Below are 100,300 nucleotides of genomic sequence, written 5' to 3'. Positions count from 1 at the left end.
CTGCTCGGCGTGTCCGGCGGCGCCGGCCTGCTCGCGCTGCTTGGCATGGCGGCCGGCCTGGCCTGGCCGTGGGTGTCGGCGCTGGCGTTCGCCGGCAGCCTGCTCGCGCTGGCGCTCGCCGCCGCGCTCGGCGGCCGCCTGCTGGCGCGCGACCACACGCCACTGTTGCTGGCAGGCGTGATGCTGGCGGCCGGCTTCGGTGCCCTGATCGCGTTGGTGCTCTCCGTGACGCCGGCCGAGCGCCTGCCCGGCATGCTGTTCTTCCTGATGGGCGACCTGGCGTGGACCAGCCAGCCCGCGCTGCTGTGGGCGGCGCTGCTGCTGGCGTTGGCTGCCGCGCTGGGGCTATCGAGACGGCTCGACGTGCTGCAGCTGTCGCCGCTCAAAGCCGCGTCGCTCGGGGTGGCGGTCGCCCCCACGCGCTGGATGTTGTTTGTCTTGGCCGGCGCCGCCACCTCCTTGGTCGTCGCGCAGGCCGGCAGCATCGGCTTCGTCGGCCTGATGGTGCCGCACGCCCTGAGAAAACTGGGATTTGCCGGCCACCGTGTGCTGCTGCCTGCTTGCGCGCTGGCCGGCGGCAGCCTGTTGGTGCTGGCCGACGCACTGGCGCGCACCGTGATCGAGCCGCGCGAACTGCCGGTGGGCGTGCTCACCGCCTTACTCGGCGTGCCGATGATGTTGTGGCTATTACGGAGGCCGTGAATACGGCAGAGGCTGGAACCGGCCAGAAGCAGGTCGTCACGCGCCGCGCAAGTTCAACGCGGTATTCCGATAGTCAGTGAAGGCTCGGCCAGGGGACTGCTTTCAGATATCGACCCAACTTCGCCAAGCCACTTCGGTCGCTTTGCGGGCGCGGGTTTCCGAAGCGGCCTCGAGCCGTTGCACTTTGCCGGGGCCGGGTGCGATGTCGTCGCCGAGAATCAGGCGGAAAACAAGGCGGGGTTTCATGATGGAGCTCGATCGGCGCTGGGGAGCGGTGCGAGCAGTGCGCGAATATCAGCCTCGCCGAATTTGGCGAGCGCGGTGCTGTCTTCCGATAACACGCTGGCGGCGAGTTCGGCTTTTTTCTCCTGCAGGGCGAGAATTTTTTCTTCGATACTGCCTGCTACCACCAGTTTGTAAACGAACACGTGTTTGGTCTGGCCGATGCGGTGGGCGCGGTCGGTGGCCTGGTTTTCAACGGCGGGGTTCCACCACGGGTCGTAGTGGATGATGGTGTCGGCGGCGGTGAGGTTGAGGCCGACACCGCCCGCTTTCAGGCTGATGAGAAACACCGGTACGTTGCCTTCCTGAAAGTTGCGGATGACGGTTTCGCGATCCTGGGTGTCGCCGGTGAAGATGACGTATTCGATTTTTCGTGCGCGCAGTTCCAGCTCGATCAGGGCGAGCATCGAGGTGAACTGCGAGAACAGCAGCACGCGGCGGCCTTCGTCGAGCAACTCGGGCAGCATGTCCATCAAGAGGTCGAGCTTGGCGCGTTCCTTGACCTTCTGCGCGCCTGCACTTTTGAGCAGGCGCGGGTCGCAGCACACCTGACGCAGCTTCAGCAGCGCATCGAGGATGACGATCTGGCTGCGGGCGAAGCCTTTTTGCGCGATGGCTTCCAGCACTTTTGCATCCATCGCGCTACGTACGGTTTCGTACAAGTCGCGCTGGCCGCCGGTGATTTCGGCGGTGCGCACGATGATGGTTTTCGGCGGCAACTCCTTCGCCACCTCTTCCTTGCGCCGCCGCAAGATAAACGGCGCGATGCGCCTGGATAAAATCCCGGCACGGATCGCGTCGCCGTGTTTTTCGATCGGGGTGCGGAAGGCGCGGGTGAACTGCTTGCTGTCACCCAGAAAGCCCGGCAACAGAAAATCGAACTGCGCCCATAGCTCGCCCAGGTGGTTTTCCAGCGGCGTGCCGGTGAGGCACAGGCGATGCCGGGCTTTGATCTCCCGCACGATCTTGGCGGCGCGGCTGCCCGCGTTTTTTACCGTTTGCGCTTCGTCCAGAATCAGCAAGTGCCAGTCGATTTTGCCCAGCGTGTCGTGGTCACGCCACAGCAGCGGATAGGTGGTGAGCGCAATGTCGTGTTGCGCAATTTCGCCGAAACGCTCGACGCGGTCCTTGCCGTGCAGCGACAGCACTTTCAAGCCGGGCGCAAAACGTTCGGCCTCGCGCTTCCAGTTGAAAATCAGCGAGGTGGGCAACACCACCAGCGCAGGACGATCCAGCCGTCCGGCCTGCTTTTCCAGCAGCAGGTGCGCCAGCGTCTGTGCGGTTTTGCCCAGCCCCATGTCGTCGGCCAGAATGCCCGCCAGATTCTGTTCGCGCAGGTATTGCAGCCAGGCCAGCCCTTCGTGCTGGTAGGGGCGCAGTGCCAGCCCCAATCCCTTGGGCGGCTTGACCGCCTTGATGCCACCCTGATGCTGCAATTGGCGGGCGAACCGGATCACCGCGTCGCCGCCGGTGTTTTTCCATTGCGGGCTGTCCGCAAGCTCGGCCAGGCGCGGCGCATCCAGCCGCGACACTTTGATTGCGCCCTGCGGACGTGCGTCGAACAGGTCGATGAGGGTATGGGCCAACGGTTTCAAACGCCCCGCCGGTGCGGTGAAACGCACGCCCTCCGGGGTGTGCAGCGTGATCATTTCGGCATCGCGAATTCGTTTGAGTTTGGCCGCATCCAGCCAGCGCGCATCGTGCTGAAACAGGTCGTACAGCAGCGGTGCCAGCGGCAGGCGCTGGCCTTCCAGCACCACGCCGAGATTGAGCGAAAGCCAGCCGTTGCCGTCGTCGTGGAAGTCCGCCTCCCAGGCATCGACCTCCAGCATGGTATGACGGAAGTTGCGCGGCACGTCGAGGGTCCAGCCGTCGGCGCGCAGGGAGGCCAAACCGGTCGCGATAAACCCCGGCCAAGCCGATTCGCTGGCCAGCCCGAGCAGGTGTTTGGGGGTTTTGTCCAAAGCCTGCGGCGGCACGGGTTTGAAACCCAGGGTGTCGAGCAGCTTGATGCAGGCGGCTTCGCGCGCGGTGTCGCGCCTGACCCGCACCGCTTCGCCGGTGGGCGTGGTGACAAACTCAGTGGGATCGTCGGCCATGAAGCTGAACGTGTCGTATTGAAATTGCAGCGTTGCGAAATCGAACAGCACCGTGGAATAGCTGTGGCCGTAGTCGCGGTAGCGGTTCATGCCGTAGCTTGCCAGCGTGCCCAGTGTCAGCCTGGGCTGCGGGGTGATGTCGATCACGCGCAGGCTGGCCGTCGTCTGCGGACGCGGCAACTCCGGCGCAAGCTCGGCCAGCGCACCCGACACCAGCGGCACATCCAGCGCGGACAGCGGCGGCAGCGCAAGCAGATGGGCGAGCTGCCCGGTTGAATACGGCACATCGAGCAACCCCAGCTCGCCGCACGCGCCATCGACATACCAGGTTTGTTTGAGCGTCAGCACCCGATCAGCCGGCGGGGTGGCGACCAGCTCGGCGCGGATACGATGATTGCTGTCGGCCGGCCATTGCAGGATGGCCGGGCGCGTGGGCGCGGCGGCGAGCGGCTGCAAATCTTCGCCCGCATAAAACAGCCGGCCGCTTGCCAGCATGCGTTGCAGCACGATCTCCCCCTTTTCGCCCGCTAGCGGAAAACTATCGATAAAGGCGTGACGGTCGCGCTGCCCCCACAGCAGCGGCAGAATGGTCAGATCGTCTTCCGTCACAAACGAAGGCGGGTTGGTGATGGCGCGCTCGACGTTATTCCAGTCGTCCAGTTTTAATGGCCGGCCATGATCGTCCAGCCGTGCCTTGAAGAAGGTCATACGCAGGCTGCCATCCGCACGCGGCGTCAGGCAATAGAGCAGGGTGTCGCGCCTGGGTGGGGCTTTGGCGGGTTTCGCCGGCTTGGCCTCGGCCAGCGTGCGGCGAAATTCCTCCAGCCAGGTCAGCACATCAGGGTTGATCTTTGTCGGCGGCTTGTTTTGTTGCAGCCAGGCCAGCAGAGTCGCCGCTGTGTGTTTGCAATGCCATTGGACCGGGCAGGTGCAATGCGGAGAAATCACGATATTGCCAGCGAGGTCGGTGTTGAAACGGATTTTGACCTGATAGGGCTTGGGTGCGCTGCCCGGCACAAATGCGGACAGCACAGGCGGCTCGGCACTCAGGCGGGTGACGGAGCGAACATAGGTTTTCGCCTTGATCAAATCGCGCGCGCCAAACCAGCGCAGGATATCGGCTTCGGTAAAAGGAGGGAGAGACATGAAGAAAACGGAAAAGCAATGGGCGAATTTTACCCGCTGTTTGTTAGATGAAGCTTGCCGCGTTCAGACCGGAATTGTTGCCTGATTGGCAGCGGAAAAACCGGTTCAGCACCCAAAGTAACAAGTGCCGGGAGTTAGGGCGACGAAGCACTGACGGGTAATCGTTCATCAAACTTGCCGATCAGCCGCAGGTGCAATCTCGATTTGTTCTGTCAGGCAAGAATCAGCCATCAGCCGTCACTGGCGGGGCGGGGGGATTCGTTGTTGGGCGGCTGATGTAGGTCAGTAAGCGGTCGGCCGTGAAATCGGCGCGCACTTCTGATGATCCGCCATTGCGGCCGGCGGATTCTAAGCCAACTTGGTCCGCTATGCGGTCTTGAGCAGTCACTGATCAGGCATTCACGCCGAATGACTGCTTTCCAATACGGCGAACGCGTACTCTCGACCCATTTCGGTCATCCAAGCCGACCAAGTCGTGTGTCTTCATGTCGGCCTAAAGCGGCCATTCTGTACCTCTACGCTAGCGGCAACCGAAGGCCGAGTCCCCCCAGGGTCGCAAGACTGCTGAAGGAAAGACAACCGGCCAGTTCCGACCATTCATCTGTAAGTTCCGAGATCGTTAAAGCAATCATTACATCCACCGCAAGGGTGTTACTACGCAGATGGCTAATTTGCTTACGAAACAGGTCGTTATGCGCAGTTAAGCACCCAAAACTGAAATATGTTTTCCGGTATGCCGGAGACCCTAAGACAGCCCTAGGGCGTGCCGCAGAAATGCTTGCATGAGTAATCAATAAGCCATATAATGCTTACACTAACAAACAATTTAAAGGTGCAGTCAAGTGCGTAGCATTACCCCTGACCAACTCCCGTTGTCAGTACTTGAAGCCAGCTACCGGCTGGGTAAGCTGGTAGCTGGCACACGCAAGGCGCGCCGGCTTACCCAGCAGGCGCTCTGTGAGCAGGCGGGTCTGGGGCGCAACACCCTGGCGGAAATTGAGCGGGGCTCGCCGCGTGTGCAGCTTGTGTACTGGCTATTGGTCCTGGAGGCGCTAGACCTGCTCGGTAACCTGAACCATGCGCTTTCTGCAGCAGACGTGGGGCGACTTGCTGATTCGCTCCCCCGGGCGCGGAGGGCTCCATGAAGACGGCGCCCGTTTGGGCCTGGCTCGAAGGCTCAGTGGCTCCGGTACGGGTTGGAACCCTGTTCCGGGATGAACACACCGGTGCAGGCGCATTCCAGTACGAAGCTGACTACCTGGCCGCCGGCGGCCGTGCCTTGGATCCTGGGCAGCTACGACACCGTGACGCCAAACGCCCGATTGCCATTCGTGCGGCCGACCGGGAAGGCATTCCTGGCATCATTGCCGATGCCGGCCCAGACGCCTGGGGGCGCCGGGTTTTGGCGCAGGACCTGGGCTTTGAACCCGACGCCATGGACGCGTTGGTGCACTCTGTCGACGACGGAGCGGGTCATCTTGCGGTCGGTGACCTGGCCGCCAAGCCGGCTATCGAATGGCTTGACCTCTTCGAGCTGGCCGGCGCCATCCAACGTCGGCAGGAAGGGCAGCCAAACAAAACCCGCCAACTTGTCAAGCAGGTGCTGTCGCCTGACACCGCTCTGGGCGGGGCGAAGCCCAAAGCCACGACACTGGTGGACGGGTTCCCCTGGATTGCCAAGTTCCCCGAACGCGGCGACCCCATGAACCTGCCCTACTACGAAGCGGCCGCCTTGCGCATGGCCAAACGGCTCGGGCTCGACAGCGTAACTGTGGATATCCAGACGTTGCCACATGGCCGCTCTGTCCTCCTGGTCAAGCGCTTCGACCGCCTGCCCGGCGGGGCCAGAATCCCAGTCGCCAGCGGCCTGACCGTGCTCGGGCCTACCGCCCAAGCCGTTGGCCCGGCCCGGACCTACCTTAAACTGGCGCAGGCGCTAAAGACTTGGACACGCGAAGACAAGTCGTCCCCCTCTTCGGCCGAAATATGGGAGCGTCTCGTCTATAACGCCCTGGTTGGTAACATCGACGACCACCCGCGCAACCACGCGCTCCTGTTCAAGGAGGGTGCTTGGCGGCTCTCCCCTGTGTTCGATGTCGTGCCAACCTTCATCCACCGGGACAAGGTCGCCTTGGCCATGCCTTTCCTTAGCGTGTCTCCCACCCAGCTTACAGCCGCCGTGTCCGCAGTCAACCTGGTGCGCGCCGCCCCTGTCTACGGAGTACCCGTCGACACAGCACAGGCCCGGCTGGTTGAAATGGCTCGCGGCATCCAGGCTGAGTGGCCGGCCGTGCTCGCCGAACTAAAAGCGCCTACCGAAGTTACCCTGGAAACGCAGCCAGTCCTGGATTGGTCAGCCCAGCTCTTGACCGAAGCAGAGGCACTTACTACAGACGACTTGGCACTTAAGAAGCCAAAACGCCACGGCTGGCACTGGGCGCCCTAGCGCGGTTCGTCGTTTTAGTCATCTGCGTAGTAACACCCCACCGCGACCGGTCTTGCGAGGACAGCGGACGCGGTCAATCGAAAGGCCGTTGTCGCCTTTGGCCGACGAGCCGAAGTTCGCGGAAAGTTTGCGAACGGCGGGTCAACCCCAGATAACCGACTGTCATGACGCTGAAGGCTGTGCGGCTTTAGTGGGTCGATAACGGAAGTACCACGGATCAACCCGCTTAACCCGCCCGGACAATACGCAGCACCGCCACACAATGCCGCCCAGGCCGCCGTGCTGCTATGCTCGGATTCATTACCGATCGCCTTCGTTTCATGGAATCCATTGCTCCCAGACTGACCGCGTTTCAGCTCACGCTGCAAACCGGCACCCGCACACTGGTCGAATCGCTCGATCTCACGCTTGAAGCGGGCGAAGTGCTCGGCATCCTCGGCGCCAATGGTGCCGGCAAATCCACCCTGCTGACGGTGCTGGCCGGGCTCGCCGCGGCAGCGCAAGGCCGGGTCACGCTCGACGGCAGCGCGCTCGACACCCTGCCGCCGCTGACCCGCGCGCAGCACATCGGCCTGCTGCCGCAGGGCGACGAGGGCGGATTTTTCGGCAATGTGCGCGATTTCGTCGCACTCGGACACTATCCTTTCGGCGCTGCCCAAGGCAGCCCCTTCGGCCACGCGCCTGATGACCTGGCACCGCATCTGGCGACCTGGGAACTGACCGAACTCGCCCGCCGCCCGCTTGACACGCTGTCCGGCGGCGAACACCAGCGCGCGCGGCTGGCGCAGCTGGCGGTGCAGGCGCCGCGCATCGCCCTGCTCGACGAGCCGCTGACCCATCTCGACCCCGCGCATCAGGCCCGGCTGCTGGCCTGGGCGCGCAGCGAGGCCAACGCCGGCCACAGCGTGGTGCTGACCCTGCACGACCCTAACTGGGCGGCCTGTTACTGCGACCGCCTGCTGTTTTTGCACGGCGACGGGCGCTGGCAGTTGGGCACGCCGGCCGAGCTGCTCACCCCGGACTCGCTCGAGGCCCTGTACGGTCCCGGCACGGCGGCGCTGTGGCGGCAGGGCGACCGGGGCAAGCCTGTATAATCGCGATCTGTTTTTACATTCACTCGCCATCGCACCCCCCATGATTCGTCGCATCATCAACAAAGTATTTGGCCGCAAGTCACGCGCCTCCAGTTCCGGCGCGAAGATCCTGCCGCAGGCCGCCCACGGCATCCGCCGCGACCAGATCGACGACTGCGCGCTGAAAACCTGCGAAACGCTGGCGCAGGCGGGATACAAGGGCTACCTCGTCGGCGGCGCGGTGCGCGACCTGCTGCTGGGCAAGACGCCCAAGGATTTCGACGTCGCCACCGATGCCACCCCGGAAGAAGTGCGGCGGCTGTTTCGCCGTTCACGCATCATCGGGCGCCGCTTCCAGATCGTGCACGTGATGTGCGGACGCGTCACCATCGAGGTCACCACCTTCCGCTCCAACGGCCAGAAGGAAACCGAGGACGAGAATGAGCGGCCGACCGACGAGCACGGGCGGCTCTTGTCCGACAACGTGTTCGGCAACATGGCAGACGACGCCGCGCGCCGCGACTTCACCATCAACGCGCTGTATTACGACCCCTTGAGCGAGGAAGTGCACGACTATTTCGGCGGCGTGGCCGATTGCAAGAAGCGCGTGCTGCGCATGATCGGCGACCCCGAGACGCGCTTCCGCGAAGACCCGGTGCGCATGCTGCGCGCCGCGCGCTTTGCCGCCAAACTCGACTTCCATATCGACCCCGACACGCGCAGGCCGGTCGCCACGCTGGCGCCGCTGCTGGCCAACATCCCGCGCGCGCGCATCTTCGACGAGGCGCTAAAGCTGCTGATGTCGGGCCACGCCCTGCGCGGCGTCCACCAACTGCGCGCCGAAGGCCTGCACCACGGCATGCTGCCGCTGCTGGACACGATTCTGGACGACTCCATCGGCGAGCGCTTCATCACCGCCGCGCTGAAAACCACCGACGCGCGCATCGCACAGGACAAGCCGGCCTCGCCGGCCTTCCTGTTCGGCACGCTGTTGTGGCCGCAGGTGCTGCAGCGCTGGCGCGAACTCGAAGCGGCCGGCGAGAAGCCGCAGCCCGCCTTATTCATTGCGATGGACGAAGTACTCGACGCGCAGCGCGGCCAGCTCGCGATTCCGCGCCGCTACGACGGCATGATCAAGGAAATCTGGGCGCTGCAGCCGCGCTTCGAGCAGCGCGGCGGGCAACGCCCGTATCGCCTGCTGGAGCATCCGCGCTTCCGCGCCGCCTACGACTTTCTGCTGCTGCGCGCCGAATCCGGCGAGGTCGATGCCGAACTCGGCGACTGGTGGACGCGCTTCCAGGACGTCGACGACGACGAACGCGTTGCCATGCTGCTGGCCGATAGCGCTCCCAAGGCGCGCCGCAAGCGCAAGCGCAAAAAGCCGGGTGAAGCGTCATCCGGCGAGGCGCCGGCCGAATGAAGGTCATCGCCACCATCGGGCTGGGCGCCAATCTCAACGATCCGGCGGCGCAGGTGGAATACGCGCTGGCCGAGCTCGACCGACTGCCCGCCACCCGGCTGCTTGCCCGCTCCAGCCTGTATGCCTCGGCCCCGGTAGGCTACGTCGACCAGCCCGACTTCATCAACGCGGTGGCCCAGGTGGAAACCGACCTCGCCCCGCGCGCGCTGCTCGTCGCGCTGTTGGACATCGAACACCGCCACGGCCGCGAGCGCAGTTTTCGCAATGCGCCGCGCACGCTCGACCTCGACCTGCTGCTGTACGGCGATGCGCATTTCCATGAAGAGGGATTGACGCTGCCGCATCCGCGCATGTGCGAGCGCGGCTTCGTGCTGCTGCCGCTGCTGGAAATCGCCCCCGACACGACGATCCCCGGCCGCGGCCGCGCCGCCGACTGGCTTGCCGCCTGCGCCGACCAGAATATCGCCGTCCTCCCGCCGCCCGCTGCCGCCGTCAACGCATGAGTCTTTCCCGTTACCGCTATATCGTCGTCGAAGGTCCGATCGGCGCCGGCAAGACCAGCCTCACCCACAGGCTGGCCGAGCACATAGGCGCTGACACCCTGCTGGAAAACGCCGGCGACAATCCCTTCCTGCCGCGCTTCTATCAGGAACCCAAACGCTACGCGCTGCCGACCCAGTTGCACTTCCTGTTCGACCGCGCGCGCCAGTTGCGCGACCTGGCACAGGGCGACCTGTTCCGTGCCGGCACGGTGTCGGATTTCCTGATCGACAAGGACATGCTGTTCGCCCGCCTCAACCTGGACGACGACGAGTTCGAGCTGTACCAGAAGGTCTACGCCGACCTCGCGCCGCAGGCACCGACGCCGGACCTGGTAATCTACCTGCAGGCGCCGGTCGACGCGCTGCAGGAGCGCGTGAAGCGCCGCGGCGTGGACTTCGAGCACGGCATGGATGCGGGCTACCTGCAACGCCTGGCCAACAGTTACAGCGAGTTCTTCCATCGCTATGAAGCCGCGCCCCTGCTCATCGTCAACACCAGCAACCTCAACTTCGCGCAGAGCGAAGCCGACTTCGAGCTGCTGCTGGAACGCATGAGCAAGATGCGCGGCCCGCGCGAATTCTTCAACCGGGCGGCATGAGATGAGCGTCACCCTGTCCACCCTCAAGGCGATGCGCGAACGCGGCGAAAAAATCGCCGTGCTCACCTGCTACGACGCCAGCTTCGCGCGTGTGCTCGATGCCGCCGGCGTCGACGTGCTGCTGGTCGGCGATTCGCTCGGCATGGTGATCCAGGGCCATGCCTCGACCCTGCCGGTGAAGCTGGCCGAAATGACGTATCACACGCGCTGCGTCGCCGCCGGGACCGAACGCGCCTTCATCGTCGCCGACCTGCCCTTCGGCAGCTACCAGCCCTCGCCCGAGCGTGCGTTTGCCGCCGCGGCGCGGCTGATGGCAGCGGGTGCGCACATGGTCAAACTGGAAGGCGGCGCGGTGATGGTCGAGACGGTAGCCTTCCTGACCCGGCGCGGCATCCCGGTGTGCGCGCACGTCGGCCTGTTGCCGCAGTCGGTGAACCAGCTCGGCGGCTACCGGGTGCAGGGGCGCGAAGACGCCGCCGCCGCGCAACTGGTCGCCGACGCGCGCGCACTGGAAGCCGCCGGCGCCGGATTGATCGTGCTGGAAATGGTGCCGGCCGCACTCGCGAAGGCCGTCACCACGGCACTCACCATTCCGACCATCGGCATCGGCGCCGGCGCCGACTGTGCCGGCCAGGTGCTGGTGCTGTACGACCTGCTGGGCCTGTATCCGCGCGCGCCGAAATTCTCGAAGAATTTTCTGGCCGGCACCGACAGCATCGAGGCCGCCACCCGCGCCTACGTCGCCGCGGTGAAGGACGGCAGCTTCCCGGCAGCCGAGCACGCGTTCTGATGCAGGTTCTGCCTACCGCGACCGAATTGCGCGCCGCGCTGGCCGGGCAAACCGGCACCGCGTTGGTGGCGACCATGGGCAATCTGCACGCCGGCCACGTATCGCTGGTCGAACTGGCAAAACAACATGGCCAGCCAGTGGTAGCGAGCATTTTCGTCAACCCGCTGCAGTTCGGCGCCGGCGAGGATTTCGAGCGTTATCCGCGCACCCTGGAGGCCGACTGCGAGAAGCTCGCCGCCGCCGGCTGCGCGTTCGTGTTCGCACCGGACGTCGCCGAAATGTATCCGGTGCCGCAGACGTTTACCGTGCAGCCGCCCGAGGCCTTAGCGAATGACTTGTGCGGCGCGTTCCGCCCCGGTCATTTCAGCGGCGTCGCCACCGTGGTACTGAAGTTGTTCAACCTGGTGCAGCCGCGCGTGGCAGTGTTCGGCAGCAAGGATTTTCAGCAGCTGTTCGTCATCCGCGAATTGGTGCGGCAGTTCAACCTGCCGATCGAGATTTTGGCGAGCGACACCCTGCGCGAAGCCGACGGGCTGGCGATGAGTTCACGCAATGCCTATCTCGGCGCGTCCGAACGCATCCAGGCGACAGCCTTGCAGCATGAACTCGCCGCCATCGCCGCGGCCGTCCAGGCGGGCGAACGCGATTTCGCGGCGCTCACCGCCACCGCCGCGCGCCGCCTGAAAATGGCCGGCTGGCGCGTCGACTACGTCGCGCTGCGTGATGCCGCGACCCTGCAGGCGCCCAGCGCAGACAGCGCCCGGCTGGTGGTACTGGCTGCGGCCTGGCTGGGCAAAACCCGGCTGATCGACAATATCGAAATGGCCTTGGGCAATCCGCCCTGAAGTTTTACTTGTGCCCTCTGGGTATAATGGACGTCCTTTTTTTGTGAGGGCACCGTCATGCAAAGAACGATGCTCAAGTCCAAGCTGCACCGGGTGACCGTCACGCATTCCGAGCTGCATTACGAAGGCTCGTGCGCCATTGACGAAACCCTGCTGGATGCGGCCAACATCCACGAGTACGAGCAGATCCAGATCTACAACGTCACCAACGGCGAGCGTTTCACCACCTATGCCATTCGCGCCGCACGCGATTCCGGCATCATTTCGGTGAACGGCGCCGCCGCGCACAAGGCGAATCCGGGCGACCTCGTGATCATCGCCACCTTCGCGGTCTACAACGAACTGGAACTGGCGCACTATGCGCCGGAACTGGTCTACGTGGATGCGGACAACCGCATTCTCGATACCCGCCACACGATTCCGGTCCAGGCTGCCTGAACGTTCATACCGTCAGCGCTTCAGCCTTTCAGGCTGACTCTGCGGCCTTCGCCGCCGCCCGCAACTTGTCTTTCTTGCTGGGTCGTTTCCCCTTGACGCCGCCATTGCCGGGCACGGCGATGGCGGCCGTCTGAACCGACTCAAACCCTTCGATCTGCTCCCGTGGCAGGTTCAGGTTCTGGCGTTTTTCGATCAAGCGGAAATGCGCCTCGGTGTCGGCGCTCACCAAGCTGATAGCCAGGCCGCTTTCACCCGCGCGGCCGGTACGACCGATGCGGTGAACGTAGTCGTCGGCTGAGCGCGGCAAGTCGTAATTCACCACCACCGGCAGTTCCGCGATGTCGATACCGCGTGCGGCCAGATCGGTGGTGACCAGCACGTCCCAACGCTTGTCCTTGAATTCATCCAGCGTCTGCTTGCGTGCACCCTGACTCAGACCACCGTGAAACGAGGTGGCAAACAGATCATCCCGGTTCAGTTTGGCGGCCACGTGCTCGGCGGCGTGCTGCGTGGCCACGAACACCAATACGCGTTCCCAGTCGTTGCTCAGGATCAAATGACGCAGCAGTTGCGTGCGGCGCGGCGCATCGACCCGGACCACCCGCTGAACGATCACCGGCTCTGCGCTGGGTTCAGACTCGACCGCCACCCGCTGAGGATCATTCAGCAACGCCTGAGCCAGCGCCTGGACTACGGGCGGAAACGTGGCCGAGAAAAACAGGTTTTGCCGCCGCCTGGGCAAAGCCGCCAACACGTTCGCCAACTCATCAGAAAAGCCCAGATCAAGCAGTCGATCCGCTTCGTCCAGCACCAGACATTCAACCGCAGCAAGCGACAAAGCGTTGTGCTGCAGCAGGTCGAGCAAGCGCCCTGGCGTGGCGACCACCACGTCGGCACCACCACGCAGCCCCATCATTTGCGGGTTGATCGACACGCCGCCAAACACCACTGCCACTTTGAAAGAGGGAACAAGCTGATCTGCCAGACTCTGCAGCACGTCGCCCACCTGAGCGGCCAGTTCGCGCGTGGGCACCAGAATGAGCGCACGCACACGACGTGGCGTTGCTGCTGTGTCGGCAAGCAAGCCTTGCAGCAGGGGCAGGACAAAAGCGGCGGTTTTGCCAGAGCCGGTTTGCGCGGTGGCCAGCACATCCCTACCGCTGAGAACGACAGGAATGGCCGCGCTCTGGATGGGGGTGGGCACGCTAAAGCCAAGTTTAGCGGCCGCGTGGGCAAGGGTGGGAACGAGCCCGAGAGCGGAGAAAGGCATGGTGTTTGGGTGCAGGTTAACGCTGCAAGTGTAGCCACGCTGGCGCATACAGCCCGGCCAGTTGGCCCGTTTGTTTTACCAACGCAGGCCGGGCAACCGCCGGGGGTGATCCGGGCACAAGCTACCCAAGCTGGCTACGATGGGCTGAGTTTCCAGATATCGCGGTTGTACTCGACCATGGTGCGGTCGGTCGAGAAGAAGCCGCTCGACGCCGTGTTGAGGATGCTCATGCGCGTCCAGCCGGCTTCGTCCTGCCAGGCCTGCGACACCCGCTCCTGCGCATCGACATAGCTGCGGAAATCCGCCAGCACCATCCACGGGTCGTGCGGACTCAGCAAGGTGTCGAGGATCATGTCGAAGATACCCGACTCGCATAGATTGAAGTGGCCCGAGCGCAACAGGTCGATCACTTCGCGCAGCTCGGGGTCCTTATCCACGTAGGCCATCGGCTGGTAGTGCGGACGCAGCGTCTCGACTTCGTCGGCATGCAGGCCGAACAGGAAGAAGTTTTCCTCGCCCACCGCTTCGAGGATTTCAATGTTGGCGCCATCATAGGTACCGATGGTGATGGTGCCGTTCATCATGAATTTCATGTTGCCAGTGCCGGACGCTTCCTTGCCCGCGGTGGAAATCTGTTCCGACAGGTCGGTCGCCGGCGCGATGATTTCCATGCTGGTCACCCGGTAGTTGGGCAGGAAGGCGACCTTCAGGCGGCCGTCGACGTCGGGGTCGCTGTTGACGACCTCGGCCACGCTGTTGACCAGCTTGATGATGCGCTTGGCCATGACGTAGCCCGGCGCCGCCTTGCCGCCGATCAGCACGCAGCGGTCTGCCCAGCCATCGAGCCGGCCGCGATTGATGCGGTTGTAGAGGTGGATGACGTGCAGCACGTTGAGCAGCTGCCGCTTGTATTCATGGATGCGCTTGACCTGGACGTCGAACAGCGCGTCCGGGTTGAACTCGACCCCGCACTCGGCCTTGACCAGCGCGGCGAGGCGCATCTTATTGGCGCGCTTGACTGCGCGCCAGTCGGCGTGAAATGCCGTGTTCTTCAGGTCGGCCAGCGGCTTGAGCTTTTCCAGTTGCGGCAGGTCGGCCACCCAGCCATCGCCGATCTTGCTGCTGATGAGCGCGCTCATGCTGGGGTTGGCATGGGCCATCCAGCGCCGCGGGGTGACGCCGTTGGTCTTGTTGTTGAACTTGTGCGGCCACAGGTCGACAAAATCGCGGAACAGGCCTTCCCGCAACAGCCGCGAATGCAGCGCGGCGACGCCGTTGACCGAGAAGCTGCCGACGATGGCGAGCCAGGCCATGCGCAGCTGCCGCACGTCGCCCTCCTCGATGATCGACATGCGGCGCCGGCGTTCGATATCGCCCGGCCATTTCACCGCCACTTCGCGCAAAAATCGTGCATTGATTTCATAGATGATTTCCAGCGGGCGCGGCAGCAGGCGTTGGAACAGCGCCACCGGCCAGCGCTCCAGCGCCTCGGGCAACAGCGTGTGGTTGGTGTAGGCCATGCAGTGCGAGGTGATCGCCCAGGCCGCATCCCACTGCATGCCCTCCTGGTCGAGCAGCAGGCGCATCAACTCGGCCACCGCGATGGAGGGGTGGGTGTCGTTCATCTGGAACACGTTGTGCTCGGCAAATTTCGTCAGGTCGCTGTTGCCGGCCGTATGCCACTGGCGCAGCGCATCCTGCAGGCTGGCCGAGGCCAGGAAATACTGCTGGCGCAGGCGCAATTCCTTGCCGTTTTCACTGGTGTCGTTGGGATAGAGCACCATCGAAATGTGCTCGGCATGATTCTTTTCCTGCACCGCCTCGGTGTAGCTGCCGGCATTGAATTCGTTGAGATCGAACTCGTCCGTAGCGGCGGATTTCCACAAGCGCAGCGTGTTCACTACGTGGTTGCGGTAGCCCGAGATCGGCATGTCGTACGGGATCGCCAGCACATCGTTGGTGTCCGCCCAGCGTGCACGATGGATCCCCGCCTTGTCGTGATAGTGCTCGGTATGGCCGCCAAACGGCACCCGGCAGGTATATTCAGGCCGCTCGACCTCCCACGGGTTGCCGTCGCGCAGCCAGTTGTCGGGGTCCTCGATCTGATAACCGTTCTCGATGTGCTGGCGGAACATGCCGTACTCGTAATGAATGCCATAGCCCATCACCGGCAGGTTCAGCGTGGCGCAACTGTCCATGAAGCACGCGGCCAGCCGACCCAGACCGCCGTTCCCCAGCCCGGCGTCGGGTTCTTCTTCGGCGAGGTTTTCCAGCGTCTGGCCAAAACCGTGCAAGGCCTCGCGCGACACCTCGTCCAGTCCCAGATTGAGCACATGGTTGGACAGCGCACGGCCGATCAGAAATTCCAGCGACAGGTAATAGGCGCGACGCTTGCCCGGCTGGTCGCGCGCAACATAGGTGTTCATCCAGTCCGACATGAGATGGTCGCGCAGCGTCCGCGCCAGCGCCTGATAGGTGTAGACCGGCGGGCTGCCCAACAGGCGCCCCAGATGATAAAACTGGTAACGCTCAAGATCCCGGGTGAACGCCTCAACACCGCTCGGCAGCGGTTTCAGGGCGACTGAACAGGGGGCTGCTGTTTTTTCGGCGGACATATCGATTCTGTCTGAAGTCATAAGGAATAGAGTGCAAGGTAGTGGCCGGCGCTGTCCGACCAGTCGAACGACTGGCGCATGCCGGTCTGCTTCAACCGTCGCCACAGCTTGGGCTGGCGATACAGGTCGAGCGCGCGGTGGATGGCGGCCAAAAAAGCGGGCGCGCCGGGGGTATCGAACACGAAACCGGTGGCGCTGGCGTCGTCCAGCGTGACTGCGTTCGCATCGACCACGGTATCGGCCAGTCCGCCGGTCTTGTAGACGATGGGCGGCGTGCCATAGCGCAGGCTGTACATCTGGTTCAGCCCGCATGGCTCGAAACGCGACGGCATCAGGAACATGTCCGCGCCGGCCTCGATCTGGTGCGCCAGCGGCTCGTCATAGCCGATTGTCACAAATAACCGCTCAGGGTGCTGTTTGGCCAGCCGCAATAATTTCTTTACGTACACCGCCTGGCCGCTGCCCAGAAGTACCATGCGGACGTCGGTCTCGGCGAGCAGCACCGGCGTCGCCGCCAGTATCCAGTCGATGCCCTTCTGCTCGACCAGCCGCCCCACCAGACCCAGCAGCGGCGCCTGCAAAGCCGCATCGTCGACGTGCGGCAGGAAGCGTTCGAGCAACGCCTGCTTGTTGCACCGTTTTCCCGGTTGGATCCGGCCCACCGAATAATGTGCTGGCAGGTGCGCATCGGTGGATGGATTCCAGACCGTCGTGTCGATGCCGTTGAGAATGCCGTGCAGCTTGTGCTGCCGGGAACGGAGCAGGCCGTCGAGGCCGCAGCCGAACGCCGGCGTGCAGATTTCGGCGGCATAGGTGGGGCTCACCGTGGTGACGACGTCGGCGTACACAATGCCGGCCTTCAGCATCGAAAAGCCGCCGTGAAACTCCACGCCCTCGGATGACCACCAGTGGCCGGGCAGTTGCAGCCGCACGAAATCACTGTGGGTAAAATTGCCGCCATAGGCGAGGTTGTGAATGGTGAACACAGTTTTCGGGCGCGTCGGCTGGTCGGCCAGAAACGCCGCCGTCAGCCCGGTCTGCCAGTCGTGCGTGTGGACCACCGCGGGCAGCCAGCCCAGCTCCAGCGCGTCCTGCGCCAGCAACGCCGCCACCCGAGCAAACACCGCAAAGCGCTCGGCATTGTCCGGCCAGTCCTGGCCGCTTTCGTCGACATAGGGATTGCCCTCGCGGTCGAACAGCGCAGGACAGTCGACCACCCACAACGGAAACGCATAATCGGGATGGCGCGTTTCCAGGACGCGCGCGCTGACGATCCCCTCGGCACCGCGCACGTCGAGCCAGCCGAGCACGCGAACCTGATCGAGCTGGCGCAGCAGCGCGCGATAGCCCGGCAGCACCAGGCGGACATCGGCACCGCGCGCGTGCAGGGCGTGCGGCAGGCTGTAGAGCACATCGCCCAGCCCACCGGTTTTTACCAGCGGATAGGCTTCGCTGGCCACAAACAGAATTTTCATTGCTCCGCGTTTCATTATTTTTGTCCGTTGATTTTATCTGATCGTATCAACTGCAGGGTTTCAGGAAGATCGCCCCCAGCGGCGGCAGCGTCACCTCGACGGAATAGTCATATCCCATCCAAGGCAGATTCTGCGGATTGAGCGGCCGGCCGTTGCCGAGGTTGCTGCCGCCGTAAAACGTCGAGTCGGTGTTCATCACCTCGCACCACGCCGCCGCCGACGGCACGCCGATGCGATACGCGCGGCGCGGTACCGGGGTAAAGTTGAACAGCGCCACCATCTGCGCAGTGTCGTCCCGCCCCTGGCGCACGAAGCTCAGCACCGACTGGTCGGCGTCGTGGCAGTCGATCCAGCGAAACCCGCGCGGGTCGAAGTCGAACTCGTAGAGCGCGGCCTCGTTGCGATACAGGTGGTTGAGGTCGCGCAGCAGGGTGCGGATGCCGTCGTGCGCCGGAAATGTGAGCAGCATCCAGTCGAGCTGGCCGGATTCCTTCCACTCGTTCCACTGGCCGAACTCGCTGCCCATGAACAGGAGCTTCTTGCCCGGATGCGCGTAGTGCCAGGCATAGAACAGGCGCAGGTTGGCAAAGCGCTGCCAGACGTCGCCCGGCATCTTGTCGAGCAGGCTTTTCTTCATGTGCACCACTTCGTCGTGCGACAGCGGCAGCACGAAGTTTTCGGTCCACGCGTACATCTGGCTGAAGGTCAGCTGGTTGTGCTGATACTTGCGGTAGATCGGTTCCTTTTCGATGTAGTCGAGGCTGTCGTTCATCCAGCCCATGTTCCATTTCATCGAGAATCCCAGCCCGCCGAGCTCGATCGGGCGCGACACCGCTGGCCAGGCGGTCGATTCCTCGGCGATGGTGAGCACACCGGGGAAGCGGCCGTGTACTTCGGTGTTCATCTCGCGCAGAAAATGAACCGCCTCGAGATTTTCGCGCCCGCCATACTGGTTCGGCAGCCATTCGCCCGGCTGCCGCGAGTAATCGAGGTAGAGCATCGAGGCGACGGCGTCAACGCGCAGGCCATCGATGTGGAACTCGTCCAGCCAGTACAGCGCGTTGGCGACCAGAAAATTGCGCACCTCGTTGCGGCCGAAATCGAACACCAGCGTGCCCCATTCCTGGTGCTCGCCGCGGCGCGGGTCGGCGTGCTCGTACACCGGCTCGCCGGTGAAGCGCGCCAGCGCCCAGTCATCCTTGGGGAAATGCGCCGGCACCCAGTCGAGCAGCACGCCGATATTCGCCTGGTGGCAGGCATCGACAAAGGCGCGGAAGTCGTCCGGCGAGCCGAAGCGCGCGGTCGGCGCGTAATAGCCCGACACCTGATAGCCCCACGAAGCGTCGAGCGGATGCTCAGCCACCGGCATCAGTTCGATATGGGTGTAGCCGAGATCCTGTACGTAGGGAATCAGTTCGGCGGTGAGCTCGCCCCAGGTATAAAAGCTGCCGTCGTCGTGGCGCCGCCAGGAACCGGGGTGCAGCTCGTAAATGCTGATCGGCCGATGCTGCCAGTCGAAATGCGCGCGCGCGGCGATCCAGTCGCTGTCCTCCCAGGCATGCGGCGTGTCATCGGGCACGCGGCTGGTGGTCTCAGGACGCAGAAACATCTGCCGCGCGTAAGGGTCGGTCTTTCTCACCAGCTGGCCGTGGCTGCCGAGAATTTCGTATTTGTAGGCCGGGCCGGCGGCGAGGCCGGGGATGAACAATTCCCAGATGCCAGAAGTGCCGCGGCAGCGCATCGGATAGCGGCGGCCGTCCCATTCATTGAAGTCGCCGACCACGCTGACGCGCTGCACCGCCGGCGCCCACACGGCAAACAGGCAGCCATCGACGCCGTCGATGGTCTTCAGGCGTGCGCCGAGCACTTTCCAGGCTTCGAAGTGGCGCCCCTCGCCGAGCAGGTGCAAATCCATCTCGCCCAACTGCGGCGCGAAGGTGTAGGGGCATTGCGTGGTGTGCCAGTCGCCCGCACGCTTGTCCTGCCAGCGCATGACAGGATGCGGCTCGACCGCAATGCCGGGCGGCAGCAGCCGCTCGAAACAGTCGGTGCCGGCCACCCGGGTCATGCGGCCGCCTGCTACCTCGACGGCTTCTGCGGCCGGCATAAAGCTTCGGATCAGGGTGCTGCCATCAGGCTGGGCGTGGATGCCCAGCACCTCGAACGGATCGTGATGCGTACCGGTCTGCACGCGCAGGATCGGCGGGGCGATCGCAGGCAGGCTGGTGCCCAGCGGGGCTTGCGGGGATGCATTCATCCTAAATCTCCCACCACAGAGACACAGAGATATGTCCCGCAGGGACGGTATCCCTTGGGACACAGAGAAAGACAAGGAATCAGGGGCTTGTCGATCTGATGGCGATCACCCGGTGGGCGCGTCCCGAAAACAAGGCAACCACTTGTTTTCCCTCTGTGTTCTCTGTGCCTCTGTGGTGAAACTGATGTTTGCAGGTTCATGAGTAGGGCTAAATCTCGCATCGATGGGCTTTCTGTAATTGTTCGAGCAAATTTGATGCCAGATCAGGCGGCAGTGCATCCCATTGAAACCGCCAGGTCCAGTTGCCGTTGTCGGTGCCCGGCGTGTTCATGCGTGCCTCGGAACCCAGCCGCAGCACATCCTGCAGCGGCAGCACCGCCAGCGCGGCGCAGCTTTCCAGCACCGTATTGATCATCGCATCCGGCACTGCATCGGGGTCGCTGACGCCCAGCTGCCACATCACCTGCTGGCGCTCATGCTCGGGTCGCGTGCGCCACCAGCCCAGCGTGGTGTCATTGTCGTGGGTGCCGGTGTAGTACACGGTATCGGGGTGCACGTTTTCGGGCTTGTGCGGATTGTCGGCGTGGTCGTCGAACGCGAATTGCAACACGGCCATGCCGGGCAAGCCAAACTGGTGGCGCAGCGCGGTGACATCCGGGGTGATGATGCCGAGGTCTTCGGCCACCAGCGGCAGCTCGCCCATTTCGTCGGCAATAGCCTGCAACAGCGCCGCACCCGGCGCCTCGACCCACTCGCCGTGGATGGCGGTGGGTTCATGGGCGGGGATCACCCAGGCTGCCACCAGGCCGCGAAAGTGATCGATGCGCACCAGGTCGAACCACTCGAAATGCGTGGCGAGCCGCGCCCGCCACCAGGCAAAACCGTCGGACTGCATCGCAGTCCAGTTGTAGTGCGGGTTGCCCCAGCGCTGCCCGGTTTCCGAAAAATAGTCCGGCGGCACCCCCGTCACCACCGTGGGATGCCGCTCGGCATCCAGCAGGAACAGGTCGCGCTGCGCCCACACGTCGGCGCTGTCGTGAGCGACGAAAAGCGGCATGTCGCCGAACAGCTGGATGCCGCGCGCCGCCGCCTGGGCATGGATGCCCCGCCAGTGCAGGGCGGCGCGATACTGTTCGAGCCTCACCGCGTTCAGCTTGTCAGCGTGGCTGGCGTCGAACCCGGCCAGCGTCTGTGCATCGCGGTCGCGCAGCGCAACCGGCCAATCGGGCCAGGATGCGCCGCCCAGCTCTGCCTTGATCACCATGAAGCGCGCATAATCCGCCAACCAATGCGCCTGCTGGCTACGCCAGTCGGCAAAACCGTGCATATCCACCGGCGCTGCGGGAAACAGCGCGGGATTGACCGCAAACGCCGACGCGCACTGATAGGGCGACAAGCCGGTGAGCGGGATGCCCAGCGGCAGCATCTGCCACACGCCGAACCCCGCCGCCTGCAGGAAATCCAGCCAGCGCTCGGCATCGGCCAGGGTGCCGGAAGGCAGCGAGGTCGGATGTAGCAGCAGGCCGGCGCGATGGGTGTCGAAATTCATCAGGCGTTCCTGCGCATGGTGCCGGCGTTTTCCACCCAGCCGCCGCCGCTCGACAGCGGCACGTCGAGCAGGGCGGGCGGCGCCACGCCGAGCAAACGGTACAACTCGCGCAGCTGGGTGCGATACAGCTGTTCGAAGTCGCTGACGCTGCCTGAGGGGTTGTAGTCACCGAACCACCAGAACCAGTCGGAGCCTTCACACACGGCGAGCTGACGGGTGGCCAGTGCCAGTTGGTCGGCGTTCAGTTTGCCGGCGGCGACCACGCTGTCATAGGCCTGTTTGGCGGCGACCAGATAGTCCCAGCCGCGGTTCTTGTCGTCCGATCCGATCCAGGTCGAGAAGCTGCCGTAGACCCAGCTGCCGGCTGCCAGCCGCTTCATCGGAATGGCTGGCGCGTGCGCGGCCTGCTCGGCGAAGGTGCTGACCTTGAGGGTGGGATGGCTGGACAGCGTCGCGTAGAGCGCATCCAGAAAATGGTGGCCGTTGTCGGGGTAGTACTCCCAGGCGTTTTCGCCGTCGAGGATGACCGAGACCACATGACGGTTGGCGTCCTTGCCGAAGAACGTGGCGATGTTTTCCAGGTGCCGGATGAAATCGGCCACCGCGTCGTCGGCGTGCCAGTCGCTGTATTTGAAGCCGATCAGGTCCGACAGGCCGTCGTCGCGGAAAAACACCCGCGTCTTGAAGCCGTCGATGCGCGACGGCGAAAACAGCGTGTGCCGGCTTTGCAGCACTTCCTCCGAACAGCCCGACTTGACACAGCTGTTGCGCCATACGCCCTCGCCCGAGGCGGTCCAGGCAAATTCCATTTCGTCGAGCTGGGCCAGCGCATCCTCGCTCACTCCACCTTCCGACAGCCACACGCCCGCCGGCTTGATGCCAAAGTAGCGCTCGAACACCTCGACGCCATGCTGCAGATGCCAGCGTGAGCGCGCGGCGCCGCCCGGATAAGCGGGCGCGTCGGGAACGGGAACCTCGGGCAGCGCGTCGCGCAGGTTGCCGAAGTCGTTCAGCAACGGCACGATGGGGTGGCCGTAGGGCGTCATCGACAGTTCGACCTGGCCCCGCTCGGCGAGCGCGCGATAACGCGGAATCAGTCCGGCCATGCAGTGCTGCATCAGGTGCAGCAGTTCATGGCGATCGGCGGCGGAAAAGCCCGTTTCCTGCGCCATCAACCGCTGCACCAGCGGCAGTTGACGCAGCGAGTTGCCCAGCCAGGCAAGGTGATACCAGGTCAAGAGATCAAGAAAATACTGCTCGGACAGGTAGCCCAGGTGCGCATGCAGGTCGGCACTGCCCCCGGCGGCGGCATCGCCAGTGGCGCCAATCATGCGCAGCAGGCGATGAAACGCGGGATACGGATGAATCATGCGCGGGGCATGGCAGCGCTGGCAATCCTGAACGATGCGCAGGCGGCTGGCGACATCCGACGGAATGCGCTCGACGCCGGACAGCAGATTCAGCATGTGGTCCTGGGTGGGCTTGCCATGCTTCAACAACACATCGAGCTGCTGTGCGTAGTCATCCAGTTGCTCCAGCAGCACTGGCGCGAAATTCACCACCGCGCGCATCAAGGGATAGCGCTCAAGATGCGCGGCCATGTCGCTGTAGTCCTTGATGCCGTGCAGGTACACCCATGGCAGGTGATACGCGCCCTTGAGGCCTTCGCGGTAATACGGCTGATGCATGTGCCAGCACAGCACCACGTTGAGCGACTTAGCCGTCATAGTCGTTCTTCAGCCTCGCGTACAGGTTCTGGCCGAGCATCGCGGGCGTCACCAGAGTGATGCCTTCCTTGGTCACGTGAAAGCGCTTGGCGTCCTCGACCGGATCCTCACCAATCACCGTGCCGTCTTCGATCACACAGCCCTTGTCGATGATGGCGCGGGTGATGCGGCAATGGCTGCCGATGCTGACCTTGGGCAGGATCACGCTGTCCTTGATATGGCTGTAGTTTTCCACCGTGGTGGCAAAAAACAGCACCGAACGCTTGACCCGCGCGCCCGACAGGATGCAGCCGCCGGCGATCAGCGAATCGATCGCCTCGCCGCGCCGGCCTTCGTCGTCGAGGATGAACTTGGCGGGTGGATATTGCGGCTGATAGGTCCAGATCGGCCAGTCGCGGTTGTACAGGTTGAGCTCGGGTTCGACCGAGCACAGCTCCATGTTGGTCTGCCAGTAGGAATACAGCGTCCCGACGTCGCGCCAGTAGGCCGGCAGGCCATCCTTGTTGCGAAAGGGGAAGGCCATCGCACGGGCCTCGGCGATGCTGTCGGGAATGATGTTCTTGCCGAAATCGTGAGCGGAATGGGGGTTGCCGGCATCGGCGATCAGCGTCTTGTAGAGAAAGTCCTTGGAGAAAATATAAATCCCCATCGACACCAGCGTGGTGCCGGGCTTGCCGGGAATGCTGTCGGGGTATGCAGGTTTTTCGGTGAAGCGGGTGATGCGCATGTCCTCGTCGACCGTCATCACGCCGAATGCGCTCGCCTCGCCCGCCGGCACTTCGATGCTGCCGACGGTAAAGTCCGCGCCGGTCTGCACGTGATAGAGCAGCATCTCCGAGTAATCCATGGTGTAAACATGGTCACCGCCCAGCACCAGCACATACTCCGGGCGGTGGCGCTGCATGATGTCGATGTTCTGGAACAGCGCATCGGCGGTGCCCTGGTACCACTCCTTCTTGTTGGTGCGCTGCTGCGCCGGCAGGATTTCCACGAACTCGCCGATCTCGGCGCGCATGAAGCCCCACGCGCGCTGCAGGTGGCGAATCAGCGAATGGGACTTGTACTGGGTCAGCACACCAATGCGGCGGATACCCGAGTTGACGCAGTTCGACAGCGTAAAGTCGATGATGCGGTATTTACCGCCGATCGGCACCGCCGGCTTGGCGCGCCAGGCAGTCAGGTCCTTCAGCCGCGACCCTTCGCCACCCGCCAGCACCAGCGCCAGCGTCCGGCGCGTGAGGTCGGTCGCGATCTTGGGCTCGGTGTAATAACGATAAAGCCGCGTCTGTTCTTCCTTGGTAATGGTCATGCCCGCTCCTGGTTGCGCTGGTTTGGAATGAAAGGTGATTTGAAACGATTGATCAAGGTGTGGCAAACGCAGTCGCAATCGCGCCCTGCACGCCCAGCCGGCTGTTGGTGATCAGAAAAATCGGGGTGCGCTCGACCACACCGCGCATGCGTCCCTTGTCGGTGGCCGCAGCCATGAAACGGGGCGATTGCATGCGTGCCTGCAGATGAACGGCGATACCGCCCGCGACATACAGCCCGCCGCGCGGCTGGAGCAGCAGCGCCACATTGCCGACCCATGCCCCGTATAAATCGATGAACAGGTCGAGCGCGGCTTCGGCAGCGGCATCGCCTGCCCCGGCGCGCGCGACCAGCGCGGCGCCGTCGACCGGCTCGTCGGGCGGCGCGGCATTGTGCTCGGCGCAGCAGAAACGATACAGATCGCTCATCGCCAATCCTGACACCGCCCGCTCCCACGATACATGGCCATAGGTGGCGCGCAACTGTTCCAGCAGACGCAGCTGCCGCGCATTGGCCGGCGCGAAATCGATGTGCCCGCCTTCGCTGGCGAAACTGCGGGTGCGGCCACCGGCATCGGCCAGCATGAAAGCCAGCCCCAGCCCGGTGCCGGCGCCGGTGATGGCGCGCACGCCACTCGCCTCGGTCGGCTGCGGATTGAGCGCGACCACGTCAGCGGCAGTCAGCGTCGCCACACCGGCGGCGGCGGCCTGGAAGTCGTTGATGAAGCGCACGTGGGCAATACCAAGCGAGGCGCCCATGTCAGCGGCCTCGAGCGTCCAGTCCAGATTGGTGAGGGTGGCGCGTTGCGCGTGCAGGGGCCCTGGCAGCGCCAGCAACAGGCGATCCGGCACGGTTGTCAGCTTCGAATCGGCGATGAACTGGCGAATCAGATCGTCCGCCGTTGCGAATGCCGCACTCGAATACACCTGCTCGAAACGCAGCTGCTGCACCCCGTCCGGCTCGCCCGTCATCCACGCCAGCCAGCTCTTGGTGCCCCCGATATCGCCTGCGATCAACTCCATCTTTTTAATATAGATCCGTGTGTGGGTGGTTCATGCGCCGATAATGATTGATGAGCGCATTGGTCGAGGCATCGTGGCTGTCCACCGGCGCGTCGGCGTGCAGTTCGGGCAGGATGCGGCTGGCGAGCTGTTTGCCGAGTTCCACCCCCCACTGGTCGTAGGAATTCAGGTTCCAGATCACGCCCTGCACAAAAATCTTGTGTTCGTAGAGCGCGATCAGCATGCCCAGCGTGTGCGGCGTGAGCGTCTGCAGCAGGATGGCATTGCTGGGATGGTTGCCATCGAACACCTTGTGCTGCACGAACGGGCTGGTCTGCGGCGAGCCCATTTCAAGCTGCGTCTCCTCGCGCGTGCGGCCGCGCATCAGCGCCTCGGTCTGCGCCAAGACATTGGCGATCAGAATGTCGTGGTGTTCCTGCAGATCGTCATGCGGCTCGACCGAGACGATGAAATCGGCCGGGATCAGCCGGGTGCCCTGGTGCAGCAGTTGGTAGAAGGCATGTTGGCCGTTGATGCCGGTCGCCCCCCAGATGATGGGACCCGTATCGTAGTCCACCACCTTGCCGTCGCGGTCGACCGACTTGCCGTTGCTTTCCATATCGGCCTGCTGCAGATAGGCGGGCAGGCTGCGCAGGGCGTGGTCGTACGGCAGGATGGCGTGCGATTCCGCGCCGAAGAAATTGTTGTACCAGACGCCCAGCAGCGCCAGGATCACCGGCATGTTCCGGTCGAGCGGCGCATGGCGGAAGTGCTCGTCCATCGCGTGCGCGCCGTCCAGCAGTTCGTCGAAGCGCTCCACCCCCACCGCCAGCACGATTGACAACCCGATCGCCGACCACAGCGAATAACGCCCGCCCACCCAGTCCCAGAATTCGAACATGTTGGCGGGGTCGATGCCGAATGCCGTCACCGCCTCGCGGTTGGTCGACACCGCGACAAAATGCCCGACGATGTGGCGCTCATCCTGCGCCTGCGCCAAAAACCAGGTGCGCGCATAGTGCGCATTGGTCATCGTTTCCTGCGTGGTGAAGGTTTTCGACGCCACGATGAACAGCGTGGTTGCGGGGTTCAGCGATTCCAGCGCCTCCTTCACGTGGGCGCCGTCGATATTGGAAATGAAATGCGCCTTCAGTTGCGGATGGCGGTAAGGCATCAGCGCCTGAACCGCCATCTGCGGCCCCAGGTCCGAACCGCCAATGCCGATGTTCACCACATCCGTGATGCGCTCGCCGCTGTAGCCGCGCCACTCGCCGCTACGTACCTGTTTGGCAAACGCGCCCATCTTTTCGATCACCGCGTTCACCTTCGGCATCACGTCCTCGCCGTCGACGATGGCCGGTTGATTGCTGCGGTTGCGCAAAGCCACATGGAGCACCGCTCGGTTTTCGGTGTTGTTGATTTTCTCGCCGCCGAACATGCGTTCGCGCCAGCCGGCAACGTCCGCCTCTTCGGCGAGCCGCAGCAGCAGCGCCATGGTCTCGTCGGTGATGCGGTTTTTCGAATAGTCCAGCAGCACATCGCCCACCTGCAGCGAAAACCGCTCGGCGCGTGCCGGGTCGGCAGCAAACAGGTCGCGCATGTGCGTCGTCGCCATCTGCATCCGGTGCGCCTGCAGCACGCGACAAACCGGCCAATGCAACGCGCCCGTTTCGCCTCGAAACGTCTCTACAGATAAAGGCATTCCCTTACTCCCGTTCAACAACAGCATGGGCTGTCATTCGACTGTTATCTAGCAACTATCTAGCAACGCCTGTGCCACACCTATCCGCCACCGTGCTTGCCATCGCAAACCCTATACAAAACCGGTGAGCCCCTGATGACAAAGCCATGAAGCGCACCCAATCAAGGCAAAATCGCCTTTTTCAAGCGTAGGGCAGAAATGACCACAATGCACCCAAATAGTGCCGCAACAACAGGACGGTGCCTATAGCCCGGGAAAGGGAAGCTTAAAATAATTGACTGGTGCCGGGAGGGGGACTCGAACCCCCACACTGTTACCAGCGGCGGATTTTGAATCCGCTGCGTCTACCGATTCCGCCATCCCGGCAAAGGGGCCGAACGCGAATGCGTCCGGCGACAGAAGCCGCGCATTATCGCCGAATCGGGCGTCCTGCCGCAAGGCGGCGGCTATAATCGCGCCCCATGCAGGTTGCCGATTTTGATTTTGATTTGCCCGACGAGTTGATCGCGCAGCTGCCGCCCGCGGTGCGCGGCGGCAGCCGGCTGCTGCACGTCGAGGCGTCCGGCACGCTGCACGACCGCTGGTTCAGCAAACTGCCGACCCTGCTGCGCCCGAACGACCTGCTGGTGATGAACGACACGCGCGTGATCAAGGCGCGGCTGTTCGGCACCAAGGATTCCGGCGGCAAGGTCGAGCTGCTGGTGGAACGGGTAACGGGCGAATTCGATGCGCTGGCCTTCATCCGTGCGAGCCATGCGCCCAAGCCGGGTTCATCCATTCACCTGTCTGACAATGTGGCTGTGGAGGTGCTGGCGCGGCAGGACGACCTGACGCAGTTGCGCTTCCCGCGCCCGGTGCTCGAGGTGCTGCAGCAGCTCGGTCAGCTCCCGCTGCCCCCCTACATCGCTCACACGCCGACCGCCGACGACGAGGCGCGCTATCAGACGGTGTACGCGAACGAGCCCGGCGCGGTGGCAGCGCCGACGGCCGGCCTGCATTTCGACGACGCGATGCTGGATGCGCTGCGCGAGCAAGGCATCCGCACGGCCCAGGTGACGCTGCACGTGGGCGCCGGCACCTTCCAGCCGGTGCGGGTGGACGACATCGCCGAGCACAGGATGCACAGCGAGCGCTACACGATCCCGCAGGCGACCGTCGACGCGATCCGCGAGACGCGCGCCCGCGGCGGCCGCGTGGTGGCGGTGGGCACCACCAGCCTCCGAGCATTGGAGGCAGCCGCGCTGGAGGCCGCAACACAGTCTGGTGACTTGCGCGCGGGCGCCAGCGAAACCGACATCTTCATCACGCCGGGCTATCGCTTCCAGGTGGTCGACGCGCTCATCACCAACTTTCATTTACCCAAGTCCACGCTGTTGATGCTGGTCTCCGCGTTTGCCGGCCTGGACACCATCCGCGCCGCCTACGCCCACGCCATTGCCGAACGCTACCGCTTCTTCAGCTATGGCGATGCAATGTTTTTAGAAAAGCGTCCACCCGCATGAAATTCGATCTCCTCACCACCGACGGCGGCGCCCGCCGTGGCCAGCTCCACCTCGCGCACGGCACCGTGCAGACGCCGGCGTTCATGCCGGTCGGCACCTACGGCACGGTGAAGGCGATGTCGCCTTTTGAGCTCACCGAAATCGGCTTCGAGATGGTGCTGTCCAACACTTTCCACCTGTGGCTGCGCCCGGGGCTGGAGGTGATCGAAAAGTTTGGCGGGCTGCACCGCTTCATGGGCTGGGACAAGCCCATCCTCACTGATTCCGGCGGTTTCCAGGTGTTCAGCCTGGGCAAGCTGCGCAAGATCACCGAAGAAGGGGTGAAATTTGCCTCGCCGATCAACGGCGACAAGCTGTTTCTGACCCCCGAGATATCGATGCAGATCCAGCACACGCTGAATTCCGACATCGTGATGATTTTCGACGAGTGCACGCCCTACCCTGCCACCGAGCGCGAGGCGGCCGACTCGATGCGGATGAGCCTGCGTTGGGCTGAACGCTCCAAAACCGCGCACGCCGGTAACCCCAACGCGCTCTATGGCATCGTGCAGGGCGGCATGTTTGAGACGCTGCGCGACGAATCGGCGCGCGAGCTGATTGGCATGGATTTCGACGGCTACGCCATCGGCGGCCTTTCGGTGGGTGAACCGAAGGACGACATGGCGCGCATCCTCGCCCACACCGCGCCGCAGTTGCCGGCTCACAAGCCGCGCTACCTGATGGGCGTCGGCACGCCGTCCGACCTGGTCGCGGCGGTGGCACAGGGGATCGACCAGTTCGACTGCGTGCTGCCGACGCGCAACGCGCGCCACGGCATCCTCTACACCCGGCATGGCGACATGCGCATCCGCAACGCGCGCTGGAAAACCGACACCGCGCCGATCGACGATGAATGCACCTGCCACACTTGCACCCACTTCAGCCGCGCCTACGTGCACCACTTGATCCGCGCCAACGAGATATTGGGCGCGCGGCTGGCCACGATCCACAACCTGCATTACTACCACCGCCTGATGGCCGACATGCGCACCGCAATCGAGGCCCATCGATTTGCCGATTTCACGGCGCGGTTTCACGAGATGCAAACATGCGGGTGGTAGAATTGCCCGGTTTTAATTAATCTGTATTGATTGGGAGTTTTATCCATGATTTCTCTTGCCCACGCGCAATCCACGGCAGCGGCCTCCGCCGGCTTGATGGATTTTTTGCCGCTCATCATCATCTTCATCCTGTTCTGGTTCATGCTCATCCGCCCGCAGATGAAGCGTGCCAAGGAACAGAAGAAAATGCTGGCTGAAATACAGAAAGGCGATGAAGTCATCACTGCCAGCGGCCAGGTCGGCAAGGTCGCCAAAATCGGCGAACAATACGTATCGCTGGAAATCGCCGACGGCGTGATCACCCACGTGCAGAAGCAGTCGATCCAGACCCTGCTGCCGAAAGGTACGATCAAGGGCCTGTAAGTATCAGGGCGAGCGGCTCGGCCGCCCCTTTCACCCACCTATTCCGGCTCACCGCTGTCGGCTAAACCATGAACCGCTTCCCACTCTGGAAAAACATCGTCATCGGCATCACGCTGGTGGTCGCCTTCCTCTACGCCCTGCCCAACTTTTTTGGCGAAGTGCCGGCGGTGCAGGTATCGCCGATACGCACCACGGAAAAGGTCGACACCGCCTTGCTGGGGCAGGTGGAGTCGCTGCTCAAGGCGGCCAATGTCGCCTATAGCGGGGTGCAACTGTCAGGCAACAGCATCAAGGCACGCCTTGCCAGCACCGACCTGCAAATCCAGGCCAAGGACGTGCTGCAGAAAGGTCTGGGGGAGCGCTACACGGTGGCACTGAATCTGCTACCGGCCTCCCCGGCCTGGCTGTCGGCGATCAACGCGATGCCGATGTACCTTGGCCTGGACTTGCGCGGCGGCGTGCATTTCCTGCTGGAAGTGGACATGAAGGCGGCGCTGGAAAAGGCCGCCATCCGCTACCAGAACGATTTCCGTGCCGAACTGCGCAGCGCCAAGATCCGCTACGGCCGCATCAGCCGCGAAGGCGATGCGGTGAGCGTGCATTTCGCCACCCGCGATCAGCGCGACGCTGCCATCAACAAACTGGGCACGGCGTTCACCGACCTGGCCTACACCGCCGAAGACCAGGCTGAAGCCTTCACCCTGACCGCGCGGCTGAAGCCGGAAGCCGAAAAACAGGTGCAGGAATTTGCCCTGCAGCAGAACATCACCACGCTGCGCAATCGCGTCAACGAGCTCGGCGTGGCCGAACCTGTGATCCAGCAGCAGGGGGCCAGCCGCGTCGTGGTGCAGCTACCCGGCGTGCAGGACACCGCCAAGGCCAAGGACATCCTCGGACGCACGGCCACGCTTGAAATCCGCATGGTCGACGAGCTGGCCGACCCGCTGGCGCTGGCGCAGGGCCAGGCGCCGTTTGGCACGGATATCGTTCCCACCCGGGAGGGCACGCTGATCGCGGTGAAAAAAGATGTGGTACTGACCGGCGACTCGATCACCAACGCCACGCCGGGCTTTGACAACGCCACTGGCCAGGCTGCGGTACACATCAACCTGGATGGCTCGGGCGCGCGCATTTTCAAGGACGTGACGCGCGAAAACGTCAACAAGCGCATGGCCATCCTGCTGATCGAAAAAGGCCGCGTCGAAGCCATCACGGCGCCGGTGATCCGCGAGGAAATCGGCGGCGGCCGGGTGCAGGTCACCGGCATGGAGTCCGCACAGGAAGCCTCCGACGTTGCCCTGCTGCTGCGCGCCGGCGCGCTCGCCGCACCGATGCAGATCGTCGAGGAACGCACTGTCGGCCCCAGCATGGGCGCAGAGAACATCGAAAAAGGCTTCCACTCCAACCTCTGGGGCTTCCTTGCCGTCACGCTGTTAATGACGATCTACTATCGCGTGTTCGGGCTGTTCTCGTCGATCGCGCTCGCCATCAACGGATTCTTCCTGATCGCCTTGCTCTCGATGATTCAGGCCACGCTCACCCTCCCCGGCATGGCGGCGATCGCGCTCACGCTCGGCATGGCGATCGACGCCAACGTGCTGATCAACGAACGCATCCGCGAAGAGCTGCGCAGCGGCGCCACCCCCCAGGCAGCTATCCACGCCGGTTATGAACGCGCCTGGGCCACCATTCTCGACTCCAACCTCACCACCCTGATCGCCGGCATTGCGCTGTTCTGGCTGGGGTCGGGCCCGGTGCGCGGATTTGCGGTGGTGCTGTGTCTGGGCATCCTCACCTCCATGTTCAGCGCGGTGACCGTGTCGCGCGCCATGGTCAACCTCACCTATGGCCGCCAGACACGGCTGGCCAAAGTCTCGATCTAAGGGCACGTCATGCTGGAATTTTTCCCGTTCAAGAAAACCATCCCCTTTATGAGTTGGGGGAAGGTGACAACCGCGATTTCGCTGCTCACCTTCCTGTTCTCGGTGTGGGCACTTTGGGACAAGGGCCTCAATCTCGGCGTCGATTTCACCGGCGGCACCTTGATCGAGGTCAGCTACGATCAGCCCGCCAACATGCCTGAAATCCGCGGCGCACTGGAAAAGACCGGACTGCCCGAGATCTCGGTACAGAATTTCGGCACCAGCCACGACGTACTGATCCGCCTGCCGGTGAAGCATGACGCGAATGCTGCAGAAACCAGCAACATTGTGATGTCGGCATTGCAAACTGCCGACTCCACGGTCGAGCTCAAGCGGGTCGATTTCGTCGGCCCGCAGGTCGGCAAGGAGCTTTACGACAGCGGCGCCCTGGCGCTGCTGGTGGTCGCCTTCGGCATCATGGCCTACCTGGCGATCCGCTTCGAATGGCGTTTTGCGGTGGCGGGGATGCTCGCCAACATGCACGACATCGTCATCATCCTCGGCGTGTTCGCCTTTTTCCAGTGGGAGTTCACCCTCACCGTGCTGGCCGGCGTGCTGGCGGTTTTGGGCTACTCAGTGAACGAGTCGGTGGTGGTATTCGACCGTATCCGCGAGAACATCCGCAAGATGCGCGGGGCGACCATCCCCCACATCATCGACGACGCCATCACCCGTACCATGAGCCGCACCATCATCACCCACGGATCGACGCAGATCATGGTATTGTCGATGCTGTTCTTCGGCGGCGAGGCGCTGCACAACTTCGCGCTCGCGCTCACCATCGGCATCATGTTCGGCATCTATTCGTCGGTGCTGGTCGCCTCGCCGCTGCTGCTGATGTTCGGCGTCAAGCGCGAGCACTTCATCAAGCCGGTGGAAAAGAAGGAAGAAGCGGTTGTGTGACTAGAAGCCGAGAGTCGAGAGCGGAGTGCAAAACCGCCCCGCTTCACACTCTCGGCTCTCGGCCCTCGACTCTCCACTCTAAAAATGCTCCACGACTTCATCACCTGGATCCTCGCTACCGTCAACGGCTGGGGCTACCCCGGCATCTTCATTCTGATGGCGCTGGAGTCCACGGTGCTTCCAGTGCCGAGCGAACTGGTACTGATCCCGGCAGGCTATCTGGCGTACCAGGGGCAGATGAACTTCGGGCTGATCGTGCTCGCCGCCACCGGCGGCAGTCTGGCCGGGGCGTCGTTCAACTACGCGGTGGCGATGTGGGTGGGACGGCCCTTCCTCGAACGCTGGGGTCGCTATTTCTTCGTCCGGCCCGAACTGCTGCACAAGACCGATGCGTTTTTCTTCAGGCACGGCGCGATTTCCACCTTCACCGGCCGCCTGATTCCCGGCATCCGCCACCTGATTTCCATCCCCGCCGGGCTCACCCGCATGAACCCCGGCGCGTTCGCGTTCTACACCTGCCTCGGCGCCGGGCTGTGGTCGCTCGTCCTCACCCTGTTCGGATATTTTCTGGGCGGCAACGAAGCGCTGATCCAGCAATACCAGCACCACATCACCTTCGGCGTCATCGCCTTCGTCGCACTCATCATCGGCGGCTACTGGTGGTGGAACAAGCGCCGCTAAGACTGAGTTAGCGCGCCGCTTCCACCATCAGCCGCTTCATTTCCGCCACCGCTTCCTTCCAGCCCACGAACAGCGCCTGCGCGACAATCGCATGGCCAATGTTGAGTTCATGGATACCCGGCAGTGCGGCAATCGGCTGCACGTTGTGGTAGGTCAGGCCATGCCCGGCGTTGACCGTGAGGCCGAGGCTGCGACCGTAGGCCACGGCCTGGCGGATACGTTCAAATTCAATCTCGCGTGCAGCGTCGCTCGGCGCATCCGCGTAATGTCCGGTGTGAATTTCGACCACCGGCGCGCCGGCCACGTGCGCCGCGTCGAGCTGCGCAAAGTCGGCATCGATGAACAGCGACACGCAAATCCCGGCCTCCGCCAGCCGCGCGCAGGCCGCCTGCATTTTGGGCAACTGGCCGGCCACATCGAGCCCGCCTTCGGTGGTGAGTTCCTCGCGCTTTTCCGGCACCAGGCAGACATCCTGCGGCCGCGTGGTGCAGGCAATCGCCAGCATTTCCTCGGTCACCGCCATTTCCAGATTCATTTTTGTTTTCAGCACCTGGCGCAGGATTGCGACGTCGGCATCCTGGATATGGCGGCGGTCTTCCCTGAGATGCAGGGTGATCGAGTCGGCGCCGGCGGTTTCCGCCATGAGCGCAGCCTCGACCGGGCTGGGGTAGCGGGTCTTGCGCGCCTGGCGCAGGGTGGCGATGTGGTCGATGTTGACGCCGAGATAGATGCTCATGGTGTAAGGTCGGTGAGTTCGCGTAACAGCTGGCGAGTATAAAGCGGCTTCGCGCCGAGGATGTGGTTGATCAGGGTGCGCATCAAGACCTTGGCCTCGGCCAGCGTCGCTGGCCGTTCGAAGCGGCCGGCCGCCAGATCGATCAGGGTCTGACCCGAGACCGGGCAGCCGGGCAGCCCGGTCGAGCGCAGTGCGCCGCGTTCGGGCTGGAATACATGGCGTACTTCGGCCTGGATGGGTGTCCCGTTGCCGGCGTCGACGTCGAAGGTGGCGCCGCAGCCGATTTCACTTGAGGTAGTTGCAATCCCCCCCATCCACGGTTGAATTATTGCTGCAAGAAGCTGGTTTGGGCGCCGCCATTGCTGGCAAGATGCGGGTTATCAAGACACACATCGGACGCCCGCCATGAATACTACGCAACGCACTGGACTCCTGCAACGCTGGACGGTTGTCCAAGAATGATCCCCGGCCTGGGCCGGGAAGTTGAAGGGCTGACGCCGAAACTCACGAAGCTGATCCACATCCTCGAATGGACGCGTATCGAAGACTTCGTACCCGCCTGGCACGGGATTGGGCGTCCGCCCGCGGATCGAAGCGCGCTCGCCAACGGCTTTGTCGCCGAGGCCGTGCTGGAGCTGCCGACCACCGTGGCCTTGATTGAGCGTTTGACCGTGGATCGCGCCCTGCGCCGCATACGACTCCGCATGGGCTTTAGCCCATAGCGGATCGGAGTACCCCTCAAGGGGGTATTGAAAAGAATCCTTTAGGGCATCTGCGGTTTCTCGCGCTGGAAAAAGCTGCCCGATGAAGCCACCTTCTCCCGCGCCTTTGCCGAGTTTGCGCAGAGCCGTCTGGCCGAGCGCGTTCACGAATCCCTGATCAGGGCATCCCTCGGGGAAGAACTCATCGGCCACATCAGCCGTGACGGCACGGCCATCGAAGCGCGCGAGCGCCCAGCCAAAGCTGCTCTGGTTCAGGGCGAGATGCCCCCTGCGGCAAAAGTTCAGGCGGTGTTGCCGGACACCGCGCCACCCGTTGTCGCACCTGTGACCACAGGGTTTTCAGGTAAAATACCGCCTGCATCACACCAGAGTCGCATGCCATCGGGCAACGGGCGACTTGTATATGGATATAGCGTTACTTCTGTTCCTCATCCTGCTCAACGGCGTTTTCGCCATGTCGGAAATCGCCGTGGTGTCCTCGCGCCGGGTCCGCCTACGTCGGCTGGCCGACGACGGTAGCCCCGGCGCGCACTCGGCGCTTGCCCTCCACGCCGAACCCTCGACCTTCCTCTCCACCATCCAGGTAGGCATCACCTCCATCGGCATTCTCAGCGGCGCCATCGGCGAGGCCGCACTGGCCGATCCACTGGCTGCCTGGCTGGGCCAGTTCGCCCTGGTCGGGCCCTATGCCAGAGGCATTGCGCTCACGGTGGTAGTGCTCGGCCTCACCTATTTTTCCGTCGTCGTCGGCGAATTGGTTCCCAAACGGCTGGGACTCATGGCGCCGGAAGGCATCGCCTCCCTGATCGCACGGCCCATGAACATGTTGTCGCGCCTCACGCGGCCCGTGGTGTGGCTGCTGTCTGCATCCTCCAGCTTGCTGTTGCGCATGATGGGCGCGCGCCGCAAGGACGAACCGCCGGTGACCGACGATGAAATCAACGTGCTGATGGGGCAGGGTGCCGAGGCTGGGGTGTTCCATGAAAGCGAACAGGGGATCGTCTCCAATGTGTTGCGTTTGGACGAGCAACGCATCGGCACGATCATGACTCACCGCACCGACATTTATCTGATCGATCTCGATGACCCCGAAGACGAGTTTCGCCGCCTGATCGCCGAAAGCCCGTATGAGCGCATCGTGGTCTGCCGCGGCGGGCTTGACAACATCGCGGGCATTCTGCGCACCTCCGACCTGCTCAAACCCGCGTTGGCCGGTGGGCCGCTGAATATCGAAGCGGTCTTGCGCGCGCCACTGTATGTCCCGGACAGCGTCAGCACGACCCAGTTGCTGGAAAGCTTCCGCAAGGCGCGCATGCAATTCGCTCTGATCGTCGATGAATACGGCGATCTGGAAGGCCTGGTGACGCTTACCGACGTGCTGACGTCCATCGTGGGCGAATTGCCTACCTACGATTCACCTGATGAACAGGACGTGGTCGAACGCGAGGATGGTTCCTGGCTGGTGGATGGAAGCGTGGCCATCGAGCGGCTCAAGTCGGCTCTGGAGATCGACGAAGACCTGCCTGGCGAGGAAGCGAATGCGTTCAACACCCTGGGCGGGTTCATCATGCACATGCTAGGACATATTCCTGCCGTGGCCGATCATTTCGAATGGGAAAACTGGCGTTTCGAGGTCATGGACATGGACCGGAACCGGGTGGACAAGGTACTGATCGCCCGCCTCGCGCCACCGCAAAATACGGCAGGGGTGAAATCATGACAACGGCCGTCGAGCTTCGCTGAGTCCCGATCAGGCCAACTCCGCGGGCTGGGCGCGCAGCGCGCCCAGTGTCCGGCCGGCAGTTTACCCAGCGGCCGCCTCCACCATCAGCCGCTTCATTTCCGCCACCGCTTCCTTCCAGCCCACGAACAGCGCCTGCGCGACAATCGCATGGCCAATGTTGAGTTCATGGATACCCGGCAGTGCGGCAATCGGCTGCACGTTGTGGTAGGTCAGGCCATGCCCGGCGTTGACCGTGAGGCCGAGGCTGCGGCCGTAGGCGACAGCTGTGCGGATGCGCTCGAACTCTACAGTACGCGCGCTTCGTCGGTTTCGGCGTCGGCGTAGGCACCGGTGTGGATTTCGACGACAGGCGCGCCGGCCGCGTGGGCGGCGTCGAGCTGGGGGAAGTCGGGGTCGATGAAGAGCGAGACGCGAATTCCGGCATCACGCAGCCGCTTGCAGGCGCCGGCGATTTTCGGCATCTGGCCTTTGACGTCCAGCCCGCCTTCGGTGGTGAGTTCCTCGCGCTTTTCCGGCACCAGGCAGACATCCTGCGGCCGCGTGGCGATGGCGATGCCGAGCATTTCCTCGGTCACCGCCATTTCCAGATTCATTTTTGTTTTCAGCATCTGGCGCAGGATCGCGACGTCGGCATCCTGGATGTGGCGACGGTCTTCCCTCAGATGCAGGGTGATCGAATCGGCGCCGGCGGTTTCCGCCATCAGCGCGGCCTCGACCGGGCTGGGGTAGCGGGTCTTGCGCGCCTGGCGCAGGGTGGCGATGTGGTCGATGTTGACGCCGAGATAGATGCTCACGGGTTCAGCCGAGTGGATTCAATTCTGTGAGTTCGCGTAACAGCTGGCGAGTATAAAGCGGCTTCGCGCCCAGGGTGTGGTCGATCAGGGTGCGCATCAAGGACTTGGCCTCGGCCAGCGTCGCTGGCCGTTCGAAGCGGCCGGCCGCCAGATCGATCAGCGTCTGGCCCGAGACCGGGCAGCCGGGTTGTCCATTCTCGCGCAGCGCGCCACGTTCGGGCTGGAACACATAACGGACACCGGGTTCGATCGGCGTCCCTCTGTCTGCATCGACGTCGAAGGTGGCGCCATAGCCGATTTCACTTAACAGATTTTTTTCGAAGCGCCGCAGGATGCGCTCGTAATCGGTGCCGCAAGCCTCGTTCGCCAACTGGTCGAGGGTATCGGCATAGCGGTCGTACAGCTGTTCGTGCGCATCGCCGCGCGCCAGCAGGCGCAGCAGCAGTTCATTCAGATAAAACCCGCACATCAGCGCGCGCCCCTGCGGGGCGATCAGGCCGCCTTGCCATTCGGCGGCGTGCAGGGTTTTCAGTTCGGATTTACCGAACCACGACAGCAGCAGCGGGGTGAATGGCTGCATCAGCCCGCGCAGGGCCGAGGTCGGTCGGCGCGCACCGCGTGCGATCAGCGCCACGCGCCCGTGGCTAAGGGTGAACACCTCCGCCACCACACTGGTTTCCTTGAAAGGATAGGTGTGGAGGATGAAGCCGGGTTCGTTGTTGATGCGGTCAGGGGAAGACATAGGTTGTCAAAAGATTTTCACCACAGAGGCACAGAGACACGGAGAAAATCCTCGAAAAACCATACAGGGCAAACGCTCGACTTTCCACGCACAGCGCCCAAACCGGTTTTACCTCTGTGTCTCTGTGTCTCTGTGTCTCTGTGTCTCTGTGTCTCTGTGCCTCTGTGCCTCTGTGCCTCTGTGTCTCTGTGCCTCTGTGGTGAGCGGTTTCCAACCCTGCACCTGCTCTAATCCAGCCCCAGCGATCTCAGCATCCGCACGTCGTCGGCCCAGCCGCCCTTGACCTTGACCCAGACCTCAAGATAGACCTTGCTGTCGAACGCGCGCTCCATGTCGAGACGCGCCTGGGTGGAAATGGCCTTGAGCTTTTCGCCCCCCTTGCCGATGATGATGGGCTTGTGGCTGTCGCGGTCGACCAGGATGGTGGCGAAGATGCGGCGCAGGTTGCCCTCCTCCTCGAACTTGTCGATGGCCACCGCCACCCCGTAAGGGATTTCTTCGCCACACAGACGGAAGACTTTTTCCCGAATGAGTTCGGCGGCCAGTTGGCGTTCGGTCTGGTCGGTGACGTCGTCCGCATCAAACAGCGGCGCGTTTTCCGGCAGGTGGGTTTGCAGGGTTTTCAGCAGCTCGTCGAGGTTGTTTCCCTGCTTGGCCGATACCGGGACGATCTCGGTAAACGCATGCGCGGCGGTGACTTCCTGCAGATACGCCATCAACTCGGCGCGATCCTTGACCTGGTCGATCTTGTTCACCACCAGGATCAGCGGGCGATCCTTGGGCAGCAACTCCATCACCTGACGATCCTCGTTCTTCAGCCGTCCCGCCTCCACCAGCAGCATCACCACGTCGGTATCCGACAGCGTTTCGCGCACCCGCTTGTTCATCGCGCGGTTCATGGTGCCGGTGTAGCGCGTCTGGAATCCCGGCGTATCGACGAACACGAACTGTGCCTCGTCGGTGGTGTGAATGCCCATCACCCGGTGACGCGTGGTCTGCGCCTTGCGCGAGGTGATGCTGACTTTCTGCCCGACGATGCGGTTGAGCAGGGTCGACTTGCCGACGTTGGGACGCCCGACGATGGCGATGAGGCCACACTTGAATTCACTCATTTACGCAGTTCACTCTTCTTTGCTGCCTGTTCATTTCGTAACGCGGCGCACGCCTGGCGTGCGGCCTCCTGTTCGGCGGCGCGGCGGCTTTTGCCGACGCCGCGCGTGCTGAGCACGGGTCTGATGAGCACGCACTCGACGATGAAACTCTGGTCGTGCGCCTCGCCCTCGGTATCGACAAGCTGGTAGTCCGGTAGCGGCAGCCGCCGTGACTGCAGCAGTTCCTGCAGTTCCGTCTTGGGATCCTTGCCCGAGGCCGTGGGGTCGATTTGCGCGACCAGCGGGTCGAACAAGCCACGCACCACGCGTTGCGCGCCGTCAAAGCCGGCCTCCAGAAAGATCGCGCCAAACAGCGATTCGAGCGCATCGGCCAGAATCGAGGGACGGCGGAAACCGCCGCTCTTGAGTTCGCCCTCGCCCAGGCGCAGGCTCTCGCCCAGCCTCAGGGTCGCGGCGATCTCGGCCAGGGTTTCCTGCCGCACCAGGTTGGCGCGCAGGCGCGACAGGCTACCTTCGGGCAAATCGGGAAACGCATCGTAGAGCGCACGGGCGACCGAGCAGTTCAGCACCGAGTCGCCGAGGAATTCGAGCCGCTCGTTGTTGACCGCGCCGTAGCTGCGGTGCGTCAGCGCCTGGGTCAGCAGGTCGGCGCGGATAAAGGTATAACCCAGCGCCTGCTGCAGGCGCTGGGTCAGCAAGGCGTTATTCAATCTGGGCGGGCGCGGCGTTGGGGTTGGTGCTGGCACTGAAATCGACCACCAGGCTGGCATTGCCGACGAGCTTGGTGCGGAATTCGTAATCAGCGGAAATGACCGGGACGCCACCACGACGGTCGATGGTGAGATGTTCCGGCTTGACCACCGTGACATAACCTACGTTGGCGCGTCTCGAGAAATCGCTGCGGATCTCGGCATTGCTTTTCGATCGGAGGTCGGACTCCTGCCCCATCGTGGCGAGAATCTTCTTCACCGAGAAAAACTCGATATAGGCCGGCACCAGCTTCATTGCCAGCATGGCGATCATAACCAGCACGACGGCGACGAACAGAAAGCCGATCATGCTCAGACCGCGTTGTTGAGATTGCAGGGGGCGTGCGCGGGTCATGGTGTCTCCTTATTTGAGGGTGGTGCCGATGCGGCCAAAATCGTCGAAGTTCATCCAGATGAAGAAGGCCTTGCCGACGATGTTCCGGTCCGGGACGAAGCCCCAGTAACGGCTGTCGTTGCTGGCGTCGCGGTTATCGCCCATCATGAAGTACTGCCCTTCCGGCACCTTGCAGACGAAGCCTTCGCCTTCGGCATTGTAGGAGCAGTTTTCGCGGTAAGGGAAGTCCACCACCTGTGACGGATAGACTGCGAGCTTGCCCGGCTCGGTCATCATGGCGTGGCCAACGCTATTGAGATGCTCCTGGTACACCATGGCGGTGACGTAACTGAGGCCGTTGCCGACATAGCTGTAGGTGCTGGTGTTGACCGTGCGCACCGGCTGGCCGTTGATGCTGAGCTGCTTGTCGCGGTATTCGACCACGTCGCCCGGCACGCCGACCACGCGCTTGATGTAGTCGAGGCCGGGGTCGGCCGGATAGCGGAACACCATGACGTCGCCACGCTCGGGGTTGTTCAGCGCGACCACTTTCTTGTTGATCACCGGCAGGCGGATGCCATAGGTGTATTTGTTGACCAGGATGAAGTCGCCGATCAGCAGCGTCGGCATCATCGAGCCGGACGGTATCTTGAACGGCTCGACCAGAAACGAGCGCAGGCCGAACACGACCAGGATGACCGGGAAGAAGCTCTTGGCATATTCGACCAGCAGCGGCTCGCGGGCATCCTTGTCGCGGAAACGCTTGAACAGCAGCACGTCGAGCAGCCAGATGCCGCCGGTGACGGCCAGCGCGATGAAAAGAATGAGCGCAAAATTCATGTTGATGGGTCCACTTCTTATTTATCCGAAACCTGCAGGATCGCAAGAAAGGCTTCCTGCGGAATTTCGACGTTGCCGACCTGCTTCATGCGCCGCTTGCCGGCCTTCTGTTTTTCCAGCAGCTTCTTCTTGCGCGAGATGTCGCCACCGTAGCATTTGGCGAGCACGTTCTTGCGCAAGGCCTTGATGTTTTCGCGCGCGATGATGTTGGCGCCGATCGCCGCCTGCACCGCGACGTCAAACATCTGGCGCGGGATCATCTCGCGCATCTTGGAGGCGAGTTCGCGCCCGCGATACACGCTGGTGGCGCGGTGCACAATCAGCGACAGCGCATCGACTTTTTCGTTGTTGACCAGGATATCGAGCTTGACCAGGTCACCCGGCCGGTACTCCTTGAACTCGTAATCGAGCGAGGCGTAGCCGCGGCTGGTTGATTTCAGCTTGTCGAAGAAATCCATCACCACTTCGTTCATCGGCAGGTTGTACACCAGCATCACCTGCCTGCCGTGGTACTGCATGTTCACCTGCATGCCGCGCTTCTGGTTGCACAGGGTGATGACGTTGCCGACGAATTCTTCCGGCACGAAGATCGTCGCGGTGATGATGGGCTCGCGGATTTCCTCGATCTTCGACAGCTCGGGCAGCTTGGACGGGTTTTCGACCTTGAGCAGGCTGCCGTCTTTCATCAACACTTCGTACACCACCGTCGGCGCGGTGGTGATGAGGTCCATGTTGTATTCGCGTTCCAGCCGCTCCTGGACAATGTCCATGTGCAGCAGGCCGAGGAAGCCGCAACGGAAGCCGAAGCCCAGCGCCTGCGAGACTTCGGGCTCGAACTGCAGCGCCGCGTCGTTCAACTGCAGCTTGGTCAGCGCGTCGCGCAGCGCCTCGAAGTCGTGCGACTCGATCGGATAGAGCCCGGCGAAGACCTGCGACTGCACTTTCTTGAAGCCAGGCAGCGCCTTGGCCGCGGGCCGATCGAGCAGGGTGATGGTGTCACCCACCTGGGCCGACTTGAGTTCCTTGATGCCCGCAATCACGAAGCCGACCTCGCCTGCCGACAGGCTGGGGCGGTCGACCGCCTTGGGCGTGAACACGCCGACGTGCTCGGTCAGATGCTGTGCCCCGCTTGCCATGAAGCGGATCTTGTCCTTGGGTTTCAGCACGCCGTCGAACACCCGCACCAGCATCACCACGCCGACATAGTTGTCGAACCATGAGTCGATGATCAGCGCCTTCAGTGGCGCGCTCTCATCGCCACGCGGCGGCGGCACCTGCTTCACCACCACCTCGAGGATTTCGGCAATGCCGATCCCGGTCTTGGCCGACGCGCGCACCGCATCGCTCGCGTCCAGCCCGACGATATCCTCGATTTCCTCCGCCACCCGGTCCGGATCGGCCGCAGGCAGGTCGATCTTGTTCAGCACCGGAATGACCTCGACGCCGAGATCGATCGCGGTGTAGCAGTTGGCCACCGTCTGCGCTTCCACCCCCTGCGAGGCGTCGACTACCAGCAGCGCGCCTTCGCAGGCGGACAGGGAACGCGACACCTCGTAGGAAAAGTCGACGTGGCCGGGGGTGTCAATCAGGTTCAGGTGGTAGGTCTTGCCGTCCTGCGCCTTGTAGGTGAGCGCGGCGGTCTGCGCCTTGATGGTGATGCCGCGCTCCTTTTCCAGGTCCATGGAATCGAGCACCTGCGCTCCCATTTCGCGGTCGGACAGGCCGCCACAAGACTGGATCAGGCGATCAGCCAGCGTGGATTTGCCGTGGTCGATATGGGCGATGATGGAAAAATTGCGGATCAGACTCTGGGACACAGCAAAACGGGCACGTTTCCGTGCCCGGTCAGGGATGAGATAACTAGCCGAATTTTAACGGATTTTAGGGGTTAAGGCGCAGCCATTCCTGAAGCGCCGGCAGATTGAGCTGATGGCGGCATATCTCGGTGCCGCCGTCGAACAGCAGCGGCACGTCCCAGCCGAAGTCAGCCTTGAGCGACGGGTCGGCATCCACATCCACGGGCGCCAGACGATGCCTGGTATCCACGATCAGCGCACCGACTTTTGCCGCCATCTCCTCGCACAGCGGGCAGTCCGCCCGCGTGTAGAGCGTGAGTGTTCTACTCACCCGATATCTTCAGCGGAATATAGAGCGAACCTTCGCCGCGGCGCACCAGGACGGCCGCGCTCTTGCCCTTGGGAATGGCGGCGATCGCCTTGCGGAAGGCCTCGACCGTCGCCACCTTGCCGTTGTTCACCGCGAGGATCACGTCACCGACGCGGATGCCCGCGCGCGCAGCATCGCCGGTGACCTCCTCCACCAGCAAACCGTGGTCGATCCTGAGTTCGCGCCGCTGCTCGGCAGTCAGCTCGGACAGGGCCAGGCCGCCTCGCGAATACGTCTTGCCGGGCTTGCCGGCAAGCTGCTCCTCGCCCGGCAACTCACCCAGCTCCACCGTGATTGCCTGCAGCTTGCCGCGGCGCCATACCTGTAGCGGAATCTTCGCCCCCGGCTTGGTCATGCCGACCATGCGCGGCAGGTCGCCCGAATTTTCAACCGGCTTGCCGCCGAACATGAGGATCACATCGGCCGCCTGCAGGCCGGCCCGGGCCGCCGGGCCATCCGCCTGCACCTGCGCAATCAGCGCGCCACGCGGGCGATCCATGCCGAACGATTCGGCAAGATCGGCGGTCACTTCCTGGACCACCACGCCCAGCCAGCCGCGCGAAACCTTGCCGGCGGCCTTCAGCTGTTCGGCAACTTCCATTGCGACATCGATCGGGATCGCGAACGACACGCCCTGATAACCGCCGCTGCGGCTGTAGATCTGCGAATTGATGCCGACCACCTCGCCCTTCATGTTGAACAGCGGCCCGCCCGAGTTGCCGGGGTTGATCGGCACATCGGTCTGGATATAGGGCACATAGCTTTCCGACGGCAGCGAGCGGCCCTTGGCGGAGACGATGCCGGCGGTGACGGAGTTCTCGAAGCCAAACGGCGAACCAATCGCGGCGACGGCCTCGCCGACGCGCAGCCTGGCAGGGTCGCCCAGCTTGACGGCAGGCAGGTTGTTGGCGGTGATCTTGATGACGGCAACATCAGTGCGGCTGTCGGCCCCAATCACCTTGGCGCTGAACGTACGCTTGTCGATGAGCTTGATCTCGACTTCGTCGGCGCCGCGCACCACATGGGCATTGGTCAGGATGTAGCCGTCGTTGCTGACGATGAAGCCGGAACCGGCGCCGCGCGCGGGAATCTCCTCGACCGGCCCGGGCCCGCCAGGCGGGAAAAAGCGGCGGAAGAATTCCTGCATGTCTTCCCCATCGGGAATCACGAACGGAAAACCTTCCACACCGCGCTTCACCAGCTTGGTGGTGCTGATGTTGACCACCGCCGGGCCGTGTGTTTCGACCAGATCGGCAACATCCATCGCCTCTCTTGCCACTGCCGGCGCAGACAAGGTCATTGCCAGCGCTGTTGCAGCCAAAGCCGTTCTCAACCTGGTCATCCTTTCTTCATGTGAAGCAGGTTGACGTCTTCACGCCTGAGCACGACCGGGCGCACCGGCCGGCCGCCTCGCGCGACCAGCCAGCCCGCCATGCCCCCGAGCAGCATACCCACGAGTGCGGGGCCGTCGCCGGGCTGCACCGCCTGTGCCAGCAACGCGCCAGTGAGCATCAATCCCAACGGCAGGCCATAGACCCGCAATGCGCTTTTGAGCACGCTGCCGCGGACAATCCCGACGACAATGCGGTCGCCAGGGGACAGCGACAAGTCGCAGTCGACCAGAAAATGCCGTGGTTTGCGCTGGAACAGTTCGGCAATGCGGCGCGATGCACAGCCCTGGCCGCCGCAGGTACCGCAGCCAGACGGCTCGACCGCCCGCACCCAGATGCCATCTGAGGCCGTATTGATGACTTCGGCGGTTTGCTCCAGCATGGTGCTGCTTACTTTCGCTTCACCGAGTTTCCGGTTTCGATCAGCGCCTTGTTCGGCACTTCGCCCAGGGTGGTCACGGTGTGTCCGTCGACCTCGCGCGCATAGATGCCGATCACGCCTTCAGCCGACAGGCCGCGCAGAGTTTGCCCCTGGGGATCAACCGGCTCGACGAACATCGACAACACGGAGAGGCCGTCCGAAAACACCAGATGGGTGACAGGCGCCTGCTTGCCCGGCAGTGAGCGCACCGCCTCCTGCACTCGCTCGAATCCCGGTGGCGGGGTCACGTTCCAGGCCACCTCGGCCGGATTGTCGAGACTGGCTTGCTGGATGCGCTTGCCCGCCAGGTCGTTGCGGAACAGCTGGGCATCGGGTGCCTTGCCGATCTGGATTTCGGAGAACACGAACATCGACACCACGGCGCCGCTGCTGTTGACGACGCGAGACTTGAGCGGCAGTCCGGTTTGCTTGTCCAGCCACAGATAATAGGTATAACGATAGCCGTCACGCGGCTCCAGCGTCACCACCTGACAGGGCCGCCCCGCCACCCGCTCGGTTCCGCCGAGCTTCGCCTCGTAATAGTCGAGCAGGCTGGCCGGCTGGGCGGGCAGCAAGGCGGGAAAGAAACGGCGCTGGGCATTGCGCTCCAGCCGCACACTCTTGCCGTCGGGCAAGTGGCAATAGACGTCGTTGTTGACGCGCAGGAACTTGCGCGGCGTGCCGTCGAGCACCTCGACCTTTTCCATTTCGCCGGTCGAATCGGTGCGATGCAGCACGCGCAGCACTTCGACGTGTTCGCCGTGGTGGTACACATAGACGCCACTATAGTTCTGCTGCTTGGCGGCGACGGCGGCGCGGTTGAGCCAATCGAGCGCGGCATCGGCGCGCGCCATGCCGGACAACAGCATCAGTCCGGCAAACCCTGCAGCCAGCCAGCCTTGCCGCCAAACAGATGATCCCGCCCGCATCAACGCGGCTCCACCGCAACCGCCATCACGCGCTGGTAGGGCGATGCCACCGCCATCGGGGAAAATTCCTGATGCGCCACCAGATAGGAAGCGAAGCGGTCATCGTCACGCGGCTCCGAGACCAACCCGGCTTGCTGGAAGCCCGGCGCCACCGCCATCGGTGCCGTGGCAGGCGCATCCGACATCAGCCCGGTCAGCGCGACCACGCCCCATACGGCGAACGAGGCAAACGATACCACCGCCAGCCGTTGCGGCCACACGCTGCGGCGCGGCGCGAGCACGGTCGGCTCGGCTGCCAGCTGCGCCGAGAAGCGTGCCATGAAGTCATCCTGCACCGGCGCCACGCCTCGCATCAGGTCGCCGATCAGGTGGTATTCGGACCAGCTTTGTCGCAAGACTTCGTCACGTTTCATCGCCGTGATGCAGGCGCCGGTCTCGGCGCGCGCCGTTTCGCCGTCCAGCGCCGCGGACAGCATCAACAGCTGGTCGTTGTCGGCCTGTTCAGCCTGGGGAAGGGTGTCGAATTTGCGAAGTGCTGACATGGTTACCACCTTTTGTCCTGACCGGTGCCCAACATCGGGCGTATCTTTTCTGCAATGGCCTCACGCGCGCGGAATATCCGCGAGCGTACGGTGCCGATCGGGCATTCCATCATCTGCGCAATGTCCTCGTAGCTCATGCCTTCGATCTCGCGCAACGTGATGGCTGTCCGTAATTCCTCGGGCAGCGCATCGACTGCCTCATTCACTGCTTGGGCGATCTGTTTGCTATGAAGTTCCGCTTCCGGCGTCGCAATGTCGCGCAGCAAGTCGCCCTCTTCATAATTTTCCGCGTCTTCCGCCTGCACATCGCTCGACACTGGCTGGCGCTTGTGTGCCACCAGGTAATTCTTGGCGGTGTTGACGGCGATGCGGTACAGCCAGGTGTAGAACGCGCTTTCGCCGCGAAATCCCGGCAACGCGCGATAGGCCTTGATAAAAGCTTCCTGCGTAATATCTTCCACCTCCGCCGCGTCGCGCACCATGCGCGACAACAGCCGGCCGACCTTGCGGTGATACTTGATCACCAGCAGCTCGAACGCACGCTTGTCGCCCTCTTGGGCACGTTCAACCAACACCTGATCCAGTTCGCGGTCTGACATATCTCCCTGCTACATTTATGTTTATGTTGAAAGTATACGTGACCGCAGCTTCCTGGACATGAGAGGATGCCCCGGCAAAAAAGTTCACCCTGCCAGCTTCAATGCAGCGGGGTGATTCGGGTCCGCCCAAGCCTGCTATCATCGCCCGACTCATGCACAGACACGACGTCCTCATCCTCGGCAGCGGCCTCGCCGCGCTGACCACCGCGCTCAAGCTTGCCGACCAGCGCCGTGTCGCCATTGTCACCAAGCGCCAGATGATCGACAGCGCCAGCGACTGGGCGCAGGGCGGAATTGCGGCAGCAGTCGACAACGGCGACTCGGTGGAGGCCCATGTGCACGACACCCTGGTCGCCGGCGCCGGCCTGTGCGACGAAGCGGTCACCCGACTGGTGGCCAGTCAGGCGCGCGACATGATTGCCTGGCTGACCGCCAACGGCGTCGCCTTTACCCCCGACCCGCAGGCGCCCGGTGGCCTGCATCTGGCGCGCGAGGGCGGCCATTCCCGGCGCCGCGTGGTACACGCAGCCGACGCCACCGGCCACGCAGTGCAGACCAGCCTGCTCGACCGCGTGCGCGCCCATCCCAATATCGAAACCTTCGAGCAGCACGTCGCCATCGACCTCATCACCGGCAAGCGCGCCGGCGGGGAGGAACGGCAGATCCACGGCGCCTACGCGCTCAACAAGGGGACCGGCGAAGTCGAGACCTTTGCCGCCGGCCACACCGTGCTGGCGACCGGCGGCGCCGGCAAGGTCTACCTCTACACCACCAACCCCGACACTGCGACCGGCGACGGCATCGCCATGGCGTGGCGCGCCGGCTGCCGGGTGGCCAACCTCGAATTCGTGCAGTTTCATCCGACCTGCCTGTACCACCCGCACGCCAAATCCTTTCTCATCAGCGAGGCGGTGCGCGGCGAGGGCGGGCGGCTGTTGCTGCCCGACGGCAGCCGCTTCATGCAGCTGCACGACGAACGCGCCGAACTCGCGCCGCGAGACGTGGTGGCGCGCGCGATCGACTTCGAAATGAAGAAACGCGGCATCGACTGCGTCTATCTCGACATCAGCCACAAGCCGCCCGACTTCGTGCGCGAGCATTTCCCGACCATCCACCGCCGCTGCCTCGAACTCGGCATCGACATCACGCGTCAGCCGATCCCGGTGGTGCCGGCCGCGCACTACACCTGCGGCGGCGTGGTCACCGACATCGACGCGCGCACCGACCTGTGCAACCTGCACGCAGTCGGCGAAGTCACCTTCACCGGCCTGCACGGCGCCAACCGGCTGGCGTCGAACTCGCTGCTCGAATGCCTGGTATTCGGCCACGCCGCCGCGCGCGACATCCTGGCCACCCCGCCCGCTCCCACGCTCGACCTGCCGCCGTGGGACGCCTCGCGCGTCACCGACCCCGACGAGGAAGTGGTGATCTCGCACAACTGGGACGAACTGCGCCGCTTCATGTGGGACTACGTCGGCATCGTGCGCACCAACAAGCGGCTGACGCGGGCGGCGCACCGCATCCGCCTGCTGCGGGCCGAAATTGACGAGTTCTACCGCCACTTCCGCGTCAGCAACGACCTGATCGAGCTGCGCAATCTGGTACAAAGCGCCGATCTCATCATCCGCTCGGCCCAGTTGCGGCAGGAAAGCCGCGGCCTGCACTACAGCCGCGACTACCCGGAGACGCTGCCGATCGCCGGCAACACCGTGCTCAACCCGCGCCCGGGGACGCTGTGTCCAAGCGTGTGCGGCGTGTCCAGCGAAGCGACACCCTGAGCCGGCGCAGGTCGTCGGCTGCTGCACTGTCGGGCAGCAGCGTCAGGCTGCGCACGCGCCGGCCCGCCGTGCGGTAGCGCAACACGATCAGGCCGGTCGAAACGAAACTGTCGCCCAGCACCTCGACCTCATCCCATTCCCCCTGCTCATCCAGGCATTGCAGCTGGCCGTCCGCGGCCACGCGCACAACTTCGCTGAAACGCGCGTGCCGCCAGCCCTGCACAGCCAGAGCGATCACGGCGGCACCCAGCGCCAGCCGGACTTCATCCGGCAAGGCCGCGACGCCGATGGCTGCCAGCGCCAGTGCCGTCATGCCAAGCACGAACAGCCCCAGTCGGCGTGAGGGCTTGAGCTCAAACTCGCGCATCAGCGTGTACACTTTTGGGCTTCATGGCCTCCCTTTTTGACTGGACCGTAACGTGATCGATTCCTGGAAAAACTTTCTGCAATCCCAAGGCGCGGCAATCGAAGGCAGTGCCGTGCTGCACTATGGCGACCCCGCCGCCGAACGCGCGGTCGCCATGGACGGCACCATTGTGGCGGATTTGTCGCAACTCGGCGTCATCGCGTTGCGCGGCGAGGACACCGCCACCTTCCTGCAGGGCCAGCTCACCAACGACGTGCGCGCGCTGCATGCCGATGGCGCACAGTGGAGCGGCTATTGCAGCCCCAAGGGGCGCCTGCTCGGCAATTTCCTGGCATGGCGGCAGGGCGAGGATTTTTGCCTGCAACTCTCGGGCGACATTCTTCCCGGCGTGCTGAAGCGCCTGTCCATGTTCATCATGCGCGCCAAGGTGCAGGGGCGCGATGCCAGCGACGAAAACGTGCGGCTGGTGGTGGCCGGCAAGCAGGCGCTGGCGGCGGTGACCGCCGCGATGGGCGCCGTGCCGGACACCGCGATGCGCTCGGTCGCCGGCGAGGCCGGCCAGGTGATCCGCCTGGGCGACGACAAGTTCGTGCTGTCGATCGCACCCGAGCGTGCCGCCGCCGTGTGGCAGGCACTGCGCCCGTCAGCCACCCCGGTTGGCGCCCCGGTATGGGACTGGCTGCGGCTCAACGCCGGCATTCCGATGATCGTCGCCGCCACCCAGGAGCAGTTCGTGCCGCAGATGGTCAACCTCGAAGCCATCGGCGGGGTCAGTTTCCAGAAGGGCTGCTACCCGGGCCAGGAAATCGTCGCGCGCAGCCAGTATCTGGGCAAGCTCAAGCGCCGCATGTTTCTGGCGCATGTGGATGCCGAAGCCGCACCGGGCGACAGCCTGTACAGCGCTGACATCGAGGGCCAGGCCACTGGCACTGTGGTCAACGCTGCTCCGGCACCGGCCGGCGGCTACGATGTGCTGGCCGTCGCCCAGGTCGAAAGCGCGAACGCGCAGACCCTGCACCTGAAAGCCGCCGACGGCGCGGCGCTAATCCTGAAGCCCCTGCCCTACGCGCTGCCCGAATAGGTGAAGAGCGTCTACGTCTATTACCGCATCGATCCGGTGCAGGCCAGCCTGGCTGCTACACGGATCGATGCGCTGCTGGACACGATGGCCACGCCTTGCAGCCAGCCGCCGCGGCGGCTGAACCGCTGTGACGATGCGGCGACGTGGATGGAGATCTACGAAGGCATTGCCGACTTTGCGGCATTTGCCGCGGCCTTGAACGCGGCTGTTCAGACGGCCGACTGCGCGGCATTCACCCGGGGCGAACGCCATCTGGAATGTTTTTTCCGGACTGACCGCTGAACCGAGTTCGCGTGCCACTTGATCGGACTGGAACCCTGAACGGGAGCGATGGCTGCCAAGAAGGCACGGCAGGACGGGCTCGGCACCCGCGACGCGTCGTTTGCCGCCCGTTCAGGCGACTTCTTCTACTGGCACCCGCGCGGCCAGGGCGCACAGCAGTTCATAACTGCTGGTGCCGGCGGCCGCGGCCACCGCATCCACCGGCAGACCCTCCCCCCACAGCACCACCGGGGTGCCGACGCCGGCATTGGCGCACTCGCTTAAGTCGACACACAGCATGTCCATCGACACCCGTCCCAGGGTTCGGCTGACACAACCGTTGACCAGCACCGGGGTGCTCGTCAGCGCATGGCGCGGATAGCCGTCCGCATAGCCGCACGCCACCACGCCCACCCGCATCGCGCGTTCGGCGCGGAACAACTGGCCGTAACCCACCCCCTCGCCTGGCTGCAGGGTCTGCACGCTGATGATTTCCGATTGCAGGGTCATCGCCGGCCGCAGCCCCAATTGCTCGGCCGACACCTCGGCAAAAGGCGAAGCGCCATACAGCATGATGCCGGGGCGCACCCAGGCGCCCAGGGTTTCCGGATAACGCAACAGCGCCGCCGAATTGGCGCTGCTCCACGTCAGGTCGTGGCCGGCCATTTCGCGCAGAAACGGCTGCAACTGCCAATCCACCCCCGCGGCCTCGTCTGCCTGGGCAAAGTGGGTCATCAGCGTGATGCCGGCCACCCCGGGCAGGCTGCGCACCCGTGCGACGACGGCGGCGTGATCGGCGAGCGGGAACCCCAGCCGGTGCATGCCGCTGTCGAACTTGAGAAAGACCTGAAGCGGGCGGGCAGGCGGCTGCTGCTGCAGCCAGTCGAGATGCGCCGCATGGTGCAGCACCGGCCACAGGTCCAGTTCAGCGCAGGTGGCGATCTCATCCGCGCCAAAGATCCCTTCCAGCAGCAGGATCGGCTTCTCGACCCCCATCAGGCGCAGGTTGGCGGCCTCTTCCAGCGTCAATACGGCGAAGCCATCCGCTGCCGCCAGCGCGCGCAGCGCGCGCGACAATCCGTGACCATAGGCGTTGGCCTTGACCACCGCAAACACGCACGCCGTCCCCGCGTGGCTGCGCGCCACGCGCAGGTTGTGCGCCATCGCACCGACTGAAATCCGTGCCTGGATCGGCCGCATCGACTTAATAGGACCCCGGCTGCGCCAGCGTTTCGAAGCGCGTGTATTCGCCGACGAAGGCCAGCCGCACCGTGCCGATCGGGCCGTTACGCTGCTTGCTGATGATGATTTCGGCGGTGCCCTTGTCCTGCGTGTCGGGGTTGTAGACCTCGTCGCGGTAGATGAACAGGATGACGTCGGCATCCTGCTCGATGGCGCCTGATTCGCGCAAATCGGACATCACCGGCCGCTTGTTGGGGCGCTGCTCCAGTCCCCGGTTCAACTGCGACAGCGCGACCACCGGCACGTGCAATTCCTTTGCCAGGCCCTTGAGGGCGCGCGAAATTTCAGAAATTTCGGTGGCACGATTTTCGCCCGAGCTGCTGGCCGACATCAGCTGGATGTAGTCGATGATGATCAGGCCGAGCTTGCCGCACTGGCGCATCAGGCGCCGCGCGCGCGCGCGCAGTTCCAGCACATTGAGCCCCGGCGTTTCGTCGATAAAGATGGGAGCGTCGTTGAGCTTGCCCAGCGCATAGGTGAGCCGCTGCCAGTCGTCCTCGCCGAGCTTGCCGGTACGCAGCCGATGCTGGTCGAGCTTGCCGACCGAGCCGATCATCCGCATCACCAACTGCTGGCCGCCCATTTCCATGGAAAAGACCGCCACCGGCAAACCGGTATCGAGCGCGACGTTCTCGCCGATATTGATCGAGAACGCGGTCTTGCCCATCGACGGGCGCCCGGCGACGATGATCAGGTCGCCCGGCTGGAAACCCGAGGTTTTCTGGTCGAGGTCGTGAAATCCGGTGGGCACGCCGGTGATGCCGGAATCGTTGTCACGGTGATACAGCTCGTCGATGCGCTCGACCACTTCTTTCAGCAGCGGCTTGATTTCGGTGAAGCCCGCCTGGCCGCGGCTGCCGGACTCGGCAATCTCGAACACTTTGGCTTCGGCTTCGTCGAGCAGTTGCGAAGCGCTGCGCCCGGCCGGGGCGTAGGCGGTGTCGGCAATCCCGGTCGCCACATCGGCCAGACGCCGCATCACCGAGCGCTCGCGAACGATTTCGGCATAGCGGCGGATGTTGGCGGCCGACGGCGTATTGCTCGCCAGCGCGACGATGTAGGCCAGTCCGCCCACGCTCTCGAGTTGGCCCAGCGATTGCAGCGCTTCGGTCACCGTCACCGCGTCGGCCGGCCGGTTTTCGGCAATCTGCCGCACGATCGCGCGCAGGATCTGGCGATGATCCTGACGGTAGAAATCGCTTTCCGACACCACATCGCCAATGCGGTCCCATGCGCTGTTGTCCAGCAGCAGGCCGCCCAGCACCGCCTGCTCGGCTTCCAGCGAATGCGGCGGCAGGCGCATTTGCGCCAATTGGGGATCGGAACTTGTGTTAAACGAATGGATAGCGGCCATGGCAGGATTCTAGTCTTCCGCCCCAGCCCTACCAAGGGATAAGGCTGTGGATAAAGCAGGTACAGCCGGGAATAAAAAAAGGAGCCAGGGGCTCCCTTTTTTTGACGTTTCCGGCAGCGTTACTGCAGGCCAGTCACCACCACTTTGATGTTGGCGGTGATGTCGGAGTGCAGCGCAAGCACCACCGGGTATTCGCCGAGGGTCTTGAACGGGCCTTCGGGCAGACGAATTTCCGACTTGGCCACTTCATGCCCTTGCGCCTGCAGCGCATCGGCAATGTCGGCGTTGGTAATGGAGCCGAACAGGCGGCCATCGACGCCGGCTTTCTGGCTGATCGTCACGCTCGTGCCTTCGAGCTTTTCGGCACGGCGCTGGGAGTCGGCCAGTTTTTCGGCTGCAACGCGTTCCAGTTCGGCCTTCTGCGTGGCAAACGCTTCCATGTTGGCTTGGGTGGCGCGACGCGCACGGCCGGTGGGAATCAGAAAGTTGCGGGCATAGCCGTCTTTTACTTTAACCACGTCACCCAGATTGCCCAGGTTTGCGACTTTGTCGGTCAGAATCACTTGCATGGCCGTCTCCTCAATGCAGGTCGGTGTAAGGCATGAGCGCCAGGAAGCGCGCACGCTTGATCGCGGTGCCCAGCTGGCGCTGGTAATGCGCCTTGGTGCCGGTGATGCGCGCCGGGATGATGCGGCCATTTTCGGCGATGAATTCCTTCAGTACGTCGATGTCCTTGTAATCGATCTCAACCACTTTTTCGGCGGTGAAGCGGCAGAACTTGCGGCGCTTGAAGAGACCACGGTTGCCGCTGTCGCGACCGCCTTTTTTGGCGAACTTGCCGCCGGATTTACCACCCATGGGACGTGCCATGATTTATTCCTTTTCGATTCGATTCAATATCAGGATCAGCTGTCGGCTCTTCACGCTGCGTCGATTCAACGCACCTTCCAGTTTCACCTGTGCGCCGGTAGCCAGTTGCGCCAGTTGGGTGGCAAGCGTTCCACTCGCCTGTACCGTCAACTCGCATTCCACCTGTCGGGCTTGCATGGCTACTGTCTGGCTGCTTCGATGCAGGATCACCGCTTCGGCAATCGGCACGCCCGCCGGACTGTAACGCACAGGATCAACCTGGATGAGCGTTCCGCTGATGCCCAGCTTATTCACTCATTCAGACCACGCACTCAGGCGGCGGCAGGCTGTTCGACTGCCACGTCCGCCTTGGGGGCTTCGGCCTTGGCAGTTTCAGCCTTGGCGCTGTCCAGCATGTCGCGCGACTTTTCTTCCTTCATCATCGGCGAGGCCGTGGTCATGGCGGCGGCGTGCTTGATGGTCAGATGACGCAGCACGGCATCGTTGAACTTGAAGCCATGTTCGAGTTCGTCCAGGGTTTCCTGGTCGCACTCGATGTTCATCAGCACGTAGTGGGCCTTGTGGACCTTCTGGATCGGGTAGGCCATCTGGCGGCGACCCCAGTCTTCCAGGCGATGAACAATGCCGCCGCGCGTGGTGATATTGCTCTTGTAGCGCTCGATCATGGCGGGCACCTGCTCGCTCTGATCGGGATGGACGATAAATACGATTTCGTAATGCCGCATCAAGTTTCCTTTCGGTTAAGCCCCCCGCTGCAGTGCGGCGCGGTGGAGCAAGGTTAAAAACGACCAAGGCCAAAAAGCCAAGGTCAAAAAACAATCCCCGGCAAAGCGGGGACTGCAAATCATACGCTTTATTCCTGTCAAATCAAGCTTACAGCCGTACCCGGCAACCGGGTCACATCACGCAATCGACGTAATACGTGGCCTTGCCGTCGACCATGTCCTCGACCAGCCCATGCACGTCGGTTTCGAAGCCGGGGAATTTCACGTTGAAATCACGGGTGAACTGCAGATAGCGCACGATAGTGCTGTTGAAGCGCTCGCCCGGGATCAGCAGGGGAATGCCCGGCGGATAGGGCGTCACCAGCATGGCTGTGATGCGGCCTTCGAGTTGGTCGATCTCGACCCGCTCGATCTCGCGGTGCGCCATTTTGGCAAAGGCGTCGGCCGGCTTCATCGCCGGCGCCATTTCCGACAGGTACATCTCGGTGGTCAGGCGCGCCACGTCGTTGGCCTTGTAGATGGTGTGAATCTGGTCGCACAGGGCTTTCAGGCCGGTTTTCTCGTAGCGCGGGTGCTTTTCGATGAACTCGGGCAGCACGCGCCACAGCGGCTGGTTCTCGTCGTAGTCGGCCTTGAACTGCTGCAGCGCGGTCACTAGCGTATTCCAGCGGCCCTTGGTGATACCGATGGTAAACATGATGAAGAAGGAATACAGCCCGGTTTTTTCGACGATGACGCCGTGTTCAGCCAGGTATTTGGTGACAATCGCCGCCGGGATGCCCCAGTCGGCAAAAGCGCCATCCATGTCCAGCCCCGGCGTGATGACGGTGGCCTTGATCGGGTCGAGCAGGTTGAAGCCGGGCGCGAGATTGCCGAACTCGTGCCAGCGCTCACCCGCTGCCAGCATCCAGTCCTCGCGGTCGCCCACGCCTTCGTCGGCGAGTTTCTCGGGCCCCCACACCTTGAACCACCAGGAGTCGCCGAACTCCGCGTCGACCTTGCGCATGGCGCGGCGGAAATCGAGCGCTTCCTTGATCGACTCCTCGACCAGCGCGGGACCGCCGGGCGATTCCATCATCGCCGCCGCCACGTCGCACGAGGCGATGATGGCGTACTGCGGCGAGGTCGAGGTGTGCATCAGGTAGGCCTCGTTGAAGCGGTGAAAGTCGAGCTTGCGCGTCTCCGAGTCCTGCACCAGTATCTGCGAAGCCTGCGAGAGGCCCGCCAGCAGCTTGTGCGTCGACTGGGTGGCGAACACCAGCGCATCCTTGGCGCGCGGACGGTCACGGCCGATGGCGTGCATGCCGCGATAGAAGTCGTGGAAGGTCGCGTGCGGCAGCCAGGCTTCGTCGAAATGCAGGGTATCGATGTAGTCGCCGAGTAGTTCCTTGATCATGTCGACGTTGTAGAGGATGCCGTCGTAGGTCGACTGGGTGATCGTGAGAATGCGCGGCTTGCGCTTCACGTCCTTGGCGAACGGATGCGCGGCGATTTTCTTCTGGATGTTCTCCGGGCGGAATTCGTCCAGCGGGATCGGCCCGATGATGCCGTAATGGTTGCGCGTCGGCGTCAGGAAAATCGGGATCGCGCCGCACATGATGATCGCATGCAGGATGGACTTGTGGCAGTTGCGGTCGACCACCACGATGTCGCCCGGCGCGACGGTGGCGTGCCACACCATCTTGTTGGACGACGAGGTGCCGTTGGTAACGAAGAACAGGTGATCGCAGTTGAAAATGCGCGCTGCGTTGCGCTCCGACGCCCCCACCGGACCGGTGTGGTCGAGCAACTGCCCGAGCTCATCCACCGCATTGCAGACATCGGCGCGCAGCAGGTTCTCGCCGAAGAACTGGTGGAACATCTGGCCGATCGGCGACTTCAGGAAGGCCACCCCGCCGGAATGGCCGGGACAGTGCCAGGAGTAAGAACCGTCCGCCGCGTAATGCGTGAGCGCGCGGAAGAACGGCGGCACCAGCGATTCGAGATAGGCGCGCGCCTCGCGGCCGATATATCGAGCGAGAAATTCCGGCGTGTCTTCCAGCATGTGGATGAAGCCGTTCAACTCGCGCAGGATGTCGTTCGGGATATGGCGCGCAGTACGCGTTTCGCCGTGCAGGAAAATCGGGATCTCGGCATTGCGGAAGCGTACCTCCTCGACGAAGCTGCGCAGTTTTTGCAGCGCCTTGCTCGTATCCTCGTCGCTGCCCGCGAGTTCCTCGTCGTCGATCGACAGCACGAAGGCCGAAGCGCGCGCCTGCTGCTGGGCGAATGAGGTCAGGTCACCGTAGTTGGTGACGCCGAGCACCTCCATGCCCTCCTTCTCGATGGCGTCGGCCAGCGTGCGGATGCCGAGCCCCGAGGCATTTTCGGAACGGAAATCTTCGTCGATGATGACAACGGGAAAGCGGAAGCGCATGGCCTGCTCCAGAGGGAAGCCGTTGGAATGGGCGGATTAAAGAAGCGGATTATACGAATCCCGCGCGTCTCGCGGGATTAAGTTTTCGGCAGGGTTACGCCGGTCTGGCCCTGATATTTGCCGCCGCGATCACGATACGAAATCTCGCAAACCTCGTCGGATTCGAGGAAGAGCATTTGCGCCACGCCTTCGTTGGCGTAAATGCGTGCCGGCAGGGGGGTGGTGTTGGAAAACTCCAGCGTTACGTGGCCTTCCCACTCGGGCTCCAGCGGCGTCACGTTGACGATGATGCCGCAGCGCGCGTAGGTGCTTTTGCCCAGACAGATCGTCAGCACACTGCGCGGAATGCGGAAATATTCCACCGTACGCGCGAGTGCAAACGAGTTGGGCGGGATGATGCAGGAGTCGCCCCTAACCTCGACGAAGGAGTTCGGATCGAATGCCTTGGGGTCGACGATGGTAGTGTTGATGTTGGTGAACAGCTTGAATTCGTTGGCGCAGCGCACGTCGTAGCCGTAGCTCGAGGTGCCGTACGACACGATGGGCCGGCCACCGGCCTGCTTGACCTGCCCCGGCTCGAACGGCTCGATCATGCCATGCTCCGCCGCCATTTGGCGGATCCAGCGGTCGGACTTGATGCTCATCAGGTGTTGGAAATGACAATATTGGGGAACTTGGCGGAGTGATCCACTGCGGTTTCGCCGATCTTCACCGCCACGCGGCGCGCGATCTGCTTGTAGATTTCGGTCACGCGGCTATCCGGGGCGGCCACCACCGACGGCTTGCCGGAATCGGTGTCGGCACGGATGCTGCCATCGAGCGGCAGCGAACCGAGGAATTCCACATTGTAGTCCTTGCACATGCGCTCGCCGCCGCCTTCGCCGAAGATGCGCTCTTCGTGGCCGCAGTTCGAGCAGATGTGCAGGCTCATGTTTTCGACCACGCCGAGGATCGGGATGCCAACCTTCTCGAACATCTTCAGCCCCTTGCGCGCGTCGATCAGCGCGATGTCCTGCGGCGTGGTGACGATCACCGCGCCGGTCACCGGCACGCGTTGCGCCAACGTCAGCTGGATGTCACCGGTGCCGGGCGGCAGATCGACCACCAGGTAGTCGAGCTCGCTCCAGTTGGTGTTGTTCAGCAACTGCTCCAGCGCCTGCGTCACCATCGGGCCGCGCCACACCATGGGGGTCTCGACGTCGATCAGGAAGCCGATCGACATCGCCTGAATGCCATGTCCGATCAGCGGCTCGAGGTTCTTGCCGTCGGTAGATTCGGGTTTGTCGGTAATCCCGAGCATGGTCGGTTGCGACGGCCCGTAGATGTCGGCGTCGAGCATGCCGACGCGCGCGCCCTCGACGGCCAGCGCCAGCGCCAGGTTGACGGCGGTGGTGGATTTGCCGACGCCGCCCTTGCCAGACGCCACGGCGATGATGTTTTTCACGTTGGGGATCAGCTTGACGCCGCGCTGCACGCCGTGCGAAACGATCTTGAAGCTCACATTCGCGGTGGCGCTGGTCACGCCATCGAGGGCGTTGAGCTTGTCTTCGACCTGCTGTTTAATGGGCGCCAACTGACTCTGTGCCGGGTAGCTCAGCAAGATATCAACCGAAACAGCGCCGCCGTCGATCTTGATGTTGCGGGCGGATTTGGTCGAAACGTAATCCTTGTGGGTATTGGGATCGATCAACTCTTTCAGTGCGGTCTGCACCTGAAGTTCGGAAACGGCCATGTTTGCTCCAGCGGGTTAATTAGCAATCGTTCATTTTAACGAATTCCACCGCTTTGGGTGAACGGAAACGTAATAAGGACGTGGGATTCCCTGTCATTCGCAGGGACTTTCGGGGGGCGTCAGGGCCATTGGATGGCCCCTCCAGCTCACCAGGCAGCGATGCGCCGAGCGCATCGGAAACGCGCTTAACGGGGGGCGACGTGATGCGCGATCAGCACCGCCTCGGGCACGCGCAGCCGGATCGCCGCGACCAGCTCGCTGATCGCCCCCTGCCGCGGGCGCAACGACACCCACAGCAGGTTAAGCCTGAGGTTGAGGTCGGCAAACACCACGTCCGGATGCAGCGCAAGCACGGCCTGGATGTCGCGCGAAGCGCGCTCGATCTCGGCGCGCGGACGGCTGCGCAGACGGGGAATCAGCATCATGAAATCGGTCAACCGCTGGCCGGCGCTGTCGCGCGTGGGCGCGAGCTGCCACAGAGGCAAACCCGGCACAGATTCCGCGGCAGTCGACAATGGGGTTGAAGCATGGATCCGCATCTTCATCCTGCCTCCAGCGCCCCGGCGTTCAGGGCTTCAACTGCATATCCAGTGCCACGCCACGCCGGTCGCACAGGCGACGTGCCCGTTGCCGCAGAGAACACACGTCCTTGTGCAAATAACGTTCGAGCTCCTCGAGCGCCAGGCGGTAGACCTCACGTTTGAAATCGACCACCATATCCATCGGCACCCAGTATTCGTTCCAGCGCCAAGCATCGAATTCGGGATGACTGCTGGCGCGCAACGAGACGTCGCAATCGCGCCCGGTCAGCCGCAACAAGAACCAGATCTGTTTCTGGCCGCGATAGAGGCCGCGACTGTCGCGCCGCGCCCAGTGGGTCGGCACGTCGTAACGCAACCATTCGCGCGTGCGCCCGAGGACGCGCACATGTGCGGGCTGCAAACCCACTTCTTCTTCCAGTTCCCGGAACATAGCCTGTTCCGGCGTTTCCCCTGCGTTAATGCCGCCCTGGGGAAACTGCCAGGCGTGCTGGTTGACGCGCTTGCCCCAGAAAACCTGGTTCTGCGCGTTGCACACGATAATGCCTACGTTCGGGCGGTACCCTTCTCGGTCGATCATGGCCGCCACCATCTAAAATATTCGATTACCTGTATTCTTTCACACCCTTCGGAAATTGCAAACCTGCCGTGGCCAGAAACCTTCTGTTAAGCATTGTTTTAATTAATTTTTTGTCGGGCTGCTCCAATTTGATGACGGCCGACCCGCCGGATCATGTGCTGGCTGGAATACATGAATTCGGCACCACCGCTTTCGCCTATACAGCGAATGGACAGCGCTTCATCAGCGGGGGGTTCCAAGGCGACATTCGGATATGGGATGCCGCCACACGACGACCACTCGGTGAAATGCGCGGCCATCGCCTTGCGGTGCGCGCCATTCTGCCCTTGCCCTCGGGCGGGTTTGTCAGCGGCGGCGGCGATGGCCGCCTGATTCTGTGGCACGACGGTCGAATCAAGGTGCAGCGTGATGGCGCAGCTGTGACGGCGCTGACGCTGTTTCAGGGCCAGGTGGTCAGCGGCCACACTGACGGCCGGTTGCGCATCTGGTCAGCGGACAGCCTGAGCGCCCTGCGTGACGTTCCCATGGACGGCAGCGTGGTGGCGCTCAGCGTGCAGGGCGCGCAGCTGGCGGTCGGTCTCGAAGACCAAATCCGGGTGCTGGGTACGGATTTCACCCTGCGCAAGACCCTCGCCACCCCACACGCCCCGCACGATCTGCAGTTCAGCCCGGACGGCCGCATGCTGGCTGCAGGCAGCTGGTTCCGTCTGAGCGTGTGGGATGTGGCGAGCGGCACGAGGCGCTCCATCCCGACCGAGCACAACGGCTTGCTGACCTCGGTCGCCTTCAGCCCGGACGGCCGTTATCTGGCCACCCTGGGGCGCCATACCGACTCCGCGATCCGCCTCCTCGACACCACCGACTTCAGCGTGGTGAAGCGCTACCAGGCACACGAGTTGTGCGGCGCGGTCATCCGCTTCAGCCCCGATGGACGCACACTGGCCTCGGGCTCGGACGATGAAAGCGTGCGCCTGCATCGCATCGATCAAACACGCTATTCCAGCAAGGGCGCAATGCCCGCCGCCCACTGAAAATCGCGCGCGAAGCCGCGCAGATCGAGCCCCCAGCGTTTCGACAGGTCGGCCAGCTGCGGCCTCGCTGCATCGAGCCTGGCTGCCGCATCCGGCTCGGCAAATGCAAACACGATGACGTTGGTCTTGTCTTGCACCGAAATCCAGCCAAGCTCGCCGTCGAACACGCGCGTCAGCCGTGCGAAATACTCGGCGAAGTCGCCGTCGCGCCCCCACAGATTCACCACCAGCACGCCGCCCGGCTTCAACACGCGGCGGCATGCCGCATAAAAAGTCTGCGTCGCCAGCGCCTCCACCTGATTGCCGGCATCGAAGCCGTCGAGCAGGATGACATCGGCGCTGCCGGGGTGCTGGCGCACATACAGCGCGCCGTCAGCCTCGATCACCCTGAGCGTGTCGTCGTCCGCCGGCAGCTCGAAATGCGTGCGCGCGGCGGCAATCACCCGCGGATCGATCTCCACCGCAGTAATGCGCGTCTGCGGCCGCTGCCGGCGGATGAACTTGGCGAGCGAACCGCCGCCCAAGCCGATCATCAGCACGTCCTGCGGCATCGGGTTGAACATCAGAAAGCCCATCATCGCGCGGGTATAGGCGAGCTCCAGATCCCACGGCCGGCTCACCCGCATCGCGCTCTGGATCGCGCGACTGCCCAGATGCAGCACGCGCATGCCGCGTTCTTCGGTCACTTCCAGCCCGTCATCGGTTGCCCGGCGTTTCCCAAACTTCAAGCGCATTGCTGTCCTGTCGCAAAATCGAGGGCGAAAGATTAACCGTCCGCACGCTAAAATGCGCGTTTTCGTCCTGATTATTCCACCATGCGCGCCACCCGGTTTTTCATTTCCACCACCAAGGAAGCCCCGTCGGAGGCCGAACTCGTCAGCCACAAGCTGATGCTGCGCGCCGGCCTCATCAAGCGCCTGGGGTCGGGGCTATATACCTGGATGCCGCTGGGGCTGCGCGTGCTGCGCCGGGTGGAAGCGGTGGTGCGCGAGGAAATGAATCGCGCTGGCGCGATCGAGCTCTTGATGCCGGCGGTGCAGCCGGCCGAGCTGTGGGAGGAAACCGGGCGCTGGGCGGTATTCGGCCCACAGATGCTGAAAATCAAGGATCGGCACCAGCGCGATTTCTGCTTCGGCCCCACCCACGAAGAAGTCATCACCGACGTGGCGCGGCGTGAGATCAAGAGCTACCGGCAATTGCCGGTCAACTTCTACCAGATCCAGATGAAATTCCGCGACGAGATCCGGCCGCGTTTCGGCGTCATGCGCGCGCGCGAATTCCTGATGAAGGACGCCTATTCCTTCCACGCCAGCAAGGCCAGCCTCGCTGAAACCTACCAGATCATGTATGACGCCTACACGCGGGTTTTCAGCCGGCTGGGGCTGACCTTCCGTGCCGTGGCGGCCGACACCGGCGCCATCGGCGGCTCCGCCTCGCACGAATTCCACGTGCTGGCCGATTCCGGCGAAGACCTGATCGCCTATTGCCCGGACTCCGACTACGCCGCCAACGTCGAGCTCGCCGAAGCCGTTGCCCCCGCCACGCAGCGCACCGCGCCGCAGGAAACGCTGCGCGAGGTGGAAACGCCGAAACAGACCACGTGCGAGGATGTCGCCGCCCTGCTCGACATCCCGCTGACCCGAACCGTGAAGCTCATCGCCGGGATGGTCAAGGGCAGCGCCGGCGAGCAGATGGTCGCGCTGTTGCTGCGCGGCGACCACATGCTGAACGAAGTCAAACTCGGCAAACTGGAAGGGTTTTCGGATTTCCGGCTGGCGAACGAAGCCGAAATCCGCGCGGTCTTTAATTGCTCGCCCGGTTTCCTGGGGCCGGTCGGGCTCGATCTCGCCAAAATCAGGGTCATCGCGGATCACACGGTCGCGGCGATGAGCGATTTTGTCTGCGGCGCCAACAAGCCGAAATATCACCTGGCCGGGGTAAATTTTGGTCGCGACCTGCAGGAACCGGATGTTGTAGCCGATATAAGGAATGTGGCGTCCGGCGACCCCAGCCCGGACGGCCAGGGCACGCTGCAACTGTGCCGCGGCATCGAGGTCGGCCACGTGTTCCAGCTTGGCAGCACGTATTCGCAGGCCATGAACGCGACCTATCTGGACGAGGCCGGCAAGTCCCAGGCGATGGAAATGGGCTGCTACGGCATCGGCGTGTCGCGCATCGTGGCTTCGGCCATCGAGCAGCACCACGACGAGAAGGGCATCATCTGGCCGGCAACCATGGCGCCGTTCTGGCTGGTGATCGTGGCCATCGGCTACGGCAAGAGCGAGATGGTTAGACAAGCCGCCGATACGTTGTATGCTGAACTGATTGCCGCCGGACACGACGTGCTGCTGGACGACCGCGACGAACGCCCCGGCGTGATGTTTGCCGACGCCGAACTGATCGGCATCCCGCACCGCGTCACCGTGGGCGAGCGCGGGCTGAAGGACGGCGTAATCGAATACCAGCCGCGCCGCGCCGCGCCGGGTCAAAGCGGCGAAGCGCAAAAAATCACGCTGGCCGATGCAACGGAATTTTTGACAGGATTGTTGGGACACTGACATGAAGAAAACAACGCACATCGGCCTGCTGGTGTTGCGAACCGCAAATAGCGGAACAAATGAAATTGATGGATTTTTTCGTCAGGCTAGGCGCGGGCCCGCAGCCGTATGGGGTATACGGCAAGGGGCTGCAACGACGCATGGCGGAAAAAGACACGGTTTCATGTTTCGTTATTTGCGGTTCGCAACACTAGCCACCGCCCTGCTGCTTGCCTTGTCCGCGCATGCGGGCAACCAGCGCGAGGAAGCCATGTCCGCCAATGTGCGTTCGTCCCTGCAGCGCGGCTTGGCCGATACCGCCGTTACCCGCACGGCGTTTCGCCAGCTTGCGGATGAGGCGGCCTGGCTGAAGGACATGTCGAGCCGGCTCGCTAGGCGCATGCCGGATGAGGCCGAGCGGCTGGAATTTCTGACCACCCTGCACTGGGAAGCCTCGCGCGCCGGAGTCGACCCGCAACTGATGCTCGGCCTGATCCAGGTCGAAAGCGGTTTCCGCAAATATGCCGTTTCACCGGTAGGCGCGCGCGGCTACACACAGGTGATGCCGTTCTGGGTCAAGGCCATCGGCGATCCCGACCACAATCTGTTCCAGTTACGCACCAATCTGCGCTATGGCGCGCTGATCCTGCGCCACTACATCGACATCGAACGCGGCGACTTATTCCGTGCGCTGGGCCGCTATAACGGCAGCCTGGGGCGCCCGGAATACCCCAACCTTGTCGTCGGCGCATGGAAACGCCACTGGGATTACACCCCCAGCACCCAACCGGCCGACACGACCGTCGCATCACGCAGCTGAAGCTCACCGATTGAGGACATCACCCGCAAGCGCACACGCTCGCCGTTAGGCCTCCGGGCAGGGCAGACCGGTACGCCACCCTCGATCACCACCCTGGCGAAATCTCAACCAGCCGTCACGCATTCGTCACTTCTGCCACCGTTCATCGCCCCCCTCCGCCGCCAACCGCGCTGCAAGCTGGCCGGCAAGGGGAGACACGCAATTCACGCCCTGGCACAGGCCATGCTGGGGCATGACACAGGTGTTTCACCTGCACTACGATAACGAGGCATCGGAGGCGACCATGGACATGACAATGCAATTGTCCCGCACGGCCAAGGGACGGGAAGAAATCTTCAACCACGGCCACACCTTGCGGCCCAAACAGCGGCAAATCATGTTCGCTATCGGAAACGGCATTTCGTTTGGCGAACTGCGCGACAAGTTGCCCAGCTGCACCGAGCTCGAAACAATGGTGAACGATTTGCTGCAAAGCGGGTTCATCGAGGCCCCGCGCAACCCGGCGGCAGCACAGGCTGCTGCCGCATCCAGCCTGCCGACGGCCCCGGAGGCGCTTGCGCAAGCTGCTGCCGCAGCCACGCAACCAGCAGACAGCCTGGAAGCGGGGCGCAGCTACGTGCTGGAATTCATGGCCACACTGGTGGGGACCAAGTCACCGGCCTATCGGCAGATGAGCGAAGTGAAGGACCTGGCGGGCTTCAACACGGTCCTGCCGATGTGCCGCAGGGTGATCGCCGCAGTGGCTTCGCCGCATCAGGCGGCGGAAATGGAGGCCGGCGCCGCCAAACGCATGGCCGCCTGATAGCTGCCCCGAGGGCAACGCCACGGGCTTGCCCTGCCTCGCTGTTCAAGCCGCCGGAGCGTCAGACCAAACCGGCCGCCCGTTCAGGGCTGCCCCGGGCTCAGGACAATCAGCGTCTTCGGCTGGCAGTCCGCCGTCACCACGGTGCCCGGCCCGCCCGGCACCGAACTGACCACACCGCTAAACGGTGCCTTGAGTTCGGCGTCGCCGAGGTTCTTTTTGGCAATCACGAGCCGCGCATTGGCGCCCGACAGGGCGGCCTTCACCCGTGCGTGACGCAGCGTAGCCGCTTCGAGTTCGCTGGTCGACGACACGGTGCGGTCGAACAGTTCCTGGGCCCGTTCCAGTTCGCGCCTGGCATCCGCCTCATCGGCATCCGCGCGCGCCTGTTCCGCCGCCGCCTCGTCGAGCCGGGCCTGCAGCACGGTCGTGCCGAGACGCAGCAGCACCGCGCCTTTCTTCACGCGCTGCCCGGGTTTCACCAGAACCTCCTCGACCACGCCTGACACGCGGGTGGTGAGTTCGACCCGCTCTGCGGCCCCAAGCGGGCCAGCCACCCCCAGACACAACCCGGCCAGTGCGATCGCCACAATGCCCTGCTTCATTTCGGTGCTCCCTCAACAGGCGGCAGGCTGCCGCCGGACAATGCTTCCAGCCGGGCCAGCGCCAGCGCCAGACGGTATTCCACCTGCTTGCGCCGCAGCAGCGCCGTCTGGGTCTCCGCCATGCTGCTTCCCAGATTAGTTTTCAGTTCGAGTTCATACTCGGCGCGCGCGCGCTCCAGCACCCAGTCGCGATATTCCACCTGCTTGTCGGCGGCCGCACGACCGCTGCCCCGCAACCACTCGATTTCCTGCAGGGTGGCGAGCAGCGTGTCCGAAAGATCGAGCTTGAGTTTTTCCAGCTCGGCGGCGCGACGCTCCTTCTGTGCCAACTCGCGCGCTGTCCGGGCATCCACGCGGCCGCCCTGGTAAAGCGGGATATTGAACACCAGGCCGGCGCTGAGTTCATCACGGATGACCGATTCGCGGCTATAGCCACCGCCGATCACTTCGGCGTCGAGCGTCGGGTGACGCTCGGCGCGAATCGAGGCAAGCCGCGCATCCGCGGCCGCAAGCTGTGCCTGCAAGGCCTGCACGCGTGGATTTTTCTGCATCACCCAGGGCAGCAGCGAATCGTATTCTGGCACCGGCCTGGCATTGCCCTGCAAGACCGGCTCGGCGAGGGTGGTCGGCAGTTTGTCCTGGCTGTACATGGCATGCGCAAGCTTCTGCCGGGCGCTGCGCATGCGCTGCAGGCTGGCATTACGGCGTTCACGCCAATCCTGGTAGAACGCTTCCAGGCGCAACAGATCGGGCCGGTTGCCGATGCCGAGTTCAAAACGCTCGCGGGCCTTGTCCCAGTCCAGATAGGCCACCGTCATGAATTCGTTGTCCGCAGCGTACTGCTGATCGGCCAGCAAAACATCAAAAAAACGCGCCATGATGTCGATGCGGCGAAGGCTCTCGGCATTGAGGAGATCCGCCTGGCGCGCAGCGATTTCCTGATCGGCCGCGGCGACGGCCTGGCCGCTTCGCCCGAAGTCCAGCAAGGGCTTGCGCGCGACGATGCGGCCGACATTGTCGGGGTTCCAGTCGCCGTCCAGTCGCCGTCCGGTGCGCAGGCTGCCGTCCAGGAACAGGCTGAAATCCTTCCTGCTGGCTGCCTGGTCGCGGTCGGCGCGCGACAGCGCCAGATCGCTCTCGGCCATGCGCCGATCGGGGTGGGCAACAGCCACGGCTGCCAGCGCCTCGTCCAGCGTCAGGTCCGCCGCCCCAGCCGCGCCGGACAGCGCCCACGCCAGCACCACACTCCAGGTGGCGCGCTTCATTTGCCTTGCTTGTATTTGATAAACGGTCCAGCTGCGTAGGCGCCCTCGGCCACATAGCGTCCGAGCAGCAGAAACTCGGCCTTGTCCTTGACCGGGCCGGTATGGCGCGCCATCAACTTGCCGTCGAGATCGAAGAACAACAGCACCGGCGTGGCGCGCACGCGCAGACCCAGGGCAAACGCCTTTTCGGTGGTGGCATTGCCCTGGAAATCGGTGAGCGCGGTATCGCCGTTGACATCGATCGAAAACAGCAGGAATTTTGCACGATAGTCATCCTGCACTTCGGACTGGTTGAGGATGGTGGTTTTCATGCGTTCGCACCAAGGGCAGTTATCCATTTCGAAAAAAAGGAAAATACCCTTCTTGCCCTGCTTTCTGGCTTCCTGCAAATCGGCCTGCAGGTCGCCGAATCCGGGTTGGAAGAAATGGTTGACCGGGTCGCGCGTCTCTGCCCAGGCGGGCACAGACAGGAGCAAGAAAAACGCGATCAGAAATTGGCGCATGGAGTCTCCGTTGCAGTCGGAATTATTTTTTCGGGCGGGCCGGCTTGCTAGCAATGTAGCTTTCCACCACCGCGCGGGTAATCAATCCAACCTGCTGTGCAACCATTTTACCATCCGGATTATACAGGTAGGTGGTCGGCAGGCCCTGCACCGGCCCGATCTGGCGCACGATTTCAGGGGTGCCCAGCACAATCGGGTAATCGACAAACATGCTCTCGGCAAAATCGGTCACCTGTTTGGCGTTGCGGTAATCCATCGCCACGCCGATGACCACAAGGTTGTTTTTCTTGTTTTCGTTCAGCGCGATCAGGTCGGGGATTTCCTCCAGGCAGGGCGGGCACCAGGTCGCCCAGTAATTCACCAGCACCCACTTGCCCTTGTAGCCGGACAGCGTATGCGTCTTGCCGTTGGTATCGGTCACCCTGAAATCCGCCGCCTGCACCCATGACGCCGTCAGCGCCAGCAGCAGCCCGGCCAGCCACATCGGATAAAATTGCCTTCTTTGTAAAGTTTGCATTGTTATTTCCATCATGAATGAATTCGCCGTGAATAAATTTCGTACTGAGAAAGACTCGCTCGGCGAGGTCCAGGTTCCCCTGAATGCCTGGTATGGCGCACAGACCGCGCGCGCCATGGCCAATTTTCCCATTTCGGGACGCCGGCCGGATAAGGATTTCGTACTAGCGCACGTGCGCATCAAGCTCGCCGCCGCGCACGCCAACTGCCAGCCGGGCTGGCTCTCGGAAGAAAAACGCGACGCCATCGTAGCTGCCTGCGAAAAAATTCTCGCCGGCGAGTATAGGGATGAATTCGTGGTCGACCGCTTCCAGGCTGGCGCCGGCACCAGCCACAACATGAACAGCAACGAGGTCATCGCCAACGTCGCCAACGTCGCGCTGGGCGGCGAAAAAGGCGTTTACACGCCGGTCAGCCCCAACGACGACGTCAACATGGGGCAGTCGACCAACGACACCATCCCGACCGCGATCCGCCTCGCCGTGCTGGCCAAGCTGCCGCGCCTGACCGCAGCGGTGCATGCCATGGCGGCGGAGTTTTCGCGCCTGGCCGAGCGCGAGAAGGACACGGTGAAATCCGGCCGCACCCATCTGCAGGACGCGGTGCCGACCACGCTGGGGCAGGAATTCGCCGGCTATGCGTGGACGCTCGCGCGGTGTGCGTCCAGTCTGGATGCGGTGCGCCCGGCACTGTGCGAAATCGGCTTGGGCGGGTCCGCCGCCGGCACCGGTCTCAACACCTCGCCCGACTATCCGGCACGCGTCGCAACCGAACTGGCGAAGCTCACCCATGAACCGATCCGCGTCGGCCAGCTGGTCGCGCAGATGCAGTCGATGAACGATCTGGCGCGGCTGTCGGGTGAAATCCGCAACCTCGCGCTGGAACTCACCCGCATCTCCAACGACCTGCGCCTGCTGGCTTCCGGCCCGCGCACCGGGCTGGGCGAAATCCAGCTGCCGCCGGTGCAGCCGGGGTCTTCCATCATGCCCGGCAAGGTCAACCCGGTGATGTTCGAGATGCTGAACCAGGTCTGCTTCCAGGTGCTGGGGCAGGACGCGGCGGTGTCCTACATGGTGCAGGCCGGGCAGATGGAGTTGAACGTGATGATGCCGGCGCTGGGCTCCGCGCTGTTCGACGCCATGGACTGGCTGACCAACGCGATGAACGCCGCCACCGAGAAAAACCTCAAGGGCATCGTCGTCAACCGCGAGCGCTGTGCCTTCTTCATCCACCAGAGCGTCGCACTCGCCACCCTGCTCAACACCCGGATCGGCTACAACCGGGCCGCCGAAGTCGCCAAGGAATCGGAAAAATCCGGGCGCCCGGTGCGCGACATCGTCGCCGAGCGCGGCTTGATGAGCGCGGCCGATTTCGATGTGCTGGTATTGCAGGCGGCGCACGGCGTGGGCAGCGGCGGCGGTGCCGGCTAAGCCCGGACTAATGGGATAATCCCGCCCTTTCCTCCGATACCCCTACCCGATGGCGATCCAGTGGTTCCCCGGTCACATGACCACCGCGCGCAAGAAAGCCGCGGAGACGATGGCGCAGATCGACGTGGTGGTCGAGGTGCTCGACGCGCGCCTGCCGGAAGCCGGCAGCAACCCGATGATCCACGAACTGCGCCTGCATCGCCAACGCTCGTGCCTCAAGCTCTTGAACAAGGCCGACCTGGCCGACCCGGAAGCCACCCGCGCCTGGCTGGCTTATTTCAACAAGCAGCCCGGCGTGCTGGCAGTGGCGATTTCCGCCAAGAAAGCATCCGACGTGGCGAAGCTGCCGGCACTGGCGCAGAAGCTGGCGCCGCACCGCGACGACACTTTCAAGCCGCTGCGGCTGATGATCATGGGCATCCCCAACGTCGGCAAATCCACGCTGATAAACACCTGGGTCAAGCGCCGCGTGGCGGCAGTCGGCGACGAGCCTGCGGTGACCAAGTCGCAGCAGCGTATCAACCTGTCGCCGCGCCTGATCCTGGTCGACACGCCGGGCATGACCTGGCCGAAGATCGAGCACGACTCCGACGGCTTCATGCTGGCAGCCAGCCACGCGATCGGCCGCAACGCGGTGATCGACGAGGAGGTGGCGATTTTTCTCGCAGGCATTCTGCTCGAACGCTATCCGGCCTTGCTGAAGGCGCGTTACGGCTTTTCGCTGGAAGGGGTGGATGCGCCTGGGGTGCTGGAAGCAGTGGCGAAAAAACGCGGCTGCCTGAAAAAGGGGCGCGGTGCCGAACTCGATCTGGAAAAGGCCGCGATGATCCTGCTCACCGACTACCGCAGCGGCACCCTCGGCCGCATCAGCCTGGAAACCCCGGCGTCGCGCCAGGCGCTGCTGGCGACAGCAGCGAACAAGCCCAAAAAAACGGCCGCACCGAAACCCGACACAGCCGAGTGATCACTCATTAACCGGCCAGGCCGCGGCATCCAGCCAGGCCACGGTTTCCAGCTTGCCCCGCACAACTGATGCCGGGAGCGTCTCGCCGTTTTTCCAGCACAGCAGCGCTTTGCGCTTGCCCGAACCTGTAATGACAAACCAAACGCGCCGGCTGCGATTCAGCCGCGCCGCCGACAGGCTCACCCGCTCGGGCGGCGGCTTCGGCGCAGCGTGAACCGCCAGCACATCTGCGCTGTCGGGCGCATCACCCCAGCCGTGTCCGGGGAAAAGGCTCGCAGTATGACCGTCCTCGCCCATGCCGAGCAGGGCCACGTCGAAATCTCCCACGCCTTCCAGCCACTCGCCATACACCGCTGCGGCCTCGCGCGCACCGCGTTCGGCGGGAATCGGACGACGGTTTTCCGGAGGAATGCTTGACGCCGCAAACCAGGCGGCTTCGAGCATGACGCTGTTGCGCTCGGGATAGTCCGCCGGCAAACAGCGCTCGTCGCCGTACCAGACATGCCAGCGCGCATCGCCCGCACGTCTGTCAGCCAGCGCGCGATACAGGGCAAGCGGGGTGGTTCCGCCCGCCAGCACCAGATGAAACACGCCACGCGCGGCGATGGCAGCCTCGGCTTCGGCACACAGCGCAGCGGCCAGGCGTTCCACCAGCGCATCGGCGTCGGCGAGCACTCGCCATTCGGGCTGCATCACAGTTCGTTGCGCCAGACCTGGTCGTCGCTGTCGAACAGACGATTGGCGTCGGCCGGCCCCCAATTGCCGGCGGCGTAGGTCGGGATATATTCGCGCTCGACCGCCCAGTGATTAAGGATGGGATCGACCACCCGCCACGCCCATTCGATTTCGTCGAAGCGCAGAAACAGTGAGCGGTCGCCTTCGATGACGTCGAGCAGCAGGGTTTCGTAGGCATCGAGCGTCTGCTCGTCGGTCTTGAGAAAACTCGCATTCATCTGCATCAGCCGCGTGTCCATGTCGAGCCCGGGCTGCTTGACGTGGATTTCCATGCGCATCGATTCGTCAGGCTGGATCGACAGCAGAATCCAGTTGGGATCGATCGTCTCGAGCGGGGTTTCGCGGAACAGCTGCTGCGGCGGATGGCGGAAGCGGATCGCGATCATCGAGGTCTGGTGCGGCATGCGCTTGCCGGTGCGCAGAAAGAACGGCACCCCGCGCCAGCGCCAGTTGTCGATGTAAAACTTGGCTGCGACGAAGGTTTCGGTGATGGAGTTCGGCTCAACGTTTTCTTCCTGCTGGTAGCCCACCACGGGCTTGCCATCGATTTTGCCGTGGGTGTATTGCGCACGCAGCGCATGCGCGTGCACTGCGCGCTTGGCGATCGGACGGATCGAGCGCAGCACCTTCACCTTTTCGTCCTGCAGCGCGTCGGCTTCGAGCGCGGCGGGCGGCTCCATCGCGACGACGGTCAGCAACTGCATCAGGTGGTTTTGCAGCATGTCGCGCAGCGCGCCGGCACGATCGTAGTAATCCGCGCGATCCTCGATGCCGATCGACTCTGCCACGGTGATCTGCACATGGTCGATGAAATTGCGGTTCCACAAGGGCTCGATCAGCGTGTTGGCGAAACGGAAGACGAGCAGGTTCTGCACCGTCTCCTTGCCGAGAAAGTGGTCGATGCGGTAGACCTGCTCCTCGTCGAAATACTGGTGCAGCAGACGATTGAGCATCTGCGCCGATTCGAGATCTTCGCCAAAAGGCTTTTCGATCACCACGCGGTGCAGGCCGCGCGGCTTGTTGAGTCCCACGGCTTCGAGATTCTGGATCACTGCGCCGAATTCCGCCGGCTTGATTGCGAGATAGAACACCGCGCCCGAACACGCCGATTCGGGCGGCAGGCGCTCGGCCAGCGCGCGGTAGGAGGCAACGTCGTTGAGATCGCCCTTGTGATAGCTGAAGCGCGCGATGAAGCGTTCGAACACCGGCGTGTCGAGCGAGCCTTTGATCTTGCCATCGAGCGTCTCGCGCATGTGTTCGCGCCAGTTTTCCGTCGTCCAGTCACGCCTTGCAAATGCGATGATCGTAAGCGACTCGGCCAGCCGTCCGGCGGCCTCCAGGTGATACAGCGCAGGCAGGAGCTTGTTTGATGCGAGGTTGCCGGTCGCACCGAAAATCACGAACGAACACGGCAGATTATCGGCTGAATCGTTTTTGCCCAGGTTCATCTCAGCCCTCCTTCACTTCGTGGCCGCCGAAGCCCTGACGCATTTTTGCCAGCATTTTATTGGCGTAATCGCTCTTGCCCTGGCTGGCAAAGCGCATCATCAGGGACAGCGTCATCACCGGCGCGGGGATGCCCTGCTCGATCGCTTCGAGCGCGGTCCAGCGACCTTCGCCGGAGTCGCCGACATAAGGCAGAATGTTCTCGAGCGTCTGATCCTGCGCCAGAAAATCCGCCGACAGATCAAGCAGCCACGATTGCACCACACTGCCGTGGCGCCACAGCTCGGCAATTTCACCGAGATTCAACTCAAACCCCGGTTTGTTTTTCATCAGCGCGAAGCCTTCGGCCAGCGACTGCATCATGCCGTACTCGATGCCGTTATGAACCATCTTGACGAAATGCCCGGAGCCGACCGAGCCGCAATGCAGCCAGCCACGGTCCGACGCGGGGGCGAGTTTCTCCATATAAGGCCTGAGCCGGGCCGCTGCCGCTTCGCTCGCGCCAAACATCAGGCAATAGCCGTTCTCCAGCCCCCACACGCCACCGGACACCCCTGCATCGGAAAACTCGATCTGGCGTTCGGCCAGCCAGGCGGTGCGGCGCTGCACATCTTTATAGAAGGAATTGCCTCCATCCACGATCAGATCACCCGGCGCCAGTATCGGCCGCAAGGCTTGCAACGTCGCTTCCGTTGCGTCGCCGGCAGGCAACATCAGCCACACGATGCGCGGCGTGGCGAGTGCATCGACCAGGGCTTGCAAGCTGTCACAGGCGAGATGGCCCGTTTCTTCAGCCAGGCTTTGCGTCACATCAAAACTGCGGTTGTATAGCGCGATCTGCGCGCCCTTGCGCGCCAGTCGCCGCGCCATGTTGCCGCCCATGCGACCCAGTCCGACGATACCGAATTCCATACTTGACTCCTTTAAGGTTTATGCCTGAATGGCGCAGCAATCGTGCCAGCAGTGAACACATGATAGATCGTGCCGATGAAGGGTGCGTTGCGCGGAAATGCGCGCTATCGGTGCACGATGCACCCGATCAGGCCAGCAAACCCGGGAACAGCTTGCCCAGGCCGCCCGCGATCATCTCGACCGAAATCGCCGCGATGATCAGACCCATCAAGCGCGTGACGACGTGAATCCCGGTTTTGCCGAGCCGCCGCGCAATCATCGGTGCGGCACGAAACGCCAGCCACACCGACAGGGCCACCAGCGCCACCGGGATCAGCAACAGGCCCTGGTGCAGCACATCGCCCTGCGCCGCGCCCGCTGCCACGATGACATGGGTGATCGCGCCCGGCCCGGCCAGCAGCGGAATGCCGAGCGGCACCACACCGACCGCGTCCTTTTCCTCGGCTTCCAGCGCCTCGTCCTGCGTCTGCCGCTGCGGGCTGACGTGCGCCTGCACCATCGACAGTGCCAGCAATAGCAACAGCAGGCCGCCCGCCACCGAGAACGCCTCGAGGCGAATGCCAAAGAAATCCAGCATGGGTTCGCCGGCGAACGTGAACAGCGTCAACACGCCGAGCACCGTCAGCGCCGCGATGCGTGCCGCTCCACGGCTCTGCGCCAGGGTGTAGCCGTGGGTGGCGAGGAGAAAAAGCGGAATGACGCCGACCGGGTCGACGATGGCAAACAGTGCGAATGCCGCCTTGACGAGTTCGAGGATGTCCATGCCTGCATCATAGCGGCATGGCGCCGCAGATTTTTAAATCCGGCGGAACACCAGGTCCCACACCCCATGGCCCAGACGGATGCCGCGCTGCTCGAACTTGGTGAGGGGGCGGGTGTCGGGGCGCGGCGCGTAATCCGCCACGGTGTTTTGCAACTGCGGCTCGGCGAAGAGCACGGCCAGCATCTGCTCGGCATAGTCCTGCCAGTCGGTGGCGAGGTGGATGTAGGCGCCGGGCGCCAGGCGGCTGGCCAGCAGACTCACCAGCGGAGGCTGGATCAGGCGGCGCTTGTGGTGACGCTTCTTGTGCCAGGGATCGGGGAAAAAGATGTGGATGCCGGCGAGGCTGGCCGGCGCCAGCATGTGAGTCAGCACCTCGACGGCATCGTGCTGGACGACCCGGACATTGGTGAGCCCCCGCTCGCCAAGCTGCTTCAGCAGTGCGCCGACGCCAGGCGTGTGAACCTCAACGCCGAGGTAGTCGTTTTCCGGGTGAGCGGCGGCAATCTCGGCCAGCCCTTCGCCCATGCCGAAGCCGATTTCCAGGATGCGCGGGGCGGCGCGACCGAACACCGCCTCGAAATCGAGCATCGCGGGCTGGTACGGCAACATGAACTGCGGACCGATTTCAGCCAGCGCACGCGCCTGGCCGGAGCCAACGCGCCCGGCGCGCAGCACATAGGAACGGATGCGTGGGTGCGCGCCAGTGTCTGTCGTCATGCTTATTTGCTGCCCGCGCTTTTATTTTCAGCGATGAGGCCGCTGGTGGGCGAACTGGGGCTGGCTTGATAAATCTTCTTCGGCATACGGCCGGCGAGGAAGGCTTCGCGGCCGGCTTCCACCGCTTTTTTCATCGCCGAGGCCATCAGCACCGGATTGCCGGCGCCGGCGATCGCGGTATTCATCAGCACGGCGCCGCAGCCGAGTTCCATCGCGATGGTGGCGTCGCTGGCAGTGCCTACACCGGCGTCGACGATCACCGGCACCGAGAGGCGATCGATGATGATCTGCAGGTTCCACGGATTGAGAATGCCCATGCCGGAACCGATCAGGCTCGCCAACGGCATCACAGCGACACAGCCGATGTCCTCCAGCTGTTTGGCGGCGATCGGGTCGTCCGACGTGTAGACCATCACCTGGAAGCCGTCCTTTACCAGCACCTCGGCGGCCCTGATCGTTTCGGCCACGTTGGGATACAGCGATTCGGCGTCGCCCAGCACTTCGAGCTTGACCAGCGCGTGACCGTCCAGCAGTTCGCGCGCAAGGCGCAGGGTGCGGATGGCGTCGTCAGCCGTGTAGCAGCCGGCGGTGTTGGGTAGGTAGGTGTATTTCGACGGCGGCAGCGCGTCGAGCAGGCTGGGCTGACCGGCATCCTGGCCGATGTTGGTGCGGCGGATGGCAACGGTGATGATTTCGGCGCCCGAGGCTTCGACCGCGAGGCGCGTCTGCTCAAAGTCCTGGTACTTGCCGGTGCCCACCAGCAGGCGGGAGGCATAGGATTTTCCGGCGATGACGAGAGGGTTCATAAGTTCAGGTGAGGCGTAAGGGTGATGGGTTAGGCGCGGGGAAATGAGGAACGAAGGGCAGAGGCCGGGGCGGGGCACCTCACCCCCGACGCCTCACCCCTCTCCCACTTCAGCCGCCGCCGACCGCGACGACGATTTCCAGGCGGTCGCCGCTGGCCAGCGAAGTGGTGGCGTGCTGGCTGCGCGGGACGATCTCGCCATTTTTTTCGATGGCGATGCGCTTTCCCGCCAGGTCCTGCAACTCGATCAGTTGAGCCAGGGTAAGCGGCGCAGGAAAGCTGCGGGCTTCGCCGTTGATGACCAGTTCAATCACAAATCACTTCTTTTCTATCCGATGGGCATGAGTTTCAGTATCATGCCGAATTCTACCGCGCGGGCGTCGTATAGTGGCATTACCTGAGCTTCCCAAGCTCATGAGGAGGGTTCGATTCCCTTCGCCCGCTCCAAACACTGCTTGCAGACAGGCTATCTGGCTGGCCGCAGTTCAATAATTCGTACGCCATGGCCGTTATTGCAACCAGGCCATGAATACCCAATCGACTCCCCTTACTCCTGCTGCGCTGCTATCCGAAGCTGATGCACGCATGACGCAGGCGCTGGGCAATTTTTTCCAGCGCAGCCATGCCCCGCTTCAGGGCAGCGTTTTGCGCGCCATTGCGGCGCAGATGACGCCTTCGGCCATCGCCACCGGGCAGGCTTGCCTGGACTGGCTCAATACCCGTCCGGATGCCTTGTCTACTGCGTTTGTCGATCAGTTCCGTCTTCACCTCGCCCGGCCCGAGGCGTTTACCCTGCGCCATGACAGCCGTCCGGCCGAACTGCAGCTGCTGGACGACGACGCGCTCAAGCGACAACTGGCAGAAGAAAAGTCCGCTGCCCAACTGACCGAAGTCCTGCGGGCCAACATGTTGCAGCTATTCGGCCGTTTGCAGGCGGTGCGGCGGGCAGCGTCGGAAGATCCAGCAGACCATGCCAACGTCTATGGCCCGCTGCCGGTCGTGCGCGCGCTGTCGCGCGCACTCGATGCGCTGGACATCGACTCGCCATGCGGCACCCTCCTGCTCCAGTGTGCCGCCGCCCCCCTGCTCGATACGCTGAAACACACCTACACGGCGCTCTATCAGTTTCTGGGTGTGCAGGACATCCCCGAACTTCCTGTTGCACACGCAGCTCCCCTTCTGCCCCGGAGCACGCCAAGCGATGCCGGGCAGGCCATCCTGGAACATATCCAGCCGGTAGCCACACAGGCGAACGAAATCGATCCGGCAAAGTACAAGCGCGCCGTCGGACGTCCCCGCGCGCATCCTGCAGCAATTGCAGCAGGGTGCGCACCATCCCGGCACCGATGCACATGATCTCGCAGTGCTGGATGCCGTCGCCGGGCTGTTTGAATTCATCCTCGACGACCCGGGTCTATCGCCGCGTTACAGGGCTGCAATCGCGCACCTGCAAATCCCGGCCCTCCGTGACGCCCTGGTTGCGCCCGACTTTTTCAGCGCCGATCAGCACCCGGCACGCCAATTGATTGATCTGATGGGCCAGTTCTCGCGCCGTTTTCCCGAGCACGACGCCTCGCATGTCCCTGCGCTCGAGCACATCCAGGCCGCCTGCGCCGCCCTCCACCACGATCCTGGGCACCCCCCGCCGAGGCCTTTGCGCAGGCGCACACCAGCCTGGCCGCCTGGCTGGCCGACGAAGCGGCGCGCCCAGATCCCCGGCTGGCTTCTGACGTGGCGCGGATGGAGCACATCGAACGCCAGGAACTGGGCACCCTGCTAGCGCTGGAAAACCTGCATGACCTGACCGAACGCTACCCTGCCCCGGAATCCGTATTGCGGCGGCTGCAAGCGGCCTGGGTGCCGCAGATGGCCTCGCTGTATGTGGCCGAATCCGGCGAGGGCCCTGACTGGCGCGCGGCCTGCCATACCCTGCAACAGCTTTTTCTCAGTCTGCAGGCGCCGGACGGCGACGCCACGCGGGAATCCCGCCTGCAATCGATTCCATCCATCAACGCCGCGCTGCGGCGCGGGCTGCTGGCGCAAGGGGCCGAGCCTGCGCAGTTGAAGGACTTTTTCAGCGCCATCACCGCCACCCAGGAGTGCTGGATTCGTCCCGCCCTGGGTCAACGTGAAAGGGTGGTCAACTCATTTATGCCGCGCCGCGTCTCGCGGGAGCAGATCGCGTCGCTCGCTCTCCAGTTTGCGGATACTCCGGCCAATGATTCCGCCCTGCAACAGGCACAGCAGTTGCGCGAAGGCGACTGGGTGGATTTCGACCCGGCTTACGAGGACCTGACGGCCGCGCGCGTGCTCTGGGTCGGGGTGAATGGCCACCTCCTGTTCTGCGACAGCGCTGGCGGGCGCCATGTTTCACTCGGCTGCGAACGGCTCGCGACTGAGATACGTGCTGGCCGCGCACGCATTCCGGAGCAGTCGCTCACCCGCAAAGCCATGCTACGCTTGAAAGCAAACTGGTCGACCCGCCTCGGCTGATATTTTCAATTCGCACGCTCAAGTTTTCTCCACCTCCGGCCGATAGATCTATTGTGCGGCTGTGTGTCGACTTTCAGACACAATCGCCGACCACCGAACAGGGCAAACCCGCCGCGAGGCGGGGACGCAAAGTTACCGGTCTCAGTCCCCGCAGCAGGCGGCCGAGACAGCGGGACCGCCGGCAGCTTCCGGTCACGCGCAGGTCACCCCGTTCCCAGGTCAGCCAACCGCCGATACCGCGAGGTGATTCCCATGGAGCGCGAAATGCCAGAAAATTCAGTCGTAGTTAACCTCAAACAGTTTGAGCGTTCACGCCGCGCGCAGGTCTCCGCCGAAGCCCTGTCGATTCTGCACGGTTGCCGTGACTTGCTGATCGAGGGCACGACCCGTGTGCTGACCAGGCAGTCCGAGGCCATGGAAAACACCCTGCTGGCGATGGCCGATCGTTCGCCGTTGCTGGATACGCGCAATTCGTATTACAGCGCCCAGGGCATCCTCAATACACGGGCCAATGAATTGCTGAGCGCCTGCAAGGATGCGTATTGCCAAACTTTCAACGATTTTGCCCATAACCGCGAAAAGCCCGCCGGCGGCGAACTGCTCGAGTTGTCCCTGCTGGACGACCAGGATTTCGAAATCACGCTGGTGATCGATAAAGCCACTTCACGACTGCGTTACAACTGCGCCGAAGAGCTGGTCGCCCTGGATGCCCGCATCGCCCATCTGCTGAGCCGCTCCGACCTGTCCGAAAACGACAGTCCGCTCGGCCCGCGTGTATTGTGCGAAGCGCTGCTGGATGGCATCAGCCGCATGCAGCTTGAACAGGCCATCCGGATCGTGCTGTTGAACCAGTTCGACCTGGTGCTGACCACCGAGCTCGCGCACATCTACCAGTCCATCAACCGTTACCTGATCGACCGCGGCATCCTGCCCGACCTCAAGGTCGGTGCGAAAAGCCGGGCGCAAGGGACAGCGCCCAACAGCGCCGGGGCAGCCGGTCCGGCCCCGGCCATGCAGGGGCAGACGGGCGGCGACATGTTCAAGCTGTTCGAGCAACTGGCGCACAGCGGCAGCGCAGCGGGGGGAGGGGGGGCGGGCGGCGCGTCAGCAGGACTGGCCGGATTCAGCCTGCTCGACTCGCTCGGCCAGCTGAAATCGGGCGCCATGATGCTGCCCGGCGGCGGTCGTTTCGAACTCCCCCTGCTGGAAGCCGCCACCATCCAGAACGTGCTGCGCAGCCTGCAGCAAAGTCCGGTGATGCAGGCTGCCAGTCCGCTTGACGCGGTGCTGGTCGATGCGGTGGCGATGCTGTTCGATGTGGTTTTCGATGATGCCGCCATTCCGGATCATCTCAAGGCGCAAATTGCGCGCCTGCAAATTCCGGTGCTGAAGGCGGCGATGCTCGACCGCAACTTCTTCTCACAATCGAATCATCCGGTCCGCCGCATGCTGGATGCGATCGCCACGCTGGCCGTCCACCTGCCCGACAACGAGGCAGGCAATGCGCGACTGGAAGCCATTTCGCAAGTGGTCAGCCGAGTGCTCGACAGCTTCGAAAAGGACATCACTGTATTCGATTCCGCCGCCGTGGAACTGGAAGCGATGGGCAGCCTGCTGGAAGAGACGCTGGAAGAAATCGTCGACGCCAGCCTGCAGCAGGACATTGCCCAGATCAAGCAGTCCGAGCGCGCAGAGCTCGCGCCGGTGATCGTGCACGACTTCATCAATCGCGCGCTCAACAAGGAGCAGCCGGTGGTGGACGCCCTGCGTGAATTTCTGCGGCGCGACTGGGCGCAACTGCTGACCCTGGATTACGTCAACGAAGGCGAGCAGGGCGCGCATTTCAACAGCCATGTCGAAACCATGCGCGAACTGGTGTGGAGCGTGCAGTCCAAGGCCGATATGGACGCGCGCCTGATGCTGGTGCGCATTCTGCCCGGATTGCTGAAACGGCTGCGCGAAGGCGTGGCAGAAATCGATCTGCCGCAAAAGCTGTCCGACCGTTTCTTCGCCACCCTGGTCATCCTGCACGCCAACGCGGTGCGTCCCAATGCCCAGCCGGTGCCGCTGCCCGACATCACGCCCGAAGCAATCGAGGAACTGGCACCCGCCCCGACAGCCGCTGAGGCCGCCACGTCAGAGCCCGAATCCGAAGCCGCACCCGAAGTGGAGGATGAGTTCAACCTGCGCGCCCGCGCATTGAACAAGGGCGACTGGGTGGAATTCCACTACGACGACGGCACCTTCCGCTGGGCACGGCTGGGTTGGGCCAGCAGCGTCAAGAACACCTACCTGTTCTCGGACCAGGACGGCATGAACAGCTTTTCCATCAGCCAGCTCCGCCTGGCCGACAAGCTGCGCCGTGGCGAAGCGGTGCTGGTCGAACGCAAATCCATCACCGAATCGGCGTTCGGCAAGCTGATGAACCTGTTCCGGCAGAAACTCGGCCACGCCTGAGCGCGGGGTTGTTGACGCATACGACTCCATCCCGCCCTGCGGAGCATCCCATTGATTCACCCCGTCACCCCGGCTACTCTGCCGGGGTGAAATCATTCGCCTCCCGCATCATCCGCTGGCAACAGTGCCATGGCCGCCACGCCCTGCCCTGGCAGGCTACCCATGACCCTTACCGCATCTGGCTATCGGAAGTCATGCTGCAGCAGACCCAGGTGGCCACGGTCATTCCCTATTTCGAGCGCTTTGTCGCGCGTTTCCCCGATCTGCCCGCCCTCGCTGCCGCGCATGAGGACGATGTGCTCGCACTGTGGAGCGGACTCGGCTACTACAGTCGCGCGCGCAACCTGCATGCCGCCGCGCGCACCCTAGTCGAAAGCCATGATGGAATATTTCCGGCCGCGGCCGACATCATCGCGCAGCTGCCCGGCGTCGGGCGCTCGACAGCTGCCGCCATTGCCGCGCTGGCGTTCGGCCAGCGCGGCGCCATTCTCGACGGCAACGTCAAACGCGTACTGGCGCGCCACGGCGGAATTGCCGGCTGGCCCGGCGACAGGAACGTTGAAACGGCGCTATGGCAGCTGGCCGAGTCGCATCTTCCGCGCAACGCCATTGAGGCCTACACCCAGGGCATGATGGATCTGGGCGCACTCGCCTGCACGCGCAGCCGACCCGCCTGCCCGGTGTGCCCGGTCAGCACCGATTGCGTTGCCTTCACGCAGCATCGAACCGCCGAATTGCCCACGCCTCGCCCCAAAAAAATCCTGCCCGAAAAACAGGTGCTGATGCTGCTGTTGCTTGACCGGGGCGAGCTGATGCTGGAAAAACGCCCCGCACAGGGCATATGGGGCAGCTTGTGGAGCCTGCCCGAACTCACCCCGGACGCCGACGCGGCCGCCCACTGTCGTGACTGCTTCGGCCTCACCCCGCTCGCGCAGCAGGTGCTGCCGCGATTCAGCCACAGCTTCACCCACTTCAAGCTGCATATCCAGCCCGTCCAGATGCAGCTGGCGCCGCGCCAGATCACGCGGCCCGGCCAGATTTGGCTGCCCCCGACTGACGCGCTCAATGCCGCACTGCCCACGCCGGTGCGCCGACTGGTGGCCCAACTCGACCTCACCTGAACACGGGGCGGCCGCACGCACCTGGCTGACTCCGGAGGGCGTGCTATATATATTCATGAGCCCGCCTGTCACAGGAGTTGACATGAACATGTCCCCCACCCCGCCCGGCCCTGCCATCTTCGATTCCGACGGTTTCCTGCTCGACCCGGCAATGTGGAGCGAGAACCTGGCTGACCGCGTCGCCCGGAGCGACGGCCTGGGTGAACTCAACGAATTGCAGATCGGCCTGCTGCACGCACTGCGGCGCGAGTATGCCAAGCACGACAGCGTAACCGCGCTGAGCCACATCTGCCATCTCACGGGCCAGAGTGCCGACTGCATGCAGCGCCTGTTCCCCAGCCCGCGCGAGGCATGGCGGATCGCCGGCCTGCCCAATCCAGGTGAGGAAGCCAAATCCTACCTGTAAGTCTTCCGGCAATGTGACGATGGCGGGAGCTGATTCCCCCAGCGTCGTTCATGTCAACCGTTAATCCAGCGGCGTATCGATATAGGCCTTCCCCTGCGAGCACCCCGAGTTGTAATGCCTGACGTTCGCACGGGTGTAGGCAAGCGGCTGCCCCGGCAGCCCGGTCGCCGGGTCGCGCTCGAAATGGACCCGCACCTCCCGCAGCATGGGACGGCGCTTGGCCGGGTCGGGCGTGCGCGGCGTCTGGCAGTCGAAGGTCACGGCATCCTTCAATGCAGGGTCGGCGCGGGCCAGCGTCTCGCGCAGGGATGCCAGGCTGACTTCGCGGCCCATGTGACGCGCGATCTCGCCGCCGATTGCGCGATTGACGCGCTCGGTCAGTGCAACCGAGGCGGCGAAATAATCCGCCTCGGCAAGCCCCGAGCAGCTGCCGTGCTTGGCCCACTGGTAGCGGTCGAGACAGTCCGTCGCCGCCGGCATCACCTGCGCCAGCCGCGCGCGCGTTGCCGCCGGCAGGCGCAGCGGCGGCAAGCGGCAGAATGCGCCGCTGGCTTCGCCGCCGCAGTACACCGGATGCCTGCGGTCGGTGCGATTCGGCCACAGTCCGTGCAGTGTCAGCGGCATCGCCCTGAAGCCGGCCTCGGACAGGGCCCGGCATTGCGCGAACGCCTGCTTGCGCTGCGGCGCGTCCTCGCAGAACGCTGGCGCCACGCTCAGGGCCAGCAGGTAATAGTCGAAGCGCGCAGGCTCGGCGCAACTGGCGAGCGGCGCCAGCAGCAGCGCGAAAACCAACCCTTTCCATCGCATGTTATGTCTCCTGGTTGGCCGCATCGTGCCACAATGCGGCCGCCTCGCCGCCCCACAAGGGGACTCCGACTTGCTATGGGCTAAAGCCCATAGCAAGTTCGTATGCGTCCGGATTCCGGTAAAATCGGCGTTTTCCATTCGTTAAGAGATTTTTCACCATGTCCATGGCCGACCGCGATGGCGTCATCTGGTACGACGGCAAACTCGTTCCCTGGCGCGACGCCACCACCCACGTCCTCACCCACACCCTGCACTACGGCATGGGCGTTTTCGAGGGCGTGCGCGCATACAAGGCCGAGCAGGGCACGGCGATTTTCCGCCTGCAGGAACACACCGACCGGCTGTTCCGCTCCGCCCATATCCTCGGCATGAAACTGCCGTTCGACAAGGACACGATCTCCGAAGCGCAGCGCACCGTGGTGCGCGAGAACGGCCTCGAATCAGGCTACCTGCGGCCGATGGCGTTTCTCGGTTCAGAGGCCATGGGTATCTCGGCCAAAAACCTGTCGGTGCATGTCATCGTCGCCGCCTGGCCGTGGGGCACCTATCTGGGGCAGGAAGCGCTGGAGCGTGGCATCCGCGTCAAAACCAGTTCGTTCTCGCGCCATCACGTCAACGTCACCATGTGCAAGGCCAAGGCCAACGGCAACTACATGAACTCCATCCTGGCGCACAAGGAAGCCGAGACGGACGGCTACGACGAAGCGCTGCTGCTCGACGTCGACGGCTTCGTCGCCGAAGGCTCGGGCGAGAACGTCTTCATCATCCGCAACGGCAAGCTCATCACACCGGACTTAACCAGCGCGCTGGAAGGCATCACTCGCGACACCCTCATCCAGCTTGCCGCCGAAATCGGCCTGCCGCTGGTTGAAAAACGCATCACCCGCGACGAGGTCTACAGCGCCGACGAGGCCTTCTTCACCGGCACCGCCGCCGAGGTCACGCCGATCCGCGAACTCGACAACCGGGCGATCGGCGAAGGCACCCGCGGCCCCATCACCACCCGGCTGCAGGCGATGTATTTCGACTGCGTGCACGGCCGTGCCGCGGCCCACACCGGCTGGCTCACCCCGGTCAAATAAGCGAGATCAGCATGAGCGAGCGGCACGACAACACCCAACGCGTCATCGAGGTCACCGAGGGCGACCTGCCCCTGCACTGCCCGATGCCGCAGCACGCGGACTGGAATGCGCACCCGCGCGTCTACCTGCCCATCGAGTCGCGCGGCGAAGCGCTATGCCCCTATTGCGGCACCCTCTATCGCCTGAAAGGCAAACCCAGCGGCAGTCATCACTAGGGAAACACTGATTAATTTGGTATGGCCGTCATTGCGAGCGAAGCGCGGCAATCCAGCGCATGATTAAGCAGGCATTCTGGATTGCCGCGTCGCTACGCTCCTCGCAATGACGTAATGGCGTAAGGAACCGCGTATGTGGACGGCCACCCCGCTAACCCGGCAAAAATAATTCCAGCAGATCGTTCAAAAAGCGCTGCCCCTGCAGTGTCGGCTTGAGCCGGGTCGCGTCGCGTTCCAGCAAACCCAGACCGCGCGCGCGTTCAAGGGCGGACGCGCAGACAATCAGCGGCAGGCCGGTGCGTTCGTCGAACAGCGCGGCGGGCACGCCCTCGTTGAGGCGCAGGGCATTCATCATGAACTCGAACGGCAGGTCGGCGCGCGTAAGCGTGCGGGTGTCGGCGATGTGCGTACCCTGCGCCACGGCATCCATGTATTGCTGCGGATGCTTCACGCGCATCTGCCGCAGGATGCGGTCGTGAAAGCTTAGTTTTGAATGCGCACCGGCGCCGATGCCGAGATAGTCGCCGAACTGCCAGTAGTTGAGATTGTGGCGGCTGGCGTGATTTGGCAGCGCATAGGCCGAGGTTTCGTAGTGCTGCATGCCCGCCTCAGCCAACCGCGCTTCGATCGCCAGCTGCATGTCGGCGGCGAGATCCTCGTCCGGCAGGTTCGCCGGCGCGGTGTGGCCGAACGGGGTGTTGGGTTCGAGCGTGAGGTGGTAAGCCGACAGGTGCGGCGGCTGGAAGGTGAGCGCGGTGTCGATATCGGCCAGCGCCTCGGCCAGCGTCTGCCCCGGTAGGGCAAACATGAGATCGAGGTTGAAGGTGTCGAAATGGGTGGCGACGAGCTCAGCCGCGCGGCGCGCTTCGCTGTCGTCATGAATGCGCCCGAGTGCCTGCAGGTGGCGCGGGTTAAAGCTCTGGATGCCGAGCGAGACGCGCGTGACGCCCGCTTCGCGGAAACCGACGAACTTGGCGGCTTCCACCGTGCCGGGGTTGGCTTCGAGGGTGATTTCAGCACCGGGAGTCAATTGCGTCAGGGTGCGCACGCCGGTGAGGATGCGGTCGATGCCGTCCGCAGAAAACAGGCTGGGGGTGCCGCCGCCGAAAAACACCGTGTGAATCCTGCGCCCCCAGATGTCGGGCAGCGCGCGTTCCAGATCGAGCAGCAGCGCGTCGATGTAGGCCGCTTCGGGGAGGGCGCTGCCCTCTCCCTCACCCCCTGCCCCTCTCCCGCTTGCGGGCGAGGGGAGAAAAGCGTGCGAATTGAAGTCGCAGTACGGGCACTTCTTCACGCACCACGGCAGGTGGATGTAGAGCGACAGCGGCGGCTGGACTTTCAGGCCGCCGCTATGGAAACGAACGACGGACTCAGCCAAGCCGCTTCAGCTTGTCGGCCAGTTCGCGCAAAGCGCGGCCGCGGTGCGAAATGGCGTTCTTCTCGTCCTCGCCGAGTTCCGCGCCGGTCTTGCCGAATTCGGGCAGCAGGAAATACGGGTCGTAGCCAAAGCCGTTCTCGCCGCGCGGCGTGTCGATGATTTCACCGTACCAGCGGCCCTCGGCAATCAGCGGCTCGGGGTCGTCGGCGTAGCGCACCAGCACCATCACGCAGTAGTAATGCGCGCGGCGGTTGGGTTGCCCCGCGAGGGCGGCGATGAGCTTTTCGTTGTTGCGTGCGTCGGATTTCGGCTCGCCGGCGTAGCGGGCGGAATACACGCCGGGCGCGCCGTTGAGCACCTCGACGCAGATGCCGGAGTCGTCGGCCAGCGCCGGCAGGCCGGTGTGGGCACTGGCATGGCGCGCCTTGGCGAGGCAATTCTCGACGAAGGTGACGTGCGGCTCGGCGCATTCGGGGACGCCGAAATCGGACTGCGGCGCGGCGACGATGGCGAGCGGTTCGAGAATGCGGGCAATCTCGCGCAGCTTGCCCGGATTGCCGGAGGCGATGATCAGTTTCTTCATGAAGCGAGCACCTGGCGTTGGACCGCGGTGATCTGCGCGATGCCGGCGGTGGCCAGGTCTAGCAGCGCCTCAAGCGTGGCGCGGGAAAACGGCGTGCCTTCGGCGGTGCCCTGCACTTCGACGATGCCGCCGCTGCCGGTCATCACCACGTTCATGTCGGTGTCGCAGTCGGAGTCTTCGATGTAATCGAGGTCGAGCACCGGCTGGCCCTGATAGACGCCGACCGAGACGGCGGCAATGCTGTCGGTGAGCGGGGTCTCGGCGAGCTTGCCCTCGCGCACGAGCCAGTCGATGGCGTCGGCCACCGCGACATAGGCGCCGCAGATGCTGGCGCAGCGGGTGCCGCCGTCGGCCTGCAGCACGTCGCAGTCGATGTGCAGGGTGCGCTCGCCGAGCTTCTTCAGGTCGACCACGGCGCGCAGGCTGCGTCCGATCAGGCGCTGGATTTCCTGGGTGCGCCCGGACTGCTTGCCGCGCGCGGCTTCGCGGTCGCTACGGGTATGGGTGGAGCGCGGCAGCATGCCGTATTCGGCGGTCAGCCAGCCCTCGCCGCTGCCCTTTTTGTGCGGCGGCAGCTTGTCGAGCACGCTGGCGGTGCACAGCACGCGGGTGTCGCCCATGGTGACGAGCACCGAGCCTTCGGCATGCCGGGTGAACTGGCGAATGAACGACAGGGCGCGCAGCGCATCGGGGGCGCGGCCGCTGGGACGGGCAATGGGAGCGGACATGGTGGACGGTTCAAAACGGAAAGCGCGATTTTACCGCGTCAAGCTTAACGGCCGCGTTTTACCGTGCCGGGCCTGCCACGTCGGGCTCGCACGCCACCTATTTGGCGGAAATTTTCTGGATGGCCTGTTGGATTTCGGCGATCGCACGCTCGATTTCGTCGTCCGACACCGCCTGCGAGCCGGATAGGGGGCTCATTGCGTTGATCTGGGTGGTGACGCCGCCATCCGGCAACGCCAGGGTGGAAATCGAATCCTTGCTCGGCATCCGCGCCTCGCCCCAGGTCATGGCAATCAGGCTGAGGTTGTCGCCGTGTTCGCCGCCGCGGAATTCGGCGTGATCCATCAGGTGACGCACCGCATCTTCCAGCGTGTAGGCATGCAGCAGGGCCGATATTTCAGGCATGCTGATCATGCCCCATATGCCGTCGGTGCACAGCAGCATGGTGTCGGCGTCGTGCAAGGGGATCGGCGCGTTGCATTCCACCTGCGGCGGGACGTAGCCCCCCAGGCAGTTGGACACCTTGTTGCGCTCCGGGTGAGTGCCCGCCTCTTCTTCGCTGATGATGCCGTTGCGCACCAGTTGGGCCACTGCGGTGTGGTCTTCCGTGCGCGCGAGCAGACTGCCGTCGCTGAACAGGTACAGCCGCGAATCGCCCACATGCGCCCAGTAAGCCGTGTTGTCCTGGATGACGGCGGCGACACTGGTGGTGTGGGGGATTTCCAGCAGCTCCTGCTCGACCGCGTAATCGTTGATCGCATAATGCGCGCGTGTGGTTGCATCGGCCAGGAAGGCCATGGGGTCGTCCAGGCGCGGCTTGGCCATTTTCTGGAACTGGTCGGTCAGCGTCTGCACTGCAATCTGCGCGGCGATTTCGCCGTGCATGTGGCCGCCCATGCCGTCCGCCACCACCATCAGCAGCGCTTCGCGGCTGTAGGAATAGGCAACTCGGTCCTGGTTGTTTTTGCGCCCGCCCTGACGTGACGCCTGATAAATGGTGAATTTCATGACGCTACTTTAAAACAATTCGCGGCTCAGCGAGCGTTTGATGCTGGTCAGCAGTGAAGTACGTGACGGCTTCATCGCGGTGTTGTCCATCAAGACTTTCTGCAGGCTGAACACGCTTTGCGGGCGTTCCATGTAATTGAGCTTGAGGCACTGGTCGATGGTTTCCAGCAACTGGTCGGAGTAGGCCCCGCGCCAGTTCACCGTTGCCGGCACCAGATTGTCGTTGAGCAGGCGCGCATCAGCCGCCTGCGGCGGGTAGCCGGCCAGGCTGGCATACAGGCTGGCACCGACGCTGTAGATGTCAGTCCACGGCCCCAGCCGTTCGCGGTTGTGATACTGCTCGGGCGCGGCAAATCCGGGGGTGTACATGGGTTGCAGCTTGGTTTCTTCCTGGCTGAGCGTCTGCCGCGCCGCACCGAAGTCGATCAGGACGGGCGAGCCGTCCAGGCGGATGTATAAATTCGACGGTTTGATGTCCAGATGCAGCAGCTTGTGCGTGTGCACCTCGCGCAGGCCGTTCATCAGCTGGGCAAACACCCGCCGGATGAAGCTTTCGCGGATGGTGCCGCGATTGGCCTGGATGTGCTGTTGCAGCGTTTTGCCACGTTCGAAGCGCATCACCATGTAGACGGTGTCGTTGGCGCGGAAGAAGTTGGTCACGCGGATGACATTGGGATGGTCGATGCATGCCAGCGCCCGCCCCTCCTCGAAAAAGCACTTCATGCCGTGGCGGAAGATGTTGTTGTTCTCGGTCGAACTGGCCTGCACCAGGACCGAGCCCTCGGTTCGCAGCACCAGCTGGCCCGGCAGGTATTCCTTGATCGCCACCGACTGATTGTTGTCGTCACGCGCCAGATACACCATGCTGAAGCCGCCACCGCCGATCTTGCGCACGATGGTGTATTCATTCAGTCGGTAGCCGTTGGGCAGCGCCTGGTTGGGTTGAGTCGCCATAGTCGAACGTCTATTATCTTTGTCTGTTAATCGGCCATGCCGAAAAGCTTAACCCGGTTCCACACCGGCAATCATATTCATAACGCATATACAGATCACCCATGACAGCCAGCATGACCGGGTTCGCCGCCCATAGCCTCAATCTTGACCATGCCAGCGTCAACATCGACCTGCGCAGCGTCAACCAGCGCTTTCTCGAACTGCATTTTCGCCTGGGCGACGAATTCCGCGCCCTCGAGCCGCAACTGCGCGAGCTGATCAATCAACGTCTTGCACGCGGCAAGGTGGAATGCCGCATCGGCCTGACCATGCTGCCTGCCGCCACGCTGGATAACGGCTTGAATCCAGGCATTCTTGAGCGCCTTGCGCACTGGCAGGCAGACGTGCTGCAGCGCCTGCCTGACAGCGCCCCGCTCTCCGTCAATGATATCCTGCGCTGGCCCGGCGCGGTGCAGACCGCCGCCCTGTCGCAGGACGCGCTGAACGAGGCGACGCTGGCGGGCGTGCGCGAGGCGCTGGACGAACTGGTGGAGAGCCGCCAGCGCGAAGGCGCCAAGCTGAAACAGCATATCCTCGACCGGCTCGCTGCTGCCGAAGCGCAGGTGGCCAGCCTGGCGCCGCTGCTGCCCGCGCTGGCTGCCGCCCAGCGCGAAAAGCTGACGGAACGCCTGCACGATGCGCTGGGCGAGGCGGGTCACGAACGACTGGCGCAGGAAATCGTGCTGGCGGCGCAAAAAGCCGATATCGACGAGGAATGCTCCCGCCTGACCACCCACTTTGCCGAGGTGCGCCGTGTGCTGAACCAGGCCGGCGCCGTCGGCAAGCGGCTCGATTTCCTGATGCAGGAGTTGCATCGCGAGGCCAATACCCTGGGCTCGAAATCGGTAGCGATGGAAACCTCGCGCGTCTCGCTCGAACTCAAGGTGCTGATCGAGCAAATGCGCGAACAGGTGCAGAATATTGAATGACAACAGGAACGGAACAACCATGACATCCTCCCCCACCCAAGGCGTGCTTTACGTCGTCAGCGCCCCCTCCGGTGCCGGCAAGACCAGTCTGGTCAAGGCGCTGTTGAAAGCCGACCCGGCGATCCGCCTGTCGATCTCCTTCACCACGCGCGCGCCGCGCCCCAGCGAAACCGACGGTCGCGACTACCTTTTCGTCAGCCGCGAACGCTTCGAAGTGATGCTGACCGAAGGCGAGTTCCTCGAACACGCCGAGGTGTACGGCAATTTTTATGGCACCTCGAAAGGCAGCATCACGCGCGATCTCAACGCCGGCCGCGACCTTCTGCTGGAGATCGACTGGCAGGGCGCGGAACAGGTCAGACAGCATTTTCCGCAATCCGCCTCGATATTCATTCTGCCGCCGTCGTTCAATGCGCTGCGCACCCGTCTGGCCGGGCGCGGCCAGGACAGCGACGAGGTCATCGAGCGCCGTCTGGCCGCCGCCGCCCACGACGTCGCTCACGCCGACGCGTTCGACTATATAATCGTCAATGATGACTTCGACCACGCCCTGCTGGACCTGGTCGCCATCACCCGCAGTGTTCGCCTCGAGGCGGCACGCCAGCTTTACCGGCACGCCGCTCTGTTCGACGAATTCCGACGTATCTAAGGCGCACCCGCGCCGCCTGAAGCAGGAGTATCCGTATGGCCCGCATCACCGTTGATGATTGCATTGATATATTCCCTAACCGTTTCGAGCTGACCCTTGCCGTGACCTACCGCGCACGCCAGCTGGCACAGGGCTCGCAACCCATGGTCGAGTCAAAGGACAAGTCCATCGTTACCGCACTGCGCGAAATCGCCGCGGGCAAGGTCGGCCGTGAAATCCTCAACCGGGGCCGTGCCTGAGCGGCTTCCCTCTGGTCAACCGGCGCACGCCAGCCGCGCGCCGGCGATGACGCACGAATTCGAATCGCTGCGTCCGGACCTGGCTTATCTTTCGCCTGACGAAATCAGTCAGCTCGAGCAGGCTTACGAATTCAGCCGCAGTGCCCACGAAGGGCAGTTCCGCAAAAGCGGCGAACCCTATATTTCCCATCCGCTTGCCGTCGCCGGCATCCTTGCCGGCTGGCATCTTGACGCGCAAACCCTGTGCGCCGCGCTGCTGCATGACGTGGTGGAGGACACCCCGGCGACGGCGTGCGAAATCGAGGCACGCTTCGGCAAGGCCGTCGCCCTGCTGGTCGAGGGGGTCTCCAAGCTCGACAAACTGGCGTTTGCCTCCGAACAGCACGCGCAGGCAGAGAACTTCCGCAAGATGCTGCTGGCGATGGCGCAGGACGTGCGGGTCATTTTGGTCAAGCTGGCCGACCGTCTGCACAACATGCACACCATGGGCGCGATGCCGGCCGAAAAGCGCAAGCGGATCGCCAAGGAAACGCTGGAAATCTACGCCCCGATCGCCAACCGGCTGGGGCTGCATTTGGTCTACCAGGAACTGGAAGACCTCGGCTTCCGCTACAGTCACCCCAATCGCTACCAGGTACTGGCCAAGGCAGTGAAGGCGGCGCGCGGCAACCGCCGCGAACTGGTCGACAAGATCAAGATCGCATTGCAGGAAAAGCTCGAGCAGGCCGGCATCGAGGCCACCATCAGCGGGCGCGAAAAACACCTCCACAGCATCTACCGCAAGATGCAGGAAAAGAATCTGGCGTTCTCCGAAGTGTTCGACATCTACGGCTTTCGGGTAGTGGTGCGCGACCAGCCGACCTGCTATCTGGCGCTGGGCGCGCTGCATGCGCTGTACAAGCCCATCCCCGGCAAGTTCAAGGACTACATCGCGATTCCCAAGGCCAACGGCTATCAGTCGCTGCACTCGATCCTGTTCGGCCCCAACGGCACCCCGATCGAGGTGCAGATCCGCACCCCCGACATGAACCGGCTGGCCGAATCCGGCGTCGCCTCGCACTGGATGTACAAATCCGCCGAGACCGCGCTCAACGACGTGCAGACGCGCACCCATCGCTGGCTGCAGTCGCTGCTCGACATCCACGCCGACCACGGCGATTCACCCGAATTCCTCGAACACATCAAGATCGATCTGTTCCCCGACGAAGTCTATGTGTTTACCCCAAAGGGCAAAATCATGGCGCTGCCGCGCGGCGCCACCGCAGTGGACTTTGCCTTTGCCGTCCACACCGACGTCGGCCGCCACTGCATTGCCGTCAAGATCAATTACGAACTGATGCCATTGCGCACCCAGCTTCGCAACGGCGACCACGTCGAGATTCTCACTGCCGCCAACGCCAGCCCCAACGCCGCCTGGCTGAATTTCGTCGTCACCGGCAAGGCGCGCTCGCACATCCGCAATTACCTGCGCAACACGCGGGTGGAAGAGGCGGCGGCGCTCGGCGAGCGCCTGCTCAATAACGCCATTGCCGCACTCCATCCAGAAGCGATCGAGCCCGACCAGGCTGTGTGGGACCGCGTAGTCAAGGACTACGGCCTGCAGACCCGCGAGGAATTGTTCGCCGGGATCGGCCTGGGACGCAAATTGCCGCTGGTGGTGGCGCACCAGCTGCTGCACGTGCAGGGTGAAAAAACAGGTGAACCGGCGCATCCCCACGCCATCAGTATCCGCGGCACCGAAGGTGTCGCGGTCGAGTTGGCGCAATGCTGCCACCCGATTCCCGGCGACCCGATTCTCGGCTTCATCCACAAGGATCGCGGCCTCATCATCCACACCCACGACTGCACCTCGATCCGCGCCTACCGCACCGATCCGGACAAATGGCTGGACGTCGAATGGGAAGCCGAGCCCGGCCACATGTTCGACGTCTCGATCAAGGTCGTCGTCGGCAACCAGCGCGGCGTGCTGGCCAAGGTCGCGGCAGCGATCGCCGAACACGGCTCCAACATCGGCAACATCGCAATGGAAGAAGACGGCAGCCCCTACACCGTGCTGTTCTTCACCGTGCAGGTGGAAAACCGCATGCACCTCGCACGTGTGATGCGCGGCCTGCGCGCGCTGCCCGACGTGGTGCGGATTTTCCGCATCAAGGGCAGGAAGGACGGCCGCGCCGCGCCGCCCCAATAAGCATTTCCCCCAACCCGGAATCCAGCATGAACAAAAGCATCATCCAGACCGCCGACGCCCCAGCCGCGATCGGCACCTATTCGCAGGCCGTGCGGGTCGACCACACTGTCTATATGTCGGGGCAGATCGGCCTTGAACCCGCCTCCATGCAGATGATCGATGGCATCGACGCGCAGATCCACCAGGTGTTCAAGAACCTGGCCGCAGTGGCAACCGCGGCAGGTGGTTCGCTGGCCGACGTGGTGAAGCTGAACGTGTTCCTGACCGACCTCGGCCACTTCCCCAGGGTCAACGAAATCATGGCCGGCTACTTCAGCCCGCCCTATCCGGCACGTGCCGCGGTCGGTGTGGCTGCATTGCCACGCGGCGCGCTGGTTGAGGCTGACGCCGTGATGGTTGTTGGCTAATCTGAATTGAATCCAAACCGCTCACCACAGAGGCACAGAGACACAGAGAACATCGAAAAACAGGCCGCCGTGTACGGCGTTCGGTACGTCTATGGCGGGTGCACAGGTTTAGCGGCCCTGTCCTGTTTTTTCTCTGTGCCTCTGTGCCTCTGTGGTTCAAATAAGGTTTTAAAGTGAAAGCGGCATCGCCGTTTTCCTTCCCCGTCAGCCCGGCGCTCACCACCAAGCTCGCCAAGCTGGGCCTCACCCGCGACGCCGACCTGGTGTTGCACCTGCCGCTGCGCTGGGAAGACGAAACCCACCTCACGCCGATCCGTGACCTGCTGCCAGGGCAGACAGCGCAGGTGCAGGCGGTGGTGACGGACGCCAGCGTCGCCTACCGGCCGCGCCGCATGCTGACGGTGACGGTGGAGGACGCCGGCGGCGTGCTCGGCATCCGGTTCCTGAATTTCTATCCCAGCCACCTCAAGCTGTTCCAGCCGGGAGAGAGCTTTCGTTTCAACGGCGAGGTGCGCGGTGGCTTTCTCGGGCTGGAGATGGTGCATCCGCGCTTTGCCAAAGCCGACGACGCCACGCCCCTGCCGGCACAGCTGACCCCGGTCTACCCCACCACCGCCGGGCTCGGCCAGGCCACATTGCGCCGCGCAGTCGAGCGCGCACTGGCGGCGCCGATTTCCGACACCCTGCCCGCCGACTGGCTGGCCGAATTCGGCTTGCCCGAACTGGAGGCCAGCATCCGCCTGCTGCACCAGCCGCCGCTGGATTGCCCGCTTGCCGAGCTTGAATCGCGTAGCCACCCCGCGTGGCAGCGGCTGGCCTTCGACGAGCTGCTGGCACAGCAGCTGTCGCTCGCCACCGCGCGCCGGCAACGCAAGTCGCGCCCGACCCTGCCCTTGCCGCCCCGCCAGCAGCTGACCGCCGCCTTCACCCACGCGCTGCCGTTTGAATTAACCGCCGCGCAGGCGCATGCCTGGCAGGAAATCAGCGCTGATCTGGCGCAGCCGCACCCGATGCGTCGCCTGCTGCAGGGCGACGTCGGTAGCGGCAAGACCGTGGTGGCAGCGCTGGCCTGCCTGCAGGCGATTGAGAACGGCTTTCAGGCCGCCTTCATGGCGCCGACCGAAATCCTCGCCGAACAACATTACCGCAAGCTGGCACCCCTCCTGTCCGAACTCGGGGTGCGTTGCGCCTGGATCTCGGGCAGCCAGCGCAAGGCCGAGCGCACCGCGGCTTGGCAGGCCATCGCTGCAGGCGAAGCCGACCTCGCATTCGGCACCCATGCGCTGTTCCAGGAAGCCGGCAGCTTTGTGCGTCTGGGCCTGGCTGTGGTCGACGAGCAGCACCGTTTCGGCGTCGGCCAGCGGCTGGCGCTGATGCAGAAAGGCATCGAACCGCACCAGCTGATGATGAGCGCGACACCGATCCCGCGCACCCTGGCGATGAGTTTTTTTGCCGACCTCGACGTCTCGGTGATCGACGAACTGCCGCCGGGCCGCACCCCCATCGTCACCAAGCTGGTCAACGCCGCGCGCCGCGACGACGTGCTGGCACGCGTACGCGAGGCCTGCCTCGCCGGCGGCCAGACCTACTGGGTGTGTCCGCTGATCGAGGAATCCGAGAAGCTGCAACTGCAGACCGCACAGGACACCTATGCGGCCTTGGTGGAACAACTGTCGGAACTGCGCATCGGCCTGGTGCATGGGCGGCTGAAGCCGAATGAAAAACTGGCGGTAATGGCGGCGTTCCAGGCGCACGAAATCGACCTCCTGGTGGCCACCACCGTGATCGAAGTCGGCGTCGACGTGCCCAATGCCGCGCTGATGGTGATCGAGCACGCCGAACGCATGGGGCTTGCTCAATTGCATCAACTGCGCGGGCGGGTCGGGCGCGGCAGCCGCGAATCGGTGTGCGTGCTGTTGTACCAGACGCCAGTCTCGGAACTCGCACGGGCGCGCCTCAAGGTCATTTTCGAGCTCACCGACGGCTTTGAAATCGCGCGCCAGGACTTGCTGCTACGCGGCCCGGGCGAACTGCTCGGCCACCGCCAGAGCGGCCTGCCGATGCTGCGCTTCGCCGACCTCGAGCGCGATGTCGCGCTGCTGGAAGCCGCGCGCAACCTGGCACAGCGCTGTCTGGCCCACCACCCCGACATCACCGCCCGCCACCTGGAGCGCTGGATCGGCAGCCGGCAATCGCTATCAACGATCTGATTCGCACCAAGCCTGCCCGGCGCCACGAGCTGCGGCATAATGCTGGGTTTCCACCTCGTTAACCGCGTGTCGCATTCCCGTCAGGGCTGGCTTGCCCACCCGCATCCCATTCCGCGCTCGCTGCGTTCCTGGCTCAGCGACCACGGCTCGCTCACCCAGCGCCTGAAAGCGCGCTGCGCCTCGTTTCGCGTGGTGCCGCTGGCCACTGGCATCGCCCGCCCCAATCCGGACGAATACGCGCTGCTGGGCATGGCGCCGGGCAGCCGCGCCTATGTGCGCGAAGTGATGCTGCTGTGCAATGAGGTGCCGGTGGTGTTTGCCCACAGCGTGCTGCCGCACACTGGCCTGCGCGGCGGCTGGAACGGCATCACCCGGCTCGGCAGCCGCTCGCTCGGCGAGGTCCTGTTCAGCGATCACAGCATCGCGCGCCGGCCTTTAGCCTACCGCCAGGTACGGCACGACCACGCACTGTTCCATGCCATTGCCAGGCAACAGCCGCTGGCAGCCAGCAGCCTGTGGGCACGCCGCTCGGTGTTCTGCCTCAACGGCCATCCGCTGCTGGTGACCGAAGTTTTTCTGCCCGCGATCGACACGCTATGACCCTGACCGAACGCCTGTCCCATTACGAAAAGTTGATGCGGCTCGACAAGCCGATCGGCATCCTGCTGCTGCTGTGGCCCACGCTGTGGGCGCAATGGCTGGCCAGCGACGGGCGGCCGGACTGGATGATCCTGTGGATTTTCGTCATGGGCGTGGTGCTGATGCGCTCGGCCGGCTGCGTCATCAACGACTACGCCGACCGCGAGATCGATCCTCACGTGGCGCGCACCCGCGAGCGTCCGCTGGCCGCCGGCAAGGTGTCGCCTAAGGAAGCGCTGCTGCTGGCGGCGGGGCTATCGCTGCTGGCCTTCCTGCTGATCCTGCCGCTCAACACGCTGGTGCTGAAGCTTTCGGTCGTCGCGCTGTTTCTGGCCGCCAGCTATCCTTTCACCAAGCGCTTCTTCGCGATTCCGCAGGCCTATCTCGGCATCGCGTTCGGCTTCGGCATCCCGATGAGCTACGCTGCGCTGTGGGGCGAGGTGCCGCTGGAAGCCTGGATTCTGCTGGCGGCCAACGTTTTCTGGGCGGTTGCCTACGATACGCAATATGCCATGGTCGACCGTGTCGACGACCTCAAGATCGGCATCAAGACCTCGGCGATCACCTTCGGCCGTTTTGATCTGGCCGCCATCGCGGTGTGCTATGCGGCGACGCTGGGGCTGCTCGGCTGGATCGGGCAGCAGCGGGGGATGGGCGTGGCCTTCTACGGCGGGCTGGCGGTGGCGGCGGCGATCGCGCTGTATCACATGAAGCTGATCCGGCATCGCGACCCGCAGCAATGCTTTCGCGCCTTCCTGCACAATACCTGGTTCGGCGCCGCGGTGTTCGGCGGCATTGCCCTCAACTTCCTGCTGCGTAGCTTATAACGACGGACAGGCCACGCGCGACTGCTGACTGTTCGGGTAAGCCTGTTTGATCCCGCCCAGGCTTTTCAGCGCATCCGGGTCTTCGCTGCGGATCACGAAGTAAAAATCCGTACCCTGGCGCGGCTGCAACTCGACGCGCGTGCCGAGCACGCCCTTGTCCTCCACTTCGCGCACGCGCCGGCGTGCCGATTCATCGTTGGCATACAGGCCGAGCGAAATGGCGTTGCGCCAGGGCCCGTCCTTCACCACGAAGGCATCCTGCACGCCTGCCGCGGTCAGCTCGTTTAATTTAGCCGTCGCCGACTGCGGGCTGGGCAAAGGCGGAAATATCACCCAATGCCGGGTATTCAGCGGCACCTCGGTGAACGACATCACCCGCTGCCCGACCAGGGCTTTGAGCTGTTCGCGCACCTGCGCGAATTCAACCAGATTCAAACCGCGCCACTCCACGCACAGCGCCTCGGCCACCTCCACACGAGGCGGCGGCACGTCCTCCGGGGCCGGTGCAGACTGGCTGTGGAGGCTGAGGCGATCTACGTTCATCGGCGCATGCTGGTCCGATGCAGCCTGCGGCCAGTGGCTGCGGCCCATGAAAAGCCCCGCCACAGCCAGGTTCAGCACCAGCAATGTACCAACGATCCATTTCATCGAGCCATCCTCTCTCTTGCAACACAGTCCACCCCTTCCAGCACCAGAGCGGGAACCTGTTCGGCAGGCAGCGCCAAATGCGGCAGCACCATGCTGGCGTCCCCGCCCGTCAGCAGGCACTGCGGCGCCGATCCGGAGGCTTCGACCAGACGCGCATGCTGCTGCTGAATGGCGCCGCACAGCGCCGCCACTATTCCACTCTCGACCGCATCGGCGGTGCTGCGCGGAAACGCCTGCCAGTGGCCCATCGTCTCCGCTATCAGCGCCGTCCCCTGCTGCAGCGCCTGCCGCATCAAACGGATACCGGGCACGATCACCCCGCCCAGAAACACGCCATCGGCCGACAGCGCATCCACCGTCATCGCCGTTCCAACCGACACCACCAGCACCGGCTCGCGGGTACGGCCGCGCGCGGCGATCAAGCCCATCCAGCGATCCACCCCCAGCTGCAGCGGGTTAAGGTAGCTGTTTTTCACCCCGGCCAAATCTGCCTCAGCCGCCAACCAGTGCGCGCTGATACCCGCCGCCCCCAGCAGCGCGGCAAGCCGCTGTTCCTGCGCGGTACTTGCCACGCTGGCGATGAAGCAAGGGGTGCCGGCCGTCAGCTGCACCGTCAAGGCCGCCCAATCGGCGTAATCGCTTCTGCCTTGCGCACGCCACTGCTTGTCTTCAACCACGGCCCATTTCAGACACGTATTACCGGCATCGATCAACAACCGCCGCCGATTCACCGCGCAGCATCCAGACGCAGGCTGATTTCACCGCCACTGTAGGGGCGTAACGCCGCCTGCGCGTCGCGCAGCAGGAATGCGCCGGACTCGTCGACACCCGCCGCCATGCCCTGAACGCTGCGTGCGTCCGGCAAATGCAGCGACACCGCCCTGCCCGCATACGCATCCAGCGCCAACCAGTCCTCGCGCAAGGCCGCAAACCCGTGTTGGCGAAACAGGGTCAACATCGCGTGCAGCTCCAGCATGCAATCCGCCAACAAGCGGTTGCGCCCCACCGTCACCCCCATCTCGGCGAGATCGACCACGGCCTGATCGACTGCATCGCGCTGCGCTTCATTCAGTCGGACGTTCAATCCAATCCCCACCACCGCGAAGGCGGTTCCATGCATGTCGCCCTGGACCTCGACCAGAATCCCCGCCAATTTTCGGTAGTCCACCAACACATCGTTGGGCCATTTCAATCTGGCCGGATGGCGGCTATGGCGGTTCACCGCGCGCGCGATCGCGAGCCCCACCGCCAGGCTCAGGCCGGACAACGACTGCAAGCCATTCTCGAAACGCCACAGCACCGAAAACGTCAGCCCGCCACCGAGAACCGAATGCCACTGGCGCCCACGCCGGCCCTTGCCGGCGAGCTGGTGCTCGGTGCAGAACAAGGTGCCATCCGCAGCGCCATCAAGGGCAGCAGCCATCAAGGCCGTGTTGGTCGAATCCACGCTGTCAAGCACGTGAATCGTGTAGGCCCCCGATACGGTTCCCAGGTGGTGGGCGACAGCGTCGCTATCCAGCCACTCCACGGGCTCGGGCAAACGGTAGCCGCGCCCCCGAACCGCGTGAATCGTCAGGCCCATAGTCTCGGCTTGGGCGAGTGCATTGAAGATGCTGGATCGGGAAAGACTGAACTCGCGTGCAAGCGTCTGACCCGAATGAAATCGGCCATCGGACAGGCGACGCAGGAGCGGAAACAGCACGTGGTGGGTTCGGGCGTACACGCACGGAATTTTACATGGCTTGGCCGTACGAATTCCCATAAAAAAACCCCCTCATTGAGTGAGGGGGTTTTCATGTGCCCTTGGGCACGAATAAGGAGTCTGACGATGACCTACTTTCACAGGCGCAGTGCCTACTATCATTGGCGCGGGAGCGTTTCACCGTCCTGTTCGGGATGGGAAGGGGTGGTTCCACTCTGC

At 63.6% G+C, this 100,300-nt stretch carries 100 protein-coding genes, 2 tRNA genes, 1 rRNA gene, 2 pseudogenes and 1 riboswitch; of the genes and pseudogenes, 44 read left to right on the top strand and 61 right to left on the bottom strand.

Annotation, left to right across the window (positions count from 1 at the left end):
* On the top strand, nucleotides 1-702 hold a 702-nt coding region (locus ABW22_RS01375; protein WP_059751198.1), incomplete at its 5' end, for a FecCD family ABC transporter permease.
* A gap of 102 nt (nucleotides 703-804) precedes the next feature.
* On the opposite strand, the gene ABW22_RS17690 is transcribed toward ABW22_RS01375, so the two are convergent.
* Together ABW22_RS17690 and ABW22_RS01370 are read right to left on the bottom strand one after the other, a co-directional pair.
* Nucleotides 805-948: a hypothetical protein gene (locus tag ABW22_RS17690; RefSeq protein WP_193393269.1), complete on the bottom strand. Its 144-nt coding sequence runs from the start codon at nucleotides 946-948 to the stop codon at nucleotides 805-807.
* Nucleotides 945-4,229, bottom strand: coding sequence for a DEAD/DEAH box helicase (locus ABW22_RS01370; RefSeq protein ID WP_059751195.1), 3,285 nt, complete (start codon nucleotides 4,227-4,229; stop codon nucleotides 945-947). The genes ABW22_RS17690 and ABW22_RS01370 overlap by 4 nt, the downstream gene beginning before the upstream one ends.
* Nucleotides 4,230-5,071: 842 nt before the next feature.
* Here ABW22_RS01370 and ABW22_RS18370 point away from each other — a divergent pair.
* From ABW22_RS18370 to panD, 9 genes are all read left to right on the top strand, one after another.
* On the top strand, nucleotides 5,072-5,374 hold the full coding sequence (locus tag ABW22_RS18370) for a helix-turn-helix domain-containing protein (RefSeq protein WP_059751193.1): 303 nt from the start codon (nucleotides 5,072-5,074) through the stop codon (nucleotides 5,372-5,374).
* Complete coding sequence (locus ABW22_RS01360) at nucleotides 5,371-6,675, top strand: type II toxin-antitoxin system HipA family toxin (RefSeq protein WP_059751190.1); 1,305 nt, start codon at nucleotides 5,371-5,373, stop codon at nucleotides 6,673-6,675. The genes ABW22_RS18370 and ABW22_RS01360 overlap by 4 nt, the downstream gene beginning before the upstream one ends.
* A gap of 320 nt (nucleotides 6,676-6,995) precedes the next feature.
* The gene (locus ABW22_RS01355; protein ID WP_059751211.1) at nucleotides 6,996-7,769 is read left to right on the top strand and encodes an ABC transporter ATP-binding protein; all 774 of its coding nucleotides are present in this window, start codon (nucleotides 6,996-6,998) and stop codon (nucleotides 7,767-7,769) included.
* A gap of 40 nt (nucleotides 7,770-7,809) precedes the next feature.
* Nucleotides 7,810-9,168: a polynucleotide adenylyltransferase PcnB gene (gene pcnB / locus ABW22_RS01350; protein WP_059751188.1), complete on the top strand. Its 1,359-nt coding sequence runs from the start codon at nucleotides 7,810-7,812 to the stop codon at nucleotides 9,166-9,168.
* The gene (gene folK, locus ABW22_RS01345; RefSeq protein WP_059751186.1) at nucleotides 9,165-9,671 is read left to right on the top strand and encodes a 2-amino-4-hydroxy-6-hydroxymethyldihydropteridine diphosphokinase; all 507 of its coding nucleotides are present in this window, start codon (nucleotides 9,165-9,167) and stop codon (nucleotides 9,669-9,671) included. Before pcnB ends, folK begins: the two co-directional genes overlap by 4 nt.
* The gene (locus ABW22_RS01340) at nucleotides 9,668-10,309 is read left to right on the top strand and encodes a deoxynucleoside kinase (protein WP_059751183.1); all 642 of its coding nucleotides are present in this window, start codon (nucleotides 9,668-9,670) and stop codon (nucleotides 10,307-10,309) included. The genes folK and ABW22_RS01340 overlap by 4 nt, the downstream gene beginning before the upstream one ends.
* A 1-nt stretch (nucleotide 10,310) precedes the next feature.
* The gene (gene panB / locus ABW22_RS01335; RefSeq protein WP_059751181.1) at nucleotides 10,311-11,099 is read left to right on the top strand and encodes a 3-methyl-2-oxobutanoate hydroxymethyltransferase; all 789 of its coding nucleotides are present in this window, start codon (nucleotides 10,311-10,313) and stop codon (nucleotides 11,097-11,099) included.
* Nucleotides 11,099-11,944, top strand: coding sequence for a pantoate--beta-alanine ligase (gene panC / locus ABW22_RS01330; protein ID WP_059751178.1), 846 nt, complete (start codon nucleotides 11,099-11,101; stop codon nucleotides 11,942-11,944). The genes panB and panC overlap by 1 nt, the downstream gene beginning before the upstream one ends.
* Before the next feature lie 57 nt (nucleotides 11,945-12,001).
* Nucleotides 12,002-12,382: an aspartate 1-decarboxylase gene (gene panD / locus ABW22_RS01325; protein ID WP_059751175.1), complete on the top strand. Its 381-nt coding sequence runs from the start codon at nucleotides 12,002-12,004 to the stop codon at nucleotides 12,380-12,382.
* A gap of 28 nt (nucleotides 12,383-12,410) precedes the next feature.
* Here the strand turns inward: panD and ABW22_RS01320 are convergent, their stop codons facing one another.
* The 10 genes from ABW22_RS01320 to ABW22_RS01275 all read right to left on the bottom strand — a co-directional run bounded on the left by ABW22_RS01320 (nucleotide 12,411) and on the right by ABW22_RS01275 (nucleotide 27,652).
* Nucleotides 12,411-13,586 carry a DEAD/DEAH box helicase gene (locus tag ABW22_RS01320; RefSeq protein ID WP_237763187.1) on the bottom strand — a complete coding sequence of 392 codons (1,176 nt, stop codon included), beginning with the start codon at nucleotides 13,584-13,586 and terminating at the stop codon, nucleotides 12,411-12,413.
* Between the two features lie 200 nt (nucleotides 13,587-13,786).
* Entirely contained in the window at nucleotides 13,787-16,267 is a 2,481-nt protein-coding gene (locus ABW22_RS01315) for a glycogen/starch/alpha-glucan phosphorylase (protein ID WP_059751173.1), read from the bottom strand.
* 17 nt (nucleotides 16,268-16,284) lie between these two features.
* Complete coding sequence (glgA, locus tag ABW22_RS01310) at nucleotides 16,285-17,742, bottom strand: glycogen synthase GlgA (RefSeq protein ID WP_059751171.1); 1,458 nt, start codon at nucleotides 17,740-17,742, stop codon at nucleotides 16,285-16,287.
* A 46-nt stretch (nucleotides 17,743-17,788) separates the two neighbouring features.
* Nucleotides 17,789-19,999, bottom strand: coding sequence for a 1,4-alpha-glucan branching protein GlgB (gene glgB / locus ABW22_RS01305; protein WP_059751169.1), 2,211 nt, complete (start codon nucleotides 19,997-19,999; stop codon nucleotides 17,789-17,791).
* Nucleotides 20,000-20,207: 208 nt separating this feature from the next.
* Nucleotides 20,208-21,548 carry a 4-alpha-glucanotransferase gene (malQ, locus tag ABW22_RS01300; RefSeq protein WP_059751168.1) on the bottom strand — a complete coding sequence of 447 codons (1,341 nt, stop codon included), beginning with the start codon at nucleotides 21,546-21,548 and terminating at the stop codon, nucleotides 20,208-20,210.
* Nucleotides 21,548-23,275 carry a glycoside hydrolase family 57 protein gene (locus ABW22_RS01295; protein ID WP_059751166.1) on the bottom strand — a complete coding sequence of 576 codons (1,728 nt, stop codon included), beginning with the start codon at nucleotides 23,273-23,275 and terminating at the stop codon, nucleotides 21,548-21,550. The genes malQ and ABW22_RS01295 overlap by 1 nt, the downstream gene beginning before the upstream one ends.
* The gene (gene glgC / locus ABW22_RS01290) at nucleotides 23,265-24,584 is read right to left on the bottom strand and encodes a glucose-1-phosphate adenylyltransferase (RefSeq protein ID WP_059751164.1); all 1,320 of its coding nucleotides are present in this window, start codon (nucleotides 24,582-24,584) and stop codon (nucleotides 23,265-23,267) included. The genes ABW22_RS01295 and glgC overlap by 11 nt, the downstream gene beginning before the upstream one ends.
* Before the next feature lie 52 nt (nucleotides 24,585-24,636).
* A complete protein-coding gene (gene glk / locus ABW22_RS01285) occupies nucleotides 24,637-25,605 on the bottom strand; it encodes a glucokinase (protein ID WP_059751162.1) in 969 nt (322 codons plus the stop codon).
* Between the two features lie 4 nt (nucleotides 25,606-25,609).
* Nucleotides 25,610-27,286, bottom strand: coding sequence for a glucose-6-phosphate isomerase (gene pgi, locus ABW22_RS01280; protein ID WP_059751161.1), 1,677 nt, complete (start codon nucleotides 27,284-27,286; stop codon nucleotides 25,610-25,612).
* Nucleotides 27,287-27,565: 279 nt separating this feature from the next.
* Nucleotides 27,566-27,652: transfer RNA gene (locus ABW22_RS01275), tRNA-Leu, on the bottom strand.
* 95 nt (nucleotides 27,653-27,747) lie between these two features.
* Here ABW22_RS01275 and queA point away from each other — a divergent pair.
* From queA to ABW22_RS01245, 6 genes are all read left to right on the top strand, one after another.
* The gene (queA, locus tag ABW22_RS01270) at nucleotides 27,748-28,788 is read left to right on the top strand and encodes a tRNA preQ1(34) S-adenosylmethionine ribosyltransferase-isomerase QueA (RefSeq protein ID WP_059751159.1); all 1,041 of its coding nucleotides are present in this window, start codon (nucleotides 27,748-27,750) and stop codon (nucleotides 28,786-28,788) included.
* Nucleotides 28,785-29,888, top strand: coding sequence for a tRNA guanosine(34) transglycosylase Tgt (gene tgt, locus ABW22_RS01265; RefSeq protein WP_059751158.1), 1,104 nt, complete (start codon nucleotides 28,785-28,787; stop codon nucleotides 29,886-29,888). Before queA ends, tgt begins: the two co-directional genes overlap by 4 nt.
* A 45-nt stretch (nucleotides 29,889-29,933) precedes the next feature.
* Nucleotides 29,934-30,251 (top strand): preprotein translocase subunit YajC, encoded by a 318-nt coding sequence (yajC, locus tag ABW22_RS01260; RefSeq protein WP_059751156.1) that lies wholly within the window; start codon nucleotides 29,934-29,936, stop codon nucleotides 30,249-30,251.
* A gap of 68 nt (nucleotides 30,252-30,319) precedes the next feature.
* On the top strand, nucleotides 30,320-32,134 hold the full coding sequence (gene secD / locus ABW22_RS01255; protein ID WP_059751155.1) for a protein translocase subunit SecD: 1,815 nt from the start codon (nucleotides 30,320-30,322) through the stop codon (nucleotides 32,132-32,134).
* Between the two features lie 9 nt (nucleotides 32,135-32,143).
* Nucleotides 32,144-33,076, top strand: coding sequence for a protein translocase subunit SecF (secF, locus tag ABW22_RS01250; protein WP_059751153.1), 933 nt, complete (start codon nucleotides 32,144-32,146; stop codon nucleotides 33,074-33,076).
* A gap of 84 nt (nucleotides 33,077-33,160) precedes the next feature.
* Nucleotides 33,161-33,757, top strand: a complete 597-nt coding sequence (locus ABW22_RS01245; RefSeq protein WP_059751152.1) for a DedA family protein — start codon at nucleotides 33,161-33,163, stop codon at nucleotides 33,755-33,757.
* Nucleotides 33,758-33,764: 7 nt separating this feature from the next.
* On the opposite strand, the gene pdxJ (ABW22_RS01240) is transcribed toward ABW22_RS01245, so the two are convergent.
* Together pdxJ (ABW22_RS01240) and ABW22_RS01235 are read right to left on the bottom strand one after the other, a co-directional pair.
* On the bottom strand, nucleotides 33,765-34,493 hold the full coding sequence (gene pdxJ / locus ABW22_RS01240) for a pyridoxine 5'-phosphate synthase (RefSeq protein WP_059751151.1): 729 nt from the start codon (nucleotides 34,491-34,493) through the stop codon (nucleotides 33,765-33,767).
* Nucleotides 34,490-34,807, bottom strand: a complete 318-nt coding sequence (locus ABW22_RS01235) for a hypothetical protein (protein WP_237763186.1) — start codon at nucleotides 34,805-34,807, stop codon at nucleotides 34,490-34,492. The genes pdxJ (ABW22_RS01240) and ABW22_RS01235 overlap by 4 nt, the downstream gene beginning before the upstream one ends.
* A 91-nt stretch (nucleotides 34,808-34,898) precedes the next feature.
* Between ABW22_RS01235 and ABW22_RS17900 the strand changes: the two are divergent.
* A pseudogene (locus tag ABW22_RS17900) lies at nucleotides 34,899-35,536 on the top strand (hypothetical protein); the annotation flags it as partial.
* An 82-nt stretch (nucleotides 35,537-35,618) separates the two neighbouring features.
* Complete coding sequence (locus tag ABW22_RS01225; RefSeq protein ID WP_059751148.1) at nucleotides 35,619-36,935, top strand: hemolysin family protein; 1,317 nt, start codon at nucleotides 35,619-35,621, stop codon at nucleotides 36,933-36,935.
* 84 nt (nucleotides 36,936-37,019) lie between these two features.
* Here the strand turns inward: ABW22_RS01225 and pdxJ (ABW22_RS01220) are convergent.
* From pdxJ (ABW22_RS01220) to rpoE, 13 genes and pseudogenes are all read right to left on the bottom strand, one after another.
* Nucleotides 37,020-37,753: pseudogene (gene pdxJ / locus ABW22_RS01220) on the bottom strand (pyridoxine 5'-phosphate synthase).
* Nucleotides 37,754-37,757: 4 nt separating this feature from the next.
* Complete coding sequence (recO, locus tag ABW22_RS01215) at nucleotides 37,758-38,495, bottom strand: DNA repair protein RecO (protein ID WP_059751146.1); 738 nt, start codon at nucleotides 38,493-38,495, stop codon at nucleotides 37,758-37,760.
* Nucleotides 38,496-38,722: 227 nt separating this feature from the next.
* On the bottom strand, nucleotides 38,723-39,607 hold the full coding sequence (gene era, locus ABW22_RS01210) for a GTPase Era (RefSeq protein ID WP_059751144.1): 885 nt from the start codon (nucleotides 39,605-39,607) through the stop codon (nucleotides 38,723-38,725).
* The gene (gene rnc, locus ABW22_RS01205) at nucleotides 39,604-40,317 is read right to left on the bottom strand and encodes a ribonuclease III (protein ID WP_059751143.1); all 714 of its coding nucleotides are present in this window, start codon (nucleotides 40,315-40,317) and stop codon (nucleotides 39,604-39,606) included. Before rnc ends, era begins: the two co-directional genes overlap by 4 nt.
* Nucleotides 40,310-40,711: a DUF4845 domain-containing protein gene (locus ABW22_RS01200; protein ID WP_059751141.1), complete on the bottom strand. Its 402-nt coding sequence runs from the start codon at nucleotides 40,709-40,711 to the stop codon at nucleotides 40,310-40,312. Before ABW22_RS01200 ends, rnc begins: the two co-directional genes overlap by 8 nt.
* A 9-nt stretch (nucleotides 40,712-40,720) precedes the next feature.
* On the bottom strand, nucleotides 40,721-41,530 hold the full coding sequence (gene lepB / locus ABW22_RS01195; protein WP_059751140.1) for a signal peptidase I: 810 nt from the start codon (nucleotides 41,528-41,530) through the stop codon (nucleotides 40,721-40,723).
* A 17-nt stretch (nucleotides 41,531-41,547) separates the two neighbouring features.
* Entirely contained in the window at nucleotides 41,548-43,347 is a 1,800-nt protein-coding gene (lepA, locus tag ABW22_RS01190) for a translation elongation factor 4 (RefSeq protein WP_059751138.1), read from the bottom strand.
* A gap of 64 nt (nucleotides 43,348-43,411) precedes the next feature.
* A complete protein-coding gene (locus ABW22_RS01185) occupies nucleotides 43,412-43,657 on the bottom strand; it encodes a glutaredoxin family protein (protein ID WP_059751136.1) in 246 nt (81 codons plus the stop codon).
* Nucleotides 43,650-45,038: a DegQ family serine endoprotease gene (locus tag ABW22_RS01180; RefSeq protein WP_059751134.1), complete on the bottom strand. Its 1,389-nt coding sequence runs from the start codon at nucleotides 45,036-45,038 to the stop codon at nucleotides 43,650-43,652. Before ABW22_RS01180 ends, ABW22_RS01185 begins: the two co-directional genes overlap by 8 nt.
* The gene (locus ABW22_RS01175; RefSeq protein ID WP_059751132.1) at nucleotides 45,035-45,469 is read right to left on the bottom strand and encodes a SoxR reducing system RseC family protein; all 435 of its coding nucleotides are present in this window, start codon (nucleotides 45,467-45,469) and stop codon (nucleotides 45,035-45,037) included. Before ABW22_RS01175 ends, ABW22_RS01180 begins: the two co-directional genes overlap by 4 nt.
* 8 nt (nucleotides 45,470-45,477) lie before the next feature.
* On the bottom strand, nucleotides 45,478-46,437 hold the full coding sequence (locus ABW22_RS01170; protein ID WP_059751130.1) for a MucB/RseB C-terminal domain-containing protein: 960 nt from the start codon (nucleotides 46,435-46,437) through the stop codon (nucleotides 45,478-45,480).
* Nucleotides 46,437-46,979, bottom strand: a complete 543-nt coding sequence (locus ABW22_RS01165; protein ID WP_059751128.1) for a sigma-E factor negative regulatory protein — start codon at nucleotides 46,977-46,979, stop codon at nucleotides 46,437-46,439. The genes ABW22_RS01170 and ABW22_RS01165 overlap by 1 nt, the downstream gene beginning before the upstream one ends.
* Before the next feature lie 2 nt (nucleotides 46,980-46,981).
* Nucleotides 46,982-47,578, bottom strand: a complete 597-nt coding sequence (rpoE, locus tag ABW22_RS01160) for an RNA polymerase sigma factor RpoE (RefSeq protein ID WP_059751125.1) — start codon at nucleotides 47,576-47,578, stop codon at nucleotides 46,982-46,984.
* Between the two features lie 152 nt (nucleotides 47,579-47,730).
* Here rpoE and nadB point away from each other — a divergent pair, with 152 nt between their 5' ends.
* Nucleotides 47,731-49,356 carry an L-aspartate oxidase gene (gene nadB, locus ABW22_RS01155; RefSeq protein WP_059751123.1) on the top strand — a complete coding sequence of 542 codons (1,626 nt, stop codon included), beginning with the start codon at nucleotides 47,731-47,733 and terminating at the stop codon, nucleotides 49,354-49,356.
* Here nadB and ABW22_RS01150 read toward each other — a convergent pair.
* Nucleotides 49,292-49,735 carry a protein YgfX gene (locus ABW22_RS01150; RefSeq protein ID WP_082708337.1) on the bottom strand — a complete coding sequence of 148 codons (444 nt, stop codon included), beginning with the start codon at nucleotides 49,733-49,735 and terminating at the stop codon, nucleotides 49,292-49,294. The two genes, nadB and ABW22_RS01150, sit on opposite strands and share 65 nt — an antisense overlap.
* Nucleotides 49,736-49,775: 40 nt before the next feature.
* Between ABW22_RS01150 and ABW22_RS01145 the strand changes: the two genes are divergently transcribed.
* Nucleotides 49,776-50,804, top strand: coding sequence for a YgfZ/GcvT domain-containing protein (locus ABW22_RS01145; protein WP_059751120.1), 1,029 nt, complete (start codon nucleotides 49,776-49,778; stop codon nucleotides 50,802-50,804).
* A complete protein-coding gene (locus tag ABW22_RS01140; protein ID WP_059751118.1) occupies nucleotides 50,805-51,086 on the top strand; it encodes a DUF4936 family protein in 282 nt (93 codons plus the stop codon). It begins immediately after the preceding gene.
* A gap of 111 nt (nucleotides 51,087-51,197) precedes the next feature.
* Here ABW22_RS01140 and alr read toward each other — a convergent pair whose 3' ends face one another.
* The 11 genes from alr to ABW22_RS01085 form a co-directional block, all read right to left on the bottom strand.
* Nucleotides 51,198-52,265, bottom strand: a complete 1,068-nt coding sequence (gene alr / locus ABW22_RS01135) for an alanine racemase (RefSeq protein WP_059751115.1) — start codon at nucleotides 52,263-52,265, stop codon at nucleotides 51,198-51,200.
* Between the two features lie 4 nt (nucleotides 52,266-52,269).
* The gene (dnaB, locus tag ABW22_RS01130; protein WP_059751113.1) at nucleotides 52,270-53,661 is read right to left on the bottom strand and encodes a replicative DNA helicase; all 1,392 of its coding nucleotides are present in this window, start codon (nucleotides 53,659-53,661) and stop codon (nucleotides 52,270-52,272) included.
* A gap of 119 nt (nucleotides 53,662-53,780) precedes the next feature.
* Entirely contained in the window at nucleotides 53,781-54,230 is a 450-nt protein-coding gene (rplI, locus tag ABW22_RS01125) for a 50S ribosomal protein L9 (RefSeq protein ID WP_059751111.1), read from the bottom strand.
* Between the two features lie 10 nt (nucleotides 54,231-54,240).
* Nucleotides 54,241-54,531: a 30S ribosomal protein S18 gene (gene rpsR / locus ABW22_RS01120; protein WP_059751108.1), complete on the bottom strand. Its 291-nt coding sequence runs from the start codon at nucleotides 54,529-54,531 to the stop codon at nucleotides 54,241-54,243.
* Between the two features lie 3 nt (nucleotides 54,532-54,534).
* The gene (priB, locus tag ABW22_RS01115; protein ID WP_059751106.1) at nucleotides 54,535-54,825 is read right to left on the bottom strand and encodes a primosomal replication protein N; all 291 of its coding nucleotides are present in this window, start codon (nucleotides 54,823-54,825) and stop codon (nucleotides 54,535-54,537) included.
* 17 nt (nucleotides 54,826-54,842) lie between these two features.
* A complete protein-coding gene (rpsF, locus tag ABW22_RS01110) occupies nucleotides 54,843-55,256 on the bottom strand; it encodes a 30S ribosomal protein S6 (protein WP_059751103.1) in 414 nt (137 codons plus the stop codon).
* A gap of 172 nt (nucleotides 55,257-55,428) precedes the next feature.
* Entirely contained in the window at nucleotides 55,429-57,672 is a 2,244-nt protein-coding gene (locus ABW22_RS01105) for an arginine/lysine/ornithine decarboxylase (RefSeq protein ID WP_059751100.1), read from the bottom strand.
* 77 nt (nucleotides 57,673-57,749) lie between these two features.
* Nucleotides 57,750-58,316 (bottom strand): dCTP deaminase, encoded by a 567-nt coding sequence (gene dcd, locus ABW22_RS01100; RefSeq protein ID WP_059751099.1) that lies wholly within the window; start codon nucleotides 58,314-58,316, stop codon nucleotides 57,750-57,752.
* Nucleotides 58,316-59,404 carry an iron-sulfur cluster carrier protein ApbC gene (gene apbC / locus ABW22_RS01095; protein ID WP_059751097.1) on the bottom strand — a complete coding sequence of 363 codons (1,089 nt, stop codon included), beginning with the start codon at nucleotides 59,402-59,404 and terminating at the stop codon, nucleotides 58,316-58,318. Before apbC ends, dcd begins: the two co-directional genes overlap by 1 nt.
* Before the next feature lie 185 nt (nucleotides 59,405-59,589).
* Nucleotides 59,590-59,949 carry a hypothetical protein gene (locus ABW22_RS01090; protein WP_082708336.1) on the bottom strand — a complete coding sequence of 120 codons (360 nt, stop codon included), beginning with the start codon at nucleotides 59,947-59,949 and terminating at the stop codon, nucleotides 59,590-59,592.
* Nucleotides 59,950-59,971: 22 nt separating this feature from the next.
* Nucleotides 59,972-60,523, bottom strand: coding sequence for an RNA pyrophosphohydrolase (locus ABW22_RS01085; RefSeq protein ID WP_059751203.1), 552 nt, complete (start codon nucleotides 60,521-60,523; stop codon nucleotides 59,972-59,974).
* Nucleotides 60,524-60,654: 131 nt separating this feature from the next.
* On the opposite strand from ABW22_RS01085, the gene ABW22_RS01080 reads away from it, so the two are divergent.
* Nucleotides 60,655-61,554 carry a WD40 repeat domain-containing protein gene (locus ABW22_RS01080; protein ID WP_059751095.1) on the top strand — a complete coding sequence of 300 codons (900 nt, stop codon included), beginning with the start codon at nucleotides 60,655-60,657 and terminating at the stop codon, nucleotides 61,552-61,554.
* Here the strand turns inward: ABW22_RS01080 and ABW22_RS01075 are convergent.
* Nucleotides 61,518-62,288, bottom strand: coding sequence for a polyamine aminopropyltransferase (locus tag ABW22_RS01075; RefSeq protein ID WP_059751093.1), 771 nt, complete (start codon nucleotides 62,286-62,288; stop codon nucleotides 61,518-61,520). The genes ABW22_RS01080 and ABW22_RS01075 overlap by 37 nt on opposite strands.
* 81 nt (nucleotides 62,289-62,369) lie before the next feature.
* Between ABW22_RS01075 and ABW22_RS01070 the strand changes: the two genes are divergently transcribed.
* From ABW22_RS01070 to ABW22_RS01060, 3 genes are all read left to right on the top strand, one after another.
* The gene (locus ABW22_RS01070) at nucleotides 62,370-64,112 is read left to right on the top strand and encodes a proline--tRNA ligase (RefSeq protein ID WP_059751091.1); all 1,743 of its coding nucleotides are present in this window, start codon (nucleotides 62,370-62,372) and stop codon (nucleotides 64,110-64,112) included.
* Between the two features lie 163 nt (nucleotides 64,113-64,275).
* Nucleotides 64,276-64,911, top strand: a complete 636-nt coding sequence (locus tag ABW22_RS01065) for a lytic transglycosylase domain-containing protein (RefSeq protein ID WP_059751089.1) — start codon at nucleotides 64,276-64,278, stop codon at nucleotides 64,909-64,911.
* A 283-nt stretch (nucleotides 64,912-65,194) separates the two neighbouring features.
* Nucleotides 65,195-65,713 carry a hypothetical protein gene (locus ABW22_RS01060; protein ID WP_059751201.1) on the top strand — a complete coding sequence of 173 codons (519 nt, stop codon included), beginning with the start codon at nucleotides 65,195-65,197 and terminating at the stop codon, nucleotides 65,711-65,713.
* A gap of 83 nt (nucleotides 65,714-65,796) precedes the next feature.
* On the opposite strand, the gene ABW22_RS01055 is transcribed toward ABW22_RS01060, so the two are convergent.
* From ABW22_RS01055 to ABW22_RS01040, 4 genes are read right to left on the bottom strand one after another with little or no spacing between them, the layout of a single operon-like run.
* Nucleotides 65,797-66,318, bottom strand: a complete 522-nt coding sequence (locus ABW22_RS01055; RefSeq protein WP_059751087.1) for an efflux RND transporter periplasmic adaptor subunit — start codon at nucleotides 66,316-66,318, stop codon at nucleotides 65,797-65,799.
* The gene (locus ABW22_RS01050; RefSeq protein WP_059751085.1) at nucleotides 66,315-67,583 is read right to left on the bottom strand and encodes a TolC family protein; all 1,269 of its coding nucleotides are present in this window, start codon (nucleotides 67,581-67,583) and stop codon (nucleotides 66,315-66,317) included. Before ABW22_RS01050 ends, ABW22_RS01055 begins: the two co-directional genes overlap by 4 nt.
* Nucleotides 67,580-68,086, bottom strand: a complete 507-nt coding sequence (locus ABW22_RS01045) for a thioredoxin family protein (protein WP_059751082.1) — start codon at nucleotides 68,084-68,086, stop codon at nucleotides 67,580-67,582. The genes ABW22_RS01050 and ABW22_RS01045 overlap by 4 nt, the downstream gene beginning before the upstream one ends.
* 22 nt (nucleotides 68,087-68,108) lie before the next feature.
* Entirely contained in the window at nucleotides 68,109-68,603 is a 495-nt protein-coding gene (locus ABW22_RS01040) for a TlpA disulfide reductase family protein (protein ID WP_059751080.1), read from the bottom strand.
* A gap of 28 nt (nucleotides 68,604-68,631) precedes the next feature.
* Between ABW22_RS01040 and ABW22_RS01035 the strand changes: the two genes are divergently transcribed.
* Nucleotides 68,632-70,032: an aspartate ammonia-lyase gene (locus ABW22_RS01035; RefSeq protein WP_237763185.1), complete on the top strand. Its 1,401-nt coding sequence runs from the start codon at nucleotides 68,632-68,634 to the stop codon at nucleotides 70,030-70,032.
* 49 nt (nucleotides 70,033-70,081) lie between these two features.
* Nucleotides 70,082-70,996 carry a ribosome biogenesis GTPase YlqF gene (gene ylqF / locus ABW22_RS01030; protein ID WP_059751075.1) on the top strand — a complete coding sequence of 305 codons (915 nt, stop codon included), beginning with the start codon at nucleotides 70,082-70,084 and terminating at the stop codon, nucleotides 70,994-70,996.
* Here ylqF and pgl read toward each other — a convergent pair whose 3' ends face one another.
* The 7 genes from pgl to thiS form a co-directional block, all read right to left on the bottom strand.
* Nucleotides 70,997-71,689 (bottom strand): 6-phosphogluconolactonase, encoded by a 693-nt coding sequence (gene pgl / locus ABW22_RS01025; protein ID WP_059751073.1) that lies wholly within the window; start codon nucleotides 71,687-71,689, stop codon nucleotides 70,997-70,999.
* The gene (gene zwf, locus ABW22_RS01020) at nucleotides 71,689-73,179 is read right to left on the bottom strand and encodes a glucose-6-phosphate dehydrogenase (RefSeq protein ID WP_059751072.1); all 1,491 of its coding nucleotides are present in this window, start codon (nucleotides 73,177-73,179) and stop codon (nucleotides 71,689-71,691) included. The genes pgl and zwf overlap by 1 nt, the downstream gene beginning before the upstream one ends.
* Nucleotide 73,180: 1 nt before the next feature.
* Nucleotides 73,181-74,089, bottom strand: a complete 909-nt coding sequence (gnd, locus tag ABW22_RS01015; protein WP_059751070.1) for a phosphogluconate dehydrogenase (NAD(+)-dependent, decarboxylating) — start codon at nucleotides 74,087-74,089, stop codon at nucleotides 73,181-73,183.
* Nucleotides 74,090-74,216: 127 nt separating this feature from the next.
* The gene (locus tag ABW22_RS01010) at nucleotides 74,217-74,852 is read right to left on the bottom strand and encodes a MarC family protein (protein WP_059751067.1); all 636 of its coding nucleotides are present in this window, start codon (nucleotides 74,850-74,852) and stop codon (nucleotides 74,217-74,219) included.
* Nucleotides 74,853-74,885: 33 nt separating this feature from the next.
* Entirely contained in the window at nucleotides 74,886-75,569 is a 684-nt protein-coding gene (gene trmB / locus ABW22_RS01005) for a tRNA (guanosine(46)-N7)-methyltransferase TrmB (protein WP_059751065.1), read from the bottom strand.
* A gap of 2 nt (nucleotides 75,570-75,571) precedes the next feature.
* On the bottom strand, nucleotides 75,572-76,375 hold the full coding sequence (locus ABW22_RS01000) for a thiazole synthase (protein WP_059751062.1): 804 nt from the start codon (nucleotides 76,373-76,375) through the stop codon (nucleotides 75,572-75,574).
* A gap of 109 nt (nucleotides 76,376-76,484) precedes the next feature.
* The gene (gene thiS / locus ABW22_RS00995) at nucleotides 76,485-76,688 is read right to left on the bottom strand and encodes a sulfur carrier protein ThiS (RefSeq protein ID WP_059751059.1); all 204 of its coding nucleotides are present in this window, start codon (nucleotides 76,686-76,688) and stop codon (nucleotides 76,485-76,487) included.
* Between the two features lie 59 nt (nucleotides 76,689-76,747).
* Between thiS and ABW22_RS00990 the strand changes: the two genes are divergently transcribed.
* The 7 genes from ABW22_RS00990 (at nucleotide 76,748) to ABW22_RS00960 (ending at nucleotide 82,851) form a co-directional block, all read left to right on the top strand.
* A tRNA-Gly gene (locus tag ABW22_RS00990) sits at nucleotides 76,748-76,821 on the top strand.
* A 78-nt stretch (nucleotides 76,822-76,899) separates the two neighbouring features.
* Nucleotides 76,900-77,730: a DUF1631 family protein gene (locus ABW22_RS17895; protein WP_237763184.1), complete on the top strand. Its 831-nt coding sequence runs from the start codon at nucleotides 76,900-76,902 to the stop codon at nucleotides 77,728-77,730.
* Nucleotides 77,690-78,154 (top strand): DUF1631 family protein, encoded by a 465-nt coding sequence (locus ABW22_RS18220; protein WP_269083885.1) that lies wholly within the window; start codon nucleotides 77,690-77,692, stop codon nucleotides 78,152-78,154. Before ABW22_RS17895 ends, ABW22_RS18220 begins: the two co-directional genes overlap by 41 nt.
* On the top strand, nucleotides 78,049-78,867 hold the full coding sequence (locus ABW22_RS17890; protein ID WP_330218734.1) for a DUF1631 family protein: 819 nt from the start codon (nucleotides 78,049-78,051) through the stop codon (nucleotides 78,865-78,867). Before ABW22_RS18220 ends, ABW22_RS17890 begins: the two co-directional genes overlap by 106 nt.
* 91 nt (nucleotides 78,868-78,958) lie before the next feature.
* Nucleotides 78,959-79,050, top strand: a riboswitch (cyclic di-GMP riboswitch).
* Nucleotides 79,051-79,131: 81 nt separating this feature from the next.
* A complete protein-coding gene (locus ABW22_RS00970; RefSeq protein ID WP_082708338.1) occupies nucleotides 79,132-81,324 on the top strand; it encodes a DUF1631 domain-containing protein in 2,193 nt (730 codons plus the stop codon).
* Nucleotides 81,325-81,410: 86 nt separating this feature from the next.
* A complete protein-coding gene (gene mutY, locus ABW22_RS00965; protein WP_059751040.1) occupies nucleotides 81,411-82,445 on the top strand; it encodes an A/G-specific adenine glycosylase in 1,035 nt (344 codons plus the stop codon).
* An 82-nt stretch (nucleotides 82,446-82,527) separates the two neighbouring features.
* Entirely contained in the window at nucleotides 82,528-82,851 is a 324-nt protein-coding gene (locus ABW22_RS00960; protein ID WP_059751037.1) for a TusE/DsrC/DsvC family sulfur relay protein, read from the top strand.
* Between the two features lie 60 nt (nucleotides 82,852-82,911).
* Here the strand turns inward: ABW22_RS00960 and ABW22_RS00955 are convergent, their stop codons facing one another.
* Nucleotides 82,912-83,658, bottom strand: a complete 747-nt coding sequence (locus ABW22_RS00955) for a ribonuclease T2 family protein (RefSeq protein WP_059751035.1) — start codon at nucleotides 83,656-83,658, stop codon at nucleotides 82,912-82,914.
* Between the two features lie 158 nt (nucleotides 83,659-83,816).
* Between ABW22_RS00955 and ABW22_RS00950 the strand changes: the two genes are divergently transcribed.
* Entirely contained in the window at nucleotides 83,817-84,740 is a 924-nt protein-coding gene (locus ABW22_RS00950; protein WP_193393268.1) for a branched-chain amino acid transaminase, read from the top strand.
* 11 nt (nucleotides 84,741-84,751) lie between these two features.
* A complete protein-coding gene (locus tag ABW22_RS00945) occupies nucleotides 84,752-84,955 on the top strand; it encodes a zinc-finger domain-containing protein (RefSeq protein WP_059751034.1) in 204 nt (67 codons plus the stop codon).
* Nucleotides 84,956-85,106: 151 nt separating this feature from the next.
* Here ABW22_RS00945 and hemW read toward each other — a convergent pair whose 3' ends face one another.
* The 5 genes from hemW to ABW22_RS00920 form a co-directional block, all read right to left on the bottom strand.
* Nucleotides 85,107-86,333 (bottom strand): radical SAM family heme chaperone HemW, encoded by a 1,227-nt coding sequence (hemW, locus tag ABW22_RS00940; protein ID WP_059751032.1) that lies wholly within the window; start codon nucleotides 86,331-86,333, stop codon nucleotides 85,107-85,109.
* Entirely contained in the window at nucleotides 86,326-86,916 is a 591-nt protein-coding gene (gene rdgB / locus ABW22_RS00935; RefSeq protein ID WP_059751030.1) for an RdgB/HAM1 family non-canonical purine NTP pyrophosphatase, read from the bottom strand. Before rdgB ends, hemW begins: the two co-directional genes overlap by 8 nt.
* A complete protein-coding gene (rph, locus tag ABW22_RS00930) occupies nucleotides 86,913-87,644 on the bottom strand; it encodes a ribonuclease PH (RefSeq protein WP_059751029.1) in 732 nt (243 codons plus the stop codon). Before rph ends, rdgB begins: the two co-directional genes overlap by 4 nt.
* 97 nt (nucleotides 87,645-87,741) lie before the next feature.
* Nucleotides 87,742-88,650, bottom strand: coding sequence for a PP2C family protein-serine/threonine phosphatase (locus ABW22_RS00925; RefSeq protein WP_059751027.1), 909 nt, complete (start codon nucleotides 88,648-88,650; stop codon nucleotides 87,742-87,744).
* 9 nt (nucleotides 88,651-88,659) lie between these two features.
* Nucleotides 88,660-89,604, bottom strand: coding sequence for a serine/threonine protein kinase (locus tag ABW22_RS00920; protein WP_059751026.1), 945 nt, complete (start codon nucleotides 89,602-89,604; stop codon nucleotides 88,660-88,662).
* A 101-nt stretch (nucleotides 89,605-89,705) separates the two neighbouring features.
* Here ABW22_RS00920 and ABW22_RS00915 point away from each other — a divergent pair, with 101 nt between their 5' ends.
* From ABW22_RS00915 to ubiA, 8 genes are all read left to right on the top strand, one after another.
* The gene (locus ABW22_RS00915; RefSeq protein WP_059751024.1) at nucleotides 89,706-90,572 is read left to right on the top strand and encodes a YicC/YloC family endoribonuclease; all 867 of its coding nucleotides are present in this window, start codon (nucleotides 89,706-89,708) and stop codon (nucleotides 90,570-90,572) included.
* A gap of 19 nt (nucleotides 90,573-90,591) precedes the next feature.
* On the top strand, nucleotides 90,592-91,221 hold the full coding sequence (gmk, locus tag ABW22_RS00910) for a guanylate kinase (RefSeq protein ID WP_059751022.1): 630 nt from the start codon (nucleotides 90,592-90,594) through the stop codon (nucleotides 91,219-91,221).
* Between the two features lie 35 nt (nucleotides 91,222-91,256).
* The gene (gene rpoZ, locus ABW22_RS00905) at nucleotides 91,257-91,460 is read left to right on the top strand and encodes a DNA-directed RNA polymerase subunit omega (protein ID WP_059751020.1); all 204 of its coding nucleotides are present in this window, start codon (nucleotides 91,257-91,259) and stop codon (nucleotides 91,458-91,460) included.
* A gap of 46 nt (nucleotides 91,461-91,506) precedes the next feature.
* Nucleotides 91,507-93,648, top strand: a complete 2,142-nt coding sequence (locus ABW22_RS00900; RefSeq protein ID WP_059751018.1) for a RelA/SpoT family protein — start codon at nucleotides 91,507-91,509, stop codon at nucleotides 93,646-93,648.
* Nucleotides 93,649-93,674: 26 nt separating this feature from the next.
* Nucleotides 93,675-94,055 (top strand): RidA family protein, encoded by a 381-nt coding sequence (locus ABW22_RS00895; protein ID WP_059751016.1) that lies wholly within the window; start codon nucleotides 93,675-93,677, stop codon nucleotides 94,053-94,055.
* 173 nt (nucleotides 94,056-94,228) lie between these two features.
* The gene (gene recG, locus ABW22_RS00890; protein WP_059751014.1) at nucleotides 94,229-96,265 is read left to right on the top strand and encodes an ATP-dependent DNA helicase RecG; all 2,037 of its coding nucleotides are present in this window, start codon (nucleotides 94,229-94,231) and stop codon (nucleotides 96,263-96,265) included.
* Between the two features lie 39 nt (nucleotides 96,266-96,304).
* The gene (locus ABW22_RS00885) at nucleotides 96,305-96,865 is read left to right on the top strand and encodes a chorismate--pyruvate lyase family protein (protein ID WP_059751012.1); all 561 of its coding nucleotides are present in this window, start codon (nucleotides 96,305-96,307) and stop codon (nucleotides 96,863-96,865) included.
* Entirely contained in the window at nucleotides 96,862-97,731 is an 870-nt protein-coding gene (gene ubiA / locus ABW22_RS00880) for a 4-hydroxybenzoate octaprenyltransferase (protein ID WP_059751010.1), read from the top strand. The genes ABW22_RS00885 and ubiA overlap by 4 nt, the downstream gene beginning before the upstream one ends.
* Here the strand turns inward: ubiA and ABW22_RS00875 are convergent.
* From ABW22_RS00875 to rrf, 4 genes are all read right to left on the bottom strand, one after another.
* Nucleotides 97,726-98,379, bottom strand: coding sequence for a hypothetical protein (locus ABW22_RS00875; RefSeq protein ID WP_059751008.1), 654 nt, complete (start codon nucleotides 98,377-98,379; stop codon nucleotides 97,726-97,728). The genes ubiA and ABW22_RS00875 overlap by 6 nt on opposite strands.
* Nucleotides 98,376-99,110, bottom strand: a complete 735-nt coding sequence (locus ABW22_RS00870) for a type III pantothenate kinase (protein ID WP_059751006.1) — start codon at nucleotides 99,108-99,110, stop codon at nucleotides 98,376-98,378. Before ABW22_RS00870 ends, ABW22_RS00875 begins: the two co-directional genes overlap by 4 nt.
* Nucleotides 99,107-100,102: a biotin--[acetyl-CoA-carboxylase] ligase gene (locus ABW22_RS00865; protein ID WP_059751004.1), complete on the bottom strand. Its 996-nt coding sequence runs from the start codon at nucleotides 100,100-100,102 to the stop codon at nucleotides 99,107-99,109. Before ABW22_RS00865 ends, ABW22_RS00870 begins: the two co-directional genes overlap by 4 nt.
* Before the next feature lie 97 nt (nucleotides 100,103-100,199).
* Nucleotides 100,200-100,300: ribosomal RNA gene (gene rrf, locus ABW22_RS00860) — 5S ribosomal RNA — on the bottom strand; the annotation flags it as partial.

The organism is Thiobacillus denitrificans (assembly GCF_001530125.1).
GTDB lineage: Bacteria > Pseudomonadota > Gammaproteobacteria > Burkholderiales > Thiobacillaceae > Thiobacillus > Thiobacillus denitrificans_C.
The sequence above is the reverse complement of the archived record's forward strand: the minus strand, read 5'-3'. Positions and strand labels throughout refer to the sequence as shown.

What these genes read in the sequence shown, in the direction of transcription:
- ABW22_RS01045 (WP_059751082.1), bottom strand. Translation starts at nt 68,086, where the DNA reads ATGCGCCAATTTCTGATCGCGTTTTTCTTGCTCCTGTCTGTGCCCGCC.
- ABW22_RS01165 (WP_059751128.1), bottom strand. Translation starts at nt 46,979, where the DNA reads ATGTCAGCACTTCGCAAATTCGACACCCTTCCCCAGGCTGAACAGGCC.
- ABW22_RS17895 (WP_237763184.1), top strand. Translation starts at nt 76,900, where the DNA reads ATGAATACCCAATCGACTCCCCTTACTCCTGCTGCGCTGCTATCCGAA.
- ubiA (WP_059751010.1), top strand. Translation starts at nt 96,862, where the DNA reads ATGACCCTGACCGAACGCCTGTCCCATTACGAAAAGTTGATGCGGCTC.
- ABW22_RS01170 (WP_059751130.1), bottom strand. Translation starts at nt 46,437, where the DNA reads ATGCGGGCGGGATCATCTGTTTGGCGGCAAGGCTGGCTGGCTGCAGGG.
- ABW22_RS01000 (WP_059751062.1), bottom strand. Translation starts at nt 76,375, where the DNA reads ATGAACCCTCTCGTCATCGCCGGAAAATCCTATGCCTCCCGCCTGCTG.
- panD (WP_059751175.1), top strand. Translation starts at nt 12,002, where the DNA reads ATGCAAAGAACGATGCTCAAGTCCAAGCTGCACCGGGTGACCGTCACG.
- rpoE (WP_059751125.1), bottom strand. Translation starts at nt 47,578, where the DNA reads ATGTCAGACCGCGAACTGGATCAGGTGTTGGTTGAACGTGCCCAAGAG.
- secF (WP_059751153.1), top strand. Translation starts at nt 32,144, where the DNA reads ATGCTGGAATTTTTCCCGTTCAAGAAAACCATCCCCTTTATGAGTTGG.
- ABW22_RS01225 (WP_059751148.1), top strand. Translation starts at nt 35,619, where the DNA reads ATGGATATAGCGTTACTTCTGTTCCTCATCCTGCTCAACGGCGTTTTC.
- pcnB (WP_059751188.1), top strand. Translation starts at nt 7,810, where the DNA reads ATGATTCGTCGCATCATCAACAAAGTATTTGGCCGCAAGTCACGCGCC.
- recO (WP_059751146.1), bottom strand. Translation starts at nt 38,495, where the DNA reads ATGTCTTCCCCTGACCGCATCAACAACGAACCCGGCTTCATCCTCCAC.
- ABW22_RS00900 (WP_059751018.1), top strand. Translation starts at nt 91,507, where the DNA reads ATGACGCACGAATTCGAATCGCTGCGTCCGGACCTGGCTTATCTTTCG.
- panC (WP_059751178.1), top strand. Translation starts at nt 11,099, where the DNA reads ATGCAGGTTCTGCCTACCGCGACCGAATTGCGCGCCGCGCTGGCCGGG.
- glgB (WP_059751169.1), bottom strand. Translation starts at nt 19,999, where the DNA reads ATGAATGCATCCCCGCAAGCCCCGCTGGGCACCAGCCTGCCTGCGATC.
- lepB (WP_059751140.1), bottom strand. Translation starts at nt 41,530, where the DNA reads ATGAATTTTGCGCTCATTCTTTTCATCGCGCTGGCCGTCACCGGCGGC.
- ABW22_RS00925 (WP_059751027.1), bottom strand. Translation starts at nt 88,650, where the DNA reads ATGAAATTCACCATTTATCAGGCGTCACGTCAGGGCGGGCGCAAAAAC.
- folK (WP_059751186.1), top strand. Translation starts at nt 9,165, where the DNA reads ATGAAGGTCATCGCCACCATCGGGCTGGGCGCCAATCTCAACGATCCG.
- glgA (WP_059751171.1), bottom strand. Translation starts at nt 17,742, where the DNA reads ATGAAAATTCTGTTTGTGGCCAGCGAAGCCTATCCGCTGGTAAAAACC.
- era (WP_059751144.1), bottom strand. Translation starts at nt 39,607, where the DNA reads ATGAGTGAATTCAAGTGTGGCCTCATCGCCATCGTCGGGCGTCCCAAC.
- ABW22_RS01080 (WP_059751095.1), top strand. Translation starts at nt 60,655, where the DNA reads ATGACGGCCGACCCGCCGGATCATGTGCTGGCTGGAATACATGAATTC.
- ABW22_RS17690 (WP_193393269.1), bottom strand. Translation starts at nt 948, where the DNA reads ATGAAACCCCGCCTTGTTTTCCGCCTGATTCTCGGCGACGACATCGCA.
- tgt (WP_059751158.1), top strand. Translation starts at nt 28,785, where the DNA reads ATGAAATTCGATCTCCTCACCACCGACGGCGGCGCCCGCCGTGGCCAG.
- ABW22_RS01050 (WP_059751085.1), bottom strand. Translation starts at nt 67,583, where the DNA reads ATGAAGCGCGCCACCTGGAGTGTGGTGCTGGCGTGGGCGCTGTCCGGC.
- yajC (WP_059751156.1), top strand. Translation starts at nt 29,934, where the DNA reads ATGATTTCTCTTGCCCACGCGCAATCCACGGCAGCGGCCTCCGCCGGC.
- rplI (WP_059751111.1), bottom strand. Translation starts at nt 54,230, where the DNA reads ATGCAAGTGATTCTGACCGACAAAGTCGCAAACCTGGGCAATCTGGGT.
- panB (WP_059751181.1), top strand. Translation starts at nt 10,311, where the DNA reads ATGAGCGTCACCCTGTCCACCCTCAAGGCGATGCGCGAACGCGGCGAA.
- ABW22_RS01070 (WP_059751091.1), top strand. Translation starts at nt 62,370, where the DNA reads ATGCGCGCCACCCGGTTTTTCATTTCCACCACCAAGGAAGCCCCGTCG.
- ABW22_RS01180 (WP_059751134.1), bottom strand. Translation starts at nt 45,038, where the DNA reads ATGACCAGGTTGAGAACGGCTTTGGCTGCAACAGCGCTGGCAATGACC.
- ABW22_RS00920 (WP_059751026.1), bottom strand. Translation starts at nt 89,604, where the DNA reads ATGGCGACTCAACCCAACCAGGCGCTGCCCAACGGCTACCGACTGAAT.
- ABW22_RS00950 (WP_193393268.1), top strand. Translation starts at nt 83,817, where the DNA reads ATGTCCATGGCCGACCGCGATGGCGTCATCTGGTACGACGGCAAACTC.
- gnd (WP_059751070.1), bottom strand. Translation starts at nt 74,089, where the DNA reads ATGGAATTCGGTATCGTCGGACTGGGTCGCATGGGCGGCAACATGGCG.
- pdxJ (WP_059751151.1), bottom strand. Translation starts at nt 34,493, where the DNA reads ATGAGCATCTATCTCGGCGTCAACATCGACCACATCGCCACCCTGCGC.
- ABW22_RS01340 (WP_059751183.1), top strand. Translation starts at nt 9,668, where the DNA reads ATGAGTCTTTCCCGTTACCGCTATATCGTCGTCGAAGGTCCGATCGGC.
- ABW22_RS01075 (WP_059751093.1), bottom strand. Translation starts at nt 62,288, where the DNA reads ATGCGCTTGAAGTTTGGGAAACGCCGGGCAACCGATGACGGGCTGGAA.
- rpoZ (WP_059751020.1), top strand. Translation starts at nt 91,257, where the DNA reads ATGGCCCGCATCACCGTTGATGATTGCATTGATATATTCCCTAACCGT.
- ABW22_RS00955 (WP_059751035.1), bottom strand. Translation starts at nt 83,658, where the DNA reads ATGCGATGGAAAGGGTTGGTTTTCGCGCTGCTGCTGGCGCCGCTCGCC.
- ABW22_RS01105 (WP_059751100.1), bottom strand. Translation starts at nt 57,672, where the DNA reads ATGCGCTTCCGCTTTCCCGTTGTCATCATCGACGAAGATTTCCGTTCC.
- ABW22_RS00895 (WP_059751016.1), top strand. Translation starts at nt 93,675, where the DNA reads ATGAACAAAAGCATCATCCAGACCGCCGACGCCCCAGCCGCGATCGGC.
- pgi (WP_059751161.1), bottom strand. Translation starts at nt 27,286, where the DNA reads ATGCCTTTATCTGTAGAGACGTTTCGAGGCGAAACGGGCGCGTTGCAT.
- rpsF (WP_059751103.1), bottom strand. Translation starts at nt 55,256, where the DNA reads ATGCGGCATTACGAAATCGTATTTATCGTCCATCCCGATCAGAGCGAG.
- ABW22_RS01315 (WP_059751173.1), bottom strand. Translation starts at nt 16,267, where the DNA reads ATGTCCGCCGAAAAAACAGCAGCCCCCTGTTCAGTCGCCCTGAAACCG.
- ABW22_RS01245 (WP_059751152.1), top strand. Translation starts at nt 33,161, where the DNA reads ATGCTCCACGACTTCATCACCTGGATCCTCGCTACCGTCAACGGCTGG.
- ABW22_RS01175 (WP_059751132.1), bottom strand. Translation starts at nt 45,469, where the DNA reads ATGCTGGAGCAAACCGCCGAAGTCATCAATACGGCCTCAGATGGCATC.
- nadB (WP_059751123.1), top strand. Translation starts at nt 47,731, where the DNA reads ATGCACAGACACGACGTCCTCATCCTCGGCAGCGGCCTCGCCGCGCTG.
- ABW22_RS00915 (WP_059751024.1), top strand. Translation starts at nt 89,706, where the DNA reads ATGACAGCCAGCATGACCGGGTTCGCCGCCCATAGCCTCAATCTTGAC.
- glk (WP_059751162.1), bottom strand. Translation starts at nt 25,605, where the DNA reads ATGGAGTTGATCGCAGGCGATATCGGGGGCACCAAGAGCTGGCTGGCG.
- rph (WP_059751029.1), bottom strand. Translation starts at nt 87,644, where the DNA reads ATGTCCGCTCCCATTGCCCGTCCCAGCGGCCGCGCCCCCGATGCGCTG.
- queA (WP_059751159.1), top strand. Translation starts at nt 27,748, where the DNA reads ATGCAGGTTGCCGATTTTGATTTTGATTTGCCCGACGAGTTGATCGCG.
- ABW22_RS01055 (WP_059751087.1), bottom strand. Translation starts at nt 66,318, where the DNA reads ATGAAGCAGGGCATTGTGGCGATCGCACTGGCCGGGTTGTGTCTGGGG.
- apbC (WP_059751097.1), bottom strand. Translation starts at nt 59,404, where the DNA reads ATGGCCGTTTCCGAACTTCAGGTGCAGACCGCACTGAAAGAGTTGATC.
- ABW22_RS01010 (WP_059751067.1), bottom strand. Translation starts at nt 74,852, where the DNA reads ATGGACATCCTCGAACTCGTCAAGGCGGCATTCGCACTGTTTGCCATC.
- ABW22_RS01355 (WP_059751211.1), top strand. Translation starts at nt 6,996, where the DNA reads ATGGAATCCATTGCTCCCAGACTGACCGCGTTTCAGCTCACGCTGCAA.
- trmB (WP_059751065.1), bottom strand. Translation starts at nt 75,569, where the DNA reads ATGACGACAGACACTGGCGCGCACCCACGCATCCGTTCCTATGTGCTG.
- ABW22_RS01295 (WP_059751166.1), bottom strand. Translation starts at nt 23,275, where the DNA reads ATGACGGCTAAGTCGCTCAACGTGGTGCTGTGCTGGCACATGCATCAG.
- malQ (WP_059751168.1), bottom strand. Translation starts at nt 21,548, where the DNA reads ATGAATTTCGACACCCATCGCGCCGGCCTGCTGCTACATCCGACCTCG.
- ABW22_RS01060 (WP_059751201.1), top strand. Translation starts at nt 65,195, where the DNA reads ATGGACATGACAATGCAATTGTCCCGCACGGCCAAGGGACGGGAAGAA.
- rdgB (WP_059751030.1), bottom strand. Translation starts at nt 86,916, where the DNA reads ATGAAGAAACTGATCATCGCCTCCGGCAATCCGGGCAAGCTGCGCGAG.
- dcd (WP_059751099.1), bottom strand. Translation starts at nt 58,316, where the DNA reads ATGAGCATCAAGTCCGACCGCTGGATCCGCCAAATGGCGGCGGAGCAT.
- gmk (WP_059751022.1), top strand. Translation starts at nt 90,592, where the DNA reads ATGACATCCTCCCCCACCCAAGGCGTGCTTTACGTCGTCAGCGCCCCC.
- alr (WP_059751115.1), bottom strand. Translation starts at nt 52,265, where the DNA reads ATGCGGCCGATCCAGGCACGGATTTCAGTCGGTGCGATGGCGCACAAC.
- ABW22_RS01360 (WP_059751190.1), top strand. Translation starts at nt 5,371, where the DNA reads ATGAAGACGGCGCCCGTTTGGGCCTGGCTCGAAGGCTCAGTGGCTCCG.
- pgl (WP_059751073.1), bottom strand. Translation starts at nt 71,689, where the DNA reads ATGCAGCCCGAATGGCGAGTGCTCGCCGACGCCGATGCGCTGGTGGAA.
- ABW22_RS01090 (WP_082708336.1), bottom strand. Translation starts at nt 59,949, where the DNA reads ATGAAGATGCGGATCCATGCTTCAACCCCATTGTCGACTGCCGCGGAA.
- ABW22_RS01200 (WP_059751141.1), bottom strand. Translation starts at nt 40,711, where the DNA reads ATGACCCGCGCACGCCCCCTGCAATCTCAACAACGCGGTCTGAGCATG.
- ylqF (WP_059751075.1), top strand. Translation starts at nt 70,082, where the DNA reads ATGGCGATCCAGTGGTTCCCCGGTCACATGACCACCGCGCGCAAGAAA.
- ABW22_RS01235 (WP_237763186.1), bottom strand. Translation starts at nt 34,807, where the DNA reads ATGGGGGGGATTGCAACTACCTCAAGTGAAATCGGCTGCGGCGCCACC.
- glgC (WP_059751164.1), bottom strand. Translation starts at nt 24,584, where the DNA reads ATGACCATTACCAAGGAAGAACAGACGCGGCTTTATCGTTATTACACC.
- ABW22_RS00960 (WP_059751037.1), top strand. Translation starts at nt 82,528, where the DNA reads ATGAACATGTCCCCCACCCCGCCCGGCCCTGCCATCTTCGATTCCGAC.
- secD (WP_059751155.1), top strand. Translation starts at nt 30,320, where the DNA reads ATGAACCGCTTCCCACTCTGGAAAAACATCGTCATCGGCATCACGCTG.
- ABW22_RS00875 (WP_059751008.1), bottom strand. Translation starts at nt 98,379, where the DNA reads ATGAAATGGATCGTTGGTACATTGCTGGTGCTGAACCTGGCTGTGGCG.
- ABW22_RS00885 (WP_059751012.1), top strand. Translation starts at nt 96,305, where the DNA reads ATGCTGGGTTTCCACCTCGTTAACCGCGTGTCGCATTCCCGTCAGGGC.
- ABW22_RS01370 (WP_059751195.1), bottom strand. Translation starts at nt 4,229, where the DNA reads ATGTCTCTCCCTCCTTTTACCGAAGCCGATATCCTGCGCTGGTTTGGC.
- rpsR (WP_059751108.1), bottom strand. Translation starts at nt 54,531, where the DNA reads ATGGCACGTCCCATGGGTGGTAAATCCGGCGGCAAGTTCGCCAAAAAA.
- dnaB (WP_059751113.1), bottom strand. Translation starts at nt 53,661, where the DNA reads ATGGCCGCTATCCATTCGTTTAACACAAGTTCCGATCCCCAATTGGCG.
- ABW22_RS01040 (WP_059751080.1), bottom strand. Translation starts at nt 68,603, where the DNA reads ATGCAAACTTTACAAAGAAGGCAATTTTATCCGATGTGGCTGGCCGGG.
- ABW22_RS01085 (WP_059751203.1), bottom strand. Translation starts at nt 60,523, where the DNA reads ATGATCGACCGAGAAGGGTACCGCCCGAACGTAGGCATTATCGTGTGC.
- ABW22_RS01065 (WP_059751089.1), top strand. Translation starts at nt 64,276, where the DNA reads ATGTTTCGTTATTTGCGGTTCGCAACACTAGCCACCGCCCTGCTGCTT.
- ABW22_RS00945 (WP_059751034.1), top strand. Translation starts at nt 84,752, where the DNA reads ATGAGCGAGCGGCACGACAACACCCAACGCGTCATCGAGGTCACCGAG.
- ABW22_RS00970 (WP_082708338.1), top strand. Translation starts at nt 79,132, where the DNA reads ATGCCAGAAAATTCAGTCGTAGTTAACCTCAAACAGTTTGAGCGTTCA.
- zwf (WP_059751072.1), bottom strand. Translation starts at nt 73,179, where the DNA reads ATGAACCTGGGCAAAAACGATTCAGCCGATAATCTGCCGTGTTCGTTC.